The sequence below is a fragment of the Streptomyces sp. B8-7 genome (assembly GCF_058833805.1).
Window position 1 is genome coordinate 230,686 of record NZ_JBYRRL010000002.1, and the last position, 115,343, is coordinate 346,028.

Consider the following 115,343-nt stretch of genomic DNA (forward strand, 5'->3'; position numbering starts at 1 on the left):
CGCGCAGTAGCTGATCAGGAAGATCGCGCAGGCCCGCTGCAGCGACGGCGGCCGCAGCAGGGCCACGCCGCCCAGCACGACGACGACCGCCGCCACCAGGGCGACGCCGGTGAGGCCCTGCTCCAGATAGACCGCCAGCCAGCTGTTGTCGATCGGCAGCCCGCCGAACGACTTGTCGCCCAGACCCGTGCCGAACAGGTACTCCGAGGTCGACCGGGGAGCCGCCAGCAGGGCGTCCCAGACCTTGGCCCGGCCGGTGAGGCTGGTGAAGTTCTCCTGGCTCTGCCCGCGCAGGAACCACGCCTGCAGCAGGGACCCGAACCCCACCGCGGCCACCGCCGCGCACAGCACCGCCCAGCCGAAGAACCGGCGGGCGGCGGCACTGGTCAGGACGAGCGAGCCGATCGCCAGCGTCAGCCCGGCGAGCAGGCCGAGGGTGGCCGTCCGGGTGTGGGTCATCGCGAGCAGCACGAGGGACGGCACGATGACGGCCGCCGCGCTGCGCCCGTCGGTCCGGCGGCCCAGGAGCAGCAGCGCGGTCAGCCCGATGATCACCGCGGCGTACTGTCCGATCTGCGGCGGGGTGAGCGGCCAGAGCGCGCCGACCAGCCGGCCGCCGTAGAGCTCGGGCATGGCCGCGCCCGGTGAGACGACCGCGCCCGCGGCCACCGACGCGAGGACCGCGAAGTACATCCGGATGTGGTGCCGCACGAACGTCAGGCCGCCGTCCCACCAGCGGCTGACCAGCCACAGCGTGCCGACGAAGAGAGCCAGCCGGGCGCACCGGAACAGCGCGCCGAACCCGGACTCCGGGTTGACGCTGGAGATCACGCTCGGCACCAGCAGCAGGGTCAGCAGGAACACGTAGGCGTTGGCCCGCACACGCAGCCGGAGGTTGACGGTGAGCGCCAGCGCGAACGCGGCGGCCAGCGAGCCCATGGTGACCATCTGGATGAGGGAGCGCGGCAGCGGGACGATGGTCTTCGCCCCGGCGGAGCCGAGCGTGTTGAGGATCAGCAGCCCCCAGACCGCCCCGACGGCCTTCGACCTGTGGTGCGTGCCCATCTCACCCACCGCCCCGTGCGCGGAAGGTGCTGCCCGCGTCCTGCTGGTACGGCGTGCCCCGCCACTGCCCGGAGTCGAGGATCCGGCTCGGGTCGTGGGCGACGAAGGTCCACGGGCCGACGTAGACGTTGTGGTGCCAGCGGTTGTCCTGTTCGCGGGTGATCGCCTCGGCCACCTGCTCGCCCTGGTAGGGCGACCAGTCCGGGAAGGTGCCGTAGTTGGCCAGCAGCGCCATCCGGTCGCACATCACGGTGCAGTCGACGACCGACTTGTCCAGCACGAAGTGGTTGTGGTGGATGTCCACCCGCTGGGTCTTCCACCGGCAGTCGGCGTAGAGCGGCGCGGTGGCGATGGCCGGCTGCGCGCAGCGGCCGGTGTCCTTCACCAGCAGCGTGCAGTCACCGGAGGACGTGTTGGCCGGGCTGTTGCAGAACCGGTCGGCGTTCTCCCACAGGGTGATCCCGGACCAGTTGTCCTCCAGCACGTTCCGGTAGATCTCGATCTCGTCCGTGCGGGCCGGGATCCGCGGCTCTCCGCCGGACTCGGACAGGTAGAGGGTCGCGAACGGGAAGGTGTCCCCGCGGTCGGCGTGCCTGCGGCCCTCCACCCAGTTGTTCCGCCGGATCGTGTTGTCGCGGACGACCGCGTTGTAGCTGGTCTCGTAGATCAGCGCGGCACCGTCGTTGGCCTCGACCAGGTTGTCCTCGATGAGGAAGTCGTTGTTGTTGGTGTCCGCCCACAACCCGGCTCCGCGGTTGTCGTGCACCCAGTTGCCGCGGACGTCGGCGCCGTCCACGGCCCAGAACTTGACCCCTCCGGTGCAGCCGCAGCCCGGCCGCCGCCGCTCCCAGTCGTCCCGGTTGTTGCCGGTGATCTCGTTGCCCTCGACCAGCAGGCCGTCGACCCGGCCGGAGGCCTTGTACGCGTTCATGCCGTACTGGCCGTTGTCGCGCAGGCACGAGGCGCGGACCCGCTGGCGGGAACCGGCCATCAGCCCGGCACCGGAGTTGTGCTGGATCGTCGTGTGCTCGATCACCCATCCGTCGGCCGAGTCGTGGTTGACCACGCCCTCGTCGTGCGGTGCGACGAACCCCTGCACGGTCAGGTGGCGGATGGTGACGTCGCGGGCGGTGCCGCCGAACGCGTACTGGTTGGTCCTGCGGCCGTCGAGGACCGCGCCCGGCGCGCCGAGGTAGGTGTTCCCCTCCTTGGGGAGGACCTGGGCGTAGCGGTCCGGGGCGAGCCTGTGCTTGCCCGGGCGGAGCCAGAACGTGGTGTGCGCGGGGCTGTTCCTGGTCTTCGCGGCCAGGTCGCCGGCCACCGCGGGGTCGACCGTCACCGCGCCCGCCGGTGCCGTCGCCGGTCCGGCCGCGGGCTTGTCGCACACCCGTGCCACGGGCCGCGCGGACGGCGCGGTGGTCGGCTTCGGCGGCGTGGCCTGCGTGCTCTCGCAGCCCGCCGCCAGCAGCAGGGCCAGCGAGGCCACCGGCCACGCCCACGGCCGGCGCCTGATCCGCACGCCTGCCGGGGCGGGCTTCCGGCCGATCACCGCGGCGGTACGACGCGCGCGCCCGCGCACCGCGCCGGGGGCGTGGCCGCGGACCGCACGCGCCGCACCGGCGGACAGCCCGAGGACACCCGGCACCGGGGATCCGGGCCGGCCGCCGGGGAGCAGACGCCGGCCGCGGTCCCCGGCCGCCCGGCGGCGGCCGCCCAGTCCTCCACGGAGATCCATCACCAGCCCCCTAGCCGCGGAACCCGAGCACGGTGGTGAACTCCCGCCCGCCGTCGGTGAACCCGGTGCCGAGCAGCGTGGTGGCGGGCTCCTTGCGTCCGAAGCCGGGGGAGTACCAGCCCAGCGGCGGGTCGCTCTCGCCGCGGTGCGCCCGCCATTCCAGCCGCGCGGGCAGGTCGAGCACCGCGGAGCGGTCCTCGCCGTCCCGGGTCCAGGTCAGCACCGCCCGGTTCCCCGTCAGGTCCGCGGTGACCGCCGGACCGAGGTGGAACGCCAGGCGCACCGCCCGGCGCGGGCCGCGCACCTCGTCGACCACCCGCAGCTCGCGGTCCGCCCCGGTCAGCTCCACCCGGCGACGGTGCACGGAGCGCGGGTAGCCGTCGTGCTCGGCGCACCAGCGGGCCACCTGCCCGTCGGACGTGTCGGCGACCAGGACGCGGCTGCGGGCCTGCCGGGTCCACAGGAACGGGCCGCCGGAGACGGACTGGTCGCCGCCGTCCAGTTGGAGGGTGTTGTGGCCGAGGGTCGACCGGAAGTACTGCCGCCACTCGGGCTGCCCGTGGTAGCAGTACGTCCCCGGGTCGGCGAGCACGTCGACCCCGTCGTGCCGGACCTCCAGGGACAGCGCGTCCGCGTGCGCGTGCGCGGCGATGGACAGGAATCCGTGCGGACCGCCGTCGCAGCGGCACCAGATCTCCCCCGGACCGCGCAGGACGGTCAGGCCCGCGTCGGGGAAGTGGGCCGGCCGGTGCGCCGGCCGGGGTCCGGCCGGGGCGCCGGGCCGGATGAGCGCGGCCAGCAGCGGGGTGCGCACATCGGTACCGGTCACCTCCGGCCACCAGGCGAGCCGTCCGAACACGGCGTCCCCGGTGGCCAGCAGCGAGGCCCAGCGGTCGGTGCCCGCGCCGTCCACGACCAGACCGTGCCCGTCGTCCGCGTCCCCCTGCCGCGGCGGCCGCAGCCGGTTGTCCACGACGGCGGCCAGCGCGTCGGTCATCCGCAGCAGCACCAGCCGGACCGGCGCGGGGACCGGCACCCCGGCCGCGTCCGCCTCGGCCACCGCGGCCAGGCCGAGCTCCAGCACCAGCCCGTGGTACTCGGTGGCCAGCTCGCGGTTGAGGCCGGAGGCGAAGGTGTTGGCGGGCAGATGCCGTTCCAGCGAGCGCAGCGCGCCGGCCCGCCAGCGCGCCGAGGCGGGGAACCAGCCGAACGCGCAGGCCGCGGCGAACTGGCCGGCGGCCTCGGCGATGACGTGGTTGTTCGCCGAGGACCCCCGGCTGGGGAACGCGGCCAGCCAGCGCTGGTGGTGCCAGATCTGGTCGAGCGCCTGGGGGTTGTCCTCGAACAGCCCGGCCGCGCCCGGCCAGCCGTCGAGCAGCCGGCGGATCCACACCCAGGACAGCAGCCGGATCCCCAGCTCGATGCCGCTGGTCCAGTGCACCCCGCGCAGCGGGGCGTTGGCCGTCCACCACGAGCGCAGGTGCGCGGCCACCCGCTCGGCGTACCGCTCGTCCCCGGTGACCGCGTAGGCGGCGGCGAGCACGGTGAGGTACTGGTGCCGGGACGGCTCCCAGATCTGCTTGATGTCCCCGACCGCGTCCTCGTCCCGGTACGGCACGTCGAAGGCGTAGCCGTCCGGCGCCCGGCGCCCGGTCTTCGGGTCGCGGGCCCAGTCCGGGTCGGCCATGTCGTCGCGGTCCACGCCGAAGTACCCGGCGTGCCCGGCCATCAGCCGGTCCGCCTCGGCGACCAGGCGCTTCGCGGCGTCCGGCGGCAGGGCGGCGACGGTCCCGGCGGGCAGGACCGCGGTGAACCGGGCGCCGGTCACGTGCGGGGAAGCCGGCAGCGCCGACCGCCAGCGCCGCCGGCGCACCGCGTCGCCCACCCGGCCGCCGACCTCCCGCGGCCCCATCCGGGACAGCCGCCGCAGGTACCAGCCCGCGCTCATCGTCATCGGGCGCCCGCCAGCGTCACCGGCGCGCCGCCCGCCAGACTGGTCTGCACGGCGAGGGTGGCCGCCGTGGTCGCGGCCAGCGACGAGAGCGGCACCGGCATCGGCCCGCCGGTCCGCACGGCCTGGAGGAACGCGTCCAGTTCGGCGCGCTGGCCCTTGTCCCGGGCCCGGGGCAGCCGGGAACTGACCCACGGCTTGCGGCGGCCGTCGTGGACGGAGGCGCGGACGAAGTCGTCGAGCCGCAGCGCGCGGCCGTCCGCGACCAGGTCCAGCGTCTCCTTGGGGAAGCCGGCCGGGCCGGTGGTGACGTAGCTGATGGTGGCGGTGGACCCGCCCGGATAGCGCAGCACCACCTGGAGGTCCTCGTTGCCGGGCGTGGCGACGGCGTACACCGAGACCGGGTCGGCGTCGAGCAGCCAGCTCGCCGTGTCGATGAAGTGCCCGCCCTCGCCGGCGAACCGCGAGCCCTCGGTGCCCTGCCGGAGGTACCAGCTGCCGTGCTCCAGCCGGCCGGCGTTCACCAGGTAGCGGACCCCGGCCGGTCCGGTCCGGGTGCCGAACCGCTTCCTGGCCTGCCGCAGCAGCGGCGCGAACCGGCGGTTGAAGCCCACCTGCAGCCGGTCGTTGCCGGACTCCTCCACCGCGGCGAGCACGCCGGCCAGTTCGTCCTCGCCGAGCGCCAGCGGCTTCTCCACGAACACCGCCTTCCCGGCCAGCAGTGCCCGCCGGGTCAGTTCGGCGTGCGAGCTGTGGCGGGTGACCACGAACACCGCGTCGACCGACGGGTCGCCGAGCACGGCGTCGAGATCGGTGGTCGCCTCGGCGAAGCCGAACTTCCGCTTCGCGTTGGCCGCGGACAGCGCCGTCGTGGTGACGACCGCGGACAGGGCCACGCCGTCGCGCTGCTGCAGATGCGGCAGCAGCATCGACGTCGCGTAGTTCCCCGCGCCGACGAACGCCAGCCGCACCGGCGCCCCGGCGGGCCGGGCCGGGACGGACCCCCCGCCGCCGCGCCGTGCCGCGGGGGCGGCCGGTGCGGGGGCGGTCTGCGGTGCGGCGTCCACCCGGGCGGTCTGCTCCGGGGCGGTCTGCTCCGGGGCGCTCTGCTCCGGGGCGGGCTGCTCCGGGGCGGGCTGCGCGTCCCCGGTGCGTCCGGGGTACCGGAACAGCACGGCCACGGCCTTCAGGTCGCCGTCCTTCAGACGCCGGTACGTCTCCACGGCGTCGTCGAAGTCGGCGATGTGGGAGACCAGCGGCTCCACGTCGACACGGCCGCGGGCGACGAGATCCAGGAAGCACGCCAGGTTGCGGCGCTCGGTCCAGCGCACGTAGCCGATCGGGTAGTCCCGCCCCTGGAGCTCGTACTCCGGGTCGTAGCGCCCGGGACCGTAGGAGCGGGAGAACCGGACGTCCAGCTCCTTCTCGTAGTACGCGTTCCACGGCAGGTCCAGACGGCACTTGCCGATGTCGACGACCCGGCCGCGGTCCCGGCTCAGCCGGGCGGCCAGCTCGACGGGCTGGTTGCTGGCGCCGCCGGCCGCCAGGTACACCTGGTCCACGCCGTGGCCGCCGGTGAGTTCGGCGACGGCGTTCGCCACCGCCGCGGAGGCGGGATCGCCGCAGGCCGCCGCCCCCAGGCGCTCGGCGAGCTCGCAGCGCGCCGGGTCGGGGTCGACGCCGACGACGCCGACTCCGGAGGCCGCCAGCAGCTGCACCACCAGCTGCCCGATCAGCCCGAGGCCGATGACCAGCGCCACCTCGCCGAGCTGGGGCTCGCCGCGGCGGACGCCCTGCAGGGCGATCGACCCGACCGTGCCGAAGGCCGCGTGCCGCGGCGCGAGGCCGTCCGGCACCCGGGCGTAGAGGTTCTTCGGCACCCAGTTCAGCTCGGCGTGCAGCGCGTGCTCGTTGCCGGCGCAGGCCACGAGGTCACCGACCGTCACATCGTCGATCCCGGCGCCGACCTGCTCGACCACCCCGCACAGCGAGTAGCCCAGCGGCGTGTAGGAGTCCAGCTTGCCCATCACCTTGCGGTAGGTGGCGGGCACCCCGTTGACGGCCACGCTCTGCACGACCTTGGCCACCTGGTCCGGCCGGGAGCGGGCCTTGCCGAGCATCGACATGCCGGCCTCGGACACCTTCATCAGCTCGGTGCCGGTGGATATCAGCGAGAAGGCGCTCCTGACGAGCACACCGTCCGGCTTGCACCCCGGCACCGGCACGTCAAGCAGCGTCAGCTCGCCGCTCTTGTAGTTCTGAACGACCTGTTTCACCCGAAGTCCTCTTGTCGTCGCGCCGTCTTGTCTCTGTGCCGTCAGGGGGAGCTCTGGCCGGATCCCTCGGTCGCGCCGCGGTACCAGTACTCAAGGGTCAGCACGTGCCAGAGGTGCTTGGAGAAGTCCCGGTGCCCCGCGGCGTCCTCGGCGACCAGCCGCGCCAGCGCGTCCCGGCGCAGCAGCCCGGAGCGCACCAGCACGCCGTCGTGCACCACCTCACGCACCAGCGGAGCCAGGTCCCGGCTCATCCAGGCCCGCAGCGGGGCGCTGAACAGGCCCTTGGGCCGGTACACGATCTCCCGGGGCAGGACCGAACAGGCCGCCTCCTTCAGAACGGCCTTGCCCTGCCGTCCGACGATCTTGCGGTCACCGGGCACGGCGAACGCCGCCTTGACCACCTCGACGTCCACGTACGGCACCCGCACCTCGGTCGACGCGGCCATGCTCGACCGGTCCGTGTACGCGAGGTTCAGGCCCGGCAGGAACATCCGGGCGTCGGCCAGGCACATGCGGTTGACGAAGTCGTCGAGGCCGTTGTCCCGGTAGACGTCCGCGTGCTCGGTCAGCACGTCGTCGACCGTCCCGGCCAGGTCCGGATCGACCAGGCCGAGCAGTTCCTCCCGGTCGTACATGGTGTAGCTGCGCCGGAACGCGGTCTCCTCCGGCAGACCGGCGAAGGAGAGGAACCGCTTCGCGAAGCGCACCGACCGGTATCCCCGGCGGGCCGAGGCGACCGGCAGCCGGTCCACGGCCCGGGACAGACCGTGCCGGAGCGGCCGTGGGACCCGCTGGTAGCGCAGCGCGATCAGGTTGGCCAGATGCTTGCGGTACCCGGCGAACAGCTCGTCGGCACCCATCCCCGACAGCATCACCTTGACCCCGGCCTCCCGGGCGGCCGAGCAGATCAGGAACGTGTTGATCGCGGCGGGGTCGCCGATCGGCTCGTCGAGGTGGTACGTCATCCGCGGCAGCAGGTCGAGGACGTCCGGAGCGATCTCGATCTCCTTCAGGTCGACCCCGAACCGCCCGGCCACCCGCCGCGCGTAGCGCAGGTCGTCCGGCATGGCCTCGAACCTGGCGTCCTCCGCGCGGAACCCGATGGTGTAGGCGGAGATCCCGGGCCGGTCGCGGGCCGCCAGCGCGGTCAGATAGCTGGAGTCCAGCCCGCCCGACAGGAACGTCGCCACCGGCACGTCGGAGAGCAGGTGGCGCCGGGTCGACTCCGCCACGGCGGCGGCGACGTCCGGCTGCTCGCCGGCCAGGGCCCGTTCCCGGGCCTCGGCGGCGACGTCCGGCAGGTGCCAGTACCGGCCCCGCTCCACCCGGCCGTCCGGCCGGCACCTCAGCCAGCTCCCCGGCGGCAGCTTCTCCGCCTCGCGGAACGCGCACCGCGAGTCCGGCACCCAGTAGTACAGCAGCGAGGCCACCAGCGCCGCAGGGTCCACCTGGAGCGACCCGCCGGTCACCGCGGCGAGCGCCTTGAGCTCGGAGGCGAACACCAGCCCCTCGCCGCGCCGGAGCAGGAACAGCGGCTTGATGCCGAGCTGGTCCCGGGCGAGCACCAGCTCACCGGTCCGCTCGTCGAAGATCCCGAACGCGAACATCCCGCGCAGCCGGGGCAGGCAGTCGGTGCCCCAGCGCCGCCAGGCCTCCAGCAGCACCTCGGTGTCGGAGGTGCCGCGGAAGCGCACACCGGCGGCCGCCAGCTCGGCACGCAGCTCGGGCGCGTTGTACAGCTCGCCGTTGTACGTCAGGACCAGGCCGCCGGAGACCATCGGCTGGGCGCCGGTCTCGGACAGGTCGATGATGGCCAGCCGGCGGTGCCCGAGGTGCACCTCGCCGTCACCGGCCGCGTGGGAGTACCGGCCCGCCCCGTCCGGACCGCGGTGGGCGAGGGTGTCGGTGAGCCGGTCGGTCACGGCCTTGCCGTCCGGCCACCGGTACGTGCCTGCGATGCCACACATGTCCTACCGCGCCTCCTGGTCGCTGTCCGGGACCCGGGCCGCCCACCTGGGCAGCCGCTCCGTCCCCTGCCGGACCGTCCCGTTGTGCCGGTCCGGCCGTCCGCTTCGGCCGCGCGGCGCGGTGTGCGGCCCGTTCCACAGCGTGCCGTCGGTCCGGTCCCGCGGATCGGGGTCGATCAGCACCACGCCGGTCACCTCGATGCGCCGGTCCGCGAGCTGCCGCGCCACGGTGTGCAGCCATGCGGCGCTGCCGTGCCCGGCCCGTACGACGAGCACGGTCCGGGTGCCGAGGTGGGGCAGGTCGGCCCAGGCCGTGCCGGGCGCCACCGAGCCGAGACCGAGGACATGTCCCTGAGCAGGCTCGGACGCGGCACGCTCGGCGCCGGCCACGGGCGGGTCCCCCGGCTTCGCGCGGCGGCCGGCGAGCCGCCGCCCGGGCAGGCCGTCGACGACGGTCACCGGCCCCTCCTGAGCCAGTGCCCTGCCCAGGTCCAGGGCGATCGCGGCCGCGCTGCGCGCACAGCCCAGTTCCAGCAGCGACACCGGTTCCGTGGAACCGCGCACGGTGCGGGCCAGGGACGTGGTGAGCCTGCTCCGCGCCGCCCGGTTCCGCCGGCGGCCCCACAGCCGGGGTGTCCGGCGGGGCAGTTCCGCGACGACCGAGGCGCCGAGGTGCGCCGCGATGTCCCGGCGGAGCACGGGGCGGTCCGCCACCACCGATGCCACCGCGGCCACCGCGAGCCCCAGGGCCAGGCCGAGCACGAGTCCGACCGCGGAGTCGGCGGCGGCGGTCCTGAGCAGGGAGTGCCGCACCGCGCGGGGTGCGTCCACGATCTGGGTGCCGGCCACCAGGTGGGGCGTGCCGACGCGGGCCTCCGCGGCGCGCTGGCCGAAGTCGGTGATCCGCGAGGTCAGTTCGGCCCGGCGGGCGAAGAGCGACTCCATGTTCGCCGACGCCTCCGGCTCGCTCTGCGGGGGTGCCTGACCGATCTCCTCGTTGACCTGGGCGAGTTCGTCCCGCATCCGGTCGCGCTGGTCGAGCAGGCTCTTGGCCTCGGCGTTCGCGGCCTGCTGTATCCGCCGCACATGGTCCGCGACGAACGCGTCGGCCAGCGCCCCGGCGCGGGCCACCGCCTCCGCGTCGCTGTCGCCCGTCGCGGTGATCTGCAGCAGGTTGTTGGTCAGGCCCATGCCCTCGTACTCCCGCATGAAGTCCTCCGGCTTCTGCGCGGAGTGCAGGGACTGCAGGGCCTTGCCGGCGATCCGCGTGGTGTGCAGCAGTGCGACGTCGGTGCGGATCAGTGTTCCGGGGTCGTTGGGCTGGTCCGCCTGATGCGCGACCAGCACCTTGGTCACCGCGGTCGGCGGGGGCGGCAGCAGGACCGCCGCCGCGGCGCCGACCAGCAGCCCCAGCAGCGCGGCGGAGCACCACAGGCGGCGTCGCCTGCGCACCGCCACCACCAGTACCTGCAGGTCGAGCAGCGGGGCGGTGGCCGGTGACTCGGCAGTCGTACTCGTCGTCACCCCGAACCTCCCGTCGCGTTGTCGCCCACCGCGAGTGCCGGTGCGGCGGCACGCCGGGGACGGCCGGCGGACCGCGCCGGACGGGCCCGGACCGTGCCGGTGAGGACGACGCCGGCGACCTCGTGCCGGGCGTCCGCACACGCCTCGGCGATGCCGGCGAGCTCGGGGGCGGTCCAGCTGCCCGCGCTGAGCACCACCAGTACACCCGACTCGGGGCCGCGGTCGGGGACCAGCGGCTGGGACACCGAGACCTCCACCACCCGCAGATGCGGATCGCTCCCGGCCTCGGCGGCGAGCTGACCGGCGGCCCGGCGGGCGGTCTCGTCGCCGTCCGGGACGACGGCCAGCAGCCGCCGGGGGGCGGGCAGTCGCTCCCTCAGGCGGGCGCACACCCGCTGGTAGCGGATCAGCCGGCCGGTCTCGTCGCCGGACGGCCGCGGTTCCGGCGCGTCCCACCGGACGTCGATGCCCAGCAGCCGGCGGAGCCGGGCCCGCGGGCCGCCCTCCGCCCGGTCGGCCCGCTGTTCACCGGGCACGTCGACGGTGCCCAGCAGCGGCGAGCCCAGCGCCGCGGCGATCTCCCGTTCGCTGCGCAGCCGGCGGCTCATCCGGGCCGCCGCGAGATGCCCGACGACGGCGAGCAGGAAGAACAGCAGCGCCGCGGCGGCGACGAGCTGCAGCCTCGTCGGCGGTGCCTCACCGGTGGGCCGGGCCGCCCGCCCCATGACGACCATGTTGACCTGCTGGGCGGCCGGATCGGCCTGGTCCAGCTTGCTGATGGCCTCCTGCAGCGCGGTGCGCAGCTTGGTGAGTTCGGTCCGGGTCTGCACGCTCTCCACGCTCTGCCCCGAGCCGGCCGCGTCGGCCAGCTCGGTGATGCGGCGGCTGGCGTTCACCACCGCCTGCCGCAGCGCCTCGGGGCGCGCCGCGGCCTCGGGATCGGCGTTGTCGCCCGCGATCCGCGCCGCGAACGTGACGAACTGCCGGGCCACCTCGTCGGAGAGCCGCTGGGCGCGCTCCGGGGTCCCGGCCGTGCCCGAGATCTTGATGATGTTCCCGTCCGTGGCCTGGGCGCCCACCCGGTCCCGCAGTTCCTTGCCGTCGACCCCGGGCCAGCCGAGCTCGTCGGCCGCGCGGTCGAGCACCACCGAACTGGTCGCGATCTGCGTCTGGGTGAGCAGCTCGCGCTCCTCCCACGCCCCCGGCAGCAGGACCGACGCCGACGTCGTGTAGCGCGGCGCTAGCAGCAGCGAGGTGCCGTAGCCGACGAGCGCACCCACCACGGTGAGGACGGTGAGCAGCCGCCAGCGCCGACGGACAATCCGCCCGATCGAGACCAGGCGTATCGTGTCATCGCTCAACGGCGCGGCCTCCTCCCCGTCCGGTACGGGTGGCGTTCCGGCACCGGAGCGAGGCCGCGGCAGGCCGCGTCGTAGGCGGCGAGCAGGGATCGCTGGGAGTTCCGCCAGGAGAGCGGCCCGCCGATCCGCTCCTGGCCGGTCTTGCCCATCTCGGCCCGTTTCGCCGGGTCGTCCAGCAGCAGGGCGACGAGCCGGGCGAACTCGGCCTCGTCGTCGCCGGGCGCGTAGACGGCGGCGTCCCCGGCGGAGACCCGCGCCTCCCGGAGGTCGAACGAGACGATCGGCCGGCCCATCACCATGTACTCCAGGACCTTGTTCATGGTCGACACGTCGTTGAGCGGGTTGCACGGGTCGGGGGAGAGGCACACGTCCGCGGTCGACAGGTAGCGCGCCAGGTCGGCGTCCGGAATGCGCCCGGTGAACTCCACCTGCTCCGACAGACCGAGCCGCCGGGACAGTTCCACCATCGCGTCGAAGGTGTCGCCCGCGCCGACGAACACCGCGTGCCAGTCGGTCCGCCCGTGCTCGTCGCGCAGCTTCGCCAGCGCCCGCAGGGCGTAGTCGACGCCGTCCTGCGGACCCATGACGCCCAGGTAGCACAGCAGATGGGGTTTGCCGCGCTTCAGTTCCGGCTCCGCCGGTACGGGCCGGAACCGGTCGGTGTCGGGCGCGCTGCGCACCACGAAGACGTCCTCCGGGCGCCGGCCGCCGCGGCGCACCGCGACGTCCCGGTAGCTCTCGTTCGTGGCGAGCACGATGTCGGCGGCCCGGTAGGTCATCCGTTCCAGCGCGCACACCGCGCGGTAGAGCAGGTCCTGGCCGCGGCCGAACCGGGAGAGGTACAGCTCGGGTACCAGGTCGTGCTGGTCGAAGACGAACCGCGCCCCGCGCCGCTTCAGCCACAGGGCCGGCAGGAACAGCAGGTCGGGCGGGTTGCAGGCGTGCACCACGTCGACCGGGCCGACCTTCCGGGCCAGCCGGAGCGTGTGCCACAGCGCCGATCCGTACTCCCGCAGGTAGCCGGCCGGTCCTCCGGTGGCCGCCCGCAGCGGGTAGCGGTGGATCCGCACCCCGTCGATCTCCGTCTCCGTCTCCGTGTCCCGCTTGGTCCCGCGGGGGCAGATGACGTGCACCGTCCAGCCCGCGTCGCGCAGCGTCGTGCATTCCTGCCACACCCGCCGGTCGAACGGCACCGACAGGTTCTCCACCAGAATCAGCGCGCGCCGGCCGTGCCGGTCGCCACTGGTTGTGTTACCAAGCAAGACCCATGTACCCCGGTTCGGTCTGGCGCGCTGCCGCGTCGGGAAGGTGGACGAGGTCGACGATCGCGGGGCCTTCGCCGTGCGGCAGTGCCGACAGCACGGCCGGGTCCTTGGTCCCGACCAGGCACACCTCGGCGTGCTCCAGCACCTCGCCGACGGAGTCCGCGAGCAGCTGCGCGAGGTGCGGCAGCCGGGTTTCGATGTACTCGCGGTTCGCGCCGAGCAGCCGGGAGAGGCTGACGTTGGCGTCGTAGATCTTCAGGTCGTAGCCCTTGCCGAAGAGCCGCTCCGCCAGCTCGACCAGCGGGCTCTCGCGGAGGTCGTCGGTGCCGGGCTTGAACGACAGCCCGAACAGGCCCACCCGGCGCTTGCCGGTGCGCTCCACCAGCTCCACCGCGCGCTGCAGATGGTCGGCGTTGGAGGGCAGCACATGGGCGAGGATGGGCACCGAGACGTCGGCCCGCTGTGCCGCGTGGACCAGGCTGCGCAGGTCCTTGGGCAGGCAGGAGCCGCCGAAGGCGAAGCCGGGCCGCAGGTAGGCGGGGCTGATGTTCAGCTTGCGGTCGGCCAGGAACACGTCCATCACCTGGTGCGAGTCCACTCCGAGCGCCTGGCACACCGCGCCCAGCTCGTTCGCGAAGCCGATCTTGAGGCCGTGGAAGGCGTTGTCCGCGTACTTGATCGCCTCGGCCGTCGGGACCGGCACCCGGAACACCTCGCCGGGCAGACCGTCGTACAGCGCCGCCACCGCGTCGCCGCTCGCCGGGTCGAGCTCGCCGATGACCGTCTTGGGCGGGTCGAAGAAGTCCCGCACGCTGGTGCCCTCGCGCAGGAACTCGGGGTTGACCGCGACCCCGACGTCCGCGCCGGCCGTGCCGCCGACGTACTTCTCCAGGATCGGCACCAGCAGGTTCAGGCAGGTGCCCGGGAGCATGGTGCTGCGGAACACCACGGTGTGCCGCCCGCCGCGCTCCCCGCGCTCCGCCAGCGCGGCGCCGATCTGCTCGGTGACCCGCTCCAGGTACGTGGTGCAGAGGCTGCCGTTGGGTTCCGACGGCGTTCCCACGCAGACCAGTGACACCTCGCTGTCCGCGATCGCCTCGCGCACGTCGCAGGTGGCGCGTAAGGCCCCGGTCCGTACGACGTCGGCGAGGAGCTCGCCGATCCGCTCCTCGACCACCGGGGCCTTGCCGTCGTTGACCAGGTCGACCTTCACCCGGTTCACGTCCACCCCGACGACCTCGTGGCCCATGCTGGCCAGGCACGCGGCCGACACGCAGCCCACGTAGCCGAGCCCGAAAACGCTGATCCTCATGACTCGTTCCTCCCCCCAGGCAGGCCCCTGCGGCCTGCGGTCGGTGCGCCGGCCGGACGACGGCTCCGGCGCATCAGTAGGCCCCCTGGCCGTAGAGCACCGCACGCAGCGTCTTCCACAAGATCACGGTGTCCAGGGCGAGCGACCAGTCCTCCACGTAGCGCAGGTCCAGCCGGACCGCCTCCTCCCACGACAGGTCGCTGCGTCCGCTGATCTGCCACAGGCCGGTGAGGCCGGGCTTGACCAGCAGCCGTCTGCGGATGTCCGGGCCGTACGCGGCGGACTCCTCCGGTAACGGAGGACGCGGGCCGACGAGCGACATCGATCCGGCGAGCACGTTGAAGAGCTGCGGGAGCTCGTCGATCGAGTACCGGCGCAGTACGGCTCCCACGCGGGTCACCCGCGGATCCCGGCGCATCTTGAACAGCAGCCCGGCGCCCTCGTTGCGGTCGGCCAGCTCGGCACGTGCCCGGTCGGCGCCGGCGACCATGGTGCGGAACTTGAGAATGGTGAACTCGCGGCCGTCCTTGCCGACTCTGCGCTGGCGGTAGAACGCCCCGCCGCGGCTGTCCAGGACCACGAGCAGCCCGACGCACACCATCAGCGGGGCGAACAGCAGCAGCAGCACCGCCGCGCCCAGCCGGTCGACGACCTCCTTGACCGCCCGGCGGCCCCCGGTGAAGGTCGGCATGCTCACGCGCAGCAGCGGGATGCCGAGCACCGCGTCGATGTGCAGCCGGGGGCCGGCCACCTCCATCAGCACGGGGGCCACGACCATCTCGGCGTCGCTGCCCTCCAGGCGCCAGGCCAGCCGCTGCAGCCGGTCCGGTGACCAGTGCGGGTCCGGTGTGACCGCGACGACGCGGTAGCCGTCGCGGCGGACGTGGCCCGCGACGTCCGTCAGCCGGCCGACGACCGGTACGCCGTCCAGCTCGTCGCCGTCAGGGCCGAACTCCTCCGTCGTGCACACCGCGTCCACGCGCCAGCCGAGGTGCGGGAACTTGCGGGTCCGGGCGATCAGGTCGCGCACGGTGGCCCGGCTCCCGGCGGCGAGCACCGGTCGCAGGCACCGGCCCTCCTTGCGCTGTTTGTGCAGCCACAGGCGGAGCAGGTATCGCGCCGTCATGGTGACGAGCGCGATCGCGGGAATCGCAACGAAGATCCAGAGTTTGATGTTGCGCGAGGTGAGGGCGATGCCGCCGAGCGCCAGCACGACGGTCGCCGTGAACACGGAGCGTCCGAGCCGGCGGAACTCCTCCGCGCCCTGGCCGAGCACGGCCGGAGCCCATGCCCGGCTCACCGCGAGCGACCCCAGCACCAGCAATTCGGTGCCGAAGGCGAGAATTCCCCACTTCTCGTGCCAGTTGGCCGCGTCCCGGGCCCCGAAGAAGTTGCCGATCGCCGCCACCACGAATGCGGTGGCCACGGTATCGCTGATGATCACGGTGCGCCGGTACCGCTGTTCCCAGTCGGTCGCGGCCTGGCCGATTTCCCCGTTCGCCAGACGCTCGCCTGCCGATGGAAATGGGCTGACCAATCCCCCTTGCCGCACAGAACCCCCCAAGGTCCCCAGTGGTTCGACGTGTTCGCCTCGCACTGTTGCTCCCCCCGGGAGGCCCCCGCCTCCCGCACCACTCCTCCCCCCGGGAGGCCCCCGCCTCCCGTGTACGGCGTCCCGGCCACGTCGCCCGCTCCTGGCGCACCCCACGGGACGGCAGCGGACTCGCTTGTCCCCGCCGGATGTCCGAGGTGCGCGGAAGCCCGTCGATACCCCGGGTGCTCCCCGCACCCGGGGCCCGCTCACGGGCTCCAGGAAGTGGTCGCTCCCACGTCTGACGTCGGGGACGCGACTGCCGGCTTACGTAGTACTTGACCTATTGATCATTTCGGGTCGCCTGTAGATCGCTATTGACCGCCTCGCGCTCGAAGAGCTGAAGCACGGTCAATCTAGACCATGGGGGCCGGATATGAAGAGAGGATGTGTGTAATTCGTGCTCAAGATTTCCGGCCAGATCCACCCATCACTTATCGGCCGCATATGCCCCGGCATCGCGCTCCAGCAGGTCACCCGGCCTCCGGACACCGCTTGCGCCATAGTGATCGGCAGGCCTCGGCCGGTGTGCCGCGACGCCCGGCCCGGCGTAGCGCGGGTTCCCGCGTACGCCCCCGCGCACAACGGCGTGCCTCCGCAGGGCGCCCGAGCCGCGCGGAGCGCCCGGCCCGGACCACGAGGCGCCGGGGCGAGGCTCGTTTCCGTCGGCCGTTTCCGCCTCGTGCACCCGTTGTCGCGTGCCCGATGACGCATCCGGTAGTCCCGGAGGAGTCCCCGAGGAGTCCGGGAGAAGACCCGGAGAAGTCCCGGAGAAGACCCGGAGAAGACCCGGAGCGCTCCCGCTGCCGGGGTCCCTTCCTCCGGCAGGGCCCGCGGTCGCGCTCGGGCTCGCTCACGGCGCCCGGGCAGGCGTGGCCGAGGCGCGGGAGCGGGGTGCGTGCGGCTGCGCGCCGTGAGGCGGCCCTCCGCCGGTACCCCCGGCGCGGCAGGCGCCCCGGACGCGCGCCCCGGCGCGGGAAGCGCCCCCGACGCGCGGAACTCGCGGTCCGGCCGGTGTGTCGCAGCTGCGGGGTGGACGGACCCACGATCTAACGTGACCGACCAGAAGGCGACACCGTTCCCCAGTCTTGCCGCCGACGGTCGAAGTGTGATGATGAGATCGCTGGCGACCCACCCAGGCCGGAAGGAACCTCCATGGAGAAGAACGCGCCGCCGCTCGCGGCGCAGCGCAGGGCGCTGATCCTGGAACTGCTGCGCCTGCGCGGTGGTGTGCGGGTCACCGACCTCGTGGCCGAACTGGGCGTGTCGGACATGACGATTCGCCGTGATCTCGACTCGATGGCCCGGGAGGGTCTGCTGCGGAAGGTCCATGGTGGGGCGGTCCAGGCCGAGGCGTCCAGCAGTCGTGAACCCGGGTTCGAGGCGAAGTCGACGTGGGAGGGGCCGGCCAAGGAGGCCATCGCCAGGGCCGCCGTCGAACTCGTCCCGCCCGGCACCACCGTGGGCCTCGGCGCAGGCACGACGACCTATGCGGTCGCCCGGCATCTCACGCGGGTCGAAGGCCTGACCATCGTCACCAACTCGCTGCGCATCGCGGATGTGCACGAGCAGGCGGGCGAGAACGGCTCGCCGCCGTCGGCCACCGTCATCCGGACCGGAGGGATCCGTACGGTTTCCGATGCCCTGGTCGGCCCGGTGGCCGACCAGGCGATCCGGTCGTTGCACGTGAACATCCTCTTCCTCGGCTGCCACGGCATCAGCGCGAGCGCGGGTCTGACCACTCCGAACCTCGGCGAAGCGGAGACCAACCGTGCTTTCATCGCCTCGGCGCGCCGGGTCGTGGTCGTGGCGGACCACACCAAGTGGGACGCCGTGGGACTGGCGTCCTTCGGTGATCTCGACGACATCGACGTCCTGATCACCGACGACGGCCTCAGCCCGGACCACCGGGCTGCCGCCGCTGATCACGTACGCGAACTGGTCGTCGCCGACGCCTCTTCGGCGCAGCGGGCCAACCGGTGACAGCGACGGGCCCGTCACCCCGCGCGGGCTCGCCCGCCTTCTCCTTGCGGGCAGGTGCCGAGCGACGGCCGAACTGACCGGCCTGCGACCACCACACGGTCGTCCGTCATGCCCGGGCTCGGGCGGAGCGAACGTCTGCCGCGGGGACTCGGCGCAGTCGCTCGGGGGCGCCGGACCCGCACCCGCACCGGCACCACGACCCGGCCGCCGTTCACCGGCACGTCCGCGACCACACGCCGGTGGCAGCCGTGCCCCCCTCCGTCGGTTCCCGGTACGCGCCGGGTACGGCACAACCCGTCCCGGGTCCGGCACAACCCGTCCCGGGTCCGGCACAACCCGTCCCGGGTCCGGCACAACCCGTCCCGGGTCCGGGCCGGCATCCGGAGGCCTCGCCGCCGCCCTCCGCCACGTCCCCGACGGCCCGTGTCTCCGGCCGGTGGCACAGCAGCGGTGTGCGACGCACGAACCGCCCGGTGAGCGGTCCGGTCGCTCGGCGAACGTGCGGCGGTCACACGCGGCCGCCGGGCACGGCAACCGTCGCATCAGCAGGTCGATCACGATCTCCCGCCCGGTCGACGGGAGGCCGGCAGGGCACCTGCGGTGACCACCGTGGATGCGGCCGGAGGCCGCACCGCACCCCGGACGGGCCGGCTCACGCGTCACCGTTCACGCGGTGGGGCCGTCCCGCCGCCGTCGTTCGCGCGGTGGGGGCCGTCCCGCCGCCGTCCGCGCCGCTCTCGTCCACCACCACGGAGCACGGACGGGACAACGCCGCCGAGAACGCCGTCGGGAACGCCGGAAAGGCGCCGTCGGGAACGCCGTCGGGAACGCCGTCGGGAACGCCGGAGAGGCGCCGCGGCCACACCTGCGTTCGTCCTTCCCGCCGGTTGTGGCGTCGTGTCACGACCCCACCGAACCGATCAGAACCGCACCCGCCGGTCGCCGTCACTCTCTGCTCATGACCTGCCACAGGACCGCCTTCCTCCGGTCCGGGACCCGGCCGCGACGACCGGCGTCCAGCCGGCGGCCGGAGGGCGGCGGGCAGGCTCTGACGCCGCAGGCCAGCAGGCACGGGTGCGCCAGGCGTGAGCAGCCGTGCCCGCACGCGGCAGGCAACGGTTTGGACTCGGTGCCGGGACGTTCTTGACGTGTGGTTGCGGAAGGGGTTCTCATGACTCACGCCACGTTCAATACTGTTTGATTATTGCGGATTTTGTCGCAGTCGTGGCGCGCCCAGTCGGCATGGAGACCACGACGGGCATCCGATACCGGTGCGCCCGTCACTGCACCCACTCGGTTCTGGAAGGAGCTTCCCCATGATCCTCACGACCACCGGCCGCGCCGTCACGGCGACAGGTCTGCTGCTCGTCCTCGGCCTGACCACTGCCTGCTCCAGCGGCCAGGAGTCCGCCAAGGGCGCCGACGCCCCGCCCGCCACGGTGAGCGGCAAGATCTCGATGACCTACCTGCAGAAGCAGGGCGACCAGGAGTACTTCGTCGGTGAGGCGGCCGGTGCGAAGGCGAAGGCCGAGGAACTGGGCGTGGACCTGAAGGTCGTGAACCTCGGCAACGACGCCAACAAGACGATCAGCGAGGTCCAGGCGGCCATCGCCCAGGAGACCGACGGCATCGTCATCGTCGTGCCGGACCCGGCGGTCGGCCCGCAGGTCGTCCAGGCCGCGAAGGACGCAGGCATAGCCCTGCTGACCTCGGACGATCAGATCTGCACCAGCGGCCCGGACCCGGCGGCGTGTCCGAAGGGCGACCTGGTGCCCCGGATCGGCTTCTCCGGCGAGCAGATGGGCGGCGAGGTCGGCAGACGCGCGGCCGAGGAGTTCCTCCAGGCCGGCTGGGACCCCGCTGAGACGAGGACCGTCTCGGCGTGGAAGCAGGACGTCACCGTCTGCGGTGACCGCGTGAAGGCCGCCAAGGAGACGTTCACGGCCGCTGTCCCCGGGGTGCGGAACATCGACGTCGCCACCGACAACACCCCCACCGGCGCCCAGGACAGGATCGCCGCGACCATCACCGCCAACTCCACCGTCAAGAACTGGGTGATCTGGGGCTGCAACGACGAGAACGTCCAGGGCGGTGTCACCGCGATGGAGAACGCCGGCATCGGTGCCGACAGGGTCATCGGTGTCGGGCTCGGCGCCTACCTCGCCTGCAAGAACTGGGACGGCGGCAAGCCCTCGGGCATGAAGGCCGCGCTGTTCATCAACGGCAAGGACGTGGGCGCGCTCGCCGTGCAGACGATGTACGACAAGCTCAAGAACGGCAAGGACTTCCCGCAGGAAGCGTTCGCACCGACCACCATGGTCGACCCGGCCAGCTGGAAGTCGGCGGGCGTCACCTGCAACTGAGACCGCCGAACCGGCCGGCTTCCGATTCCCCCCGTCGGAAGCGGCCGTCGTCCCTCCGGCCCCGGTTCCTGCACCGACGGGGCCGGAGGCGGGCCGTCCCCCTGCCGGCCCGCCCTTCGACGAGCGCATGCCCGCGGACGCGGCGCGCTCCCGTACGACAGGCCCTGCCACCCTCCCGCACGACCGAAGGCAGCCATCATGAGCAGAGCTCACGACACGAACACGGGTCCCCGCCCGGCCACCGCCGCGCATCCGTCCGCCGGGGTGCGGCACGTCTCCAAGCGGTTCGGTGCGGTGTGGGCCCTGGAGGATGTCACCCTCGACTTCCCGGCGGGCCGGATCACCGCCCTGATGGGTGAGAACGGCGCCGGAAAGTCCACCCTGCTGAAGATCCTCGCAGGCGACCACCAGCCCACCGGGGGCAGTGTCATCCTGGACGGCCGGGCCGTCCGGCTCTCCTCGCCGATCGACGCCCGCCGCCTGGGTATCCGGATCATTCCACAGGAACCGGAGATCATCCCGCACGTCTCCGTCGCCGAGAACGTCTACGCGGGCCTTCTGCCCCGCAGAGCGGGGCGCCGCCTGGACCGTGCCGGGCTGCGCCGCCGCGTCGCCGCCGATCTGGAGCGGCTGGGCTTCGACAAGGTCCTCGACCCGGACCGGCTCGGCTCACAGCTCACCCCCGCCCAGCGCCAACTGGTCGAGATCCTGCGGGCGCTGACGGGCGACGCGAAGGTCATCGCCTTCGACGAGCCGACCTCCTCGCTCTCCGAGAACGAGGTCGAGGCGCTGTTCGCGCTCATCCGCCGGCTGCGGGACGACGGCGTCGCCGTCGTCTACGTCTCCCATCGCATGCAGGAGATCTTCCGGCTCGCCGACCGCATCGCCGTCCTGCGCGACGGCCGCCTCGCCGGGATGCAGAAGGCCGCCACCACGAGCGAGGGCGAACTCGTCCGCCTGATGGTCGGCCGCGACCTGTCCACGATGTTCTCGCGCACACGCGTGGCCACCGGCCCGCTGGTGCTGGACGTCCGCGGCCTCACCACCGATGACGTCACCGGCATCGACCTGCAGCTGCACGCCGGCGAGATCGTCGGCCTGGCCGGCCTCGTCGGCGCCGGACGTTCCGAGATGGCCCTCGCCCTGGTCGGCGACCGGCCCGTCCGCTCCGGCACCGTCACCCTCGACGGCAGGACCCTGCCCTCCGGCGACCCCGGCGCCGTCATCCGCGCGGGCCTGGGCCTGGCCCCCGAGGAGCGCAAGGCCCAGGCGCTCTTCCTGCACCGCTCGATCCGCGACAACACCTCCGCCGTCGTCCTCGACCGCCTGCGCCGCCTGCGGTTCGTCCGACGGGGCGCGGAACGCGAGCTGGCCCAGCAGTACACCGACCGGCTGCGGGTACGCACCCCTTCCATCGAGCACGAGGTGCGCAAGCTCTCGGGCGGCAACCAGCAGAAGGTCGTCCTCGCCCGCTGGCTCGCACGCAGACCCAAGGTCCTGATCCTGGACGAGCCCACCCGCGGCATCGATGTCGGCGCCAAGGCCGAGATCTACCAGATCATCGCCGGCCTCGCCGCCGAGGGCATCGCCGTCCTGGTCATCTCCTCCGAACTTCCCGAGGTCCTCGGGCTCGCCGACCGCGTCGTGGTGATGCAGAACGGCCGCATCACCGGCGAACTCGCCCGTGAGGAAGCCACCGAGGAAGCCATCCTCAACCTCGCCATGGCCGACGACCTCGCCCCTGGCCTCACCCCTGGAGCAACCTCATGAGCACCGCCGCCAAGACCCCCACGGCCACGGAGACACACCGTGGGCCCGGACCGGGCCGGTTCGCGTTCCTGACCGCGGGCGTCGGCGGGCAGAACCTCAGCCTGGTCGGCGCACTGGCCGTGGTGCTCGCTCTGTTCGGCATCCTCGACGACAACTACCTCAGCCTCTCCAACATGCAGGTCATCGCCGAGGCGGCCACCATCGTCGGCCTGCTCGCCGTCGTCCAGACCGTCGTCATCATCTGCAGCGGCCTCGACATCTCGGTCGGATCCCAGACCGGCGTCGCCTCCGTCATCAGCGCCATGGTCTTCACCGCCACCGGCTCCAACGCCTTCCTCGGCGTGGCAGCCGCCGTCGGCATCGGCCTGCTCATCGGTGTCCTCAACGGTGTGATCATCGTCTACGGCCGCGTCAACCCGACCATCGCCACCCTCGCCGGCCTGGCCGCCTACAAGGGCCTCGCCCAGCTCCTCTCCGACGGCCGCGCCCAGGGCTACGTCCTCAACGACGACGTCTTCGTCTTCCTCGGCCGCGGCAAGATCGCCGGGCTCCCGGTCATGGTCTGGATCCTCGTCCTGGTCTCCCTCGCCGTCCATGTCCTGCTCAAGTACACCGACATCGGCCGCAACCTCTACGCCGTCGGCGGCAACGACACCGCCGCCCGCCTGGCCGGCATCAACATCAACAAGTACCTGATCGCCGTCTACGCCCTGATCGGCGTCGTCGCCGGGATCGCCGGCATCCTCCTGACCGCACGCACCGGCAGCGGCCAGCCCGTCTCCGGCAGCGAGGGCCTCGAACTCAAGGCCATCACCGCCGCCGCCCTCGGGGGCGCGGCCCTCAAGGGCGGCAAGGGCGGCATCGGCGGCACTCTCCTCGCCGTCGCACTCCTCGGCGCCCTGGAGAACGGACTCACCGTCCAGGGCATCAACTCCTTCTGGCAGAACGTCGCCCAGGGCGCCCTGCTGGTGATCGCCGTCGTCATCCAGCAGCGCCGCAGCGGCGAGCGGGCGATAGGCCTGCCCGCCTGACCTCCGCCCCGGCGGGCGTGGGTGTCCCGCGGCCGGTCCGGTCCGGCCCGGCCCGTGCTCCTGCGCGTCCCGCAGCCGTCGCGGGCCTTAGCCGACGCGGCGCGGGTGTCCGCCCCGCGAACCCCTGTCCAGGCGGGGGAACGGACGTCCACGCCCCGCCGCGGGCCGCGCGGGCGCCCGCGGCCACCACCAGGGCATCGACGACCGGTCCGGCCCGCACGGGGGAGTGCAGCGGCCCGCTCCGCCCGGCGGGGACGGCGCCGGTCTCGACGGCCGCCGCCTCCCGTACCGGGCGTTCGACGCGGGCCTCTGCGCGTCGCCCGGGGCCGGTGGTGGCCCGGACCCTCCGGGTCCGCTCCCGTACCGGAGGGCCGACGCGTTCGCCCCGTGGCCCTCGCCGACCCACGTGCGCGATGTCTCCCGGGCGTTCCCGGGATCCAGCGGTCACGGGCGCGTACGTGCACCCGCCACCGCCCGCGCGACACCGCGCGTCGGCATCCCTGCGGGCCCGGAGCCCGGCGTCTCACCCGGACATCGCTTCCTGGACCGTCACATCCGATGCCGGGGTGCCCCCGCCGGGGGATCGGCCGCGGACGCACCCGGTCGGGTCCGCCGGGCAGAACAGAACCGTGGCCGGCTCATGGAGCCTGGCCACGGTCAGTTGCGGATCTCGGCGGTCGGGCCAGGACGCGAGGCCCGGGGCCTCGGGAAGAGCCTGGGCCGCGTGCGGCCGGGATCGCACCCGCTGCGGCGTGACGCCCTCCCCGAGGCCGGGCCACACGGTCGTCAGGCGACCGTGATCCTGTCCAGGTCCGGGGCGTAGGCGGTGTCGTTGTGGAACTTGATGCTGTTCGCTCCCGCGTTCAGCTGGACGGGAACCGCCGTCGTGGCCGGGGTGGTCCAGCTGGAGCCACTGACGCTGATCTGCTGGTCGGGGCCGCCGTTGACGCTGACGTAGAAGGAGCGGGTGCCCGAGACCAGGTAGGAGACGGTCAGGGTGCGTGAGCCGGCTGTGCTCGCGTTGACGCCGTTGACGGTGACGTGGTTGGCCGCACCGTTGCCGATGTAGCCGACCTTGCTGCCGCCCGAGCAGGCGGGGCAGGACGAGACCCCGGCGGCGCCGGCGAGGGTGTTGCCCGACGCCTCCGCCTCGATCGTGACGGCGCCGCTGCTGCCGGCCGGGGTGATCCGGTACATCACCGTGCCGTGGGACGGCACCGAGGCGGTGAAGGTGCCGCTGGTGTCGGTGCTGGTCGCCCCGGTCCACAGGTCCTTGACCGTGTAGGAGGAGTAGCCCCCGATTCCCACGGCCGCCGCGGAGGTGCTGATGGTCCGCGTCGTGGTGTTCTCGTTGGTGAGCGTGACGGCCCGGTCTCCGTTGGCCAGCACCTTCGACATCACGACCAGCCCACCGGAGCCGGACACCACGGTGCCCTGCCTGCCGAGCGGGTCCTGGTCCACCGCGATCACATCGGCGTTGCCGAGGATCTGCACCGTCGCCGGGCTCGCGCTGTTCAGTCTGTTCCCCATGAGCAGCGGAGCGGCCATCTCGGCCCAGAGGCTGAAGTGGGTGCGGTACTCGGTGTCGGTCATCCCGCCGTTGCCGACCTCCAGCATGTCCGGGTCGTTCCACGCCCCGGGTCCGGCCAGGGAGGCGAGCGGCTGGTTCAGGTGGGCCTTGCTGATCATGCTCGGCCAGTCGTCGCTGATGTCGCTCGTGGTCCGCCAGGAGTTCGCCGTGGTGGGCCGCCACGACGGGACAGGCTGCTGCGGCTCGTCGTGGATGCTGTAGAAGATCGGGCGGCCGGTGGCCTGCAGGGCATCGCGCATGGTCTTGAACCCCGTCTCACGGTTGACGCCGGCCAGGTTCGCCCGGCACCAGTCGTACTTGAGGTAGTCCACCCCCCACCCCGCGAACGTGTCGGCGTCCTGCTGCTCGTGCCCCAGGCTCCCGAGCTTGCCGGGATAGCCGTTCCAGTAGTTGGCACAGGTCTCTGTTCCCGGGGTCGCATAGATCCCCAGCTTCAGGCCGCGCGCGTGCACGTAGTCGGCCAGGGCCTTGATCCCGCCGGGGAACCGCGTCGGGTGGGATCGCAGGTTGCCCTGCGCGTCGCGGGTGTAGTCCTGCCAGCAGTCGTCGATGTTGACGTACTGGTACCCCTTGTCCTTCAGGTGGAGGTTCACGATCGCGTCGGCAGCGTCCTTGATGTTCTGCTCGGTGACGTTGCACCTGTGGGCGTTCCAGCTGTTCCAGCCCATCTGCGGGGTGGCGCCGAGTCCGTTGTCCAACGCTGTGGCCGAAGGTCCGGCCGCCACCTGCAGGGACACGGCTGCCAGTGCGCTGCCGGCCAGCAGGGTCAAGGAGGAGACCGAGGCCGTGAGACGGGTCCTGGCCCTGGTGCGTCTGAGGTGCATGGAAGGCTCCTGACGGGGGGAGGCCGCGCGCACCCGCGGATGCCACGCGGTCGACGGATGGGAGACGGGGTGGTGAGGGCGGCGACTGCCACCGTCACCGCTGGACGGGACCGCTTCACAAGCAGCACAGAACCCGCTGCGGAGCGGCTCGGACCGGTGAGCTGTCGCGGGCCGAGGTGACGGACAGCAGGGGGCTTGAGAGCTCGGGCGGCAGCCGGGCGCTTCGCGCTCTCCAGCATTCGAACGAACTCAAACACGATGGAACGTATTTACACGCCCCCCGCCACCGTGTGTCAAGACCTCCACCGCAACTTCGTCGGCCCGGGCCCCCCTGCTTCGCGCGAGTCCTCCGGTGATCGAGTCTCCGTACCGGAACGGGTGGATCGCTGTGATCACACCCTGGCCGTCCTGCACTGCTGAGCGTGTCCGTCCTCTCCGTACCAGCCTCCGGACCCGGCCGCGACGGGGCCCCAGGCTCTGCACGGTTGCGCGCCCGGAAGCGGTCGCGGCCGCGGGTGCCGCACCGCGGCCGGCCCGCAGCGGTGTGAAACACGACGCCGGGGCCGCTCTTGACACGCGGCCGCAGCGGCGATCCCGTAGCAGCCCCGGTCATGTTCAGTTCCGTCTGATCACGGTGCTTTGTGTCGGGGTATCCCTGTGCTCCTCCGCCCCCGGTTCGCGCGGAGTCGCTTCGGGAGCGGCGCCTCCTGCACCTTCCGTCGGCCGGCCCGTACATACCCGGTCCCGCCCCGCCGCGTCGTGTCCGGTTCGTGGACCGGGCGCGACGCGGCCCCCTGAGCGGGGGAGGTTTCGTTGTTCCTGCGTCCACGGCGGCCTGCCGGTTCTGCCGTGACGGGATACGACGTGCACACAGACCGTCGCTGTGTGTGGTGTTCCGGTGGGTGTGGGGGGCGTGGGGCGTGACGGCCGGCGCGGGACCGCGTCGGCCAGGAGGCGGTGAGGGGCGGTTCACCCAAGGCTGACAGAGAGGGGCAGGCGGCTCCGCACTCGGCGATCTCACACTGGTCAAGTGCGAACAGCGCCCGACCACCTCACGCCTCCCGCCACTCGCCGCGTGAAACCTGGTGTCCACTTCCAGGGATCAACCTGGAGCTCAGCCGTACACCACATCGGCGGACGTCATCAGCGCTTGGGTGTGTATCACCCATGCGGACCGGGTCACCCCGGTGCTTTCCTGTCTCTCCCCAGGAGGCGGCGTCCCCTCACCCGTCCCGGCTGACACGGACGCTTCGAGACCGGCGTCTCCCCCACCTCCCGCCGACCGTCACGCGCGTACCCGGTCCCGCCCCGCAGGAGTCGCGTCCGGTTCGGCCCTGAACCGCCCCAGCACCGCACGGCGTCAGGAAGTCCCATGTTGCGACCGCTTGCACACGCCCGGGCACCGCCGGAGCAGCCACCGCGGCACCGACGCGTCACCCAGCGGCACCAGCCCGCAGGCGGTGCGTGCGATACGCCGACCACGACACAGCAGCACCAGCGCGGGCTCGCCGGTCCGCACCGACGTGGAACACCACGCCCACCCTCGGCTCCAGCCCTCACGGCCGGACCACCGGTCGCGTTACCCCAAGGCGGAGGTCACGATGCCACCCACACTCCAGCCGCAACCGGCAGCACAGCCACACCCGGCGCGCATCACACCGCGCACCCTGCTCATCTACCTCATCACCGCCGCACTCGTCGCCACGTCCCTCGTTCTGGGCACCGCAACCGCCAGCCACGCGGCCCCAGGCAACCACCGCCCGGCCACCTGGAACATGCAAGGAGCCTCCAGCAGCAGCGACAGCAAATGGACCACCACCGTGGCCAGGCTCTCCGCCGGTGGCTACAACTACCTGCCCCACGACGTGGTCGCCCTCCAGGAGGCCGGCCCCCGCGGCAGCCTCCCCGGCGCCGCCGTCCGGTCCGGCACCGGCACCGTCACCGTCAACGGACGGCGGGCCACCTATCAATACGAGGTGCGCAGGTGGCGCATCGGCAGCGGAAGCCGCGGCCGGGACGTCTACATCACCTGGCTGCACACCGACGACAGCAGAACAAGCCGCAACAACGTCGCCCTCGTCACCCACGAACAGCCCACCAACGTCGTCGCCGTGGCCGCACACCAGGCCGACAACCTCCACTGGGGCATGCGCCCCGCACTCGGCGTCCAGCTCTCCGACGGCAGCTGGTTCTACAGCTTCCACGCCAGCTCCAACGGCGACAACCGCAGCAACGACGCCGCGAACATGGTCCAGGCGATCGCCAACCGCAGAGGCCAGTGGGCCGTCCTCGGCGACTTCAACCGCCGACCTGGCAACCTCACCGCGCCCCCAGGCTCGCAGATCTACTCCAGCGGGCAAGGCACACAGCAGGGCGGCGGCGAACTCGACTACATGGTCTCCAACGACCAACAGAACATGCAAGGCTGGACCGGACGCCGCCTCAACGGCGCAGGATCCGACCACTACCCCGTCGAATTCCTCCTTCAGTCGTCAGCGCGCGGGCGAATCGTCCCGATGCGTAATCCAGACGAATGCATGAAAATGGATGGCACCTTTGAACGGTGCGGCAGCGATTCACCGTACCTTGTCCGGTCGGGCACAGCGATCAACATGATGATTTCATGGCCCGCGATCAGCACTGAATGTCTTGACCTGCAGGGCGGTGCCGTCACCAACGGAACCCGCGTCCGTTCATACGCGTGCAATGATGGTGCCAACCAGTCCTGGGGCTTCAATACAGGGGCCAATCGAATGTGGGACGGAACCATCCGTTCTGCGCTGTCCGGAAGCAAGTGCCTTACGTACGGCATTTCATCTCCCCTCACCATTTCAGACTGCGCAGACGAGCGCGATCCCAGGTGGGCAGATCAGCAGTGGATAGCGGCCGCACTTGAGCCGTATGACTCCCATTGGCTGACACCAGTCAGCCCTTCGGCCGGACCGGAAGGAGATGCCGACGGCTCGCTGGCAGTTGATGCTGACGCTGCCTGGTGCGAGATGAAGAACCGCGCCATTATCTTTACTATCTGCGCCACGCTCCTCCAGAACGTGCAAGGCGCGACTCACCTCGATCTCAAACGGAGTATTCCCGACGGAACATCGTCTACATCAAATGAAATATCTGAAATGCCGCGGCCTCAGGCCCTGACATCTCCGAGCACCCCGGGTGGTTCCTCCGGCGGCACGAGTGGCTCCTCCGGCACTGGGCAGTGCCTCGGCTCCACCGGCTTCGTCCCGTGCTCCGGCACCACGAGTACGCCGGGTGGTTCCTCCAGTACCCCAGGTGGTTCCTTCAGCACCCCGGGTGGTTCCTCCGGCGGCACGAGTGGCTCCTCCGGCACTGGGCAGTGCCTCGGCTCCACCGGCTTCGTCCCGTGCTCCGGCACCACGAGTACGCCGGGTGGTTCCTCCAGTACCCCAGGTGGTTCCTTCAGCACCCCGTCCGGCTCCACCGGCACCACCACGAGCGGAGGCTCTGAGCCTTGCCTCACCCCTGGTGGCGCCCCGTGTCCCTGATAGCTCTCAGCGAGAGCTGAAGCCCTGACCCGACTGTTCCTCAACCGCCGTCTGCGCGGTGCGCCAACAGGCCGCCGCGCAGACGGCATTCCTTCGAGATGGCCGGTATCGGCCTCGATCTGCGTGCGGTGGAGGCGGGGCTGACGTCGCCGTTCAGCTCGGGAGCGGTGGAGGGGCAGGTGAACCGGAGTAGCGCGTCGCGTACTTCGCGGGCAGTCCCCGTTTGCGGCAGATAGGGGACACCTGCACCACCGACTTCTGCAAATCGGGCATACCCACCCGAGAGCAGTGTTGCTCACGTATTTTTGATCTGCACTGCTATCGTTCGAGGTCGTCGCCTATTCGGTAAACCGAGGAGGAGCGACAGTGTCGTCAGTGGCTCTATTCGCGGCTAGCGGGTTGATTCTGTTGCTGATCCCACGCATTACGCACGGAAAGTGGCGACGAAGTAGACAATGAAAACAGCTACCAGTGCCAGCCCGACTAGAACTCCAAGGATTGCCGATCTGTCAGACCGCTTCCTGTGCTCCCGATCCTCTTCCATGTTCACCCTCTGATGAATGCGGCAATATATCTCTGCTGCAGCTGGATCGCTAGCCACTTCCTCCATGCCGCGCCTGATCAGGCGCGCAAGGTCTCGATCAGTGATCTTCCATCGCGGGTCGGAGGTAGAATCCTTTGCCATAACACACCTCATGGTAGGCGACTTTTGCAACACACTCGCATGTATTGCCCCTATTGATCCGAAACGCTTTGGGTTCACGCTCGTTGACCGTGCGTGAGAGATCTGGTGGGGGATGCGCGGACGTGGTCGCCGGACGCGCAGGAGGCTGTGCGGTTGCTGGCGGTGTCCGCGCTGGTGGAGGGACGGGAGCGGGTGGAGGGCGCGGCCTTGTTCAAGGTGTCGGTCAGGGCCGTGGACAGCTGGTGGGCGAGGTGGCAGGCGGGAGGTAGGGACGCGCTGCTGTCCCGGCCGCGGGGCCGTCGCACGGCGAGCATCAGGTGCTGTCCGAGGCCGAGCAGGCTGCGGTGCGGCAGGCCGTCCTCGATCACATCCCCTATGACCTGGGGCTTTCGGGTCAGCTGTGGACGCGGAGGCTGATAGGTGAGCTGATCTTCAAGCTGTACCGGGTCCGGTTCACCGAGCCCGGTGTGGGCAAGTACCTCAGGCGGTGGGGCCTGACCTTCCAGCGGCCGGACAAGCGGGCTGTCGAACAGGATCCGGAGGCCGTCCGCATCTGGTGCGAGGAGACCTGGCCGGCGATCCGGGCCAGGGCGAAGGCGGAGGGCGCCGAAGTCCTCTTCGGCGACCAGGTCGGGATCCGCTCGGACCAGGTCACCGGCCGCACCTGGGGCGCCAAGGGGACGACCCCGGCCGTCCGCCGCACCGGGAACCGGTTCTCCGTGAACGCGATGTCCGCGATCAGCACCAAGGGGCGGATGCACTTCATGGTCTCCTTCGACGCGCAGGTCATGTGCCGCTTCCTCGCCCGGCTTGTGGGTCACTTCGACCGGAAGGTCCACCTGATCGTGGACCGTCACTCGGCCCACCGCTCGAAGGCCGTCCGGGCATGGCTCGTCGACCACACCGACGAGATCGAGCTGCACTTCCTGCCCTCGTACTCACCCGAGCTGAACCCCGACGAGCCGGTCAACGCCGACCTCAAACGCAGTCTTCCTCACACTCACCGGGCCAGGAACCAGAGCGAACTAGCCGCAGAAACCCGCCGCTTCTTCCACCGCCGGCAGACACGGCAGCTGTAAGCCTTGATCGTTGAGGCGTCCGTGCAGGTCAGGGTGGGGGTGGTTGCGGACATGGGAACGGCCACCGTGATCATTGACGTGTGTGAAGACGATCAAGAACCAGGTGGCCGTGGAGGCCACGATAGCCGAGCGGGTCCGGACGGCGGCGTTCGGGTCGCTGATGGCGGCGGTGGCCGTCTGCTTCCCGCGCCGGGACTCGCGGATGCTGGGCCGGGCGATGACCCAGGGCATGCTGATGGAGCTGGAACGGCGCAACTGCTGGACCCTCGCCGACGCGCTCGGGCACGACGGGCCGCACCGCCTCCAGCACTTCCTCTCGCGCGGCGCCTGGAACCATGACCTGGCCCGCGACCGTCTCGCCGCCTGGGCCGCGGCCGAACTCGCCGACGACGAAGCCGTGTTGATCGTCGACGAGACGGGTGACGAGAAGTCCTCCACCGACTGCGTGGGAGCCTCCCACCAGTACTCCGGCGCTCTTGGCGGGGTGGGTCTGTGCCAGGTCGCCGTCCATCTCACCTGCGCCTCGCCGCGCGGTCACGCCCTGATCGACCGCGAGCTCTACCTGCCCGCCGCCTGGGCCGAAGACGAGGAACGCAGGCTGCTGCGGCACGTGCCCGACGAGGTCACCTTCGCCACCAAGCCCCAGCTGGCCGCCGCCATGCTGCACCGCGCCCGCAGGCTCGGCCTTCCCACCCGCTGGTTCACCGGCGACGAGGTCTACGGCAGCCTGGAACTGCGCCACACCGCCCGCACACTGGGCTTCGACTACGCCCTGGCGGTCAGGGCCGACCACCGCGCGAGCACTGCCGCGGGCCGCTTCAGCGCCACTGAACCGGCGGCGAAGGTGCCGGCCAGGGCCTGGATGCGACGCCGCACGGGCAACGGCACCAAGGGCGACCGCCACTACGACTGGGCCCTGATCGACATCCTGGCCGACGACGCCCCCGCAGGCCGGGACGAGGCCGGGCACGCGTTCCTCGTCGTGCGCCGCCACCGTTACACCCGCGAACTGTCCTTCTACCGCTGCCACCCGCACCGTCGACACAACCGAACACGGCCTTCAACTCGCCCCGGCCAGCAGCCGCGAACTCCTGGCCGTCCTGCGGATCACCGCACTCCCCACGCCCCGCCGCGACCTCGAGCACGCCCTGCACTGGTCTGCCTGGCGCCGTCACCACCGACACCAGGCCACCGAGGCCCACCGCCGATGGAACAACATCACCGCGGCGGCGACCACATGACCGGAGCCGAACGATCAAGACTTACAGCTGCCGTGTCTGACGTGTCGTCAACCATGCAAGGTCATCTTGCACGTGTGTTGCACAGGGCGCTGAAAGACAACGGTGACCAATGGAGGGTCGTGAAGGTGAGTACCCGCAGTTCAGCTGGCATGTTGTGATGTCGTGCCCCTTGCCTCCGAGGGGCACGACATCGCGCCGGTCAGATGTCGCGGAAAAGACTCGGCAGCCCTGCGAGCTGCGCAGACTCGTGACGCAAGGCCTCTGACCTGGGGAAACGCTCAGTCAGTCAGCCACCGAGCGGATGTCGCCTCCGTTGGGTTCAGCGATGGTTCCTTGGCCGTCCGCAGCATCGTTCACGCTGCTGCGGGAGTCGTAGTAATGAACTCGCCAGGTGGCGTTGGAGTAGTTCCTACTGCCCCCGTAGACGTTGTCCCTGTTACCGGTCTCACAGTAGAGGTAAAGCTCCTTGTTGTGGCTGTTGACCTCCAGCTTGATGCGGTCACCGGCGCGGATAGCCCGCTTGCCGCCGACGGTGAGATTGTCAGTGATGGTGACGTTGTTGCCGGGCAAGACGTTGACGTGGCTGTTGATTTTGAGCGGTTCGCCGTACGGGCCGCGGAGGTCGGCGATTCGGACGGTCCCTGTCCCGACGGCGTTGAGGTTGCCGTTGGCGGTGAGCGTGCCCCCGACGGTGACGTTGCCGATGGTCGTGATGCTGTTGTTGAAGGTGCTCGCCCCGGTGACGTTCAGGGCCGCGTCGACTTTCAGGCCCGCGGGCTGGCTGATCCGCAGCGGGTTGCTGCCCGCGCCGCGCACCGATCCGGCGACCGTCAGGTCCTTGGCGGCGTTGGTGAGGCTGACGCTGTTGGCGAACGTACTCGCCCCGGTGACGTTCAGGGCCGCGTCGACCTTCAGGCCCGCGTTCTGGCTGATCCGCAGCGGGTTGCTGCCCGCGCCGCGCACCGATCCGGCGACCGTCAGGTCCTTGGCGGTGTTGCTGAGGCTGACGCTGTCGGCGAATGTGGCCGGGCCCTGGACGGTGAGGTTCCTGACGACGAGGTCAGGGATGCGTACGGTGACGGCCGTGGTCAGGGTGTGGGTGAGGGTGACGCCGCCTGCCGTGACCTCCGCGCGGAGCATGAATCCGGTCACGGTGGTCAGGCCGCGCGGGGTGGACCAGACACGTTCCTTGTCGAGGGAGACTCCGGCGGGGGCGTCGCCCCAGTACATCGTGTACTTCGCGTCCGAGCCCTCCCAGCGAAGCACGGCAACCTCACCGTTCTCCACCATGATCTTCTCGGGCGCGAAGTTCCGGAACACGAACCCGGCCGGGAATTTGTCCACCTCGACCGCGGCGTTCTTGTTGGTGAAGCTCCCGTTCGTCGGTGACGAACTTTCGATGATCTCGATGGAGACCTGACCCGCCGTGCGGTTGACCGCGATGTTAGAGAGGGTGAAGGTGATGATCTGTCCGGTGAACTGCACCGCGCGGGCCGGGGTGAAGGTGATGACCGCGAAGCCGCCGGAGACGGTGGGGAGAGACGGCGTCCAGCCGGTGCTGGCACCGGTCCTGATGTCGGCGCCCTCGGTAGTGAGGTGCTCGGCTCCTGCGCCGACCGGCACCCGGACGGTGATCTTGTTGCACCAGGCCGGGGTGGTGATCCCGCTGCCGACGTTGATGTTGACGGAGCCGTATTCGGTTTCCTCAGCGGAGCTCACCCGCAACGGCTTCGGTTCGGTCGACGGTTCGTATGGCAGCAGGTTGGTGGTGTTCACCATGACAACGCTCATGCAACAGCCCTTCTGAAAAGGAGGTTCAGGACGTCTCGGTCGCGTCGAGCAGCAGGTATCCGTACCGGGCCTCCGCCTGCGGATCCCCGAAGTGGGCCGTGGAATCGGCCGGAACGATCGGTAGCTCCACCCACTCGGTCGCCGACCCGCGCGGCTCGGCCCAACTCCACGCTCCGTGCCACGACGCGGGCTGCGGCAGCACCACACCTGCCTGCGCCGGCTCCTCCCCTGCCCCCGTCCGTCGGGCTTCCTCGGCCTTGTCGACCCGCTCGGCCGCGAGGAGCGGGCCGAGCCGGAAAGACGCCCGGATCCGCCGCATCGCCTCGGACACCAGGTCGTCGGGCAGCTGGACCTTGGTCACCGGGAGGATGTCCGTGGTGGCGTGCACCGCCGCGTTCGGATCCATCAGCAGCGTCAGGTGGTGCGTCACCGGCTGGTCCGGGGTGCGCGCGGGCACGGCCAGGCCATGGCCCTTGTCGATCGGGACGAGATAGCCCCCGCCACCCTGCGGCATGACCGCGTGGAAGAGTTCGTACGAGGTCTCCTGGTCGGGCCCGGTCGCCCCGGCGAAGTATCCGACGAGGCCGTCGCCGAGCCGCTTCTCGTTGCCCAGGCGCACCGGCCAACGGTAGCCGTCGTACTCCTCCTCCGACTCTCCGAGGACCTGGTCCCAGCTCGGGTTGCTCAGCAGCGGCCCTTCGAGCTCGACGCCCAGATCGGCGCGCACCAGTGCAAGCGGCCGGCCGATGAGCCGCAACGCGGAGCCGTCCTCCTGGGCCGCGTCGTCGAGGATGGTGTCGAGGGTCTGGTCGATGGTGTCGAGCAGACCGGTGAGTGCGGCGGCGGGTTTGTCCTTGAGGGTGCGGACGAACCGGGCCAGGTGCGGCATGGCGTCCTCGAATTCCTGGGCGTCGACGTCGGGGTGGGGCGAGCCGGGGAGCGGTAGCCACACGCTGTCGTCCGCGCCGTCGATGTCCTTGACGACGCGGAGTTCGCCGAGACAGACGCCGTCGGGTCCGTGGACGACGAGGGTCTGGTCGAGGTGGTTGAGCAGCAGCCAGCCGGCCAGGGGGTTTTCCGCCGTGGTCGCGCGGGCCATCGGCGAGAGCCGCTGTCCGTCCACGGCGCGTACGGTCTCCAGCCGCACGCGGGCGCCCTGAAGGAGACGCGGGCCGAGCTGGACGAAGCGGGCCGTGCCGATGAGGTCGTCGTGCAGGATCTCATCGGGGGCGACGCTCTCCGCGAGGGTGAGGGAGACCTGTTCGCGGTTGCCGCTGTTGACGATGTCGTAGGTGCGCCCGAAGCGGTCGACGACGCGCAGGTCGTGAAAGGTGAACTGGCCGGCGCGGACCGGCTGGAACGGCGTTCCGGGGTCGTCGGCGGGCGGTTCGAGCGGGCCGCCTTCCGGGACGCTCTGAATGTCGCCGACGAGCCTGGCGACGGCGTCGGGGACGTGCACGGTGGTCCTGGCGGCGCCGTCCTGCTGGACGAGCCAGTCGTGGAAGCCGTCGAGGCGCTGGGAGAGCATTCCCGGGTCGCCGAGTTCCTCGCGCAGGGCGAGCAGGCCTTCGGTGGGAGCGCCGGAGTAGGTGTCGAGGTAGCGGTCGATCTGCTTCTGCAGGACGAACGGCGCGCTCGGGGTGAGGAACGCCCGGTTCTTGAAGGTGAGCCACCGCAGGTCGGCTTCGCCACCGCCGGGCTGGGCTCCCCGGCCGGACCATTCGTAGCGGCTGCCGTTGAAGGTCCAGTAGGTGGTGTCGTCGGCCTGGAAGGGCGTGGGGCAGTACTTCAGTTCGTATTCGAGGTGCATGGGCAGCCAGGGCTGCCGCCATGGTGCGGTGTACTCGGGGACGGGCCCGGTGACGGCGGCGGGGTCCTTGAGGGCCGCGTCGAGAGCGCCGGGGACCCGGACCACCTGGTCCAAGAGGGCGAACTCGGCGAGCAGCGGGGTGCAGGCGTCGGGGAGACCGGCCAGTCCGGGGCCGGGCGGAGTAGTGGGCGGGTCGTAGGTCGTGCCGCCGACGGTGATCCGGGTGATCAGGGCCTCGGGAAGGCGGCAGGGCAGCGGGGTGTCCCGGGTGAGGGGTTCCTTGGCACCGGTGTCCTTGATGAGCACGACCGGGTCGGCGGGGCGGTAGTAGGACTCGCGGGCGGTGCGCTCCAGCTGGTAGCGCGGGTCGAGTCCGCGGTCGGTCGCGTACTGCGCGATGTCGGCCGCGAGTTCCTCCGGGGTGCCTCCGGTGGGCAGTTGCCTCATCAGCACGAACTGTTCGTCGAGCAAAGCCTTGGTCCGCCCGGCCAGGCTCGTCGTATCGCTCTCGTCGAGCTGGACATCAGCTGCGGCGTCGAAACCTGCGGGGTGCTCAGGGGTGAACGGGGGAACCGGCTTGTTGCGCAGCCACCAGATGTTCCACAGGCGCTGCTGAGAGCGGCGGAGCCTGGGCGTGAGGTCGTCGTACTGCCTTTGCACGTCGTTGAGTTCGGTGAGCCATTCGGGTTCCGGCGGCGGGGGCGGCAGCTCGTCGTCGCCTTCGACGGGGCGCGCGGTCACCTTCCAGACATGGCCGCCGTCGGAGCCGGAGAACCAGGAGTGATGGGTGAGGGTATCGAGGTCCTCCTCGCCGTCGGCGGTGTCGAGTGTTTCGAGGGTGCCGTGGAAGAGGGAGCGTACGAGGTCCCCGGTGCGCGCGGAGCGGGTCTGGCGGGCGGCCAGCCGGCCGAGGGCTTCGGCGCTGCTGCTGCCCAGCGTGAGGATCTCGCTGAGTTCGATGTTGCTCGGTTTGTCGGACTCGTAGGTGGCGCCTTCACGCTGCCAGTCGACTCCCAGCGCCGAGCCGCTGTAGAGGGTGCGGTCCAGGGCGTCGGCGGCGGTGCCGTCGGGTGTGTCCCAGCCGAGGGCTTCGAGGAGGTCGGCCGTCCCGCTCGCGTCCGGCGGGAGCAGACCGGGCACGGACGCGGCGTGGTTGAGGTAGTCGAGTGCGTCGTCGCTGTACCAGCCGACGACGAAGTAGCTCAGCGTCGCGTCGGGCGGGTAGTTGTCCAGGTCGCCTTTGAGGTCCTCAAGGCTGTCGTGGATCGAGAACACGTCTTTGTTGTACGGCTGGTAGGCCGCGAAGCCGGGTAGTCCGGGCCCGGCCGCGGTCAGGTGCGGTTTCTGGGCGGGTGGTTCGGTCCACGGTGCCCGGGTGAGGTCATGGCGGCGGCCGAGGAAGGTCAGTTCCAGCGGAGCGCCCTCCGGCGTGTCGGGGTTCGGGTGCTTGTTGGTGCCGTAGATGTCGTTGCCGTCGGCGTCCTGGACCGGGCGGCTCTCCAGGTAGTCGCTCTGCACGATCCATCCGACGGCTTTGCGGTCCGCCTCCGCCCCTGTGGTGCTGTAGCGCACGACCAGCCAGCGGTTGGGGACGAAGGGGAAGGCCGTCTCCCCCGTCGCCTGGTCGTAGTGTCCGTTGGCCAGCGCCTCGGGCAGCTGCCACTGGACGTAGACGCCTTCGGTGTCCGGGCCCATGGTCTCGGTGCCGATGCCGGGGGGCGGTTCCGCGCTCGCGCCCTCCTCGATCATGGCGTCGAAGTTCGGTGTCCACCGGTTGAACGTCTCGGCGGTGCGCGTCAGCCGGTTGACGACAAGGGCGTTCACCTTGACGGGGACGATCAGGTCCGTGGCGCTCATCAGGCGGTCTCCGTACGGGCAGCGGTGCCGGTGGGGCTGAGGATTTCCTGTTCCAGCGGGGCGTTGACGAGTTCCAGCGCCAGTTGTCCGGGATCCAGGTCGGTGAGACCGAACTCCCGTGCCAGGGCGGGCACCAGACCGTCGGTGCCGAACATCTGGAGCACAGCGGGTCCGGCGTCCGGGTCGGAGCGCAGGTGGAGGTCGAAGAGGCTGCCGGTGGCCGGGTAGTAGGTCTCCAGAGGGGTGCCGATCGGCGGGTCGGCGGCCAGGCTGCGCAGGCCGAGGCGGTTCCCGGCGTCGATGCCGTAGTGGATGCCCTGTCCCGGTTCGCGGATGACGACCTTGTCGGGAACGCCGTCCCAGAGGACGAGCAGGATCCTCTTGTCCGGTTTGGCGCGGCGCAGTTCGGTGAGGACGGTTCCGTCCTCGAGGTAGGCGGAGGTCTTGATGTCCGGCCAGGCGGGGATGAGTTCGGAGTGGATGAGCATCCCGCCGGCGGCCCGCTTCGTGTTGTCCGACCGGGCGGTGGCCCGGTTGAGTTCGGGGGCGAGGCGGCTGTCGACGGAGGTGTGTACACCGACGTCGGCGGCTCCGGCGACGAGCGCGTCCAGCCAGCCCTGGTCGAGGCGGAACATCCGGAGGGATTCCAGGGGCAGCATGCGCGGGTCGGGCACGAGGTGGTGGAACGGCACGCCCTGGAGCAGGCCGAGGCGGGCCTGCCAGGCGGCGATGGCCGCGGCGTTGCGTTCCGCGGTGGTCCGCAGCAGGGAGACGGCGCGTTCTTCCGCGAGCACGGACCTTGACTGTGCGCGTGTCACTCTCGGCTGCGGTGTCCTGCGTCCGGCGTCGTCCGGGAGCTGGGGGCTCGTGAGCCCGGTGCTGAGCCGCTCGCGGAAGCGTGCGGAGGCGAGTTCGCGCAGCGCGCCGAGGGCGGGCGGGGCGTCCGGGTCGACCGAGGCGCGCGCCGGGTCTCCGGCCAGCGCCATCAGTGTCGTCGCCCGGTTGGCGAGTTCGCGGCGGGCCCTGCTGACGGCGGTGGTGTATTCGGGGTCGGCCAGGCCGATGGTGCGGCCGAGAGTCCAGGCGACGGCATAGCTGACGTCGAAGATGCCGTGCTCGGGCTCGTAGATGAGCGCGTGGTCGGAGGTGGTGTGCGGGCCGGGGCTGTGCTCGGTGGGGACGTCGAAAGCGGTGACCGGGGTGGCCGGGCCTCGGTACCAGGCGAAGGTGCGTTCGCCGGAGAGGGTCAGGTGGGGGACGGCGGTGTAGCCGAGTGCAAGGCGCTCGCGGACGTAGTCGTCCTCGGGGTCGTCGTTGATCGGTGCGGTAACCGGTAGGCGCAGGGCGAGCTCTTCGGGCTCCTCGGCGCCGGGGGCGACGAGGTTCTCCAGCAGCGCTCCGGGGTCGGCGGCGGGCCCTTCGCTGCTGGTGAAGCTCCAGCTGTGCAGCGAGCACAGGCGGACGGCCGTGGTGCCGCCGGGCAGGGTGCCGGACAGGCGTCCCTCGAAGCCTTCGAGGGAGACGAGGTGGACGGCGTAGTTACCGGGGTTGCGGGGGAAGCGGTTGGCGTTGACGACCGCGTACTCCCCTTCTTCGAGGACTTCGCCGTCGGCCCGGGTCTTGTTCGCGTCGACGACCTTGCGGACGTGGGCGAGGTAGTACATCTCGTCGTAGCGCGGGGCGACCGCGTTGAAGAGGTCCGCCGGGACGTCGATGGTCTGGCACTTGCTCCGGGCCTCAGCCTCGTCGACGCCGCCGGGCGGCAGGTTCGGGCCCTTGACCCCCGCCTCGGCAGGGTTGCGGAGCTCCTCGACGGTGCGCAGCACGGTGTCCCCGGACGCGGCGGGGTCGTCGGGCAGTTCGTTCTCGCCGAAGACGAGCAGAGCGAGCCAGGGCGGGCAGGCCGGGGGCTGCTCGGCGCGGGTTCCGGCGAGGTTGCGTTCCCAGGGCAGGATCGACCGGCTGAGGGTGATGTGCGGCAGGGTCCTGGTATAGGCGCCGGTGCTCTCGCGCGGCGGGTAGTAGGCGTGGACGGACGCTTCGCCGAGCACGAAGCGGACGGCCTTGATCTCGAAGGTCTCCTCGGACGGGAGCAGCTTGTCCTGGGCGTCCAGTTCGCCGCCGGAGTCGCTGAGGGTGTTCTTGACCACGACCCGGTAGTCGCCGGGGGTGGCACGCGGGATCAGGTGGTCGAGGAAGTGGATGCGCAGATCCGGTTCAGCGGTCACGGCCGGTCACCTCGTCGCGGTGGTGGTCAGGGGCGGGGTGGTCAGGCTGCGGCCGGCGAGTGCGGCGTAGCCGGTGAGCGGACTGCCGGTGCCGGCGCCGGGGCCGGCACCGAGCCGGGCGAGGGTGCTGAGCACGGCGGTGCGGCGGTCCTGGACGGTGGGGGCGGCGACGGTGTTGGCGATGGTCCGGATGCTCTGGTCGTCGGCGTGCGGCTCGGGCCCGGCGGGGTCGGACACGCGCAGGGGCATGCGGCCGTCCGGGAGTCCTTCGTACGAGAGCGCCTGTGAGGTGACGGGCCCGGTGTCGGTGCCGTAGTCCGGCTTGGGCAGGGTGATCCTCAGTCCGGTGAGGCGGTTTTCGAGCAGTTGGTCGCCGTGAAGTGCATCACCTGGTTTGGCCAGGGGCTTGCCCCACAGGCCGGGGGCGACCGTGCCGGTGACCGGCTTGACCACCCAGTGATGGTCGGTGGGGTGGAAGGTCGTGCCGTCCTTGGTGATGGTGACCCAGTGGGCTGAGGTGACACCGGTCCTCCGCATGGGGCGGATGTCGATGGTCCCCTCGTCGGACTGTTTGATCAGCCGTTCGTTGATGTACAGGTGTGAGGCGGGGATGCCGGCTTCGGTGGTGAAGGTGAATCCGGCCGAGGAGACGAGAGTCGGCTCCTTGGCGGCCGCACGCCGGGTGATCTCGCCCTGGTCGGCGTCGGTGAGCAGGCCCTCGTTGGGGATGACCCGGGCGGGTGCGGGGATCTGGGTGCGGAACTCGGGCCAGTCCACGGTGGGGGTGCTGTCGCGGGAGGAGCCGAAGCCGAAGCTGAAGGAGATGAACCAGAGTTTGACGGTGGCCCGGCCTCCGAAGGGCGGCAGCCACAAGTGGAGGTCGATGCCGACCTCGACGGAGATGCGGACCCGGACGAACCAGACTTTGACGGTGGCCGCGACGCCGATGCTGATGCCGAGCCGCACGTCGAGGTAGAAGGGTTTCCACTGGACCAGCACGTCGAGGTGTGCGGTGAACCACGCGGAGAAGACGCCCTTGTCGTAGACGGCGGCCAGGCGTCCGCCGAACATGAACGCGGCGGGCGTGATCGCGGCGTAGGCCTCGGCCCGCACGGTGATGTCGCTGGCCGGGGACCACACGAACCCGAGTCGTTTGGGCCGGGGGTAGTGTGTGGGGACGTTGTAGTCGGGGTGGTAGCCGCCGAGGCTGATGGCGAAGTCACCGGCGCGGCCTCCGCCGGTCCAGACGTAGACGGCGACGCCACCGGTGAGTTCGATGGACGGATCGAGCACGTAGCTGCCGGGCAGCAGAGCCACGTCCATGGACAGGCAGTGCTCGGCGGAGCTGAAACCGAGGCTCAGGCCGATGTTCACCCTGGCGATGGCCCGGGCGTTCGGGTCGAGGGTGCGCGGCAGGCTGACGGAGGTGCGGCCGAGCACCATGGCCTTGACGGAGTCGCCGAGTTCGATGACGGCGAGGGCTTTGGTCTCGATGAAGCCGAAGCTGGTGAACTTCACTCCGGCGGCGATCCAGTACTGGCCCTCGGTGGGGCGGATCCAGCCGGTGGGTCCGGTCAGGGCCTTGAGCGCGTCCTCGGGGGTGTACGGAGTCGGAGCCGGCAGGCCGGGCAGGGCCTGGGCCGCGTCCAGTCGTGCCACCAGAGGGAATTCGGCGATCTCGGCGCCGGTGGGGACCTTTTTGAAGGAACTGTTGATCCCGAATCCGGCGGAGAAGCCGGTGACGGTGAAGGGCGGCGGGCCGAAGACCGAGGCGCCGCCGAGGAGGGAGATCTCGCCGTAGATGAACACGGAGTGCCAGCCTTCGACGCTGCGTGCCCACACGGCCTGGGCGCCGAGTTCCACCGCCATTGCCTGGACGAGGATCAGTCCGGCGAGTTCGAAATCGAGGGAGGGGTCGTCAGGTGTCTTGTTGAGCAGGCCGCCCTTGAGGCCGATGAGCCCGTCGGCGGCAGTGGCTTCGATGTTCATGCCGTGCAGGAAGGGCAGCAACGGGAAGCCGCCGCTCATGCCGACGTAGAAGCCGAGTCCGGCGACCTGCCAGGTAAGAGAACCGATCGTGACCTGGCCCTGGAGCTCGATCAGCAGGCCCTTTTTGAAGTCGTAGCGAAATACGATCGACGAGAGGTAGACCGGCCCGAACTGCTTGCCGATCACGAACTCGTATTCGAGCTTCGGCTTGTCCGGACTCTCCGGAGCCGGTCCGAACTTCGGCGGGACGGTGATCACCAGCGCCGGGGTCGGATGGCCCATGACCGCGAGGTGGACCGCCGCACTCACGTTCTTGCCCAGCGGGACCCCAGCCGCCGCGTTCACCACCGGCAACTGCTGGAGCGGGCCGAGGTCGTACTCCGTGACGACCCGGTTGATCTTGATGACGTCTTCGGCGCTGAGGTTCTCGGAGACGTACATGATCTGGAGCGCGGGCAGGGACAGCAGCCCGTTGCCGATCATGGGTCCGACCACCGGCAGCCCGGAACCGTCCCAGTCCGTGCGGGCCCGGACCATGGCGACGGTGGTGGCCTTGGGTTTGCCGTCCTGGCCGGTGCGGCCGAGCACCGTGGTCCGCAGCACCAGCAGTTCCACTGGATTCGCGCCGGTGCCGTGATCCACCGGCGCTTCGGCGGTGACCATCAGGTTGTCCGTCTTGCCCATCGGGTGCTGGTGCAGTTGGACCCGCTCCAGCCAGTCGACCAGCGGTCCGGGCAGTTCGACGCCGTACTCGCCCAGAGCTTCGAGCAGCGGGGTGATCAGCAGCGGCGGTCCGTCGAGGGGCTGGGCCGCGCCGATGGACTCCTTGCGCAGTTCGGCGCGAAACTCCAGCGGGTCAGCGACCGCCCCGCCGAGCTGGAAGCCCACCCAGGGCCCGGTGCCGGGGCACCGTCCGGCCGCGGCCGCGGCCTGTCCGGCGGCCAGCAGGACCCGCAGTGACCGGCCACCGGACAGCCCGGACAGGTCGACGCGGGCGACGGCGGTCTGGAGCAGCCAGGTCGCCGGGCTCGCCTCGAAGAGCAGCGCGTCGACCGCCGTGCCAGTGGCGAAGAACCGGGCGCTGGCCGGCATCGCCTCACCGGCCAAAGTGACGTTGCCGGTCACTGTCAGAGCGGCGCTGTCGGCAGTCGCTTCACTGAGGGTCAGAATGCCGCTGGGCAAGTGTTCCAGGGATCCGGCCTCGCCGGTCAGCCCGAGCCGCCCGGTGTCGAGCTCGAACGTACCGGCACCCCCCGCCGGGAACAGTGCAACCAGTTCGTCGACCGTCAACGCCATGGGTGACCCCTGCCTGTGGACACGGTTGAGTGAGGCGCCCGCGGAAATGTAGAGCCTCTGTGCCGGTATGTGCCGCTACGGAAAATAAAATAGGCGAGGGTCACGGAAACATCAATACGGAGCGTGCCGGCGGCACGACCATCCGCCCGATACGTCTGGAATACATCGGCCAGGGACCTGGAAATGGCCACCTATTTTCCGCCAAATGTTCTTTTGCGTGAGGGGATTTATGATATTTTTCGGGTCGTCGAAAGCGGACGTATAACCGAAGAGTCGTTCGGAGAATCGATTCGGTCAGCGCATTTGAAGACTGCCGAACCCATTGACCGCTCCACTTCGCTATCCGCCGTTTCGAATGAATTGCCGAATCGTGGAATTCGGCCATGTGCCCTGAGGGATGTCCCGTAAATGATCTTCGGGTCGACTCGTGCGCGGTTGGCCGCTGTGCGGCCCGCTGACCCACTCGGCGAGGGCGAGGATGTGCATCCGGGCGATGCCGAGCATGACGTGGTGGACACCGTCGCCCTTGAGGAGACGGTCGCGGAGGGTCTTCCAGGTCTTCATCCGGGCGAAGACGTGCCTGACGCGGGCTCGGACCTGCTTGTGGGACTTGTTGTGTTCCTCTTTCCAGGCCGGGAGTCCGCTCTGGCCGTGCTGTCGGCGCTGGGGGATGACGAGTCCGGTGCCCGGGTGGCCGCTGTCGGCGATCGTGAGGGTCTTGCCGGCGGCCTTGGCGCCGGATTCTTCCCATGCCTTGCAGTCGTTGCGGTTCCCGGCGAGCGTCCGGCCGACCACGACGGCCAGGCGGGTGTCGGCGTCGATGACGGCCTGGTGGTTGGTGGAGTACCGGTAGTTCTTCGACTGCTCGGCGATGGTGTGGTCCCGGGTGGGGACCAGGGTGCCGTCCACGATGAGTACGGTGTCCTTGGTGAACCGCTTGCGGGGCAGGAGCGCGAGCATCGGCCCGAGGTGGTCGATGATGCGGTCCGCTGCCGACTTGGACACCCCGAAGAGCGGGGCGAGTTGCCGCATGGTCAGGTTCGTGCGCCGGTGGGCCGCGACCAGCAGTGCCCGGTCCTCCGGCGGAAGGCTCCACGGCCGGCCCTTGCGGACGGCGTCCGCACCCTGGCGCCTCAGATCGGTCACCGGCTTCCCGAACTGCCTCGGACTCAGCACGCTGAACAGGGCTGTCCGGGACGGCTCCGACGCCGTGATCACACCAGCCGCGGCGAGATCGTCTCATCTTGATCACGCTGCGGGGCCGCCGGCCTCTGACGGGACCATCTCGGTCGCCCGGACGGATTCGGCATGAGAGCCTCACGCCAACCGCTACTGAAACCGGTGGGAGAGCTGTTGCACCAGCGCGGCTGGAGGACGGCGTTCACGGTCGCTGAAAGGGTGAACGCGTGGGCTGCCCTGGTGAGCGCCATCGAGCGCGGCCAGGGAGACGACATCTACGAGTACCCGCCCGGGGTGGTCAGGACCAGCAAGCGCCCCGAAGCCCCAGAGAAGTCCCACAGATGCCGCCGCACCCCTCCCTGACCAGCTAAAGAGCAGGTCAGACGGGGTGCGGCGGCATTCGCGTATCAAATGTCCCGGAAGATCTCGATCTGGGCGCCGACGGAGTTGAGGCGTTCGGCGAGGTCCTCGTAGCCGCGGTTGATGACGTAGACGTTGCGGAGCACGGAGGTGCCGTCGGCGGCCATCATCGCCAGCAGGACGACCACGGCGGGCCGCAGTGCGGGCGGGCACATCATCTCGGCGGCGCGCCAGCGGGTCGGGCCCTCCACCAGGACCCGGTGCGGGTCGAGCAACTGCAGGCGGCCGCCGAGGCGGTTGAGATCGGTGAGGTAGATCGCGCGGTTGTCGTAGACCCAGTCGTGGATCAGGGTCTTGCCCTGCGCGGCGGCGGCGATGGCCGCGAAGAACGGCACGTTGTCGATGTTCAGGCCGGGGAACGGCATCGGGTGGATCTTGTCGATCGGCGCCTCCAGCTTGGAGGGGCGTACCGTCAGGTCCACCAGCCGGGTACGACCGTTGTCGGCGTGGTACTCGGGCGTCCGGTCGTGGTCGAGGCCCATCTCCTCCAGGACTGCGAGCTCGATCTCCAGGAACTCGATCGGGACGCGGCGTACCGTCAGCTCCGACTCGGTGACGACCGCCGCGGCCAGCAGACTCATCGCCTCGACCGGGTCCTCGGAGGGCGAGTAGTCCACGTCGGCGTCGATGTGCGGCACGCCGTGCACGGTGAGCGTGGTGGTGCCGATGCCCTCCACCCGGACGCCGAGGGCCTCCAGGAAGAAGCACAGGTCCTGGACCATGTAGTTGGAGGAGGCGTTGCGGATGACGGTGACGCCGTCGTGCCGCGCGGCGGCCAGCAGTGCGTTCTCGGTCACCGTGTCGCCGCGCTCGGTCAGCACGATCGGGCGGTCGGGGCGGACCGACCGGTCGACCACGGCGTGGTACTGGCCCTCGGTCGCGGCGACGTCCAGCCCGAACCGCCGCAGCGCGATCATGTGCGGCTCGATGGTGCGGGTGCCGAGGTCGCAGCCGCCTGCGTACGGCAGCCGGAAGCGGTCCATGCGGTGCAGCAGCGGGCCCAGGAACATGATGATGGAGCGGGTGCGGCGGGCCGCGTCCGCGTCGATCGCGTCCAGGTCCAGATCGGCCGGCGGCACGATCTCCAGGTCCACGCCGTCGTTGATCCAGCGGGTGCGCACCCCGATGGAGTTGAGCACCTCCAGCAGGCGGTAGACCTCCTCGATGCGGGCCACCCGGCGCAGGACCGTGCGGCCCCGGTTGAGCAACGACGCGCACAGCAGGGCCACACACGCGTTCTTGCTCGTCTTGACGTCGATGGCGCCGGACAGCCGGCGTCCGCCGACCACGCGCAGGTGCATCGGGCCCGCGTACCCCAGAGAGACGATCTCGCTGTCGAGGGCCTCACCGATCCGAGCGATCATCTCAAGGCTGATGTTCTGATTTCCGCGCTCGATGCGGTTCACCGCGCTCTGGCTGGTTCCGAGCGCCTCGGCGAGCTGCGTCTGTGTCCAGCCCCGGTGCTGCCGGGCGTCCCTGATGAGCTTGCCGATGCGTACGAGGTAGTCGTCTGCCATGAGGCTGAGGCTATCTCAGATATGAGATGGGACTTGCCAGGGAGGGCCATTCGGGTGAATTTGTCGGATTGATGGAGGTGAATCAGCACATGCCGGTTTAGAGAGGCGGGGTGGTCCTGCTCGCCGCGAACCGCCGCGCGAGCGGCGGTGATGCGGGTGAGCCGTCTCACGCGACGGTGCGGGACGGCGGGTCCGGATCGCGGGCAGAGCGGGGCGTGCCGTCGGGGCGGGCTCGGGGTGACCCGGCCGTGCGGCGGCCTCCCCGGTCCTCCCCGGTCCTCCCCGGTCCTCCCCGGTCCTTCCCAGTACTTCCCAGTACTTCCCGGTCCTCCCTGATCCTCCCTGATCTTCCCTGATCCTCGATCCTCCCGGTTCTCCCCGGTCTTCCGGGGTCGGTCTCCAGGGGCTGTCTCCGGGGTGTGATCCGGCGGCCGGACCCCGCGCGCCGGGCGGCTTTGACAGCTGTTCATCTTCCTTGCCGCTGCCGGTCGGCGTCCGTTCGAGTCACTCCCGACCGGGGCGGAGGACACTGGCAGGTGATCGCCGCGCAGCCAGGAGACCGCCCGAACCGACGGAAGAAGAAGCCCATGAGTGCTGCAACCCCCACCACCGAGCGGCAGGCCCGCAGTGTTCAGCTGGCGTCCCGCGCCCTGGCCGAGGCGTTGTCCATGGCCGGCGCGGATCATCCGGAGGCCGGCCGGAGCGGTGGCCGGTCGCGCGGCGAGCTGGCGGCCGACGCCCTGCGCGCACACAGCGCGCTGTCCGCGCGCCTCGGGCGGTCCGTCCCCGTCACCGCGATGGGGCCGGGCGGCGGTGGAGTGCACGGGCTCGCCGCCTTCCTCGCGGTGTACGCCGGCCAGTGCGAGCCCGCAGGCGCGCGCGACCTCGGCACGGCCGCCTGAACCGGCCCGCACGCCCCGGGCCCGCTCCTGCGGCGTGCCGGACCCGAACTGTGCCTGCGCCGCCGGCCCGACCGCACCGCCGCGGGGCGGAGACACCTGTGCCCCGAGGAGGACGGGGTGCCCTGGTCAGGCCCGGCAGCCGCCGCTAGTCTCATCGCGGTTGTGAAGACGGCGGGTTGCGCGCGGCGGTGACAGGGGGCTTGTGCGAAGTGACACTGAACACCACCGGACAACAGTCGGCTGACCAACTTCGTTCACTTCATGCCTGGTTGACAGATGTCGACGAGTTGAGAGGCCGAGTCGACTGCAGGTGGAGTCCGCCCGGGAAGGGCACGCTCGGACCTTTGCTCGACGCGCTGACAGTGGTCCTCGGTCCCGGCGCCGCGGCGACCGCGCTGGCCACGACCGTCGTCGCCTGGCTGCGTGCCCGGCGCAGTGACCTACGCATCAAGGTGACGCTTCCGGACAGCCGTTCGATGGAACTCTCCGCCAGGAACGTGGCCGATCTCGACGCGGCAGCCCTACGGCGGCAGGTGGCCGAGGTCGCGGCCCTGCTCGGCGCGCAGGACCCGCAAGGAGACGCGACCTTGGAGATCGCCCCGCCCGAGAGCCGCGAGGACCGTGACGGATGACCGATCTGGACGGCGCGGGCGTACAGGTTCTGCTCATCGCCACGGCGACGCACCAGGACGGCGGGCTGCCCTCGGTACCCTCGGTCGCCGACAGCTTCAGAGATCTGCGGACCGCTCTGATCGAGCGGTGCGGGGTGCGCCCGGACCGTGTGACGGCGGTGCTCGACCCAGCCGACGCCCAGAGCATGGCCCTCGCCGTGGCCAGGGCGGCGAAGCGGGCCGACACCGTTCTGCTGGTCTACTTCATCGGGCACGGCCTCCTCACCCCGGGCGGGGACCTCTACCTGGCCGCCGGCAACACCGCTGAACTCACTCCCGGCATGGCCGAGCACCAGGCGTACTCCTTTGCCGCTCTGCGGGAGGCGGTGCTGGCGAGCCGGGCGACGTCCAAGGTCGTCCTGCTCGACTGCTGCTTCTCCGGGCGGGCGTCGCTCGGCGGCACCTCACTGGTCACCGCGTTCAACGCGGCACCCGGCAACGGGATGTATCTCCTCGGGTCGGCGGAGCTGCTGGCCCGCGCTCCGGAGGACGCCGGACACACCACGTTCACCGGAGCGTTCCTGGAGCTGTTGCAGCACGGCGACGCCGAGGGGCGGCAGTCGCTGACCCTGGACGCGGCCTACTACGCCCTGGACCGGAGGCTGCGGGACAGACAGCAACCCGTACCCCGGCGGGTGAACGGAGACCTCTCCGGCAACCTCGTCATCGCGCCGAACCCGGCCTTCCGGACCCGCGCCGCCACACCGGAGCGGCAGCCGCCCGCTGACAGCGTCTGCCCCTACCCAGGGCTCGGCCCCTTCACCGTGAACCGAGCCGATGTCTTCGCCGGGCGGACGACGATGACCGAACGCCTGGTGAGGGCGACGGCGGCCGCCTTCGGCGGGCCCGGCCCCCTGATTCTCGTCGGGGCGTCCGGCTCCGGAAAGACCTCCCTGCTCAATGCCGGTCTGCTGGCCCGGCTGCGCACCCATGGCCTGCCCGGCCTGCCGGGGTCGACCGGCTGGCCCGTCCGGCGTCTCACTCCCGGCAGGAACCCGCTCCGAAACCTGGCCGACGCCCTCGCGCCCGAGTCGTCCGACGCCGCAGAGTCGTTGCTGGCGAACGGTCACACGGCCGCACTTGTGGACCCGCTGCTGGATCACCCGGGCCAACGGCTGGTCATGGTCGTCGATCAGCTGGAGGAACTGTTCACCCTCGGTACGGACCCGGAGGAACAGACGGCGTTCCTGACGGCGGTGACCGCACTGGCCCGGCCTGGAGAGGGCCACGAGCCGCGGGCCCTGGTGGCCTTCGCACTGCGGGCGGACTTCTATGCCCAGGCGGCCGTACACCCGGAACTGCGGACCGTCCTGAGCGACAGTCAGCTGCTGGTCGAGCCGATGGACGCCGGTGAACTCCGCGCCTCGATCGAGGAACCGGCAGCCACCGCTGAGTTGGTGCTCGAGGACGGGCTCGCCCCTCTCATCCTCAAGGAGCTGGGCAGAGCGACCGGCGGACGGTCGCCCGCGGAGGCGCTGCCCCTCCTGTCCCACGTGCTGCAGGAGACGTGGAAGGAACGCGAGGGCCTGCGGCTCACCGTCTCCGGCTACCTCGCCACCGGGGGCATCACGAAGGCCGTCGCGACCACCGCGGAGAACGTCTACGGTCGGCTCGACGCGGCCGGCCGGGAGGCCGTGCGTCTCATGCTGCCCCGGCTGGCCCGGGTGAGCGAGGACGCCGCCGACACCGCGCAGCCCGTCGAATGGCCCGTACTCCTGCACGGGGTCCCCGACGAGACCGTCGCACGGGACGCGGTCAGACGGTTCGCCGACGCCCGCCTGCTCACCCTCGACCGCGACACGGTCCGGATCAGCCATGAGGCGCTGCTGCGCGCCTGGCCCCAGCTGGCGCGGTGGATCGACGAGGACCGCGACCTCCTGCGCGCCCGCCAGCAGCTCGCCTCCGACGCGGCGGGCTGGGAGCGCTCCGAACGGGACCCCTCCCTGCTGTATCGCGGGAACCGGCTGGCCGCGATGCGGGAGCGCACCGCAGCCCCGGGCGCCCCACCGCTCGGCGCGGTGTCCGCCGAGTTCATGGAGAGCTCCTGGCGTCAGCACACGCGCGAAGGCCGCCGACGCCGTGTCGCGTTCACCTTCCTCGTCGTGCTGGCCCTGGTGGCGACGACCGGCCTGGTCGGTGCCGGGATCTACTGGCGGCGGGCCGACCAGGCCCAACAGCGCGACCTCGCCCGCTATCTGGCCGCCGAGGCCGAGGGCCAGCGCGACCTGAACCCCGGGCTGGCCAAGCAACTCAGCCTGCTCTCGTACCGGATCGACCACAAAGCCGGCCGCAGCGCCCTCCTCAACAGCCAGCACACCCCCGGCGTGATCAACGGCGACGATCCGGCCTACGACCTCTCCCACAGCGCGGACGGCCGGGTGCTCGCCATCTCCACCGGCGACTCGATCGTGCTGCGCACCCGGAGCGGCGACGGAAGAATCGGGGGCGTCCTGCACGGCCCGATCGCGGTGGCCGCCGCCGGGACCGTGCTCGCCGCGGCCACCTACGACCACGAAGGCTCCACCGCGGCCACCGTACGGCTGTGGGACATCTCCCACCCCGACCGCCCACGGGAGCTGGCCGCGCCCACGACGTCGGACACGGTCACCGCGCTGGTGTTCGGCACGGACGGCAGCACCCTCTTCGCCGGCACGTCAACGGGTGAGATCCTCCGCTGGGACACCGCTGATCCGACGGCCCCGCAGGCCCTGTCCGTACTGCGGGGGCACAGCAAGCAGGTCGACTCGCTGGCCGTCTCCCCGGGGCGTGGGCTGCTCGCGAGCGCGAGCGTCGACGGGCGGATACGGCTGTGGAAGGCGACCGGCAGCACACCACTCGCCACGCTGCGCGCGGCGCCGTACACGTCCTCCTCCTCCGGACCCGAACGACCCCTGCACCGGATCGCCTTCGACAGTGCGGGCGGACTGCTGGCGGCACCGGCCGAGGAACCGGCGAAGAAGGACGCCTCGACGCCCGAGGACGACCTGGCCCTGTGGACGCTCGACGACCCGCGGGCTCCCCGGCAGGTCGTGGCGGCGGACGTCGGTGTGTCGAGCAGCTCCCGCAAGTGCCTCCTCGGTGTGACCTCGATGGCGTTCGCCTCCGAGAGGAAACGCATCGTCGCGAGCTGCGGCGGTGGCTGGAAGACCTGGATCTACACCCACGGAACCGACGCGATCCTGCCCGGCGCGCAGAACACGGTCTTCGGCTCGGACGGCGGGGTGGCCCTGTTCGTCCCCGGCAACGCCGAACAGCTGCTCAAGGCCACCGACCGCGGTGTCCAGGTCTGGAGCCTCTCCAACGGCGCCCAGCCGGGGGCGGTCGGGTTCATACCGCCGGCCCCCGGCACCGGAGGCCGGCTGTCCCTGGCGATGTCCGGGAAGCGGCTGCTCCTCGCCTACCAGGGCGTGGGCACGAACTGGCTGCGGGATCTCAGTCTCCGGCATCTGCGATCCAACCCGCTGGCCGAGACGGCCGCCCCCGACATGTTCACGGGACAGGACATCGCCCTCAGCCCGGACGGCAAGATCCTCGCCGCTACCGAGGTCTACAAGCAGGGCAAGGAGACGTACGCCAACCTCATTCTGCGCGGCACCGCCAACCCGGAACAGAAGCTGGGCATGGTCGACGTCAACAACGGCGTAGGGGCACTGGCCTTCAGCCCGACCAAGCCCCTCCTCGCCGTCTCCGACTACAACGGCGTCGTGGCCAGGAACCTCAAGCCCCAGGTCGTTCGGCTCTACGACATCGCCGACCCCAGGCATCCGCGGCAGCTCTCCACGATCGAGACGACGGGGTACACGCTCGGCTTCTCGCCGGACGGCAGATCGCTGGTCATGAACGAGGCCGCCGAGGGCGACATCAGGCCCGGCCGCCCGCGGGCGGGCCCACTGGTACGCAGTTGGGACGTCACCGATCCCGCGCACCCGTCCGTCTCGTGGTCGCTGCGCCTGCCCCCTGGCACCGAGTACGCTCATTTCGCGTTCCGGCCGGACGGGAGGCTCTTCGCGCTCTACGACGGCACCGGAACGCTCCGGCTGTGGGACGTCCGGCACGACCGCCTCGTCGGTCCGCCTGTCAGGGTCTCCATCGGCGAGCGCCAGAGCCCGCTGGCCTTCAGCCCCGACGGGACCCGCCTCGCGCTGATCGCGACCGACAAGGACTACGACACTCGCCCCGAGGTCTGGGACGTGAGCGATCCGGACTCACCCACGCGGCAGTTCCACATGCCGACCGCATCAGGCCTCTACTCCCTGGCTTTCACTCCTGACGGCAGGACCCTGGCCGTCGTCCGGGCCTCCGCGGGCATCGACCTGTGGGATGCCGATCCGCAGCGCGTCATCACGGAGCTCTGCAACGCGGTCGGCGACCCCGTCTCCGAGCAGGACTGGAAGAAGTACCTGCCGGACCGTCCCTACCAACCGCCCTGCCCGTGACGTGGATCACCTCGCTCGCGGTACGACCGTGGGTGCGGGGACGGCGGACGAGGGTGAGGCGGCCTGCGATCCGAGCGTCCCGCGTGCCCGGCGAGGAGCTGGCCGGTGTCGAGGCCGACGCCTGCACGGGCGAGATGCGGGCGGACACGGAGGCCTGGGCATGACCATCCCGCGCCCATGTACTAGTGTTATCTCGACATCGAGATATCTGTCGGGGCGCACCGCGGCCGCCACCCGGTAGTAAGGCATACCTAACTTAGCCGAACCTCAGCGGATCGGCCAAGGCCTGTGGCGGCAGGATGCGGTGGTACGCGCACATCAATGAAGGAGACTGTCGTGTCGGCGAACAGCTTCGACGCCCGCAGCACGCTGCAGGTGGGCGACGAGTCGTACGAGATCTTCCGGCTGGACAAGGTCGAGGGCTCCGCGCGCCTTCCCTACAGCCTGAAGGTGCTGCTGGAGAACCTCCTCCGCACCGAGGACGGCGCGAACATCACCGCCGACCACATCCGCGCCCTCGGCAGCTGGGACTCCCAGGCCCAGCCGTCGCAGGAGATCCAGTTCACGCCGGCCCGCGTGATCATGCAGGACTTCACCGGTGTGCCCTGTGTCGTGGACCTCGCGACCATGCGTGAGGCCGTGAAGGCGCTCGGCGGCGACCCGGCGAAGATCAACCCGCTGGCGCCCGCCGAGCTGGTCATCGACCACTCCGTCATCGCCGACAAGTTCGGCACCAACGAGGCGTTCGCCCAGAACGTCGAGCTGGAGTACGGCCGCAACCGCGAGCGCTACCAGTTCCTGCGCTGGGGCCAGACCGCGTTCAGCGAGTTCAAGGTCGTCCCGCCCGGCACCGGCATCGTCCACCAGGTGAACATCGAGCACCTGGCCCGCACGGTCATGGTCCGCGGCGGCCAGGCCTACCCGGACACCCTGGTGGGCACCGACTCGCACACCACGATGGTCAACGGCCTCGGCGTGCTCGGCTGGGGCGTCGGCGGCATCGAGGCCGAGGCCGCCATGCTCGGCCAGCCGGTCTCCATGCTGATCCCGCGCGTCGTCGGCTTCAAGCTGACCGGCGAGCTGCCCACCGGCACCACCGCCACCGACCTCGTCCTCACGATCACCGAGATGCTGCGCAAGCACGGCGTCGTCGGCAAGTTCGTCGAGTTCTACGGCGAGGGCGTCGCCGCCACCTCGCTGGCCAACCGCGCCACCATCGGCAACATGTCGCCGGAGTTCGGCTCCACCGCCGCGATCTTCCCGATCGACGGCGAGACCCTGAACTACCTGCGCCTGACCGGCCGCTCCGCCCAGCAGGTCGCGCTCGTCGAGGCGTACGCCAAGGAGCAGGGCCTCTGGCTGGACCCGAAGGCCGAGCCGGACTTCTCCGAGAAGCTGGAGCTGGACCTCTCCACGGTCGTCCCCTCCATCGCCGGCCCGAAGCGCCCGCAGGACCGCATCGTCCTCGCCGACGCCGCCGAGCAGTTCAAGCGTGACGTCCTCAACTACGTCTCCACCGCGGACGAGGCGGGCGAGGAGTCCTTCCCGGCCTCCGACGCCCCGGCCGTGCACCCCAACGGCGGCCCGTCCAACCCGGTCACCGTGACGGCCCCCGACGGCTCGACGTACGAGATCGACCACGGCGCGGTGACGGTCGCGGCCATCACCTCCTGCACCAACACCTCCAACCCGTACGTCATGGTCGCCGCCGCCCTGGTGGCCAAGAAGGCGGTCGAGAAGGGCCTGACCCGCAAGCCGTGGGTCAAGACCACCCTCGCCCCGGGTTCCAAGGTCGTCACCGACTACTTCGACAAGGCGGGCCTGACCCCGTACCTCGACAAGGTCGGCTTCAACCTCGTCGGCTACGGCTGCACCACCTGCATCGGCAACTCCGGCCCGCTGCCGGAGGAGGTCTCCAGGGCCGTCAACGACCACGACCTCGCGGTCACCTCGGTCCTCTCCGGCAACCGGAACTTCGAGGGCCGGATCAACCCCGACGTCAAGATGAACTACCTGGCCTCCCCGCCGCTGGTGGTCGCGTACGCCCTCGCCGGCTCCATGAAGGTGGACATCACCAAGGACGCCCTGGGCACCGACCAGGACGGCAACCCGGTCTTCCTGAAGGACATCTGGCCGACCGAGGCCGAGGTCAACGACGTCGTGGCGAACGCCATCGGCGAGGACATGTTCGCCACCTCCTACGAGGACGTCTTCGCCGGCGACGCCCAGTGGCAGGCGCTGCCGGTCCCCACCGGCGACACCTTCGAGTGGGACGCCGAGTCCACCTACGTCCGCAAGCCCCCGTACTTCGACGGCATGACCATGGACCCGGCCCCGGTCGCCGACATCTCCGGCGCCCGCGTGCTGGCCAAGCTGGGCGACTCGGTCACCACCGACCACATCTCCCCGGCCGGCGCCATCAAGGCCGACACCCCGGCCGGCCAGTACCTCACCGGGCACGGTGTGGAGCGCCGCGACTTCAACAGCTACGGCTCCCGCCGCGGCAACCACGAGGTCATGATCCGCGGCACGTTCGCCAACATCCGCCTGCGCAACCAGATCGCGCCGGGCACCGAGGGCGGCTACACCCGCGACTTCACCCAGGACGGCGGACCGGTGTCGTTCATCTACGACGCCTCCCAGAACTACCAGGCGGCCGGTGTGCCGCTGGTCGTCCTGGCCGGCAAGGAGTACGGCTCCGGCTCGTCCCGCGACTGGGCCGCCAAGGGCACCGCGCTGCTCGGCGTCAAGGCCGTGATCGCCGAGTCCTACGAGCGCATCCACCGCTCCAACCTCATCGGCATGGGCGTGCTGCCGCTGCAGTTCCCCGAGGGCGCCTCGGCGCAGTCCCTCGGCCTGACCGGTGAGGAGACCTTCTCCTTCACCGGCGTGGCGGAGCTGAACAACGGCACCACCCCGCGCACGGTGAAGGTCACCACCGACACCGGCGTCGAGTTCGACGCGGTCGTCCGCATCGACACCCCCGGTGAGGCCGACTACTACCGCAACGGCGGCATCATGCAGTACGTGCTGCGCTCCCTGATCCGCAAGTAGGCGGCAGGCGGGCGGAGCCCGCGCGGCACCGCAGGGCCGCGTCCCCGGCGACGGGGGCGCGGCCCTGCGCCGTTCGCCGGCGCCCCTGTGCCCCGGCGCCCCTGTGCCCCGCCCCCCCTGCGCCCCGGGCGGCGGGGACGCACCCCGCGCTCCCGCCCCCGCGTTCCCGGGCCGCCGTGCTCCCGCCCCCGCGTTCCCGGGCCGCCGTGCTCCCGCACCCCGCGCTCCCGGGCCGCCGTGTCGCGGGCCCGTCGGGGCAGCGGCCGCGGTTAGGGTCGGGCGTCCCGTCGGATCGCGATCCCCTGGAGGCAGGACGGCCGGCACCAGTCGCGAGCGCGTCGTCCGGACGCTGACGTTCTGGCTGCGTCCCGCCTTCGCGCTGCGCGTCGTCAGCCGCTTCCAGAAGATCATCGGCTTCGACCGTGCGATGGCGCTGGCGTCGAGCGCCCTCACCGCGCTGGTGCCGCTGGTCGTCCTCACCGGTGCCGTGCTCGGCACCTTCGTGGAGGCCGACGCCGCGGACCGGATCATCCACCGCTACGGCCTGAGCGGGGCCGGGGCCGACGCGGTCGACGCGCTGCTCTCGCCGGCCGAGGGGGCGAGCACCGCGGTGAACCTGTTCGGGCTGGTCTTCCTGGTCATCTCGGCGCTGAGCTTCGCGCGCGCCGCCCAGCGCCTGTTCGAACAGACCTGGGACCTCAGACCGCTGAGCGTGCGCAACTCGCGCAACGGCCTGTGGTGGATGCTCACCCTGGGCGGCTACGCCCTGGTCACCGGCTGGATCGCCGCCGGGTTCGGCGGGCGCGAAACGGGTGTCCCGGCCGCGGTGACCGAGGGGCTGGTGACCGCCGTGTTCCTCGTGTGGAGCGGCCGCACCCTGTCCGCCCGGCGGATCTCCTGGTCCGACCTGGTTCCGTTCGGCGTCACCGCCGCCGTGGTGACCGCCGGCTACTCGTTGTGGGCGACGTTCTACCTGCCCCACCTGTTCAACGCGTACGCCACCCGCTACGGCGTGGTCGGCGCCGTCTTCGCGATGCTGTCGGCCCTGTTCGCGGTGATGCTCGCCCTGGTCGGGTCCGCGGCGCTGGGGCGCGAGGTCGGCGACGAACTCGACCGGATCCGGCGGGGCCGGCGCCCCTCCGAGGACGAGGTGCGGCGGCAGTGGGACGGCGTCGTGGAGCGGACCCGCTCCAACTGGCGGCGGGTGCGCGAGGACGTCGCCGCCCGCCGCAGGAGGAACTCCGGCCGCTGAGCCGGGTGCCCCGCCGGGCCGATCGCCGGGCGGGCAGGCGGGCAGGCAGGCGGGCAGGCGGGCAGGCGGGCGGTCCGGGCGGAGGGCGCCGTGTCCGGCGGAGCGGCGGGCACGCGGCACGCACCGGGACGCCCACGCGGAGCGGACCCGGTGGCCCTGCTGTTCCGTGGGGGGACCACCGGGTCCGCGAGCCGGACGGGCCGAGGGCGCTCGGGCCGTGGGGAGCGGCCCGTCCGGGGCCGGGTGAGCATCGGGGGCGGGGTGTCGGGTCCGGGCGGGCTCCGGGTCCGGGCGGTCTCCGGGGCCGGCTGAAGCCGGGCCCGGCCGGGCGGCGCCGGGACGGCGGACCGGAGCACGGGCCCGCCCGCACCGGGGCCCCGCCCGCCCGTCGCGGGGTGCGGAGCCCCGCCCCGCCGGCCGTACGGCGCGGCGCGCGGCCGCGTCCCGGCGTACGGCGCCCCGCCCCGCTCAGGCCAGCAGTTCGACCTCCGCCAGGACCGCCTCACCCGGCAGCACCAGCCGGTAGTGCGCGTAGGCGCCCGGTCTGCCCACCGAGAACGCGCGCAGCTGCCGGTCCCAGCGGAAGGACTCCCCGGAGCGGGTGTCGAGGGTCCGCCACCTCGTGCCGTCGGCCGAGCCCTGGAGGGTCCAGGCCGTCGGTGCCGCGGCGCGGTCGGCGGGCGAGGTGAGCGTGTACTGCACGGCCCTGGTACGGCCGGACACCGGCAGGTCCACCGTGGTGACGGCCTGCTCGGTCGCCGAGGTGTCGTCGAACAGGGCGCCGGAGCCGGTGACGGCGTCGCTGCGCGGCGACGGCACCCGGTCGTCACGGGTGAGGGAGACGGGCGCGGCGTCGCGGCCCGTGCCCCAGCCGGACGGGCGCGGGCCCATCGCGAACTCCAGCACACCGCCGCGCGCGAGCAGCCGGTGCGGGAGCGCGGTGGACCGCCACGGCCTGCCGTCGAACCGCACACCCTGCACGTACACGTTGCGGGCGCTGTTGCGGGGTGCCTTGACGACGAGGTCCCGGCCGTTCTCCAGGTGCACGGTCGCCCTGGTGAACAGCGGCGATCCGATGGCGTACTCCCCGCTGCCCATCACCAGCGGGTAGAAGCCGAGGGCGGAGAAGAGGAACCAGGCCGACTGCTCGCCGTTGTCCTCGTCGCCGTGGTAGCCCTGGCCGATCTCGCTGCCGGTGTAGAGGCGGGAGAGCACCTCGCGCACCGCCGCCTGTGTCTTCCAGGGCTGTCCTGCCGCGTCGTACATGTAGAGGGCGTGGTGGGCGACCTGGTTGGAGTGCCCGTACATGCCCATCCGCACGTCCCGGGCCTCGGTCATCTCGTGGATCACTCCGCCGTAGGAGCCGACGAACTCGGGGGAGGCGGTCTCGGGGGTGGCGAGGTAGGTGTCGAGCTTGTCGGCGAGCGCGGAGCGGCCGCCGTAGAGGTTGGCCAGGCCCCGGCTGTCCTGAGGGGCGGTGAAGGCGTAGCCCCAGCCGTTGGTCTCGGTGTAGTCGTGGCCCCACACGCGCGGGTCGTACGAGCCGGACGGCACCCGCCAGCCGCCCCGGGCGTCGCGGCCCTGGAAGAAGCCGGCGTCGGAGTCGAAGAGGTTGACGTAGTCCTGCGCGCGGTCGAGGAAGTAGGCGGACTCCTCCCGGTAGCGGCGCTCGCCGGTCTCCCGGTACAGGGCCTGGCCCATCCGTGCGATGCCGTAGTCGTTGAGGTAGCCCTCCAGCGCCCAGGACAGGCCCTCGTGGGTGGCGGTGCTGGTGTAGCCGAGGAAGGGCGAGGTGGCCATGCCCTTGCGGCCGACGCCCGAGGACGGCGGGACGACGGTGGCGTTCTTCACGGCGGCGTCGTAGGCGGCCTCCGCGTCGAAGTCGACCCCCTTGACGTAGGCGTCGGCGAACGCCACGTCGGAGGAGGTGCCGGTCATCAGGTCGGCGTAGCCGGGCGAGGACCAGCGCGAGGTCCAGCCGCCGTCCTTGTACTGCTGCACGAACCCGTCGGTCATCTCCCCGGCCTGACGCGGGGTCAGCAGCGAGTAGGCCGGCCAGGTGGTGCGGTAGGTGTCCCAGAAGCCGTTGTTGACGTACACCTTGCCGTCCACGATCTTCGCGCCGGTGCGGGTGGGGGTGTCCGGGCCGGGCATCGGGGAGAACGGGGAGGCGTACTTGTACGTCGAACCGACCTTCTCGAAGCCGGAGTTCGGGTAGAGGTAGAGCCGGTACAGGCTGGAGTACAGGGTGGTCAGCTGGTCCGGGGTGGCGCCCTCCACCTCCACCTTGCCGAGCAGCCGGTCCCACTGGCGCCGGGCGCGGGCGCGGACGTCGTCGAAGCCGGTGCCGTCCGGGATCTCCTGGCGCAGGTTGTCCCGGGCCTGGTCGACGCCGATCAGCGAGGTGGCCAGGCGGAGGGTGACGGTGCGGTCGTCCCCGGCGTCGAACCGCAGACGGCCCGTGACGCCGCTGGAGCCCGAGCCGGTGACGGGCCGGTCGAACTCGCCGTACACGAAGAGGCGGGTCGCGCCGGTCGACAGGCCCGACTTGACGTCGGAGTAGGCGGTGAAGGTGCCGCTGTCCGGGTCGAGCGTCAGCCCGGCCTGGTCGGTGACGTTGTCGAACAGCACGCTCGCGTCGTCGCCGGGGTAGGTGAACCGCAGGACCGCCGCATGGTCGGTCGGGGTCATCTCGGCCTTCAGACCGTTCTCGAACGTCACCCCGTAGTAGTACGGGCGCGCGGTCTCCCGCTCGTGCCGGAAGGCCAGTTCGCGGGCCTCCCGGCCGGTGTCCGGGGTGCCCCCGGCCGCCGACGGCATCACCTGGAAGGTCTGGCGGTCGCCCATCCAGGGGCTGGGCTCGTGGCTGGCGCTGAACGCCTGGATGGTGGGCAGGTTGTCGTCGTTGTTGGCCCGCGCGTAGTCGTACAGCCAGCTCAGCGAGCCCGCGTTGGTGACCGGCGTCCAGAAGTTGAAGCCGTGCGGTACGGCGGTCGCGGGGAAGGTGTTGCCGCGGGAGAAGCCGCCGCTGGAGTTGGTGCCGCGGGTGGTGACGGCGTAGTCCGACAGGTGTGCCTTCGGCCGTTCCCGCCGCGCGGGCGCGATGCGCACGTCGTCGAGCCAGCCGCGGAACCGGGCGGGCCCGGCGGGGGAGTCGTACGCGATGAGGACCCGGTCGACGGTGCGGCCCGCGGCGACCGAGCCGATCCGCGCGACGACGTTGTTCCACTGGTTGACGTAGAGGATCTTCGCGGCGCCCTGGCCGCGCGGGCTGAGCGGGAAGCCGTGCTGGTCGCGCGCGCCGAGGTCGCTCAGATAGCTGCCGTCGGTGAAGGCCAGGTCCACCGCGACGTGGGTGGCGTCGTAGTCGCGGTCGTCGCCGGCCATGGACGGGAAGATCCGGTACGACAGCTCGGTGTCGCGGTGCACGGCCACGTCGACGTCGAAGACCTTGTTGTACGAGTAGGCGCGGCCGTCCGCGGTGTGGCGGCCCGCGTAGCGCAGCGCGCGCCGGCCGGTGAAGCCGGCCGCGGCCTTCGCGGTCGGCGACCCGGTCGGGCCGCGGTCGACCAGCGACAGCATGTCCTGCGGCACGGGCCCGTCGCCGGCGCCGGTGGAGAACTGGACGTCGGCGAGCTGGGTGATGGCGGCGGCGCCGTTGTTGCGGGTGATCTCCAGCCGGAAGTACCGGTAGGCGGCCGGTTCGGGGAGGTCGAAGGTCCGGGTCTGGAAGCGCTCGGTGAAGCTCTCGTCGCTGCGGGTGTCGAGCGTGCTCCAGTCCGCGCCGTCGGCCGAGCCCTTCAGGGTCCAGTCCCGCGGGTCGCGCTCGGCGGCGTCGTTGGCCGAGGTGAGTGCGTACGTGGCGAGCAAGACCGTTGTGTCCAGTTCGAACTCGGCCCAGCCGGTGGGCTGGAACACCAGCCACTTGGTGCTCGGCTCGCCGTCGACGAGGTTCTCCTTGACCTCCCCGGCGCCGGCGTTCTCCCCGCTGGCCCGTACGTCCGTGACGTGGTCGGTCACGTTGCCGGGGATGCCGCTGCTGTAGCCGCCGTCGACGCCCGAGGCGCGCCTGCCCCCGCCGGGGGCGTCCTCGACGGTGTTCAGCCAGTCCGGTGCCGGCTCTTGGGCCTCGAAGGAGGAGGCGAACTCCCGGTCCGCCGGGCGGGCCTCCGGCGGCAGGGCGACGGCGGCCCCCTGCGAGCCCACCGCCAGGGCGAAGACCATGGTCAGGGTGGCCGCCGCACCCCATCTGTGCCGAACTCCGTGCACAAGCCCTCCCAGCACCTCGGACAACGTTGTCAGCTGTGTGTGCAAGGTCCAGTAGTGGCTCAAGTGGCCTTGTCTGTCAAGGGTGTTGGGCGTGGCGTCCGGGGGCAATGTCGTGAATTCCCCCGGACGGGACCGTGCGGCGGGCGGATATTTCCGCGAGGTCTCAACTCGGAAAAGACCGGCGGCGAACCTTGCATTCGATCTTGCTCCGCTGGCGGGAAGTGGACTATACCTGTCGGCGATCCCGGACCTTCCGCTGAGTTCCGGAGCAGTTCGTGCACGACCCAGCTTGACCCCACCGCGGTGCCGGCGAGGATCCGGTTCACCGCCTGAGTCCTGGAGAAGGCGAGGACTTGAGCATGGGATCCACATCCGCCGAGAACACCGGTGCGGACAACTCCGCAGCGGGTGTCGGCCGCCGTGATCTGATCAAACGATCGGCCGCACTCGGACTGGTCGCCGTGCCCTCGATGGGCCTGATGTCCGCCTGCGCGAGCGGCGGCGGCAGCGACGATTCCGGTCAGGACACCAAGGGCGAGACGTCCAAGGACAACCCCTTCGGTGTGAAGAAGGGCAGCAAACTCGACGTCGTCATCTTCAAGGGCGGCTACGGCGACGACTACGCCAAGGCGTGGGAGGCCGGCTTCGAGAAGAAGTGGGGCGTCACCTCCGCCCACACCGGCACGCAGGAGATCACCGGAAAGCTCCAGCCGCGCTTCAACGGCGGCAACCCGCCGGACATCGTCGACGACTCCGGCGCCCAGGCGATCAAGATCGACGTCCTGAACAAGAACGGCCAGCTCCTCGACCTCGCCGAGGTCCTGGACGCCCCGTCGGTGGACGACCCGTCGAAGAAGGTGCGCGACACCGTCATCGCGGGCACCCTGGACGCCGGCCTGCAGGAGGGCAAGGTCGTCGCCCTGAACTACATCTACACGGTCTGGGGCCTGTGGTACTCGGGCAAGCTCTTCGCCGAGAAGGGCTGGGAGGAGCCCAGGACCTGGGACGACTTCCTCGCCGTCTGCAAGGACGCCAAGTCCCAGGGCATAGGCGGCCTGGCCCACCAGGGCAAGTACCCGTACTACATCAACGTCGCCATCATGGACCTGATCGCCAAGACCGGCGGCCTGGACGCCATGAAGGCGATCGACAACCTCGACCCCCAGGCGTTCGTCGGCTCCGACGCCGCAAAGGCCGCGGTCGAGGCGGTCTACGAGGTCGTGGAGAAGGGCTATCTGCTGCCCGGCACGAACGGCCTGACCCACACCGAGTCGCAGACCCGCTGGAACCAGTACAAGGCCGCGTTCATCACCTGCGGCTCCTGGCTGGAGAACGAGCAGCTGAAGCAGACGCCCGAGGACTTCGACATGAAGTTCATGCCGATGCCGCTGCTGCCGGACAGCGCCATGCCCTACGAGGCGATCCGGGCCGGCTCGGGCGAGCCGTTCATCATCCCGGCGAAGGCCGCCAACCTGCCCGCGGCCAAGGAGTTCATGCGGATGATGCTGTCCCGCGAGTGGTCGACGCTGTTCGCCAAGGAGGCGAACTCGCTGACCATCCTCAAGGACGGCGTCGACCCGGGCGTACAGCTGCGGCCGGGGACGCAGTCCACCGTCGAGGCCTCCAAGGCGGCCGGGGACAACACCTTCCGCTTCCTGTACACCGAGTGGTACAGCGAGATGGACACGGCCATCCAGAACGCCTCCAACGAGCTGATGGCCAAGCGCATCCAGCCCGCCGAGTGGCTGAAGCGGGCGCAGGCCGCGGTGGACAAGGCCGCGAAGGACCCGGCGGCCAAGAACAACCGCCGGGAATAGCGGTTCCGGGTTTCGCCGCGGGGGCGCGGGGATGCGCGGGCCGGGGACTCGTCCGGCCTGTCGCGCGGTTCCCCGCGCCCCTCGGGGCGTTGTGGTGACCGTCGCCATCAGAGGGGCTCGGAGATGCGTAAAGGGCAGTATCGTTTCGTCGCGGGGTTTCTCTTCGCCCCGGTGGCGCTCTATGTGGTGTTTGTGATCTGGCCCTATCTCCAGACGATCGGCTATTCGCTGACCGACTGGAAGGGGCAGTCGCAGACGTTCCGTTTCGTCGGTCTGGACAACTACCGGGAGTTGTTCAGGGACGACATCTTCATGAGTGCCATCTGGCACAACATCCTGTTCCTGGTCTTCATCCCGGTCATCACCATCCTGCTCGCGCTGTTCTTCGCGTTCATGCTGAACGCGGGCGGTCGCAGCCGGGCCGGCGGGGTCGCGGGGGTCGCCGGATCGAAGTTCTACAAGGTGGTCTACTTCTTTCCGCAGGTGCTCTCGCTGGCCATTCTCGCCGTGCTGTTCGGCGCCGTGTACCGCAGTGACGGCGGCGGCATGCTGAACGGCCTGCTGATGAAACTGGGACTGGTCGAGGAGAGCAGCCCGGTGGAATGGCTCAACGAGCCGGGCATGGTGCTGTGGATGCTGATGATCGTGGTCATCTGGCACGGCGTCGGCTTCTATCTGGTGCTGTTCTCGGCGGCCATGCAGTCCGTCCCGCGCGACATCTACGAGGCCGCGCTCATCGACGGCGCCGGCCGCGCCCAGTCGTTCTTCCGCATCACGCTGCCGCTGCTGTGGGACTCGGTGCAGACCGCCTGGGTCTACCTCGGCATCGCCGCGATGGACATGTTCATCCTGGTGTCCACCATGACCGCCGGCGACTTCGGCGGCGGCCCGGACCACCACAGCGAGGTCATGGCGACCGTGATGATGCGCAACTTCCTCATCTACGGCAAGAGCGGCTACGCCTGCGCCATGGGCGTGATCATGCTGCTGCTCACCCTGATCCTGTCCATGGTCATGCTGCGCGCCACCCGCCGTGAGCGCATCGAGTTCTAGGGCGTGTTTCGAAGGTCCCGCCTGCCTGGCGGCGTCTGGCACGCACGCTCGCCGCGTTGTCGGGCTCGCCCCGATACATCCAGTATCGGGGCGACCCTCCGCCTTGCGATCGCACGCACCAGACGCCGCCAGGCCTGCCCTTCGGGCAGACGACGCTACTTTCGAAACACGCCCTAGAGCGGGAGAGAGACGACCGACATGAGCGCACCCATCGACGACACCCGTACCCACGCCGGGAAGGCCGCGGCCCTGCCCGCCCAGCGGTCCCCGGGCCGGCTCCCCGACCGGGGCGGCGTCCGCGGCGAGGGCGTGGTGCTGAACGTCTTCTCGCACGGCTTCCTCGCCGTGTGGGCCCTGCTGATCGTGCTGCCGCTGCTGTGGCTGGTGCTCAGCTCCTTCAAGACCGACGCCCAGATCGGCGGCTCGGCCTTCGGCTGGCCGCGGAACTGGGACCTGGACGTGTTCGTGCGCGCCTGGGACAAGGGCATCGGCGACTACTTCCTCAACACCGTGATCGTGCTCGCCCTCTCGGTGCCGCTGACGATGCTCCTCGGCTCGATGGCGGCCTACGTGCTGGCGCGCTACCGATTCTGGGGCAACCGCGCGCTGTACTACTTCTTCGTCGCCGGCGCGATGTTCCCGGTGTTCCTCGCCCTGGTCCCGCTGTTCTTCATGGTCAAGCGGCTGGACATGCTGAACACCTACCAGGGGCTGATCCTGGTGTACGTCGCCTACTCGATGCCGTTCACGGTGTTCTTCATGCACGCCTTCTTCCGGACCCTGCCGTCGGCGGTGTTCGAGGCGGCGATCCTGGACGGGGCCTCGCACACCAGGACCTTCTTCCAGGTGATGCTCCCGATGGCCAAGCCGGGCCTGATCAGTGTGGGCATCTTCAACACGCTGGGGCAGTGGAACCAGTTCATCCTGCCCACGGTGCTGATGCAGCCGCAGAGCGGAGACGATCCCGAGCGCTACGTCCTGACCCAGGGACTGATCCAGCTCCAGCAGCAGCAGGGCTACGCCACCGACCTGCCGGTGCTGTTCGCGGGCGTGACCATCGCCATGATCCCCATGCTCGTCGTGTACCTGTCGTTCCAGCGCCAGGTCCAGGCCGGACTGACCTCCGCGACCCTGAAGTGATCTCCGGTCACCCCTCCGGCCAGGGGTGACCGGAGAAACGACCGACAGCCGCCGACAGCCGCCGGCTCCCAGCACGCCGCTCCCGGCCCCCGGGGGCGGCGTGCCGTCGTGTGTCCATGCTCGCTGAAAGTGTTCAACCTCTTGACGGGAGTCACCCCGAACGGCTCAGCTTAGAGTTCACTAGTTGGACACGAACGGGGCCTCGCTGAAGCGGTCCCGCGCGCAGGAGGTCGTCGTGGAGACTCCGGGGTCGCAGTCGTCGCTGCACCGAGCCAACCTGGAGCGGGTGGTCCGCGCCGTCCGGTTGGCCGGATCCCTCACGCAGGCGGAGATCGCGAGGGCCACGGGCCTGTCGGCGGCGACGGTCTCGAACATCGTCCGCGAGCTCAAGAACGGCGGGACGGTCGAGGTCACCCCGACCTCGGCAGGCGGCCGCCGGGCCCGCAGCGTCAGCCTGAGCGGCGACGCCGGCATCGTCATAGGGATCGACTTCGGGCACACCCACCTCAGGGTCGCGCTCGGCAACCTCGCCCACCAGGTGCTGGCCGAGGAGGCCGAGCCGCTGGACGTGGACGCCTCCGCCGCACAGGGCTTCGACCGGGCGGAGGAGCTGGTCGGCCGCCTGGTCGCGGTGACCGGCGTGGACCGGGCCAAGATCGCCGGGGTGGGGCTCGGCGTGCCCGGCCCCATCGACGTGGAGTCGGGCACGCTGGGCTCCACCGCCATCCTGCCCGGCTGGACCGGTACCCGGCCCGCCCAGGAGCTCCGCGGCCGCCTGGGCGTCCCCGTGCACGTGGACAACGACGCCAACCTCGGCGCCCTCGGCGAGCTGGTCTGGGGGGCCGGCAAGGGCGTGCGGGACATGGCCTACATCAAGGTCTCCAGCGGTGTCGGCGCGGGCCTGGTGATCGACGGGAAGATCTACCGCGGCCCCGGCGGCACAGCGGGTGAAATCGGGCATATTACACTTGACGAATCCGGACCGGTCTGCCGCTGCGGCAACCGCGGCTGCCTGGAGACCTTCGCGGCGGCACGCTATGTGCTACCGCTCCTCCAGCCCAGCCACGGCACCGATCTGACCATGGAGGGCGTGGTCAGGCTGGCCAGGGACGGAGACCCGGGCTGCCGTCGGGTGATCGCCGACGTCGGCCGCCACGTCGGCAGTGGAGTCGCCAATCTCTGCAATCTGCTGAACCCGAGCCGGGTCGTCCTGGGCGGTGATCTCGCCGAGGCCGGCGAACTCGTGCTCGGGCCGGTCAGAGAGTCCGTCGGCCGCTACGCCATCCCCAGTGCGGCGCGCCAACTCTCCGTTCTCCCAGGGGCACTTGGCGGTCGTGCGGAGGTGCTCGGAGCGCTCGCCCTCGCCCTCGGCGAGGTGGGCGATTCGACCCTTCTGGACGGTGTTCCGTCCACAGCGGCGCCCGCCTTCACTTAGAGAACGGATGGCACCGTTGCCATCTCGTTAAGGATTTACTTCTTGACGCCGCACGTGTGGCCGAGTTGACTTCCAGCCACCTCGGCCGCAAGGACGCGGCCTCGTCAGGGAGGTTTCTGAAGTGAACACGCGTATGCGTCGTGCCGCCGTGGCTGTCGCCGCCACCGCAATGGCCGTTTCTCTCGCCGCCTGTGGCAGCGCCGACAAGGCGGACGGCGGCAGCGGCTCCAGCGAGTCCGCCGCTTCCAAGGGTGACAACGTCAAGATCGGTCTCCTGCTCCCGGAGAACCAGACGGCCCGTTACGAGAAGTTCGACCGTCCGCTCATCGAGCAGAAGATCAAGGAGCTGACGGGCGGCAAGGCGACCGTCGACTACAACAACGCCAAGCAGGACGCGAACCTGCAGGCGCAGCAGGTCGACACCATGATCACCAACAAGGTGGACGTCCTGATCCTGGACGCCGTCGACGCCAAGGCGATCAAGAACTCCGTCCAGAAGGCCGTGGACGCCGGCATCAAGGTCGTCGCCTACGACCGCCTCGCCGAGGGCCCCATCAGCGCCTACACCTCCTTCGACAACGTCCAGGTCGGCAAGACCCAGGGCGAGGCCCTTCTCGCGGAACTGGGCGACAAGGCCGGCAGCGGCCAGATCGTCATGATGAACGGCTCGGTCACCGACCCGAACGCGGCCAAGTTCAAGGAGGGCGCCCACTCCGTCCTCGACGGCAAGGTGAAGATCGGCAAGGAGTACGACACCAAGGAGTGGAAGCCGGAGAACGCCAACGCCAACATGGAGGCGGCGATCTCCGCGCTCGGCAAGGACAAGATCGTCGGTGTCTACTCCGCCAACGACGGCATGGCCGGCGGCATCATCACCGCCCTCAAGGCGGCCGGCATCAAGGGCATACCGGTCACCGGCCAGGACGCCGAGATCGCGGCCGTGCAGCGCATCGTCGCCGGCGAGCAGTTCATGAGCGTCTACAAGCCGTACGCCCCCGAGGCCGCCGCCGCCGCCGAGATGGCCGTGGCGCTCGCCAAGGGCGAGGACCTCGGCTCCATCGCCCAGGACAAGGTGTCCAGCGACAGCGCCGACGACGTGCCGTCCGTCCTGGTCGACGTCACCTCGCTGACCCAGGACAACATCAACGACACCGTCATCAAGGACGGCGTCTACACCGCCGACGAGATCTGCACCGGCAAGTACAAGGCCGCCTGCGACAAGCTCGGCATCAAGTAACACCCCCGAGGAGCGGCTGAAACGTCCCGCCACAGGTACGGGGACCCCCACCGGGGTCCCCGTACGGGACGGCAGCCCTCCTCCCGAAGGCTCCGCCGGCGCCCCGCGCCACACACAGCCCCGCAAGCTCGTCGCGGGGCGCCGGTCGGAACACCCCCCTTTCCTGCACAACCTTCCGCCGGGTCAGGCGGCGAAGGAGATGGTTCACGTGTCCGCTACGCCCGTGCTGGCGTTGCGCGGGGTCTCCAAGCGGTTCGGTGCCGTCCAGGCGCTCACCGACGTAGAGCTTGAGGTCCATGCCGGTGAGGTCGTCGCCCTGGTGGGCGACAACGGAGCCGGAAAATCCACGCTGGTCAAGACGATCGCCGGCGTGCACCCCATCGACGAGGGCGTCATCGAGTGGGGCGGCAAGGCCGTCACCATCAACAGGCCGCACGACGCCCAGTCCCTCGGCATCGCGACGGTCTACCAGGACCTCGCGCTGTGCGACAACATCGACGTCGTCGGCAACCTCTTCCTCGGCCGCGAGCTGCGGAAGTGGGGCGTCCTCGACGAGGTCGAGATGGAGCGCCGCTCCCGCGAACTGCTGCAGACGCTGTCGATCCGCATCCCCAGCGTCCGCATCCCGATCGCCGCGCTCTCCGGCGGTCAGCGCCAGACCGTGGCCATCGCCCGCTCGATGCTCGGCGAGCCCCGGCTGGTCATCCTCGACGAGCCCACCGCCGCCCTCGGCGTCGAGCAGACCGCCCAGGTCCTGGACCTGGTCGAGCGCCTCCGGGAGCGCGGCCACGCCGTGATCCTGATCAGCCACAACATGGCCGACGTGAAGGCCGTCGCCGACAAGGTGGCGGTGCTGCGACTCGGCCGCAACAACGGCGTCTTCGAGGTCAAGTCGACCTCGCAGGAGGAGATCATCTCCGCCATCACCGGCGCCACCGACAACGCCGTGACCCGCCGTGCGGCGCGCACGAACGGGGAGGCCTCCCAGTGAGCACCGACAAGACCTCCACCGCGGAAACGTCTCCGCAGGACGCGCACGTCGTGGAGAACCCCGAGGCCGCCGCCGGCTCGGACGTGGCCGTCGACCCCCGCCTCCTGGTCCGGGAGAAGGGCCTGGCGGGCTACGCCGGCGAGTTCAAGCGCAAGATCAAGGCCGGCGAGCTGGGCTCCATCCCGGTGATCATCGGCCTGTTCGTCATCTGCGTCGTCTTCCAGAGCCTGAACTCGGCCTTCCTGTCCGCCGAGAACCTCAACAACATCACCATCACGATGGTCGGCACCGGCATGATCTCGGTCGGCATCGTCTTCGTGCTGATGCTGGGCGAGATCGACCTCTCCGTCGGCTCCGTCAGCGGCGCGGCCAGCGCCATCGCCGCCGTCCTCGCGGTGAACCAGGGCTGGCCCGAGTGGCTCGCGGTGCTGTTCGCCGTCGGCGCCGGCGCGCTGATCGGCGCCCTGCACGGCTTCTTCTTCGCCGTCCTCGGTGCCCCGGCCTTCGCCGTCACCCTGGCGGGCCTGCTCTTCTGGCTCGGCTTCATGCTCCAGACACTGGGCGCCAACGGCACGATCAACCTCGACAGCGACGGCCTCATCGGCAAGCTGACCACGTACTACTTCACGGACATCGCCGCGGCGTACACCCTGGCGGCCGTCGTGACGGGCGTGTTCCTCCTCACCTCCTTCCTCGGCAACCGCCGGCGGGAGGCCGCGGGGGTCCCCTCCCGCCCGATGAGCGACACGCTGCTGCGCACCGCCGTGCTGGGCGTGATCTCCTTCGCCGCGGCCGCCATGTACAACCAGTACAAGGGTCTGCCGCTGGCCACCGTGATCTTCCTGGTGTTCCTGGTGGGCACGGACTTCCTGCTGCGCCGCACCCCCTACGGCCGCAAGGTGTTCGCGCTCGGCGGCAGCGTCGAGGCCTCGCGCCGGGCCGGCATCAACGTCACCGCGGTGCGCATCTCGGTGTTCGCGATCTCCGGCGGCTTCGCGGCCATCGGCGGTCTCTTCCTGGCCTCGAAGATCGCCTCGGCGAACCAGAGCGCCGGCACCGGCGACCTGCTGATGAACGCGATCGCGGCCGCTGTCATCGGTGGCACCTCGCTGTTCGGCGGCCGCGGCCGCACCTGGAACGCGCTGCTCGGTGTGCTGGTCATCGTGTCGATCCAGTACGGCCTCCAGCTGGAGTCCATCGCCGAACCGGTGAAGTACATGATCACCGCGGGCGTGCTGCTCACCACCGTGGTCATCGACTCCGTCACCCGCAAGACGCAGCGGACCGCCGGCCGGGCGTAGCGCCCACGCGCCCCTCGGCGCGTTCCCGGGGGCGTCCCGGCGGCGCGCCGGCCGGGCCGCGCGCCCGGGGCGTGTTCACCTGCGGAGCGCAGCCGGACGGCGGCGGGTAGACCCGATTGTGTGATCTGTGGACCGGCCCGGGAACCGTCGGCGCGGGCGGAACATTAGACTCGACGAGCCCGGCAACAGCTCGATCAGCTCTAAGCAAGGAGGCACGGGTGCCGCTGCTGACCCGCATCAGGGGACCGCGCGATCTGGACCGGCTCAGTCTGGAGCAGCTGGACCAGCTGGCAGAGGAGATCCGGACCTTCCTCGTGGACGCGGTGTCCAAGACCGGCGGCCACCTCGGCCCCAACCTGGGTGTGGTGGAGCTGACCATCGCCCTGCACCGCGTCTTCGAGTCGCCCAAGGACAAGGTGCTCTGGGACACCGGCCACCAGTCCTACGTGCACAAGCTGCTCACCGGCCGGCAGGACTTCTCCCGCCTGAAGATGAAGGGCGGCCTGTCCGGCTACCCCTCGCAGGCCGAGTCCGAGCACGACGTCATCGAGAACAGCCACGCCTCCACGGTGCTGGGCTGGGCCGACGGCATCGCCAAGGCCAACCAGCTCATGGAGCGCGACAGCCACGTCGTCGCCGTCATCGGCGACGGCGCCCTCACCGGCGGCATGGCCTGGGAGGCGCTCAACAACATCGCCGCCGCCAAGGACCGCCCCCTGGTCATCGTCGTCAACGACAACGAGCGCTCCTACGCCCCCACCATCGGCGGCCTCGCCAACCACCTGGCGACCCTGCGCACCACCGAGGGCTACGAGCGCTTCCTGGCCCGCACCAAGGACCTCCTGGAGCGCACCCCGGTGGTCGGCAAGCCCCTGTTCGACACCCTGCACGGGGCGAAGAAGGGCCTGAAGGACTTCATCGCCCCCCAGGGCATGTTCGAGGACCTCGGCCTGAAGTACGTCGGCCCCATCGACGGCCACGACATCGAGGCCCTGGAGTCCGCGCTCGCCCGCGCCAAGCGGTTCGGCGGGCCGGTCATCGTGCACTGCCTCACCGAGAAGGGACGCGGCTACCAGCCCGCCCTCCAGGACGAGGCCGACCGCTTCCACGCCGTCGGCAAGATCCACCCCGACACCGGGCTGCCCATCGCCAGCTCCGGCGCCGACTGGACGTCCGTGTTCGGCGAGGAGATGGTCAGGCTCGGCGAGGAGCGCGAGGACGTCGTCGCCGTCACCGCGGCCATGCTCCAGCCCGTCGGCCTGGACCGGTTCGCCAAGCGGTTCCCCGACCGGGTCTACGACGTCGGCATCGCCGAGCAGCACGGCGCCGTCTCCGCGGCCGGCCTGGCGCACGCGGGGGTGCACCCCGTCTTCGCCGTCTACGCCACCTTCCTCAACCGCGCCTTCGACCAGGTCCTGATGGACGTCGCCCTGCACCGCTGCGGCGTGACCTTCGTCCTGGACCGGGCCGGTGTCACCGGCACCGACGGCGCCTCCCACAACGGCATGTGGGACATGTCGATCCTCCAGGTCGTCCCCGGCCTGCGGCTCGCCGCCCCGCGCGACGCCGACCAGGTCCGCGCCCAGCTCCGCGAGGCCGTCCAGGTCACGGACGCGCCGACCGTGGTCCGCTTCTCCAAGGGCGCCGTCGGCCCCGCCGTACCGGCCGTGAGCCGGGTGGGCGGCATGGACGTCCTGCGCGAGCCGGGCACCGGCCGGCCCGACGTGCTGCTGGTCTCCGTGGGCGCGCTGGCCCCGATGTGCCTGGAGATCGCCGGCCTGCTCGACAAGCAGGGCATCTCCACCACCGTCGTCGACCCGCGCTGGGTCAAGCCCGTCGACGAGGCGCTCGCCCCGCTCGCCGCCCGCCACCGCGTGGTCGTCACCGTCGAGGACAACTCCCGCGTCGGCGGCGTCGGCTCCGCCGTCGCCCAGGCGCTGCGCGACGCGGGTGTCGACGTGCCGCTGCGCGACTTCGGCATCCCGCCCCGCTTCCTCGACCACGCCTCGCGCGCCGAGGTCCTGGCCGAGATCGGCCTGACCGCCCCGGACATCGCCCGCCAGGTCACCGGTCTCGTCGCCAAGCTGGACGGCCTCGCCGACCGCCGGGAGGCGGCCGGCCCGACCGTGGCCGAGGCCGAGGTGGAACCCGCCCGCGACTGACACCGTGGCAACCGGGGACGGCCCGGTCCCGCCACCGTGCGAGCGGCGGGGCCGGGCCGTCCGCGTCCGCGCGGCCGGGAGACGGGGCGAGCGTCCGGCGCGGCTCGCGACGTCCGGCACGAGGCCTCGCCGCGTCGTCGGCCTCGCTCGCGCCCTCCGATCCGGGGGACGACGGGGGACGACCCTCCGCGCCGGGACCGTATGCCCGGTACGGGGCGCCCCCCCGGCGTTGCCGCTCCGGGCGCCGCGGGCCCCGCCCTGCGGGCGACCGCCCCGCGTGGCACGCCCCCGGCGGCCGGGCGCCGGGCGCGTCGTCCGGCACCGGTCAGGAGCCCGCCCCGCCCCCGCGCACCGTACGAGGCCCCGCGACGTCCGCGCCCAGCGCGGTGACCCTGCGCCGCAGCTCCCGGTCGGCGGTCACCACCAGACAGCCGCGGCCCCCGGCCTCCGCGACCAGCTCCACCATGCGGTCGTCCCCGCTGCCCTGCGCGGCTTCCACCCGCACCCCCGGCACGGACGTCACCCCTCGCGCCGCGCCCTCCACCACGAGCACGATCTCCAGCGGCTCGGAGCGGCCGGGCAGGCCGTCGGCCGCGAGCCGGTCGCGCAGCCGCTCCGCGGCGCCGCGCCGGTCCCGCCACCACCCGTCCGGCACCGACCCGACCACGTTCGCGCCGTCCACGATCACCAGCAGCGGCTCACTCATGCCCCACAGGGTGCCACGGCCCCTCACGCCCCCCGCACCTCCCTGTCCGGCACCTCCCCTGTCCGGGCACCTCCCTGCCCGGCCCCCGCGGCCCGGTGCCCTCCGCGGCCCCTGCCCTCCGCCCTCCGCCCTCCGCCGGCGGCCGGCCGCCGGCCCGGACCCGGTGACCGCGCTCGTGCCACCGGACGGCGGGCATCCGATTAGAGTAGGCGCGTGTCCAAGGCCCGCACTGTGAACGGCGACTGGCTCATACGGGGCCGGGACGGCCGTCTGAGCATCTACCTCCCCACCGACGACGCGGTCCTGTGCCGGGCCGAGACCGTCCCCGGCGGCCCCTGGGAGGCCGCCCGCAGGATCGGCGGCGACCAGCGCCTGCACGCCGGGGTCGCGGTCGGCCGGGGCGCCGACGGCTACGCCCATCTGGTGGCCTGGCGGCCCACCCGGCCGGGCGAGTCCGGCCTGGTCCACTCCACGCACTTCCGGCCGCTGCTCGCCCCGCTGGACTGGGCCTCGGTCGGCCACCCCAACCGGACGGGCGACCGCACCGGGGAGCCGGCCGTCGCCGTCGACACCGAGGGCCGCGCCTACCTCTTCGTGCGCAACCGCGGCAAGGGCGTGCACACCATCAACCAGAAGGAGCTCGGCGGCTGGAACACCTGGCAGGACCTGCGCGGCTCCAAGGCCGGCGAGCGGCTCGTCGCGGTCACCGGGGAGTCGGGCCGGGTCGAGGTGTACGCCACGAGCCCCGCGGGCGTGCTGCGCTGGATCCAGCAGGAGCCCGGCGGCCGGCCGGTGGCCGCCGACCCGCTCGCCGTCGACGCGGTCGCGGGCACGCTGGCCGCGCTGCCCACCTCCAAGGAGCACACGACCCTGTTCTACGCCGACACCGGCGGCATGCTCCACGCCTGGCGGGAGGGCGGCGAGCCGGTCGCGCTGCTCCCCGCCGCCGGGCCGGGCGCGCCGGCGGTCCTGCGCTGCGACGTCGACGGCCTCGACACCACCCTGCTCGCACAGCGTTCCGCCTCCGGCCGGGTCGCGCTCGCCTCCTGCCCCACCCAGCAGGAGGAGGCGGGGCTGCGGTGGGCGGAGTCGGGCCCGCCGCTGCCGCCGGACAGCCGGGTGGCGCTCGCCGAGGACGCCTCCGGCCGGGTCGTCGCCGCGAGCCTCACCCCCGACGGCACCCTCCGGCTGGCCCGCCGCGCGGACGGGCCGGGGCCGGTACTGGGGCCCTGGCAGGAGGTCTGAGCCCCGGGGCCGCCCGCCCGCCCGGCCGCCCCGCGCCGTGGCGTGCGCCGGTCCCGGTCGTGCGGCGCACTGCGTCCGTCGCGGTGAGACGCCGATGCCCGGCACATCCGCCGATGTGCCGGGCATCGTTCCCGTTCCTGCGGACCCCGGAGGGTCCTTGCGGCCCCGCGGTCCCTCCGCGCACTCTCGCGGGTTCTGCGGAGGGACCGTACGGCACGGTCACGCAGGGACGCTGGCCACGCCCTGCTCCAGGAACCGCTTGCCGTTGACGCGTTCGCTGACGCCCTCGCGGTCCAGGTACGGCGTGATGCCGCCCAGGTGGAAGGGCCAGCCGGCGCCGGTGATCAGGCACAGGTCGATGTCCTGCGCCTCGGCGACGACGCCCTCGTCGAGCATCAGCCCGATCTCCTGCGCCACCGCGTCGAGCACCCGGGCCCGTACCTGCTCCTCGGTCAGGACGGTGCCGCCCTGCTTCAGCAGCGCCGCGACCTCCGGGTCCAGCTCCGGCCTGCCGCTGTCGTAGACGTAGAAGCCGCGCTTGCCGGCCTCGACGACCGCCTTGAGGTTCGGGGAGACCGTGAAGCGGTCCGGGAACGCCCGGTTGAGGGTCTCCGAGACGTGCAGGCCGATCGCGGGGCCGACCAGCTCCAGCAGCACCAGCGGCGACATCGGCAGGCCGAGCGGCTCGACGGCCTTCTCGGCGACGTCGACCGGGGTGCCCTCGTCGATGACGTTCTGGATCTCGCCCATGAAGCGGGTCAGGATGCGGTTCACGACGAACGCCGGGGCGTCCTTGGTGAGCACCGCGGTCTTCTTCAGCTTCTTGGCGACGGCGAAGGCCGTGGCCAGCGAGGCGTCGTCGGTCTGCTCGCCGCGGACGATCTCCAGCAGCGGCAGGACCGCGACCGGGTTGAAGAAGTGGAAGCCGACCACGCGCTCGGGGTGCCGGAGCTTGGAGGCCATCTCCGACACCGACAGCGAGGAGGTGTTGGTGGCGAGGATCGCGTGCGCCGGGGCGACCGCCTCGACCTCGGCGAACACCTTCTGCTTGACCGTCATCTCCTCGAACACGGCCTCGATGACGAAGTCCGCGTCGGCGAAGCCCTCGGCCTTGTCCAGGACGCCGGTGACCAGGGCCTTGAGGCGGTTGGCCCGGTCCTGGCCGATCCGGCCCTTGCCGAGCAGCTTGTCGATCTCGGCGTGGACGTAGCCCACGCCCTTGTCGACGCGCTCCTGGTCGATGTCGGTCAGCACGACCGGCACCTCCAGGCGGCGCAGGAACAGCAGCGCGAGCTGGGAGGCCATCAGACCGGCGCCGACCACGCCGACCTTGGTGACCGGGCGGGCCAGGTTCTTGTCCGGGGCGCCGGCCGGGCGCTTGCCGCGCTTCTGCACCAGGTTGAAGGCGTAGATGCCGGAGCGGAGCTCGCCGCCCATGATCAGGTCCGCGAGGGCCTGGTCCTCGGCGTCGAAGCCCTTCTGCAGGTCGCCGTCCTTGGCGGCCTCGATGATGTCCAGGGCGCGGTAGGCGGCCGGGGCGGCGCCGTGCACCTTGCTGTCGGCGATGAAGCGGCCCTTGGCGACGGCCTGGTCCCAGGCCTCGCCGCGGTCGATCTCCGGGCGCTCGATCCGGACGTCGCCGTTGAGGACGGACGCCGTCCACACCAGGGAGCGCTCCAGGAAGTCGGCGCCCTCGAACAGGGCGTCGGCGATGCCCAGCTCGAAGACCTGACGGCCCTTGAGCTGCTTGTTCTGGTTGAGGCTGTTCTCGATGATGACCGAGACGGCCTTCTCGGCGCCGATCAGGTTCGGCAGGACGGCGCAGCCGCCCCAGCCGGGTACCAGGCCGAGGAAGACCTCGGGCAGCGAGAAGGCGGGCAGGGCCTTCGACACGGTCCGGTAGGTGCAGTGCAGGCCGACCTCGACGCCGCCGCCCATCGCGGCACCGTTGTAGTACGCGAAGGTCGGCACGGCGAGCGCGGACAACCGCTTGAAGACGTCGTGGCCGCCCTTGCCGATGGCCAGGGCGTCCTCGTGGCGCTTGAGCAGCTCCACGCCCTTGAGGTCGGCGCCGACGGCGAAGATGAACGGCTTGCCGGTGATGCCGACGCCGACGATCTCGCCGTCCGCGGCCTCCTTCTCGACCTGGTCGATGGCGGTGTTGAGGTTCGCCAGCGAGGCCGGGCCGAAGGTGGTCGGCTTGGTGTGGTCGAAGCCGTTGTCCAGCGTGATCAGGGCGAAGCGCCCGGCGCCGGCGGGCAGGTCGAGGTGGCGGACGTGCGCGGACGTCACGACCTCGTCGGGGAAGAGGGCGGCCGCGCCCTTCAGAAGCTCAGCGGTGGTGCTCACTTGTCCCCCTCGAAGTGCGGGTTCTCCCAGATGACCGTCGCGCCCATGCCGAAGCCGACGCACATGGTGGTCACGCCGTAGCGGACGTTCGGCTGCTCCTCGAACTGGCGGGCCAGCTGCGTCATCAGGCGGACGCCGGAGGAGGCCAGCGGGTGGCCGAAGGCGATGGCGCCGCCGTACTGGTTGACGCGCGCGTCGTCGTCGGCGATGCCGTAGTGCTCCAGGAAGGCCAGCACCTGGACGGCGAAGGCCTCGTTGATCTCGAACAGGCCGATGTCGGAGATGCTCAGGCCGGCCTGGGCGAGGGCCTTCTCGGTGGCCGGGATCGGGCCGTAGCCCATGACCTCGGGCTCCACACCCGCGAAGGCGTAGGAGACCAGGCGCATCTTGACCGGCAGGCCGTTCTCGCGGGCGAAGTCCTCGCTGGCGATGACCGAGGCGGTGGCGCCGTCGTTCAGGCCGGCCGCGTTGCCCGCGGTGACCCGGCCGTGGACGCGGAAGGGCGTCTTGAGGCCGGACAGGTTCTCCAGGGTGGTGCCCGGACGCATCGGCTCGTCGGCGGTGACCAGGCCCCAGCCGGTCTCGCCGGCCTCGGGGTTCGTGCGGCGCACCGAGACCGGCACCAGGTCCTGCTGGATCTTGCCGTCGGCGTACGCCTTGGCGGCCTTCTCCTGCGAGCGCACGGCGTACTCGTCGGCGCGCTGCTTGGTGATGGTCGGGTAGCGGTCGTGCAGGTTCTCCGCGGTCATGCCCATGAACAGGGCGGACTCGTCGACCAGCTTCTCGGAGACGAAGCGCGGGTTGGGGTCCACGGCCTCGCCCATGGGGTGACGGCCCATGTGCTCGACACCGCCGGCGATGACGGCGTCGTAGGCGCCGAAGGCGATGGAGCCGGCCGTGGTGGTCACGGCGGTCAGCGCGCCGGCGCACATACGGTCGATGGAGTAGCCCGGCACCGACTGCGGCAGTCCGGCCAGGATGCCCGCGGTCCGGCCCAGGGTCAGACCCTGGTCGCCGATCTGCGTGGTCGCGGCGATGGCGACCTCGTCGATCTTCTCGGGGTCCAGGCCGGGGTTGCGGCGCAGCAGCTCCCGGATCGCCTTCACGACCAGGTCGTCGGCCCGGGTCTCGTGGTAGATGCCCTTCGGGCCCGCCTTGCCGAACGGGGTGCGGACGCCGTCGACGAAAACGACGTCCCTGACGGTACGAGGCACGATGGCTCTCCTCCAGGGTGCGGGATGGCACTGCCGCGGCACGCTCGTACTGAGCGCGCGCTCAGACCATGCTACTTACGAGTAACGTAGCTGCACAGCCCTGTCGGCGCGAGCGGCGAAGGTCACACCGCCGAAGGTCCCGCCCGCAACCGCGCGGAGGCGGCCCCGGGGCGCGGGGGCGGCGCGGCCGGTGCCCGGCCGCGTGCCCGGGCGTGGCGCGCCGCCGGCCGGGACCCTCCCCGGCGCCGGAGAGGGTCCCGGCCGGCGCGGGGCGGCCGGCCCCGGTCAGGACGGCCGGGCGGACAGCGCCTTCACCAGGGCCGGTGTGACCTGCGCGATCTGCCACTCCCGCGCCCCGTACCCGGCGAGCGCGTCCGCCACCGAGCCGGCGTCGGCCGGGGCGGGCGGCTCCCAGCAGATCCGCCGTACGGTGTCCGGGGTGATCAGGTTCTCCTGCGGCATGGCGAGCCGCTCGGCCAGCTCCGAGACGGCCGCGCGGGCCGCGGACAGCCGCGCGGCGGCGGCCGGGTCCTTCTCGGCCCAGGCCCGGGGCGGCGGCGGCCCGGTCACCGGCTGCCCCTGCTGCGGCAGCTGCGCCTCGCCGAGCGCCCTGGCCCGGTCCACGGCGGCCTGCCACTGCTCCAGCTGCCGCCGCCCCATGCGGTGTCCGAAGCCGCCCAGCGCGGCGAGCGCGTGCGTGGTGGCGGGCACGGCGAGCGCGGCCTCCACGATGGCGGCGTCGGACAGCACCTTGCCCGGGGAGACGTCCCGGCGCTGAGCGATCCGGTCGCGGGTCTGCCACAGTTCCCGGACGACGGCCAGCTGCCGGCGCCGCCGCACCTTGTGCATCCCGGACGTGCGCCGCCAGGGGTCCTTGCGCGGCTCGGGCGGCGGCGCGGCCGCGATCGCGGCGAACTCCTCGCGGGCCCACTCGAGCTTGCCCTGCCGGTCCAGCTCCTTCTCCAGCGCGTCGCGCAGGTCGACGAGCAGCTCGACGTCGAGGGCGGCGTAGCGCAGCCAGGGCTCGGGCAGCGGGCGGGTCGACCAGTCGACGGCGGAGTGGCCCTTCTCCAGGACGTAGCCGAGCACCGACTCGACCATCGCGCCGAGGCCGACCCGCGGGAACCCGGCCAGGCGTCCGGCCAGCTCGGTGTCGAAGAGCCGCTCCGGGACCATGCCTATCTCGCGCAGGCAGGGCAGGTCCTGGGTGGCGGCGTGCAGAACCCACTCGACCCCGGACAGGGCCTGGTCCAGCCCGGACAGGTCGGGGCAGGCGACGGGGTCGATGAGCGCCGTTCCGGCGCCCTGGCGGCGCAGCTGCACCAGGTAGGCGCGCTGGCCGTAGCGGTAGCCGGAGGCGCGCTCGGCGTCCACGGCGACGGGGCCGGAGCCGGCGGCGAAGGCGGCGGTCACCTCGGCGAGGGCCCGCTCGTCGGCGACGACGGGCGGGATGCCCTCACGGGGTTCGAGCAGTGGGATCGGCGCCCCTGAAGCAGTGGATCCGTCGTCTTCCGGAGGGGCGCCTCCGGTGGTTCGCAGGGATGTGGCTGCTGCGGTCTCTTGGGCGTCGGTCACCTGTCAAGGGTATCCGGGCAGGGACGGCACTCGCCGACGGAACGTTCCGTCGGCGAGTGCCCGGGGGGAGAGAACCGGTCAGCCAGGGGAACCGGCTGGTGTGTGTCCGCTGCGGCGAGCGGGGCGCCGGGAGCGCCCGGTGCGGCGGACCCGGCGGGTCCGGCCGACCCGCGGGCCGGGGACCCCGGTGGCCTCGGTCGTCGGCGGGCTCGGGGGGCTCGGCGGGCTCGGTGGGGTCGGTGGGGTCGGTGGAGTCGGTCGTGCTCAGGTCAGTGGATGATGCCGGTGCGCAGGGCCACCGCCACCATGCCGGCCCGGTCACCGGTGCCGAGCTTGCGGGCGATGCGGGCGAGGTGGCTCTTGACGGTCAGGGCGGACAGCCCCATCGAGACGCCGATGGCCTTGTTGGACTGGCCCTCGGCGACCAGGCGGAGCACCTCGACCTCGCGGCCCGACAGCTCGCGGTAGCCGCCCGGGTGGCTCGGGGCACCCGGGGGGCGGCGGTGCATGCGGGAGGCGGCTCCGCCGAGGGGGGCGGCACCGGGCCGGGTGGGGAGCCCGACGTTGGTGCGGGTGCCGGTGACGACGTAGCCCTTCACGCCACCGGCCAGGGCGTTGCGCACGGCGCCGATGTCGTCGGCCGCCGACAGGGCCAGCCCGTTGGGCCAGCCCGCGGCGCGGGTCTCCGACAGCAGGGTCAGACCGGAGCCGTCGGGCAGGTGGACGTCGGCGACGCAGATGTCGCGTGGGTTGCCGATTCGGGGGCGGGCCTCGGCGATGGACGACGCCTCGATGACGTCGCGCACCCCGAGGGCCCAGAGGTGGCGGGTGACGGTCGAGCGGACACGCGGATCGGCGACGACGACCATGGCGGTCGGCTTGTTCGGACGGTAGGCGACCAGGCTTGCGGGCTGCTCAAGAAGAACGGACACCGGGCCTCCTGGGGTGCGGCGGCTATGAAGGTCACAGTCGTCTTCGGCAGCAAACCCGGCGCCCTTTAGAGAATGATCACGATCTAGTGAGTAACAATTCGTGCAATTCGGACAGATGGTCGATCGTTCGGCGACCGAATCGTGTCGTTCGATCGACTGCTCCTGACTGAAAGTGGCCGTATCGACAAAGAGACGCCCGGGGGTGCGTCGCGGACGCCGCACCCCGGGGCTCTCCGGCGCTTCACGGGGCCGGCGGGACACGCCGGGTTGTCCCGGACCGGCCGCCCCGGTCGGGCGCGCCCCCGGCGCCAGCGGTGCGGGCGGGCGGTGTGGCGTGGGTAGTGCGGTGCGGATGGTGCGGGTGGTGCGGGTGGTGCGGTGTGGCCGGGGCGTGGCGGCCGGGGCGTGGCGGGGACGGCCCGCCCTCGCAACGCCACCATGAGACCCCCCGGGGCCCGGCGGCCACGCAGGCCGTGGTGACCCCGGGTCCAAGGCCCCGAGCCCCGAGCCCCGAGCCCCGAGCCCCGAGCCCCGAGCCCCGAGCCCAGGCCCCAAGGCCCGAAGAGCCCGAGGCCCAGGCCCCAAGGCCCCGAGGCCCGAAGAGCCCGAGGGCGCGAAGCCCGGCGCGGCGTGCGTACGGCGGTCGGGGCGAGCGGCACAGGAGACGACCGGAAGGGCACGCGGTCGTGCCGGTCGTGCCGGTCATGCCGGCCGTGCGGGGCGGCCGTACCGTGCGGGGCGGCCGGCCGCGGAGTGCCCGCTCAGCGGCCGGCGCCGCCTGCGGCGGCCCCGCGTCCGCGCACCGGACGGCGCCCGGGCCGAGTGCCGGGACTGCCGGGCCTGCCGGGTCTGCCGGGCCTGCCGGGACTGATGGGACTGGTGGGACTGCCGGGACCGGTGGGGCTGCCAGGGCTGCGCGTCGCACGGTGTCGGGGTGCTCCGGGCCCGACCGGGCGACGGCGGACCGGGCCGTGCGGCGCCAAGGCGCCCCGCGCCGGGCGGTCGCGGCAGCGGTGCGCGCCCGGCGGGCCGTGAGGGTCCCGGCCACCGCCGGACGTCCCGCGCCGGGCGGTGCGCGCCGCGCTCAGCGGGGCTGGGGGCCGCGCCGCTGCGGGAGGGAGACCACCGAGGCGTCGCCCGGTCCGGCCGGGGGCAGCCCCGCGACCTGTGCGAGCAGATCGCACCAGGACGCCAGGTGCGCCGCGGTGTCCGGGACGCCGCCCAGCCCCTCCCGGGGGGTCCACGAGGCCCGGATCTCGATCTGGGAGGTCGGGGGGCGCGCCGACAGTCCGCCGAAGTGGTGGGAGCCGGCCCGGGTGACCGTGCCGCTCGGTTCGCCGTACGTCAGGCCGCGCGCCTGGAGCGCGCCCGTCAGCCAGGACCAGCACACGTCCGGCAGCAGCGGGTCGACCGCCATCTCGGGCTCCAGTTCGGCGCGCACCAGCGTCACCAGCCGGAACGTCCCGCGCCAGGCGTCGTGCCCGGCCGGGTCGTGCAGCAGCACCAGTCTGCCGTCCGCGAGGTCCTCTTCGCCGTCGACCACGGTGGCCTCCAGCGCGTACGCGTACGGGGCCAGCCGTTTGGGGGCCGGGGTCGGCTCCACCTCGATCTGCGGCCGGAGCCGGGCCGCCCGCAGCGCGTCGACGGCGGCGGTGAAGGGCAACGGCACCGTCGCCGCCGTGTGCCGGTCCGCCTCGCCTTCCGTCCCTTTCGCGTCCTTCCCCTCGTCCGTTCCGCCAGCGCCGTCCGACAGTCGTCCCTGAGCCGCAGCCATGCGGGGAAGAGTAAGGGGAACCGGGCCCGTGCGCAGGGCAAGACACCCGGCCGGGGTGCGGCCGGGTCCGCCCGGGGGCCGTGGGAGACTTGCCGTCGTGAGTGCCAACGGAAGCCCTGCGGGCCAGCAGCCGACAGCCACCTACGACTCCGCCTTCCTCAGGGCGTGCCGGCGTGAGCCCGTGCCGCACACGCCGGTGTGGTTCATGCGGCAGGCGGGCCGGTCGCTGCCGGAGTACCGCAAGGTCCGTGAGGGCATCGCCATGCTGGACTCCTGCATGCGGCCCGACCTGGTCACCGAGATCACCCTCCAGCCGGTGCGCCGGCACGGCGTCGACGCGGCCATCTTCTTCAGCGACATCGTGGTGCCGCTCAAGGCGATCGGGATCGACCTCGACATCAAGCCCGGCGTCGGCCCGGTGGTGGAGCGGCCCGTGCGCACCCGCGCCGACCTGGAGCGGCTGCGCGACCTGACGCCGGAGGACGTTCCGTACGTCACGGAGGCCATCGGCCAGCTCACCCGGGAACTGGGCGGCACGCCGCTGATCGGCTTCGCGGGGGCCCCGTTCACCCTCGCGAGCTATCTCGTCGAGGGCGGCCCGTCGCGGACGTACGAGAACGCCAAGGCGATGATGTTCGGCGACCCGGAGCTCTGGGCCGACCTGCTCGACCGCCTCGCGGAGATCACCGCCGCGTTCCTGGCGGTCCAGATCGAGGCCGGCGCGAGTGCCGTCCAGCTCTTCGACTCCTGGGCCGGCGCGCTCGCCCCCGCCGACTACCGCCGCTCCGTGCTGCCGGCCTCGGCGAAGGTGTTCCGCGCGGTCGGGCACCACGGCGTGCCGCGCATCCACTTCGGTGTCGGCACCGGTGAACTGCTGGGCCTGATGAGCGAGGCCGGCGCGGACGTCGTCGGCGTCGACTGGCGGGTCCGGCTGGACGAGGCCGCCCGGCGCGTCGGCCCCGGCAAGGCGCTCCAGGGCAACCTGGACCCGACGGTGCTCTTCGCGGGCCGGGAAGCCGTCGAGGCCAAGGCCCAGGAGGTCCTCGACTCCGCGGCGGGGCTGGAGGGCCACGTCTTCAACCTGGGCCACGGTGTGATGCCGTCCACCGACCCCGACGCCCTGACCCGGCTGGTGGACTACGTGCACACGAGCAGCGCCCGCTGACTCACCACGTCTGCCGGGGCCGGGCGCGCCTGCCGAACAGCAGGCCGCCCGGCTCCGGGGGCGGCGGGGTGCCCGGCCGCAGCGGCCAGGCCAGCAGCATGCCCGCCAGGAAACCCACGACGTGCGCCGCGTACGCCACCGTGCCCGCGTCGTCCACGCCCTCCCCGGAGGAGTACACGGCCTGGAGCCCGAACCAGAAGCCCAGCACGATCCAGGCGGGCAGGCGCAGCGGCAGGAACACCAGGAACGGCACCAGCACCCACACCCGGGCCCGCGGATACAGCACCAGGTAGGCGCCCAGCACCCCGGCGATCGCCCCGGAGGCGCCGATCAGCGGGTCGGCCGAGCCGGCGTTGAGCACGGCGAAGCCGTAGGTCGCCGCATAGCCGCAGGCGGCGTAGAACAGGGCGAAGCGGATGTGCCCCATCCGGTCCTCGATGTTGTTGCCGAAGATCAGCAGGAACAGCATGTTGCCCAGCAGGTGCAGCCAGCCGCCGTGCAGGAACAGCGCGGTCAGCACACTGAGTTCGGGCGACTTGCCGTAGTCCGGCGGGGCGATCACGCACCCGGCGCCCTGCGGTCCCACGCCCACCTCCCCGGTGGGCACCAGGCGCGGCAGCCGGTGGTGGATCAGCTCCTGGGGCACCGCGGCGTACCGGTCCAGGAAGGCCTGGAGGTGGCACTGGTCGACCAGGCCCCCGTCCCCCCAGGGCATGAGGAGGAAGACGAGGACGTTCGCGGCGATCAGGCCGTACGTCACCCAGGGGGTGCGGCGGGCCGGGTTCAGATCATGGACGGGAATGACCACGCTGGATGTCTGCCCCCGATCCGCCCCCTGAACCGGTGAACGCGGCGGCCGGTGCGACCGTATGACTGCACATGGCGATGAACGAGCGAGACAACCCCGTGATGCAGGCCCTGCCCGACGGTGAGGCCGAGCTCGCCCTGGTGGTCCGGCTGCCCTGGGAGGACGTGGCGCGGCTCGGACAGGAGGCGGGGCGGCTCGCCTCGCAGATGCAGCGGCCCGTGACGCTCGACGAGGCCGTCGGCCACCGGCTGCGCTCCCGGCCCGCGACGGCGGCGCACGCCCGGCCGGCCGACGCGCCGGCGGGTGCCGCGGTGTCCACCCTGCCGCGCGCCAACGGAACCGCCTAGCCACCGCCCGGCACCGCCCGGCACGTCCCGCGGCGCGACCCGGCACCGCCCGGCGGGGATGCCGTCCCCGGGCCGGCCCGGGGACGCCCCGTGGCGGGCGTCCGCCGCGGAGCGGGCGCGGCGCACGGTCGTGCCGCCGCAGCCCGCGGTCCGTCGCTGTGCGCCGTGTCCCGTCAGTGGGCGCGCACCCGGGCCGCGGCCTTCCTGGCGGCGACCAGGACCGGGTCCCACACCGGGCTGAACGGCGGTGCGTAGCCCAGGTCCAGGGCCGTCATCCGCTCCACCGTCATCCCCGCCGTGAGGGCCACCGCCGCGACGTCCACGCGCTTGGCGGCGCCCTCCCGGCCGACGATCTGGACGCCGAGGAGGCGGCCGGTGCGGCGTTCGGCGAGCATCTTCACGGTCATCGGGGACGCCCCGGGGTAGTAGCCCGCCCGGCTGCTCGACTCGATCACGACCGCCTCGTACTGCAGGCCCGCCCTGCGCGCGTCCTTCTCGCGCAGTCCGGTCCGGGCGATCTCCAGGTCGCACACCTTGCTCACGGCGGTGCCGACCACGCCCGGGAAGGTGGCGTAGCCGCCGCCCACGTTGGTGCCGATGACCTGGCCGTGCTTGTTGGCGTGGGTGCCCAGGGGGACGTGGCGCTCGCGGCCGGACACCAGGTCCAGGACCTCCACGCAGTCGCCGCCGGCCCATATGCCGGGGTGTCCGCGCACCCGCATCGCCAGGTCGGTCAGCAGTCCGCCGTGGTCGCCCAGCGGCAGCCCCGCCGCGCGCGCCAGGTCCGTCTCCGGGCGGACCCCGATGCCGAGGACGACCACGTCGGCCGGGAACTCGGCGTCGGCGGTGGCCACGGCCCGCACCCGCCCGTCGGGACCGGTCCGGATCGCGGTCACCTCCGCGTCGTCGACCATGGTGATGCCCAGGTCCGTCATCGCCCGGTGCACCAGGCGGCCCATGTCCGGGTCCAGCGTGGACATCGGCTCACTGCCCCGGTTGACCACCGTCACCTCGTACCCGCGGTTGATCAGGGCCTCGGCCATCTCCACGCCGATGTACCCGGCGCCGACCACCACCGCGCGCCGTCCGCCGCCGCCCTCCAGGGTGTCCAGCAGCGCCTGCCCGTCGTCCAGCGTCTGCACCCCGTGCACGCCGGGTGCGTCCATGCCCGGCAGGGCGGGCCGGACCGGGCGGGCGCCCGTCGCGATCACCAGGTGGTCGTACGGCGTCCAGGACTCGGCCCCGGAATCCGCCGCACGCGCGCGGACCCGCTGTCCGGCCACGTCGATCTCCACGACCTCGGTGCGCAGCCGCACGTCGATCCCGCGGGCGCGGTGCTCCTCGGGGGAGCGGGCGATCAGCTCGTCGCGGCCGGACACGTCACCCCCCACCCAGTACGGGATGCCGCACGCCGAGTAGGAGGTGAAGCGGCCGCGTTCGAACGCCACGATCTCCAGCTCGCCGGCGTCCCTGAGCCGGCGCGCCTGCGACGCGGCGGACATGCCCGCCGCGTCGCCGCCGATCACGACCAGGCGTTCCCGCGTGCTCCCCGTGCCACCGTTCTCGGTCATGCGCACACGCTACGGGGGCCGGGCACTTCGGTGCCGCCCGGCCCGCCCGTGAGGGCCCGCTGCCGCCCGCCGGTGAGGGGCTCGGCGACGGTGGGCGGGCCCGTGCGACGGCCCGGTGCCGGGTGCGTCCGCCACGGCCCGGCCCGACCGCCTCGCCGTCGTCCCGGCGGAGCCGCTCGCCGCCGTGGCCGCCGGCGTCGCGGCCGCCGCCGTGGCCGCCGCCGTGGCCGCCGCCGTGGCCGCCGCCGTCGCCACCGGGCTATGCGCCGTCGCCGCCGGGCTGTTCGCCGTCTCGGCGGGGCCGGTCGCCCTGCTCCGGGCCGGTGCCGTTGCCGCCGTCCGTGGCGCCGCCCGCGGTGCCGCCGGTACCGGCGCCGCCGCTGTGCGCGTCGCCCGCGGTGCCGCCGTGCCTGCCGCCCGTGCCGCCCGTGCCGCTCCGGGCGCCGTCGGCGTCCCCGCTGCGCGCCGGCCGGGGCAGCGGAGGGGCCGTCGGCAGCGGGCCGGGCGCCTGGGCCGGCGCGGGCCGCGTCCGGCGCGGCATCCGGGGCCGCACGATCCGCAGCCACACCAGTGCCGCCAGGGCCAGGGTCACCGCGAACGGCAGCACGGCGCCGAGCACCAGCGCGATCCAGCGCAGCGTCGTCAGGAACGCGTCCCAGCCGCCCGACAGGGCGTCACCGAAGCCCGGCCCGTCGTCCCCGTCGGCGGCCCGCTTCGCCGGAGCCTCGCTCAGCGACAGCGTGATGGTCGCCAGGCCCGTGCGGTCCTTCAGCGAGGCCTGCCGGGCCAGCAGCGACTCCAGGTCCGCCTGGCGGGCGCTCAGCTCACCCTCCAGCTCCACGACGTCGCTCAGCCGGGTCGCCCGGTCCATCAGCTCGCGGATCCGGGCCACGCTCGCCCGCTGCGTCCTGATCCGGCTCTCCACGTCGACGACCTGGTCGGTGACGTCCTCCGCGCGCGCGGAGCGCTCCAGCACGCGGCCCGACCCCTCCAGATCGTCCAGCACCCGCTGGTAGGCGCCGACGGGCACGCGCAGCACCACCTTGGTGCGCCCCCGGCCCCCGGCGTCGCGGGTCGTGGTCTCCCGGCCGACGTAGCCGCCCGCGTCCTCGGCGGCCGTACGGGCCTCGTCCAGCGCCTTCGGCACGTCCTTGACGCGTACGGAGAGCGACGCGGTCCGGATGATGTTCGCGGTCGCCGCCGCTGCCGTCCGCCCGGTCCGCGCGTTCCCGGCGGAACCGGAGTCGGCCGCGCTCCCGGAGCCCGACGCGTCCGCGGCGCTCTCGGCGGCCTGGCCTCCCTTGAGGTCCCCGGCGCCCTGCGGGCGGGAGTCGTACCGGGCCGCGTCCGAGGACGAGCCGGCCGAGTCGGACGCGCCGCACCCGGTCACGGTCAGCGCCGCCGCGAGCAGCAGGCCCGCCAGGGCGGGCGCGGATCGTACGGAACGTGCATGCATGGGTGTACCCCCCGGGGCCGTGTGCGGCTGACGTCTCTTCGACGCCCGGACCCGCCCGGACGTTTGCCCCCGGCGGTCCCGATGCGGTCACGGTCGGGACTCGGCCGGGCCACGGGAGCGGCCGAGGGCGGTCCGAGGGGCGCCGACGCGGCCGGGGCGGCGCGAGGCGGTCCGGGTGGTACGAGGCGGCGCGAGGCGGCGCGAGGCGGTCCGGGTGGTACGAGGCGGTCCAGGTGGTGCGAGGCGGTCCAGGTGGTGCGAGGTGGTCCGGGTGGTGCGAGGTGGTCCGGGTGGTGCGAGGCGGTCCGGGTGGTACGAGGCGGTGCGAGATGGGGCGGTGCGGGGCGGTACGGGCGGTACGCGGTGGTGCGGGCCGGTCCGGGCGGTCGGGCCGGTCCGTGGGGCCGGGGCCGGCGCGGTCCGTGCACGGGCGGACGGCGGGCCGGGCGCTCCGGAGACGGGGACCGGCCGGCGCGGGCGGGGCCCTGTCCGGATTGTCGGTGGCGGATGAGAGGGTGAGGGCATGAGCGCACAGGGCATCCAGAGCAGGCATGTCGTCGTCGTCGGGGCCGGTATCGCCGGACTCGCGGCCGCCCACCGGCTGCTCGCGCGCGGCGCGGCGGTCACCGTGCTGGAGGCCTCCGGCCGCGTCGGCGGCAAGCTGCTGGCCGGCGAGATCGCGGGCGCCCGCGTCGACCTGGGCGCCGAGTCGCTGCTGGCCCGCCGCCCCGAGGCGGTCGCCCTCGCCCGCGAGACCGGCCTCGCCGACAGCCTCCGGCCGCCCGCCACCGCCACCGCCTCCCTCTGGACCCGCGGCGCGCTCCGCCCCATGCCCAAGGGCCATGTGATGGGTGTCCCCGGGACCGCCGCCGCCCTGGCCGGAGTGCTGTCCGAGGAGGGCCTGCGGCGCATCGGGGCGGAAGCCGAGCTGCCCCCCACCGAGACCGGCGACGACGTGGCCGTCGGCACCTATGTCGCCGCCCGGCTCGGCCGCGAGGTCGTCGACCGGCTCGTCGAACCCCTGCTGGGCGGGGTGTACGCGGGCGACGCGTACCGCATCTCGATGCGTTCGGCCGTCCCGCAGCTGTTCCAGGCAGCCCAGCGGCACACCTCGCTCACCGCGGCCGTCCGCGAGCTGCAGTCCGCCGCGGCCGCGGCCGGTCAGAGCGGCCCGGTGTTCATGGGCATCGCCGGCGGAGTGGGACAGCTGCCGCCGGCGGTCGCCGAATCGGTCCGGGCGCGGGGCGGAGACATCCGCACCGGCACACCGGTGCGGGAGCTGCGCCGCGAGCCGGCCGGCTGGCGGGTCGTCACCGACGACCGGGTGCTGACCGCCGACGCGGTCGTCGTCGCCGTGCCCGCCCCCGCCGCGGCCGCGCTGCTGCGCGCCGACGTGCCCGCCGCAGCGGCCGAGCTCAGCGCCGTCGAGTACGCCTCCATGGCCCTGATCACCCTCGCCTACCGCAGAGCCGACGCCCGCCTCCCCGACGGCAGCGGGTTCCTCGTCCCGCCCGTCGACGGCCGCACCGTCAAGGCGTCCACCTTCGCCTCCCGCAAGTGGGGCTGGATCGCCGAGGAGAACCCGGACCTGACCGTGGTGCGCACCTCTGTCGGACGGCACGGTGAGACGGCCGTCCTGGACCGGGCCGACGCCGAGCTCGTCGACGTCTCCCGGCACGACCTGCGCGCCGCGACCGGACTCGACGCCACCCCGCTCGACACCCGGGTGACCCGCTGGACCGACGGCCTGCCCCAGTACCCCGTCGGCCACCACGCGCGCGTGGCCCGCATCCGCGGACACCTCGCCGCGCTGCCCGGCCTCGCCGTGTGCGGCGCGGCCTACGACGGCGTCGGCGTCCCCGCCTGCATCGCCGGCGCGTACGCCGCCGCCGACCAGCTGGACGGCGACCTCACCGCCGCGCGGGAGCTGACCGCCGCCCCGGTGCAGAGCCTGCACGGCGGAGCGGGAGAATGAGGACCATGAGTGACGACGCCCCCACCACCGGCCCCGACCGGATCCCGAACAAGGGCAAGCTGGCCAAGGACCTCAACGAGGTCATCCGCTACACCCTGTGGTCCGTCTTCCGGCTCAAGGACGTGCTGCCCGAGGACCGCACGGGCTACGCCGAAGAGGTCCAGGAACTGTTCGACCAGCTCGCCGCCAAGGACGTCACGGTCCGCGGCACCTACGACGTGTCCGGTCTGCGCGCCGACGCCGACCTCATGATCTGGTGGCACGCCGAGACCGCGGACCAGCTGCAGGAGGCGTACAACCTCTTCCGCCGCACCGCGCTGGGCCGGGCCCTGACCCCGGTCTGGTCGAACATGGCGCTGCACCGCCCCGCCGAGTTCAACCGCTCGCACATCCCGGCGTTCCTCGCCGACGAGACGCCGCGCGCCTACGTCAGCGTCTACCCCTTCGTGCGGTCCTACGACTGGTACCTGCTGCCCGAGGAGGACCGGCGCCGCATGCTCGCCGACCACGGGAAGATGGCCCGCGGCTACCCCGACGTGCGCGCCAACACCGTCGCCTCCTTCTCCCTCGGCGACTACGAGTGGCTGCTGGCCTTCGAGGCCGACGAACTCCACCGCATCGTCGACCTCATGCGCCACCTGCGGGCCTCGGAGGCGCGCAGGCACGTCCGGGAAGAGGTGCCCTTCTTCACCGGCCGCCGCAAGAGCGTCGCCGAGGTGGTCTCCGGGCTGGCGTAGCACGACCGGCCGGCCGCGGGGCGGGCGCCCCGTGCGGCCGGCCCCGCCGCCCCGGCGGAGTCAGTCCGCCGGGGCCGGCACCGGCTGGGCGCGGCCCGCGCAGGCGGCCCGCCGGGACGGCAGCCGCCCCTCCAGCAGATACGCCTCCAGGTGGCCGTTGACGCACCGGTTCGGCCCGCCGGCCAGCCCGTGCGACCCGGCGTCCCGTTCCGTGACCAGCACCGACCCCGCCAGCCGCCGGTGCAGTTCGACCGCCCCGGGATACGGCGCGGCCGCGTCCCGCTCCGCGGCGAGGACCAGCACCGGCGGCAGCTCGCCGGGCCCGGTCCGCACGTCCAGGGGCTGCTGACGCGGCACGGGCCAGTACGCGCACGGCAGGTTCGTCCACGCGTTGTCCCACGTCTCGAACGGCGCGGTCCGGGCGAGCCGTGTGTTGTCCCGGTCCCACACCCTCCAGTCCGTCGGCCAGGGCGCGTCGTTGCACTCCACGGCCGTGTACACCGCGCTCGCGTTCTCCGCCTCGGCGGCCGCCTCCGTCACCGGCCCGGCCACGTCGACCAGCAGCTGTTCGTCGCCCGCCAGGTACTCCGACAGTGCCCGGGCGCGCAGCGGCCAGTAGTCGTCGTAGTACCCGGCCATGAGGAACGCGCCCTGCAACTGGCCCGGACCGACCGTGCCGCCGGCCGGTTCCGCCGCCAGCCGGGCCCGGGCCGTCTCGTAGGCGCGCAGCACCTGCCGCCCGGTGGTGCCGAGTCCGTACACGCCGTGGTGCGCGGCGATCCATTCCCGGAAGTCGGCCCAGCGGTCCTCGAACGCGGCCGACTGGGCGAGGTTGTTGCGGTACCAGACCCGTTCCGGGTCCGGATCCACCGGGGAGTCGAACACCATCCGCCGCACGTGCGCGGGGAACATCGTCGCGTACAGCGCCCCGAAGTACGTGCCGTAGGAGGCGCCCATGAACGTCAGGCGCCGCTCGCCGAGCGCGGCGCGCAGGACGTCGAGGTCGCGGGCGTTGTTGAGCGAGTGGTAGTGCCGCAGGGCGCTGCCCGCGCGCCGGGCGCAGCCGCGCGCGTACGCCTTCGCCTGCGCGATGCGCTCCTTCTTGTACGACTCCGAGGGGTGCGTCGGCGCCTGCGAGGGCCCCTTGAAGAACCGGTCGGGGTCCTGGCAGGACAGCGGCGCGGACCGGCCGACGCCGCGTGGGGCGTAGCCGACCAGGTCGTAGGCGGCGGCGAGCCGCTTCCACTCGGGGAGCAGGCCGACGAGCGGGAAGAAGTAGCCGGAGGTGCCGGGACCGCCCGGGTTGAAGACCAGGGCGCCCTGGCGGCGCACCGTGCGGTCGCCGTGCAGCGGATCGCGGCCGGTGGCCCGGACCCGGCTGACGGTGAGCGTGATCTGCCGCCCGTCGGGGCGGGCGTAGTCCAGCGGGACGGAGACCGAGCCGCACTCCATGCTGCCGGGCAGGTCCTGGGCGCCGGAGCAGGTGCCGAAGTCGATGCCCGCGGTGCGGGCGCGTGCCGCGGCCAGGGCAGTGCCCCGCAGTTCGGCCGCCGCGGCCGCCGCGGCGGTGCGGGCCGCGGGGCGGTCGGGGGCGTGTCCGGCGGGCGCGCCGTCGGCCGGGGCCGCCGTGAGCGCGGTGAGCAGCAGCGCGGCGGCCGACACGCCCGCGGCCGAGTGACGGACGGCAGCTCTCATGGGTTTCCCTTCGGAGCGCGGAGGCGACAGAAGGGATGTTTCGGCCGGGCGGCGGCCAAGGCAAGCACCGGCCGCCGGGTGTCGGCCGCTCTGCCTCCCGTGCGCCCCCCGAGGCGGCGGGCCGTCACTCGTCGTGGTCCGCCTCCGGACAGCGCTCCCGGTGGGCGAAGGCCGCCAGCAGATCCGGCTCGCCCACGGCCCGGACGCCGCGCACCGCGACCGCGAGCAGCAGGGCTCGATCGCTGCCGCTGCGCCTGCCGCTCCGGCCGACGCCGTCGGTGCCCCGGAGCAGCGAGCCGAGCAGCCGCTGCCCGGCGGGCGAGGCCCGGCGCGCGTACGGGTAGACCTCGAAGCGCGCTATCGTCAGACAGCCCAGAACCAGCGCGAGGGGCAGTGCGAACCACGCCGCGAGCAGGGCGGGCGGCATCACGTCCCGGGTCGGCAGCAGCAGCGCGGTCGCGCCCAGGCCCGCCACGGCGACGGCCGCGGCCCGCGCCTGCCGGACCCCTTCCGCGAGCGTCGGCCGGCCGTCGTCGGGCACCGCGAGCCCGGCGCACACCAGCCGCTCGGCCAGGGCGACCACCGTGTCGGCGGTGGCCGCGGCGGCCCGCACCGGCGCTATCCGGGCCTGGCCCTGCGGCCCGATCGCCCCGAGCACCGACCGCTCCATGGCGTCCCGGCCGTCCGGGTCGACGACGGTCGCCCAGCCCGTGCGGGCGAGCAGCAGCCGACGCTGCCGCGCCATCGACACCAGCGTCAGATCGGCGACCCGGCGGGGACCGCCGGACAGGAACGCCGCCTCGTACAAGGTCAGTCCGCACGGGTCCGGATCGCGGCGCGGGCCGCCGCGAGGCCCGGCCTCCTCCGCGGCGGCGCGTACGGCGGTCAGACACAGCCGGGCACAGGCGAGGCCGGCGACGGCCCAGGCCGGCAGGAGCAGGAGCACCTCGAACATGCCGTGTTTCTATGCCGCCGGCCTCGCGGATGCCAGGCATTTTCCACCATGCGGACGGCGTGTCGGGACGGGACGGGGCCGTGGCGTGCGGCGACCGCCCGCCCGGCGCGGGCGGGCGCGGGCGGGCGCGGGCAGGCGAGGGCAGGGCCCCGGCGCGCGGGCCGGGCCGGGGTGGCGGGCGGCACGGCGGCGGGGCGAGGGGTCAGCGGCGCAGCAGCACCGAACGGGTGGCGCGCGCCAGCCGGGTGCGCGGGCGGCGGCGCGGTGCCGGGCCCGACCGGTCGAGCCACCAGGTGCGCAGCTCCCGCCGGGCGCGGGCGCCGTCCGGCCCGCCGTGGCGCAGCAGATGCTCGGCGAAGGCGAGGGCGTCGTGCCGGTAGCCGTCCGCCATGGGGCGCCGCCGGGCGTAGCCGAGGAAGGCCGCCCGGTAGCCGTCCCCCAGGATCACCGGCAGTTCCGGCGCGACCTTGGCCACGACGTCCGCCCGCTTCCCGGCGAGCGCCCGTGACTGCACCCGCAGCCGCGCCCGGTCGAACCCTTCGGGCACGGGCGTTCCGGCCACCAGGGCCGACAGCAGGGCCGCCTGGGCGAGCCCGAGCCGCTGCCGGACGGCGTCGCCGGGCGCCCGGCCGGGGGATCCGCCCGTGGTGGAACCGGGGGCGGGGAGGGAGGCCGCCGCGACCGGGGGAGCATCCGTAGCGCCGTCCGCGGCCGCGAGGCCGTCCGGGGGCACGGTGCCGTCCGCGGCCGTGACGCCGTCCGGGGGCACGGTGCCGTCCGCGGCCGTGACGCCGTCCGGGGGCACGGTGCCGTCCGCGGCCGTGATGTCGTCCGGGGGCACGGTGCCGTCCGCGGAGGGTGCGGGCGGCACCGCGGCCGTGAGTGCGGGGGCGGTGGTGCCGTCCGGGGGCGCCGCACCGTCCGCCGCCGGGCCGGGGGCCGGCACCGGACGCCGGACGACGCCGGGGGCGCGCCCGTCCGCGCCCCGCCGCGGGCGCGGAGCCCCGGCGGGCCGGGCGGTGCGTTCCCCGCCGGGCTCGCGGCGGGTGAGGCCGGCCGCGACGGCCTGCCGTATCGAGTCCAGCTCCCGCTCCAGCCCGGCCGCTTCGGGGAAGTCGTCGTCGCGTTCGAGGAGGACGCCCGGCGGGCGGACGCGGGAGGCCAGGTCGGTGAGGATGCCGAGGACGGGGCGGGGGACCGGGTGCGCGTGGCTGTCGTGCCAGACCCCGTCCCGCTCGAAGCCGCCCGCGACGTGGACGTAGGCGATGGCCTCCAGCGGCAGGCCGGCGAGCGCCTCGGCAGGGTCCTCGCCACGGTTGACGTGGTTGGTGTGCAGGTTGGCCACGTCGATCAGCAGGCGTACGCCGGTGCGGTCGGCGAGTTCGTAGAGGAACTGGCCCTCGGTCAGCTCCTCGCCCGGCCAGGAGATCAGCGCCGCGATGTTCTCGACCGCCAGCGGGACGGGCAGGACCTGCTGGGCGAGGCGGATGTTGGCGCACAGGACGTCGAGGGCGTCGCGGGTGCGCGGCACGGGCAGCAGATGGCCCGCCTCCAGCCGCGGGGACGCGGTCAGCGGGCCGCCCGCGCGGACGAACGCGATGTGCTCGGTGACCAGCGGCGCCCGCAGCGCCTCGGCGCGTTCGGCGAGCGCGGTCAGCCGCCCCTCGTCCGGCCGGTCGGCGCCGCCCAGGCCCAGCGACACCCCGTGCGGGACGACGGTCACCCCGCGGGCGGCCAGCCGCCGCAGCGAGTCGGGCAGATGCCCGGGGCAGACGTTCTCCGCGACGACCTCGACCCAGTCGATGCCCGCCATCGCCTCCACGGCGTCCGCGATCTCCGGCCGCCAGCCGATCCCCGTCCCCAGCCGCACCATGGCCCTCCCCCTGCGTGGTCCGCGCATGCCGAGACGTCCGGCACCCGTGGTGGGGGTATGGCCCCGGGGCCGGGGACCCGAACCCGCGGAAGAGGGTTTCAGAGCAACATTTGAGGTTCGCCTCCCGGCACGGGGCCGGCGGCCTGCACCCGGTGCGCTCCGGGCAGCGCCCCGACGCGGGTGTGCCCCTCGACCGCGACGGTCAGCCCGGGGGCGATCTCGGTGAAACCCGCGTCCCGCACCAGCGGGCGCTCGGTGGAGACGAGGTCGCGCCACCGGGCGGGTTCGGCGGTGCGCACGGACAGCGGGAAGCCGGCCGCGCGCCAGGCGGCGCGCTGCTGCGCCGTCAGCTCCCACCAGGCCAGCTGGGCGCCGTGACCGGCCTGGGCCATCGCCTTGCCGGCCGTCATACGGACCCCGGGGTTCGTCCACAGCACCGGGGCGCCGCCGTCGGGCGCGGGCGGCGCCTGCGGATCGTCCAGGTCGGTGCCCGACACCTGGAGCCGGGCGAGGTCCTTGGGCCAGCCGTCCAGGGGCACCGGCGGGTAGACCCGCACCCGGGCGGTCCCGCCCGTCACCGTGATGCCGTCGAGCGCCTCGGCGCGCCGCCACTCGGCGCCCCGGGCCCGCCGTACGACCTTCCGGATCCGGGCGTCCTGCCAGGCGCTCACCGCCCGCGCCCAGGGGCCGTCGCCGAGCGACCGCGGGTCGCCGAGGAGGGTGAGCACCGCCCGCGCGGCCGTCTCCAGGGCGTCCGTGCGGGCGGGCGGTGCGTCCCGCTCGATGCGGACGACGAGGGGCAGCACGTACTGCGGTGCCAGGTCGCGGGAACCGGGCTCGGAACGGAAGGGACTGTCACTGGTCACGTCCCCCAGTGTGCCAACCGCCCCGGACCGCGCGGACCGCCGGGACCGCCGGGACCGCCGGGACCGTGGTGCGGGTCCGCCCGGTCTGCCGTGCCGCGGGTCGGCCTGCGCCGGGGACCTGAGCGACGATCACTGCCTGACCGGCGGCGACGGGCCGCGGCCGGCGGACGGGACACGGTACGGGCCGCCGTACGCGGAGTGCGTGCGGTGCCGGGAGCCGACCGGGTACCCGGAGTCGTACCGGGGCATCACCCTGGCCCGGTGTGCGAGTGGCAGGAGCCGTACCGGGGATCACCCTGTGCCCGGTGTGCGAGTGGCAGGTGGCGCGGCGGACGGCGTGCTCGGGCCGAGCGGGGCCCGCCCGGCCTCCCCGACGAGCTGCGAGACCCTCACGAACCGGTACCCCCGCCGCCGCAGTTCCGGGACGACGGTCCGCACCGCCCGCTCGGTGGCCGGGGCCGCGCTGCGGGTGCAGTGCAGCACCACGACCGAGCCCGGCCGGACGCCGTCCAGGACCTGCCGTGCCACCGCGTCCGCGTCGGTGGCGAACGCGTCGCCGCCCACCACGTCCCACTGCACGGCCGTCACCCCGGCCGGGGCGATCGCGCGCAGCGCCCGGTGGTCGTAGCAGCCGCCGGGGAAGCGGAAGTACGGCATCGCGTCCGGTACGCCCACCGCGCGGAACGCGGTGTACGCCCGCTCGACGTCGGCGCGCATCCGGTCGGCGGGCAGCGTGGGCAGCCCGTAGCAGTCGCCGGTGAACGCGTAGTGGCTGTAGGAGTGGTTGGCGACCTCGAAGAGCGGGTCCCGGGCGATGCCGCGTGCCTGGCCCGGGTACTGCTCGGCCCACCGGCCGGTCATGAACACGGTCGCCGGGACCTTCAGGGTGCGCAGCGTGGCGATCAGCCCGGGGTTGTCGAAGCGCTCGCCCGCCGCGGCGCGTTCGCCCTGGCCGGCGGTCATGTCGGCGTCGAAGGTCAGCGCGACGGTCTTCGCCGCACCGCGCGGGCCGTTGCGGAAGACGGGGGTCAGGCCGGCCGGGCCCGGGGCCAGGGTGGGCGGCCGGGACGGGGCGGCGGAGGGCGCCGGGCGGGCGGCCCCGCCGGCGGCGCTGCGGGCCGGCCCGGAGGGGGTGCCGAGCGGCGTCGCGGGGCTCGCGCCGTGCGGCGCCGGCGGGGCGGCGCCCTGCGGTGACCCGGACGGCGTGCCGCACGCGCCGAGGGCGGCGGCCAGCACGCACAGCGCGGCGGCACGGCGGATCCCGCGCAGCCGGCGGTCGGGTCCGCGGAGGCGTCGGGGCGGGCTGGGGCGCTCGGACCGTACGGAGATGATCACCGTACGAACGTACGGCGGGCGGCCCGCGTCCCCCGGTAGTCCGCGCCGTCCGGGCGCCGGTGCCGGGCGGGAGTCACCCGGGCGGCCCGCCCCACCGCACGGTCGGCGGCGTCCGGTGGCCCGGTCCGCGGGGCCCGGCCCGGAGGGCGCCCGCCGGGCAGGTCACGCCTCCGGCGGGGTCTGCTGGGCCCGCTCCAGGAAGCGCAGCAGCTCCACGGGGAACGGCAGCACCAGGGTGGAGTTCTTCTCGGCGGCCACCGCCACCACGGTCTGCAGCAGCCGCAGTTGGAGCGCCGAGGGGGTGTCGGCCATCTGCTGCGCGGCCTCGGCGAGCTTCCTCGACGCCTGGAGTTCGGCGTCGGCGTTGATGACCCGCGCCCGGCGCTCCCGGTCGGCCTCGGCCTGGCGGGCCATCGAGCGCTTCATGGTGTCCGGCAGGGAGACGTCCTTGATCTCGACGCGGTCGATCTGCACGCCCCAGCCGATGGCCGGGCTGTCGATCATCAGTTCCAGGCCCTCGTTGAGCTTCTCCCGGTTGGACAGCAGGTCGTCCAGGTCGCTCTTGCCGATGATGGACCGCAGCGAGGTCTGCGCCATCTGGGAGACGGCGAAGCGGTAGTCCTCCACGTTGACGATCGCGGCCTGCGCGTCCACGACCCTGAAGTACACGACCGCGTCGACCCGCACCGTGACGTTGTCGCGGGTGATGCCCTCCTGCGCGGGCACGGGCAGGGTCACGATCTGCAGGTTCACCCGGTGGATGCGGTCCACGGCGGGCACGATCAGGGTCAGTCCCGGCCCGCGGGGCGCGCCGCGCACCCGGCCGAGCCGGAAGACCACTCCGCGCTCGTACTGCTTCACCACGCGGGCCGCCGCCGCGAGGTACACCAGCGCGGCCGCCCCGACCCCCGCGATCACCGCCAGCAGCTCCTCCAGCATGGCGACCTCCTCGTCCGCATCCCGGGTTTCCCGGTTCTGCCGGGGTATGCCCGGGTGCCGGACCGGATGCCGGTGGCCGCGGGCGCCCGGCAGGCCGGGGCGGCGGCACTCAGGGGCGGGTGAGCCGCTGGGCGTCGCGGGCCAGCGCGGTGAGACGGGAGATGGCCCGGAAGTACTTCTTGCGGTAGCCGCCCTTCAGCATGTCCTCGCCGAACAGCCGGTCGAACGGCATGCCGGAGGCCAGCACCGGCACCTCCCGGTCGTAGAGCCGGTCGGCCAGGACGACCAGCCGCAGCGCCGTCGACTGGTCCGGGACCGGCGTCACACCGGTCAGGCAGACCGCCCCGAGGCCGTCGGTCAGGGCGCCGTAGCGGCTCGGGTGGACGCGGGCGAGGTGCTCCAGGAGGTGGGGGAAGTCGTCGAGCGAGGCGCCCGGCGTGGCGTACGCGGCCTGGGTGACCTGCTCGTCGGAGTACGGTGCCGGGGCCTCGGGCAGACCGCGGTGGCGGTAGTCCTCGCCGTCGATGCGCTGGGCGCGGAAGTGCGCGGACAGGCCCTGGATCTCGCGCAGGAAGTCGGCGGCCGCGAACCGGCCCTCGCCGAGCCTGCCCGGCAGGGTGTTGGAGGTGGCGGCGAGTGCGACGCCCGCGTCGACCAGTCTGCCCAGCAGCGTGGAGACCAGGACGGTGTCGCCCGGGTCGTCCAGCTCGAACTCGTCGATGCACAGCAGGCGGTGCCCGGACAGCGTCCGCACCGTCTGCTGGAAGCCGAGGGCACCGACCAGGTTCGTCAGCTCCACGAAGGTGCCGAAGGCCTTGAGGGACGGTTCGGCGGGAGCGGCGTGCCACAGGGACGCCAGCAGGTGGGTCTTGCCGACGCCGTAGCCGCCGTCCAGGTACACCCCGCGCGGCCCGGCCGGGGTCTTCGGGGCCTTCGCCCGGCCGAAGCCGAGGAAGCCGCGCCGGCCGGCGCCGGTGGCGTGCGCGCCGCCCAGGCCGGCCGCGAAGCCCTCCAGGACGCCGACGGCCTCGGTCTGACTGGGCTGGGCGGGGTCGGGGATGTACGTGCTGAAGCGCACCGCGTCGAACCGCGGCGGCGGCACCATCTCGGCGACCAGCCGGTCCGCGGGGACGTGCGGCTCGCGGGCGCACAGGGACAGCGGGGCCGCGTCGGCTATCGGGTGGAGCCCGGAGGCGGTGGAGGAGGACGACACGGTTCCCCAGCTTATGCCGCGTGGAACACTGCCTGGCATGCGACGCCTGTTCCCTGTGACCGACGAAACAGCAGCCCCCGCCCCGCCGGCCGCACCCGCGGTACGCGGCGAGGAGGGCGGCGCCGAGGGGCCCTGGGCGCCCGGAACCCGGGGTGCGGCCGACCGGGGCGGGGCCGGCGGGGCCGCCCGGGACGCCGCTGCCGGCGGCGGCGAAGGGGCCGCGGGCCCCGCCGCCGGAGCCGACCGCGAGTGGAGCCTCGCCGAGCTGGCGGCCGCCTACGCCTACCCGGAGGGCGTGCCGGGGCCGGAGGCGGGCGCGGACCCCGGCACGGACCCGGGACCGCGGGTGTGGGTGCGGGCCAACATGGTCTCCACGCTGGACGGTGCTGCTCAGCACGGCGGACGGTCCCAGCCGATCTCCTGCGCGGCCGACATGCGGGTCTTCGGCACGCTGCGGGCGCTGGCCGATGTGGTCCTGGTGGGTGCTGAAACGGTACGCCAGGAGGGTTACCGTCCCGGACGCGCGCGGGCGGAGTTCGCCGCCCTGCGGGAGGCCGCCGGTCAGGCCCCCGCGCCCGCCATCGCCGTGGTCTCGGCGAGCCTGGACCTCGACTTCTCGCTACCGCTGTTCGCCTCCCCCCTGGTCCCCACCGTCGTCCTGACCGGCGCCGCGGCCCCGGCGGACCGGGTCGAGGCCGCGCGGAAGGCCGGGGCGCTGGTCGTGGTCGCCGGCGACCAGGCCGGGGTGGACCCCGCGCGCGCCGTGCGGGCGCTCGGCGAGCTGGGCCACCGCCGCGTCCTGACCGAGGGCGGGCCGCGGCTGCTGGGCCAGCTGATCGCGGCCGGGGTGCTCGACGAGCTGTGCCTGACCGTCTCGCCGATGCTCACCGCGGGCGACGCGCAGCGCATCGCGGGCGGTCCCGCGGTCGCCGTACCGCGACGGTTCGAACTCGTTTCCCTCCTGGAGGAGGCCGGGTTCCTGTTCGGTCGGTACCGCCGGCCGTGAAATCAGCGGAATCATTCGTTCCGTTTTGCTTCCGCTGGGCACACTAGGACCGGCAGTACCCGTGCGATCACGGGGCAGGATGGTTTCCGCAGGGCCTGGCCGGCCCACGCAGGACGGAGGGCCCACGGGCCCTCGGACAAGAAGGGGCGCTGGTGTTCACAAGCGTTTTGATGATCGAGAAGGCCCTGACGTCCGCCGACGTGGAGTTCGTCACCACCTTGCACGGAGACGAGCAGGTGTCCTTCCACGTACTGCTTCAGCCGCGAGGCGAGCAGGCGGACCGGTTGCTGCGTGCCATCGACGACATCGCCCTCGGGGAACTGGACGAGGCGGTGCGGGAGGGGGACACGCCGGAGGGGGACGAGGCGCTCAGCGTCGGCGAGAAGGCGCTGGAGGTGTCCTTGACCGCGCTGCGTGCCGCGGGAGGTGAGGCGGAGGGGCGCCTGGTGGAGGATCATCCGCTGGACGCGCTGAAGGTGCTGGTGGGCGAGGTGGGTGCGGACGAGGTCATCGTGCTGACCGACCCCCACTACGTGGAGGAGTTCTTCCACCGGGACTGGGCTTCCCGGGCGCGGCACAAGGTGGGGGTGCCGGTGCTGAAGCTGTTCTCGCACAGCCGCGAGTAGCTCCGCCGGAGGGGCGGGGCCGGTGCGGGGGCCTGTCCGGCGGGGCCTGCGCGGGGTGACGTGCTGCGCCGTCGTGGCTGGTCGCGCAGTTCCCCGCGCCCCTTGGGTGTGGGTGTGCTGCGGCGTCGGGAAGTGGTTGCGTGTTCCCCGCGCGCCTTGGGGTGTGGTGGTGGGAGTGGCTCGGTGGTGTCGGGGGTGGTGACGTGTTGCGCCGTCGTGGCTGGTCGCGCAGTTCCCCGCGCCCCTTGGGTGTGGGTGTGCTGCGGCGTCGGGAAGTGGTTGCGTGTCTCCCTGCGCGCCTTGGGTGTCGGTGTGTCGCGGCGTCGGGAAGTGGTTGCGTGTTCCCCGCGCGCCTTCGGGCGCCGGGGGGCGGGCGGCAGCCATTAGGGTGGGGTGTCTCCTCGTGGCCGGTGGGGGGACCCGTCGTCCTGAACCAGGTCGAACCAGCTCGAACCAGCTCGAACAGCTCGAACCAAGGGGAGAACACGCATGGCATCCGGGCTTCCTGTCGCCATGGAGCGTCCGCACTTCATCGGTATCGGTGGTGCCGGGATGTCCGGGATCGCGAAGATCCTGGCGCAGCGCGGGGCCCGCGTCGCGGGCAGCGACGCCCGCGACTCGGCGACCGCCGACGCACTGCGCGCACTGGGCGCGACCGTGCACCTCGGACACGCGGCGGAGCACCTGGCCGACGACGCGAGCTGCGTCGTGGTGTCCTCGGCGATCCGCGCCGACAACCCGGAGCTGGCCCGTGCCGCGGAGCTCGGCATCCCGGTCGTGCACCGTTCGGACGCGCTCGCGGCGCTGATGGAGGGGCTGCGGCCGCTCGCGGTGGCCGGCACCCACGGCAAGACGACCACCACCTCGATGCTCGCGGTGTCCCTGAGCACGCTCGGCCGCAAGCCGTCCTACGCCATCGGAGGCGACCTGGACGCCCCCGGTTCCAACGCGCTGCACGGCACCGGTGAGATCTTCGTCGCCGAGGCGGACGAGAGCGACCGCAGCTTCCACAAGTACGCCCCCGAGGTCGCGATCGTCCTCAACGTCGAACTCGACCACCACGCCAACTACGCGTCCATGGACGAGATCCACGAGTCGTTCCAGACCTTCGCCGGCCGTATCGTGCCCGGCGGCACCCTGGTGGTCTCCGCCGACCAGGAGGGCGCCCGCGAACTCACCCGGCGCCTCGGCGGCTCCGTACGGACGGTCACCTACGGCGAGGCACCCGACGCCGACGTCCGGGTGCTGTCGGTGGTGCCGCAGGGGCTGAGGAGCGAGGTGACCGTCCTGCTGGACGGCGCGGAGCTGACCTTCACGGTGTCCGTGCCCGGCCGCCACTACGCGCACAACGCGGTCGCCGCCCTCGCCGCGGGCGTCGCGCTCGGCATCCCCGCGGCCGAACTGGCACCCGCGCTGGCCTCGTACACCGGGGTCAAGCGGCGCCTCCAGCTCAAGGGCGAGGCGGCCGGCGTCCAGGTCGTCGACTCCTACGCGCACCACCCGACCGAGATGACCGCGGACCTGGAGGCGATGCGCGCGGCGGCCGGCGAGGGCCGCATCCTCGTCGTCTTCCAGCCCCACCTGTACTCCCGCACCCAGGAACTCGGCAAGGAGATGGGCCAGGCCCTCGCCCTCGCCGACGCCTCCGTGGTCCTCGACATCTACCCGGCCCGCGAGGACCCGGTCCCCGGCGTCACCAGCGAGCTGATCATCGAGGCGGCGCGGGCGGCCGGCGCGGACGTCACCGCCGTCCACGACAAGGCCGGGGTGCCCGGGGCGGTCGCGGGAATGGCCCGGGCCGGGGATCTTGTTCTCACCATGGGAGCGGGCGACGTCACCGACCTCGGCCCGCTCATCCTGGACCGTCTGTCCGTCTGAGTGAGGAATGAGGGCGCATGCCGTACGACGTCGAGAAGCCGGACGAGCAGTGGCGGACGGAACTGACCCCGTCCGAGTACGCCGTGCTGCGCCAGGCCGCCACCGAGCCGGCGTTCACCGGCGAGTACACCGACACCAAGACCCGGGGCGTCTACTCCTGCCGCGCCTGCGGCGCCGAACTGTTCACCTCCGAGACGAAGTTCGACTCCCACTGCGGCTGGCCGAGCTTCTACGACCCGCGGGAGTCCGACGCGGTGGAACTCATCGAGGACCGCTCCCACGGCATGGTGCGCACCGAGGTGCGCTGTGCCCGCTGCGGATCGCACCTCGGACACGTGTTCGAGGGGGAGGGGTATCCCACCCCGACGAACCAGCGGTACTGCATCAACTCCATCGCCCTGCGGCTGGCACCGGACGAGGACTGACGGGGACGGTGGCATGGCGGACAGGCCGCTCCCGCCCGGGCGGGAGCGCCCGGTGACCGGCGTCGCGGCGGGGGCTGTCCCGCCGGAGGCCGGTGCGGCGGTGGACGCCGTCGAGGTGTGGGCCCTCCCGGTGGGCGCCCTCGCCGAGGACGTCCTCGACCCGGGCGAACTCGACGCCGGGGAGCACGAGCGGCTGCGGGAGCTGCGCCGCGCGGTGGACCGGGTGCGCTACGGCGCCGCCCACATCGCGCTGCGCCGGCTGCTCGCCCCGCGCCTCGGGGTGGCCCCCGCCGACCTCGTCTTCTTCCGCGAGCCGTGCCCGTGCTGCGACGCGCCGCACGGCAGGCCCGCCGTGCGCACGCCGTCCGGCGCACCGCACTTCTCGCTCTCGCACGGCGGCGACTGGGTGCTGATCGCGTTGGCGCCCCTCCCGGTCGGCGTGGACGTGGAGCCGTATCCGCCCGCCGCCGACGTGCCCGGCCTGACCGCCGTCCTGCATCCGCAGGAACGCCGCGAGATCGCGGGCGAGGCCTACGGGCCGGAGGCCTTCGGCCGGATCTGGGCGCGCAAGGAGGCCTACCTCAAGGGCCTCGGCACCGGCATCGCACGGCCCCTCGACGCCGACTACGTCGGCGGGACGGGCGGCACACCCGGCCCGGAGGGCTGGCAGGTCACGGACGTACCGGTGGGGGAAGGGCACGCTGCGGCCGTCGCCGTGCGCACCCCGGTGGCCGGACCCCGGGGCGTACGGATGCTGCCGGCCGGGTTCGTCACCGCGGCCCGCACCGCCCGGCCGGGCGCGGCCCGCCACCCGTCGCCGGGAGCCGGACAGCCGGCCCGGCCGGGGTAGCCGGGCCGCGTCCTCACAGCACCTTGCGCTGGACCAGGGCCGACAGCACCAGCGCGCCCGGCAGCAGCGGCACCCACACCGTCAGGACGCGGTAGCCGACGACCGTGGCCGTCGCCAGGCCCACCGGGGCACCGAAGGCGGCCATGGTGAGCACGAGCGCCGCATCGACCGGGCCGATCCCGCCGGGCGCGGGCACGGCACCCACCGCGGTGCTCGCCACCAGCAGCGCCAGGACCACCTGGGCCCATGACAGCGGCAGGCCCAGCGCGAACCCGACGGACGCGATCACACTGCCCTGCAGCAGCGGAGTGGCGGCCGCTCCGGCCCACAGCGGCACACACCGGCTCGGCATGGTGTGCAGCAGCCGCGCGTCCGTCAGGGCCGCGCGCAGGAGGCCGAGCACCGGACGGCGCAGCGGCCGGACGGCCGCGACGGCCACCGCGGCCGCGGCGAGCCCGGCCAGCGCCCCGCCCGCGGTGAGCAGCAGGGCCCAGCCGTCCGGCGCGAGGTCCCCGAACCGCAGCAGGCCCGGCGCCGCCGCCACGAACACCAGCAGGACGACCGTCTTCGCGACCGGCCGGACCGCCGAGTACAGCGCGAGCGAGGCCGTCGCGCGGGCCAGCGGCACTCCGCGGTTCTGCAGGAAGCGCAGGGTCACGGCGTGCGCCCCGAGGGACGCCGGCAGCACGTGGTTCGCGGCGCCCGCGGCGAACTGCGAGGCGAGCAGCAGCCCCGGCGGCAGCCGTTCGGGCAGGGCGCCCTGACGGACGCAGGCGGCCGCCACCCAGCCCAGACCGGTGAACAGCGCGGCGGCCAGCAGCCAGCCGGGGTCGGCGGCGGCCAGACGGGCGGCGCCGTCGCGCAGGGCACGCCAGTCGACCGCCGCCCACACGGCGATCAGCACCACAGGCGCGAGGCTCACCGCAAGGCGCAGGGCGCGGGCGGCGGCGGGTGAGCGGGCGGGAGCGGGGAGGGCCCGGGGGAGCCCGGCGATCGGCAGCATGGTCACGGCGTACGTCGTCCTTCCGCGTCGCGCCCGTGCGGCACGCCGGGCGGACGGAGGCAAACGGGGCGGGGGAGGCGCACCTGGGGGAGGGGCACCTGGGGGAGGGGGACCTGGGGGGAGGGGGCCTGGGGGAGGGGGACGACGGAAAGGTCCCCGTCCGGCGTGACGGCACGGTGTCGCGCAGCGGAAGCGGCGCGGGCGGCTGGGCGACACGGTGACGGGCCCGCGGCGGAAGGGAGCCGGCCGCCCCCCACGGCCGTGCCGGGCGAGTGCCCGGCACGCGGCGCCGGGCCGTGCCGGGCACCGCGGGCGGGCTCTCGTCGTGCACCCGGTGGCCCGGACCGGGTTCTCGTCGTGCACCCGTGGCCTGGACGGGGTTCGTGTCGTGCACGTGGTGGGCTGGACGGGGTTCGTGTCGTGCATGTGGTGGCCTGGACCGGGTTCTCGTGGGGCACGCGGCGGGCCCGCCGGTGCATGCGGCGGCCCGGGACGTGTCCCGGCGGGTCGTGCCCCGCGAAGTGGTGTAGGGGATCAAGCGCTCCGCGTTCCGGTTCGAGGCCCACGGTGATCTCCGTGGAGACGGCAACCCCGGAAGCCCCGCTGAAGCGGGTTGAACGTCCGATCCGTCCGAGTCACCGTCTCCGACCTGCGGATTCCGCTGCCTTGATCCCCTACACCACCCGGCGGGACACCATCTCCCGGCGCCTGGGCCGGGCCCGGGGCGGCCGTGCTGCCGCGACCGGCCCGGCCGCCTTCCGTCCGGCCCGCACGGCGCCGGGTGCGGCGCGCCCGGCGAGGCGGGACGTACGGCGGGACGAGGAGGTGCACGGGGCCGGCCGCAGGGCGTCGCGCCCGGCAGGCGCCGTACGGCTTGGTACCCGACGGGGCGCAGCCCGGGTCCGAGGCGTGGGGCGTGCCCGGCGGGGCGTGCGGCGGGACCGTCCGGGTGACGGCGAGCCGTGAGGTGTGCGGCCGGCGGGGGCTGATCCGGGGTGGCGGCGGAGGAGGTCGGTGCTTTCCGCGCTCCGGTTTGTCACTCTTTTAGAGTGTTCAGTGTGTCGCGGTGGATCCACTCGCCCCGAAGACCCGGCAGGACCCTCTCCGGCGGCCGGGACCGGCGCGAGGCGCGTGAGGCGCGCGCCGCCCGGCCGGGCGGCGGCCCGCCCCCGGTGCCCGGCGTGCGCACCGGTGCGGGCGCCCTGCGGGAGGCCGTCGCCAAGGTGGGCACCACACTGGACGAGCGGACCACCGGAGAGGAACTGACCCGGACGGTCGCCCCCTACGCCGGCTGCGCGGCCGCGCTGCTGCGGGCCGGCACCGAGGGCGGGCCGGCCTACGAGGCCGTCGTCGGTGACGCGGGCCTGCTGCCCGACCCCCGCTGGGCGGCCGCCGTGGCCGCCGAGGACCCCGGGCACGGCCGCGGCCGGGCCGGGACGGGCCCCGGCGGCCGGGTCCGGCCCGCGCTGTGCGTGCCGCTGGCCACCGGCGGCGACCGCTACGGCGTCCTGGTCTGCGGCCGCCAGGGGGCTCCGTTCACCCGCCCGGAGGCGGAGTCGCTCGCCCTGCTGGCCGAGCGGGCCGCCTCCCACATCCGGCACGCCCGCGAACACGACCGGGTCAGCCGGATCGTCGGCGACCTGCAGCGCGCCCTGCTCGCCGAACCCGGCCGCCCGCACCCCAACCTGGACGTCGCCATCCGCTACCGGCCCGCGGGCCGGCGCACGCTCGTCGGCGGCGACTGGTGCGAGACCGTCCGGCTGCACTTCGGCCGCACCCTGCTCGTCGTCGGCGACGTCATGGGACACGGCGTGGAGGCGGCGGTGGACATGACCGCCTACCGGCAGTCGCTGCGCTACATCGCCTCCGCCGACCTGCCCCCGCACCGGGTGCTGCGCCAGCTGGACGACCTCGCCTCCGCCGAACCCGACCGGCGCCCGGCGACCTGCCTGATCGCCCGCGTCGACCCCGCGCGCGGCCAGATCACCCTGGCCAGCGCCGGGCACCTGCCGCCCGCCGTGATCGACGCACACGGCGGGACGACCCTGCTGCCGGTGCCGGTCGGGCCTCCGCTCGGCACCGGCCTCGGCGGGTACGAGGCGGGCACCTACCGGCTGGGCCAGGGCGAGACCCTGCTGCTGTTCACCGACGGGCTGGTCGAGCACCGCGGCGAGGACATCGACGTCTCCCTCGACCGGCTGACCCGGCTGCACTTCACCGGCGAGCCGGGCGTGGAGCAGGTCCTGGAGACCCTGCTGACCCGGCTCGGCGTCGAGCACGCCGAGGACGACGTGGCCGTCCTGGCGGCCCGGCTGCGGCCCCGCGCGACCGCCCCCGGGGACGATGCCGCCGCCGTCCCCCGCGGCGGCTGACCCGGCGGCCGGGCGGCCGGACGTCCGGCGCACACGCGCCGGCCGGCCGCCGGGGACCGGACCCCGGCGGCGCCTTCGAGGCCGTCCGCGGCATGCCGCACCAGGCGCGGGCGCGGCACCCGCCGGGCCGGTCCGCCCGCCGGGGCCCTCCGGTGACGGCCCTTCAGCCGGATGGCCGACCCCGCGCCCGGCCTGCCGCGCCGGCCGCCGTCTAGACTCTCCCGGGCAACGGCCCGCGCGAGGGCGGGCGGGCGGTAGCCAGATCCGGAGGGTGTTCGGCGTTTTGATACGGATGGAAGCAGTCACCAAGCGGTACCCGGACGGCACGGTGGCGGTCGACCGGTTGTCCCTGGAGATGCCCGACCGCGCGATCACGGTCCTCGTCGGCCCCTCGGGCTGCGGCAAGACCACGACCCTGCGCATGATCAACCGGATGGTCGAACCCTCCGAGGGCACGATCCTCCTCGACGGGGCCGACATCCGCCGGCAGCCGGTCAGCACCCTGCGCCGGTCCATGGGTTACGTCATCCAGAACGCCGGGCTCTTCCAGCACCGCACCATCCTCGACAACATCGCGACCGTGCCCCGCCTGCTCGGCTGGGACAAGGCACGGGCCCGCGACCGGGCCCGCGACCTCATGGTCCGTGTCGGCCTGGACGCCTCGCTGGCCCGGCGCTACCCGTACCAGCTCTCCGGCGGCCAGCAGCAACGCGTCGGTGTGGCGAGGGCGCTGGCCGCCGACCCGCCCGTGCTGCTGATGGACGAGCCGTTCTCCGCCGTCGACCCCGTGGTGCGCAAGGGCCTGCAGGACGAACTCCTCAGGCTCCAGGAGGAACTGGGCAAGACGATCGTCTTCGTCACCCACGACATCGACGAGGCGGTGAAGCTCGGCACCATGGTCGCCGTGCTCCGCGAGGGCGGACGGCTGGCCCAGTTCGCGCCGCCCGCCGAACTCCTCTCCCACCCCGCCGACGCCTTCGTCGAGGACTTCCTCGGCGCCGACCGCGGCATCCGCCGGCTGTCCTTCTTCGACTCCGCCGGCCTCGGCCTGCTCACCGCCCCGATCACGGCCGTCGACTCCACCGCCGAGCAGCTCGCCGCCCGCGACCCGGGCGCCTGCCCCTACCTCCTCGTCACCGATCTCGACGGCCGTCCGCTCGGCTGGGGCGAGCCGGGTGCCCTCGTCGCCGGGCAGATCGACCCCGCCCGACTGCTGCCGCACGGGCGGCCGTTCGTCCCCGGCGCGGACTCCCTGCGCGCCGCCCTGGACTGCGCGGTGCTGTCGCCGACCGGCTGGGCGGTCGCCGCGGACGCCGAGGGCAGGGCCGTCGGCGTCGTCTCGCAGACCGCCATCGGGGAGGCCATCCGCGGCGCCCACGCCGAGGACCGGGCCGGCCCCGAGCAGCGCGCCCGAGCCGGCGCCGGAGCCGACGCCAAGGTCGCCGGATGAGCGGCTTCTTCGACATCCCCAGCGACCTCCAGCACAGCTGGGGCGGCCTGATCGTGCTGCATCTGCGCGAGGCCCTGCTGCCGGTGCTGGCCGGACTGCTGCTCGCGCTGCCGCTCGCCCAGCTCTGCGTCCGGATGCGCTGGCTCTACCCGCCGGTGCTGGCCGTGACGACCGTGCTGTACGCCATCCCCTCGCTGGCGTTCTTCGTCGTCCTCATCGACTACACCGGCCAGAGCGAGCTGACGGTGATGATCCCGCTCACCGTGTACACCCTCGTCGTCCTCGTGCCCGCGATCGTGGACGGCGTGCGCTCGGTGCCGCCGGAGACCCTCGCCGCCGCGAAGGCCATGGGCTTCGGCCCGCTGCGCCGCTACGCCCAGGTGCAACTGCCCATCGCGGTGCCCGCGATCATCGCCGGACTGCGGGTGGCCACCGTCTCCAGCATCTCCCTGGTCAGCGTCGGCATGCTGATCGGCAACCAGGGCGCCCTCGGCAACCTGCTGCACGACGCCGCCATCTACAACCGGCCCGAACTGGCCTGGAACGCCGTCCTCACCATGGCCGTCCTCGCCGTCGCCGTCGACGCCCTGCTGGTCGGCGTACGCACCCTGCTGACCCCCTGGATGCCGAGCGGCGACCGCCGGCCCGCCGCCGCGGAGGACGCCCGGTGAACGTGCTCGACTTCGCCCGCGCCTTCTTCGCCGACGGCGCCCACTGGCAGGGCTACGACGGCATCCCCGCCCGTCTCGCCGAACACGTCGGCTACACCCTGGAGGCGCTCGCCCTGTCCGCCGCGATCGGGCTGCCGGTCGGCCTGCTCACCGGCCACTACGGGCGCGGCGGCAACGTCCTCGCGCTGATCGCCACCGCCGGGCGCGCGCTGCCGACGTTCGGCCTGCTGGTGCTGGCGACGATGCTGCTGGGCTTCGGCAAGGCGCCCGTGATGATCCCGCTGGTGGTCCTCGCCGTGCCGCCGATCCTCGTCACGACGTACGAGGCCGTGCGCTCCGTCGACCCCTCCCCGGTCGACGCCGCCCGCGGCATGGGCATGCGGGAGCCGGGCATCATGCTGCGCGTCGAACTCCCGCAGGCGCTGCCGCTGATCCTCGGCGGGCTGCGCACGGCGGCCGTGCAGATCGTGTCGACGGCGACCATCGCCGCGTACGTCAGCTTCGGCGGCCTCGGCCGCTACATCATCGACGGGCTCTACCAGCGCGACTACGAGAAGGTGGTGGGCGGCGCGACGCTGGTCGCCGCGCTGGCCCTGGCGACCCTCGCGGTGTTCTGGGCGGTGGGCCGGCTGGCGGTGTCCCCGGGGGTCCGCAGAAGCGCCTGACCGGTGGCGGGGGACCGGGCGCCGGGCGCCGGCCCGGCCGTGCGGCCGGCGGACGGCCCGCCCGTCGCCGCCGCGGCCGGCCGCGCGGGCCCCGCCCGCCGTGCGGCCGTACCGCGGCGGCGACGGGCGGCGTCCTCAGGAGCCGGCTTCCCGGCGGGCCAGCGCCAGTTCCAGCACGGCCAGCAGGGCGTCCCGCACGGAGCCGCGCTCACGGGCGTCGAAGACGACGAGCGGGACGCCCTCGGAGACGTCGAGCGCCCAGCGCACCTGCTCCAGCGGGTGCTCCAGCCGCCCGTCGAAGGCGTTGACGCCGACCGCGAAGGGGATGCCGCGGTGCTCGAAGTAGTCGACGGCGGCGTAGCAGTCGTCGAGCCGGCGGGTGTCGACGACGACCAGCGCGCCGACCGCGCCCTCGACGACGTCGTCCCACATGAACCCGAACCGCTCCTGGCCGGGCGTGCCGAACAGGTACAGCGTCAGGGTGGGATCGATGGTGATCCGGCCGAAGTCCATCGCCACGGTCGTGGTGGTCTTGCACGGGGTGTGCGACAGGTCGTCCACGCCCGCCGCGACCTCCGTGATCGAGGCCTCGGTGGTCAGCGGCTCGATCTCGGAGATCGCGCCGACGGCGGTGGTCTTGCCCACGCCGAAGCCGCCCGCGATCACGAGCTTCACGGGCAGCGGCGGCTGCTCGGCCACCGGTCCGGCCGCTCGGACGGCGACCTGCTCAGTCGGAGTCACGCAGTGCCCCTCGGGAGTCGGGGATGGCGCGCAGGCCCTCGATGACCCTGCGCAGGACGGACGCGTCGTGGGTGGCGGCCGTGTCGGGCACGTGCACGGTCAGCTGACCCGCCGCCCGCAGGTCCTCGGCCAGCACCCGCACGACGTTCAGATGCAGCCGGAGCCGGGCCGCGAGCTCCGCGATCGACTGCGGCCGCCCGCACGCGGCGACGATGTCGTGCCGCTCGAAGGACAGCCCGTCGAGCGCGGCGAGCCCCGCGGCGGTGGCGACCACCTGCGTCTCCACGGGCACCGGCCGCCCGGCCGGGTTCCGCGCGACCCGGCCGGCGGTGACCAGGAACGGCCGCACCGCCGCGACCGGCCCGACGGGCTCCGCCGCGGCCTCGCCGGCGCCCGTGCCGTCCGCCGTGCCGCCGTCCGCAGCCATGGTGATGCAGGTCCTCTCGCCCGTCAGCCGGACTGCGCGACACCGACGGTGTTCTTCAGCTCCAGCACGAGCTGCGGGCTGAGCGCCGTCCCGGCGCGGTTGGCGAACAGGGTCATCTCGTAGGCGATGTTGCCGAGCTTGGCCTCCTTGTCGGCGACCACACCGAGCACGGCACCCGCGCCGATCGCGGAGACCAGCACATGGCCGCCCTCCAGATCGATGATGACCTTGTTCAGGGCGCCCAGCCCGTAGTTGCCGGAGGCACCGGCGGCCAGGCTGGTCAGGCCCGACACGATCGCCGCGAGCCGCTCGGAGTGGGCGCGCTCGCGCAGCTGGGCCACCGCGATGAGCAGCCCGTCGGAGGACACCGCGATCGCGTCGACGACGCCCGCGGTCTCCGTCGCGAACCGGTTGAGCAGCCATGTGAAGTCCGCTGCGGCCGCCCGCAGGTCCTCCGGGGCGGCCTCTCCCGTCGGGGTGTCACCTGTCGACGTGCTCACTGCTCCGCTCCTTCCGGGGGGTTGTCGTGCGGGCCGGCCCGGCGCGGTCCGGGCCCGCGTCCGCCGTCGTCGGGCGGGCCGGCGCTCCGGCCGGCCGCGCCGCCGTGGGGGGCGCCGGCCCGCTGCCCGCCGTCGTGCCGGGCGCTGTCGCCCGGGGCGCCGCCCACCGGGGTGCTGTCCCGTCGTGCGCCCTCGTGTGATGCGCCGTCGCGTGGTGCGCCGTCGCGTGGTGCGCCGTCGGGGTGCCTGCCGTCGGGATGCCCGCCGTCGTGCCGGGCGCTGTCGTGGTGGGCGCGTGCCACCGCCGCCTCGAACTCCTCCAGTTCGCCGCGCACGGCGTCCGCGTCGGCGCGCGGGGCGGTCTGCGGCGCGGTCGGGCGTCCGGTGTCCGGGGCGGTGGCGCGCAGGGTGGCGCCGCGGACCCGGCGGCGCAGCGGGCGTCCGGCGGTCCGGCCGGCCGCCTCGCCGCCCGGCGCGACGCCCGCCGCGGGGCCTGCCGGTGCCGTGGGGCCGTCCGGCGCGACGGCCGCCGGGGCCGCGGCTCCCGGTGCCGTGGCGTCCGTGCCGGCCGCGCCGTCGGCGCCGTCGGCGGGTGGCGGGTCCGGCAGGGAGCGGGGCTTCGGGACGAGCGGGGCGCCGCCGGGGCCGTGCGCCGTGCCGCGGGGGACACGGCGGGGGAGCGGGGCGTGCGGCCCCGTGTCCGAGACCCGGCCGGGAAGCGGGCCGCCGGAGTCCTCCCCGGTGGCGGGCAGGCCCGTGCCGGGCCGCTCCGCGGCGCCGTCCGGGCCTCCGGCCGCGACGGCGCGCACGCCCTCGGTCCCGGTGCCGGCCGTGGCCCCGGCCCCGCCCGGCTCCGGGCTGCTCGGGCCGGTGCCGTCCGCGTCGCCGGCCCGGGTGCCGTCCGCGTCGCCGGCCGGGGGCCGGGTGCCGTGCGCGGCTCCGGCGCCGCCCGTGCCGGCCGGCAGCGCCACGTCCTTTGGCCGGGCAGCCGGTTCCGCTCCTTCGGCCCGCTGCGCACCCGCGGACTCCGGCTCGGCCCCGGCGACCGTCGTGAGCAGGGACGCCGGCACGGTGACCTCGGCCGTCACACCGCCGCCGCGGGTCCGCGACAGCCGTACCCCGATGCCCCAGCGGCGGGCCAGCGCGCCGACCACGAACAGGCCGAGCACCTGCGTGGGCACCAGGTCCAGCCGCTCGCGCCGGACGAGGCGGGCGTTCTCCTCGGCGAGCCGCTCCCCGCTCAGGCCCAGCCCGTGGTCGGCGACGGTGACCGTCGCACCGTCGGCACCGAGGCCGACGGCCACCTCCACGGGCGTGCCCGCCGGAGAGAACTGCACCGCGTTGTCGAGGAGTTCGGCGACCATCAGGGTCAGGTCGCCGGTCACGTCGGGGGACACCAGCGCCTCGGTCCCGGCGTGCAGTTCGACGCGCTGGTAGCCCTCGATCTGGCCGAGTGCGGCCCGTACGACGTTGGTGAGGGCCGTCGGACCGGCGTGCAGGACCGTTTCACGCAGGCCCGCCAGCAGCATCAGGCTGTCCGCGTTGCGGCGCAGCCGGACGGCGATGTGGTCGATGCGGTAGAGGCGTTCGAGGAGCGCGGGGTCGGTCTCGCCGCGTTCCACGGCGTCGATGAGGGCGAGCTGCCGGGTGGTGAGGTTGCTGACCCGGCGGCCGACGTGGCCGAACATCTCGGCGACGTTGCGCCGGCTGAGCACCTGGCGTTCCAGCAGGGCCGCGGCGGTGGTCTGCACACGGTTGAACGCGTCGGCGAGGTCGCCGATCTCGTCCCTGGCGGTGACCGGCACCGACCGCAGCCGGGGCGGGCCGTCGTCCTCGGCGTCCTCGTCGGCCACCCGCGCCAGCTCCCGTCCCGCGACCTCGGCCACCTCCTGCGCGGCAGCGGTGAGCGCGGTCACCGGCCGGACGACGGACCGGCGGACCACCACCGACAGACCCAGCCACACGGCGCAGCCGAGCAGGGCCAGGCCCAGCAGCAGGGCCGCGCGGATCTGGGAGTCCGCGGAGGCGGAGTCCGCCCGGTCGGCGATGTCGCCGATCAGCGCGGTGGTGACGGCGAGCCGGACGCCGGCCTGTTCGCGGAACTCGGGATAGGCCGCCAGCGCCTGCCGGAACCCCTCCCGCAGCTCGGCCACGTCACCGGCCTGCAGGCCGCTGGGGTCGATCTGCAGCTCGGCGTACCGTGTGTCGATGGCGGCCTGGGCGCTGTTGTGCTCGATGCCGCGCAGCCGCTCGGCCTGCTCCTCGTCGGCGAGCCGGGTGAACCGGTCGGCCTGGTAGGTGTACTGCTCGTACGAGCCGACCGCGCCGAGCAGCTGGATCAGCGCGTTGGAGTCGCGGGTGCCCGCGGCGAAGACCCCCGTCTCGAACGCACCGTGCGCGGCCCCGGCCCGCAGCAGCGCGTCCAGCAGGCCGCCGGTGTAGGTGGCGGTGAGTACGGAGTCGCGGTTCAGACCGAGCCCGTCGATCAGTCCCCGGGCGGCTCCCGCGTACGCCGGGTCGATGTTCTCGGCCGGGAGATAGCCGTCCTCGACGGTGCCGCGCAGACTGTCCAGCGCCTCGACCTCGCGCAGGGCCTGCGCCTCGGTGTCCGGCAGCCGGTCCCCGAACGTCCGGCGGACCTCGTCGAGCTGCTCGTCCACGACCCGCTGGGCGGCACGGTAGGCCGCGGTCGAGGGCGGGCCGGCGCCCTCCGACGCCTCGTGCCGCACCGACAGCAGCACCGCCTGCTGGTGCTCGGCCTCCAGCCGGTCCACCAGCGCCGCGACCTCGGTGCTGTCCCGGACCAGCCGGGCCGCGGCCCGCGCCCGCTGCGAGTCCTGGAGCAGGTCGGTGACGAGGTAGGCCAGCAGCAGCCCGATCACGGCGAGCGGGACGCCGAGCAGCACGTTGAGCTTGCGGCGGAAGGGCCACCGTTCGGCGAAGCCGCGCAGTCCGCTCCGCTCCTTCGGGGACACGGCGCCTCCTTCGGGGCGGGTCGGTGCCGGCATGTCGGGGCCGGGATGTCGGGGCCGGGATGACGTTCGCGAGCTGCTGCGACCCGCGCCGACTCCGGGGAGACTACCCCTTCCCGACCGGACGGACGGGGGGAGTTCACATCAAGAGTCCGTTACAACCAGCCATGGTTCGACGACGTCTCGTTCATCCCTCACACACAGTGAGTCACGTCTCGAAGCCAATTGGTGACCCGGCTGCACTTGACTGATCGAGAAGCCGCTGGATTGGATCGACTGGTGCGCGCGACCGGAACCGCGCGCGCCCGGGGCGAACGCCCAGCCCTGCCCATCGAACATCCGAGCCCGGAACGGGAATTGTGACTGCAACCGTGAAGAGCAGCTGGATCGGTCCGAGACACCGCGGCGCGGCCGCCCTGGTCGCCGCGCTGGCGGCGTTCGCCGCGGGCTGCGGCTCGTCCGACGACTCCTCCGACAACCCGCTCGCCGAGGGGGACCAGCCCGCCGGTGACACCGTGGTCGTCGGCTCCAACAACTTCGCCGAGAGCACCCTGCTCGCCGACATCTACGGCGAGGCCCTGAAGGCCAAGGGCATCAAGGTCACCTACAAGCCGAACATCGGCAGCCGGGAGACCACGTACGGCCTGCTGAAGAACGGCACGATCACCGTGCTGCCCGAGTACAACGGCTCGCTGCTGGCCTACCTCGACGCGGACGCCGAGCAGACCTCGGCCGAGGCGGTGAACTCCGCCGCGCGGGAGAAGCTGGACGACTCGCTGACCCTGCTCGACTCCTCGCCCGCCGAGGACAAGGACTCGGTCTCGCTGAACGCCGAGACGGCGAAGAAGTACGGTCTGACCGACGGGTCCACGCTCGCCGACCTCAAGGACATCGCGCCCGAGCTGGTCATCGGCGGCTCGCCGGAGTTCCAGACGCGGCGCCAGGGGCTGGTGGGCCTGGAGGCCGAGTACGGCCTGAAGTTCAAGTCCTTCAAGGCGCTGGACGCGGGCGGCCCGCTCACCCAGGCGGCGCTGAAGAAGAACGCGGTGCAGGCCGCGGACGTCTTCACCACCGACCCGACCATCACC

At 72.8% G+C, this 115,343-nt stretch carries 75 protein-coding genes and 3 pseudogenes (2 of these 78 only partly in view); 39 read left to right on the forward strand and 39 right to left on the reverse strand.

Features of this window, described 5'->3' with window-relative positions; all coding sequences use genetic code 11:
* From AC5K6T_RS09930 to AC5K6T_RS09975, 10 genes are all read right to left on the reverse strand, one after another.
* Positions 1-1,065 carry the 5' portion of an O-antigen ligase domain-containing protein gene (locus AC5K6T_RS09930; protein WP_493207644.1) on the reverse strand. Its footprint begins 273 nt before the window's first position, so 1,065 of the gene's 1,338 nt are visible here — the first part of the coding sequence; its start codon is at positions 1,063-1,065; its stop codon lies off the left edge, out of view.
* Between the two features lies 1 nt (position 1,066).
* Positions 1,067-2,800 (reverse strand): right-handed parallel beta-helix repeat-containing protein, encoded by a 1,734-nt coding sequence (locus tag AC5K6T_RS09935; protein ID WP_493207646.1) that lies wholly within the window; start codon positions 2,798-2,800, stop codon positions 1,067-1,069.
* Between the two features lie 10 nt (positions 2,801-2,810).
* Positions 2,811-4,754, reverse strand: coding sequence for a heparinase II/III family protein (locus AC5K6T_RS09940; protein ID WP_493207648.1), 1,944 nt, complete (start codon positions 4,752-4,754; stop codon positions 2,811-2,813).
* The gene (locus AC5K6T_RS09945) at positions 4,751-7,027 is read right to left on the reverse strand and encodes a bi-domain-containing oxidoreductase (RefSeq protein ID WP_493207650.1); all 2,277 of its coding nucleotides are present in this window, start codon (positions 7,025-7,027) and stop codon (positions 4,751-4,753) included. Before AC5K6T_RS09945 ends, AC5K6T_RS09940 begins: the two co-directional genes overlap by 4 nt.
* A gap of 41 nt (positions 7,028-7,068) precedes the next feature.
* A complete protein-coding gene (gene asnB / locus AC5K6T_RS09950) occupies positions 7,069-8,994 on the reverse strand; it encodes an asparagine synthase (glutamine-hydrolyzing) (RefSeq protein WP_493207652.1) in 1,926 nt (641 codons plus the stop codon).
* A 3-nt stretch (positions 8,995-8,997) separates the two neighbouring features.
* On the reverse strand, positions 8,998-10,518 hold the full coding sequence (locus AC5K6T_RS09955) for a Wzz/FepE/Etk N-terminal domain-containing protein (RefSeq protein ID WP_493207655.1): 1,521 nt from the start codon (positions 10,516-10,518) through the stop codon (positions 8,998-9,000).
* Positions 10,515-11,879 (reverse strand): Wzz/FepE/Etk N-terminal domain-containing protein, encoded by a 1,365-nt coding sequence (locus AC5K6T_RS09960; RefSeq protein WP_493207657.1) that lies wholly within the window; start codon positions 11,877-11,879, stop codon positions 10,515-10,517. The genes AC5K6T_RS09955 and AC5K6T_RS09960 overlap by 4 nt, the downstream gene beginning before the upstream one ends.
* Positions 11,876-13,141 carry a glycosyltransferase family 4 protein gene (locus AC5K6T_RS09965; RefSeq protein ID WP_493207659.1) on the reverse strand — a complete coding sequence of 422 codons (1,266 nt, stop codon included), beginning with the start codon at positions 13,139-13,141 and terminating at the stop codon, positions 11,876-11,878. The genes AC5K6T_RS09960 and AC5K6T_RS09965 overlap by 4 nt, the downstream gene beginning before the upstream one ends.
* The gene (locus AC5K6T_RS09970) at positions 13,131-14,456 is read right to left on the reverse strand and encodes a nucleotide sugar dehydrogenase (protein ID WP_493207661.1); all 1,326 of its coding nucleotides are present in this window, start codon (positions 14,454-14,456) and stop codon (positions 13,131-13,133) included. The genes AC5K6T_RS09965 and AC5K6T_RS09970 overlap by 11 nt, the downstream gene beginning before the upstream one ends.
* A gap of 73 nt (positions 14,457-14,529) precedes the next feature.
* Complete coding sequence (locus AC5K6T_RS09975; RefSeq protein WP_493207663.1) at positions 14,530-16,008, reverse strand: sugar transferase; 1,479 nt, start codon at positions 16,006-16,008, stop codon at positions 14,530-14,532.
* Positions 16,009-17,202: 1,194 nt separating this feature from the next.
* Here AC5K6T_RS09975 and AC5K6T_RS09980 point away from each other — a divergent pair.
* From AC5K6T_RS09980 to AC5K6T_RS09995, 4 genes are all read left to right on the forward strand, one after another.
* Positions 17,203-18,030 carry a DeoR/GlpR family DNA-binding transcription regulator gene (locus tag AC5K6T_RS09980; RefSeq protein WP_493207665.1) on the forward strand — a complete coding sequence of 276 codons (828 nt, stop codon included), beginning with the start codon at positions 17,203-17,205 and terminating at the stop codon, positions 18,028-18,030.
* Positions 18,031-19,346: 1,316 nt separating this feature from the next.
* Positions 19,347-20,393 (forward strand): substrate-binding domain-containing protein, encoded by a 1,047-nt coding sequence (locus tag AC5K6T_RS09985; RefSeq protein WP_493207667.1) that lies wholly within the window; start codon positions 19,347-19,349, stop codon positions 20,391-20,393.
* A gap of 198 nt (positions 20,394-20,591) precedes the next feature.
* Positions 20,592-22,163 carry a sugar ABC transporter ATP-binding protein gene (locus AC5K6T_RS09990; RefSeq protein ID WP_493207669.1) on the forward strand — a complete coding sequence of 524 codons (1,572 nt, stop codon included), beginning with the start codon at positions 20,592-20,594 and terminating at the stop codon, positions 22,161-22,163.
* Positions 22,160-23,194: an ABC transporter permease gene (locus tag AC5K6T_RS09995; RefSeq protein WP_493207671.1), complete on the forward strand. Its 1,035-nt coding sequence runs from the start codon at positions 22,160-22,162 to the stop codon at positions 23,192-23,194. The genes AC5K6T_RS09990 and AC5K6T_RS09995 overlap by 4 nt, the downstream gene beginning before the upstream one ends.
* A gap of 786 nt (positions 23,195-23,980) precedes the next feature.
* On the opposite strand, the gene AC5K6T_RS10000 is transcribed toward AC5K6T_RS09995, so the two are convergent.
* A complete protein-coding gene (locus AC5K6T_RS10000) occupies positions 23,981-25,609 on the reverse strand; it encodes an alpha-galactosidase D (RefSeq protein ID WP_493207673.1) in 1,629 nt (542 codons plus the stop codon).
* A 1,601-nt stretch (positions 25,610-27,210) separates the two neighbouring features.
* Between AC5K6T_RS10000 and AC5K6T_RS10005 the strand changes: the two genes are divergently transcribed.
* From AC5K6T_RS10005 to AC5K6T_RS10025, 5 genes and pseudogenes are all read left to right on the forward strand, one after another.
* Positions 27,211-29,127: a ricin-type beta-trefoil lectin domain protein gene (locus AC5K6T_RS10005; protein WP_493207675.1), complete on the forward strand. Its 1,917-nt coding sequence runs from the start codon at positions 27,211-27,213 to the stop codon at positions 29,125-29,127.
* A 189-nt stretch (positions 29,128-29,316) separates the two neighbouring features.
* Positions 29,317-29,556, forward strand: a pseudogene (locus AC5K6T_RS10010) (undecaprenyl/decaprenyl-phosphate alpha-N-acetylglucosaminyl 1-phosphate transferase); the annotation flags it as partial.
* Positions 29,557-30,004: 448 nt separating this feature from the next.
* Positions 30,005-30,229 (forward strand): helix-turn-helix domain-containing protein, encoded by a 225-nt coding sequence (locus AC5K6T_RS10015; RefSeq protein ID WP_493209261.1) that lies wholly within the window; start codon positions 30,005-30,007, stop codon positions 30,227-30,229.
* Positions 30,157-30,891, forward strand: coding sequence for an IS630 family transposase (locus tag AC5K6T_RS10020; protein WP_493207677.1), 735 nt, complete (start codon positions 30,157-30,159; stop codon positions 30,889-30,891). Before AC5K6T_RS10015 ends, AC5K6T_RS10020 begins: the two co-directional genes overlap by 73 nt.
* Before the next feature lie 82 nt (positions 30,892-30,973).
* A pseudogene (locus AC5K6T_RS10025) lies at positions 30,974-32,132 on the forward strand (IS701 family transposase).
* 282 nt (positions 32,133-32,414) lie between these two features.
* On the opposite strand, the gene AC5K6T_RS10030 reads toward AC5K6T_RS10025, so the two are convergent.
* The 5 genes from AC5K6T_RS10030 to AC5K6T_RS10050 form a co-directional block, all read right to left on the reverse strand.
* Positions 32,415-33,923 (reverse strand): hypothetical protein, encoded by a 1,509-nt coding sequence (locus AC5K6T_RS10030; protein WP_493207679.1) that lies wholly within the window; start codon positions 33,921-33,923, stop codon positions 32,415-32,417.
* A 25-nt stretch (positions 33,924-33,948) separates the two neighbouring features.
* On the reverse strand, positions 33,949-37,590 hold the full coding sequence (locus AC5K6T_RS10035; protein ID WP_493207681.1) for a hypothetical protein: 3,642 nt from the start codon (positions 37,588-37,590) through the stop codon (positions 33,949-33,951).
* Entirely contained in the window at positions 37,590-39,818 is a 2,229-nt protein-coding gene (locus AC5K6T_RS10040) for a hypothetical protein (protein WP_493207683.1), read from the reverse strand. The genes AC5K6T_RS10035 and AC5K6T_RS10040 overlap by 1 nt, the downstream gene beginning before the upstream one ends.
* Positions 39,819-39,824: 6 nt before the next feature.
* Positions 39,825-43,103 (reverse strand): DUF6603 domain-containing protein, encoded by a 3,279-nt coding sequence (locus AC5K6T_RS10045; protein WP_493207685.1) that lies wholly within the window; start codon positions 43,101-43,103, stop codon positions 39,825-39,827.
* A gap of 339 nt (positions 43,104-43,442) precedes the next feature.
* Positions 43,443-44,321: a transposase gene (locus AC5K6T_RS10050; protein WP_493207687.1), complete on the reverse strand. Its 879-nt coding sequence runs from the start codon at positions 44,319-44,321 to the stop codon at positions 43,443-43,445.
* Positions 44,322-44,501: 180 nt separating this feature from the next.
* On the opposite strand from AC5K6T_RS10050, the gene AC5K6T_RS10055 reads away from it, so the two are divergent.
* Positions 44,502-44,645 carry a hypothetical protein gene (locus AC5K6T_RS10055; protein WP_493207689.1) on the forward strand — a complete coding sequence of 48 codons (144 nt, stop codon included), beginning with the start codon at positions 44,502-44,504 and terminating at the stop codon, positions 44,643-44,645.
* A gap of 44 nt (positions 44,646-44,689) precedes the next feature.
* Here AC5K6T_RS10055 and AC5K6T_RS10060 read toward each other — a convergent pair whose 3' ends face one another.
* Complete coding sequence (locus AC5K6T_RS10060; RefSeq protein ID WP_493207691.1) at positions 44,690-46,219, reverse strand: helix-turn-helix domain-containing protein; 1,530 nt, start codon at positions 46,217-46,219, stop codon at positions 44,690-44,692.
* 587 nt (positions 46,220-46,806) lie between these two features.
* On the opposite strand from AC5K6T_RS10060, the gene AC5K6T_RS10065 reads away from it, so the two are divergent.
* From AC5K6T_RS10065 to AC5K6T_RS10085, 5 genes are all read left to right on the forward strand, one after another.
* Complete coding sequence (locus tag AC5K6T_RS10065) at positions 46,807-47,121, forward strand: hypothetical protein (protein WP_493207693.1); 315 nt, start codon at positions 46,807-46,809, stop codon at positions 47,119-47,121.
* 209 nt (positions 47,122-47,330) lie between these two features.
* Positions 47,331-47,753 carry an effector-associated constant component EACC1 gene (locus AC5K6T_RS10070; protein ID WP_493207695.1) on the forward strand — a complete coding sequence of 141 codons (423 nt, stop codon included), beginning with the start codon at positions 47,331-47,333 and terminating at the stop codon, positions 47,751-47,753.
* Complete coding sequence (locus AC5K6T_RS10075) at positions 47,750-52,228, forward strand: caspase, EACC1-associated type (RefSeq protein WP_493207697.1); 4,479 nt, start codon at positions 47,750-47,752, stop codon at positions 52,226-52,228. Before AC5K6T_RS10070 ends, AC5K6T_RS10075 begins: the two co-directional genes overlap by 4 nt.
* A 336-nt stretch (positions 52,229-52,564) precedes the next feature.
* Positions 52,565-55,282: an aconitate hydratase AcnA gene (gene acnA, locus AC5K6T_RS10080; protein WP_493209262.1), complete on the forward strand. Its 2,718-nt coding sequence runs from the start codon at positions 52,565-52,567 to the stop codon at positions 55,280-55,282.
* Between the two features lie 379 nt (positions 55,283-55,661).
* Positions 55,662-56,534, forward strand: coding sequence for a YhjD/YihY/BrkB family envelope integrity protein (locus AC5K6T_RS10085; RefSeq protein WP_493209264.1), 873 nt, complete (start codon positions 55,662-55,664; stop codon positions 56,532-56,534).
* Between the two features lie 468 nt (positions 56,535-57,002).
* Here AC5K6T_RS10085 and AC5K6T_RS10090 read toward each other — a convergent pair whose 3' ends face one another.
* A complete protein-coding gene (locus AC5K6T_RS10090; protein ID WP_493207699.1) occupies positions 57,003-60,758 on the reverse strand; it encodes a GH92 family glycosyl hydrolase in 3,756 nt (1,251 codons plus the stop codon).
* A 404-nt stretch (positions 60,759-61,162) separates the two neighbouring features.
* Between AC5K6T_RS10090 and ngcE the strand changes: the two genes are divergently transcribed.
* From ngcE to dxs, 8 genes are all read left to right on the forward strand, one after another.
* The gene (gene ngcE, locus AC5K6T_RS10095; protein WP_493207701.1) at positions 61,163-62,620 is read left to right on the forward strand and encodes an N-acetylglucosamine/diacetylchitobiose ABC transporter substrate-binding protein; all 1,458 of its coding nucleotides are present in this window, start codon (positions 61,163-61,165) and stop codon (positions 62,618-62,620) included.
* Between the two features lie 123 nt (positions 62,621-62,743).
* On the forward strand, positions 62,744-63,673 hold the full coding sequence (locus AC5K6T_RS10100; RefSeq protein WP_493207703.1) for a carbohydrate ABC transporter permease: 930 nt from the start codon (positions 62,744-62,746) through the stop codon (positions 63,671-63,673).
* A 198-nt stretch (positions 63,674-63,871) separates the two neighbouring features.
* The gene (locus AC5K6T_RS10105; protein ID WP_493207705.1) at positions 63,872-64,813 is read left to right on the forward strand and encodes a carbohydrate ABC transporter permease; all 942 of its coding nucleotides are present in this window, start codon (positions 63,872-63,874) and stop codon (positions 64,811-64,813) included.
* A 235-nt stretch (positions 64,814-65,048) separates the two neighbouring features.
* Positions 65,049-66,248, forward strand: coding sequence for an ROK family transcriptional regulator (locus AC5K6T_RS10110; protein WP_493209265.1), 1,200 nt, complete (start codon positions 65,049-65,051; stop codon positions 66,246-66,248).
* A 133-nt stretch (positions 66,249-66,381) separates the two neighbouring features.
* Positions 66,382-67,485, forward strand: coding sequence for a sugar ABC transporter substrate-binding protein (locus tag AC5K6T_RS10115; RefSeq protein ID WP_493209266.1), 1,104 nt, complete (start codon positions 66,382-66,384; stop codon positions 67,483-67,485).
* Positions 67,486-67,684: 199 nt separating this feature from the next.
* Positions 67,685-68,476 carry an ATP-binding cassette domain-containing protein gene (locus AC5K6T_RS10120; RefSeq protein ID WP_493207707.1) on the forward strand — a complete coding sequence of 264 codons (792 nt, stop codon included), beginning with the start codon at positions 67,685-67,687 and terminating at the stop codon, positions 68,474-68,476.
* Positions 68,473-69,777, forward strand: a complete 1,305-nt coding sequence (locus AC5K6T_RS10125; RefSeq protein ID WP_493207709.1) for a sugar ABC transporter permease — start codon at positions 68,473-68,475, stop codon at positions 69,775-69,777. The genes AC5K6T_RS10120 and AC5K6T_RS10125 overlap by 4 nt, the downstream gene beginning before the upstream one ends.
* Before the next feature lie 218 nt (positions 69,778-69,995).
* Positions 69,996-71,939 carry a 1-deoxy-D-xylulose-5-phosphate synthase gene (gene dxs, locus AC5K6T_RS10130; protein WP_493207711.1) on the forward strand — a complete coding sequence of 648 codons (1,944 nt, stop codon included), beginning with the start codon at positions 69,996-69,998 and terminating at the stop codon, positions 71,937-71,939.
* A gap of 325 nt (positions 71,940-72,264) precedes the next feature.
* Here dxs and AC5K6T_RS10135 read toward each other — a convergent pair whose 3' ends face one another.
* Complete coding sequence (locus tag AC5K6T_RS10135; protein WP_493207713.1) at positions 72,265-72,645, reverse strand: PIN domain-containing protein; 381 nt, start codon at positions 72,643-72,645, stop codon at positions 72,265-72,267.
* A 231-nt stretch (positions 72,646-72,876) separates the two neighbouring features.
* On the opposite strand from AC5K6T_RS10135, the gene AC5K6T_RS10140 reads away from it, so the two are divergent.
* Positions 72,877-73,890, forward strand: a complete 1,014-nt coding sequence (locus AC5K6T_RS10140; protein WP_493209268.1) for a DUF8189 domain-containing protein — start codon at positions 72,877-72,879, stop codon at positions 73,888-73,890.
* 219 nt (positions 73,891-74,109) lie between these two features.
* On the opposite strand, the gene AC5K6T_RS10145 is transcribed toward AC5K6T_RS10140, so the two are convergent.
* The 5 genes from AC5K6T_RS10145 to AC5K6T_RS10165 form a co-directional block, all read right to left on the reverse strand.
* A complete protein-coding gene (locus AC5K6T_RS10145) occupies positions 74,110-76,239 on the reverse strand; it encodes a 3-hydroxyacyl-CoA dehydrogenase NAD-binding domain-containing protein (protein WP_493207715.1) in 2,130 nt (709 codons plus the stop codon).
* Positions 76,236-77,453: a thiolase family protein gene (locus tag AC5K6T_RS10150; RefSeq protein WP_493207717.1), complete on the reverse strand. Its 1,218-nt coding sequence runs from the start codon at positions 77,451-77,453 to the stop codon at positions 76,236-76,238. Before AC5K6T_RS10150 ends, AC5K6T_RS10145 begins: the two co-directional genes overlap by 4 nt.
* 285 nt (positions 77,454-77,738) lie before the next feature.
* A complete protein-coding gene (locus tag AC5K6T_RS10155) occupies positions 77,739-79,028 on the reverse strand; it encodes an HRDC domain-containing protein (RefSeq protein WP_493207719.1) in 1,290 nt (429 codons plus the stop codon).
* 269 nt (positions 79,029-79,297) lie between these two features.
* Positions 79,298-79,960 (reverse strand): LuxR C-terminal-related transcriptional regulator, encoded by a 663-nt coding sequence (locus tag AC5K6T_RS10160; protein ID WP_493207721.1) that lies wholly within the window; start codon positions 79,958-79,960, stop codon positions 79,298-79,300.
* Between the two features lie 1,084 nt (positions 79,961-81,044).
* Positions 81,045-81,734 (reverse strand): DUF3000 domain-containing protein, encoded by a 690-nt coding sequence (locus AC5K6T_RS10165; RefSeq protein ID WP_493207723.1) that lies wholly within the window; start codon positions 81,732-81,734, stop codon positions 81,045-81,047.
* Between the two features lie 97 nt (positions 81,735-81,831).
* Here AC5K6T_RS10165 and hemE point away from each other — a divergent pair, with 97 nt between their 5' ends.
* Positions 81,832-82,899, forward strand: coding sequence for a uroporphyrinogen decarboxylase (gene hemE / locus AC5K6T_RS10170; protein ID WP_493207725.1), 1,068 nt, complete (start codon positions 81,832-81,834; stop codon positions 82,897-82,899).
* A 1-nt stretch (position 82,900) separates the two neighbouring features.
* On the opposite strand, the gene AC5K6T_RS10175 is transcribed toward hemE, so the two are convergent.
* Positions 82,901-83,707, reverse strand: a complete 807-nt coding sequence (locus tag AC5K6T_RS10175; protein ID WP_493207727.1) for a rhomboid family intramembrane serine protease — start codon at positions 83,705-83,707, stop codon at positions 82,901-82,903.
* A gap of 77 nt (positions 83,708-83,784) precedes the next feature.
* Here AC5K6T_RS10175 and AC5K6T_RS10180 point away from each other — a divergent pair, with 77 nt between their 5' ends.
* Positions 83,785-84,054: a hypothetical protein gene (locus AC5K6T_RS10180; protein WP_493209269.1), complete on the forward strand. Its 270-nt coding sequence runs from the start codon at positions 83,785-83,787 to the stop codon at positions 84,052-84,054.
* Positions 84,055-84,227: 173 nt separating this feature from the next.
* Here the strand turns inward: AC5K6T_RS10180 and AC5K6T_RS10185 are convergent, their stop codons facing one another.
* Positions 84,228-85,625, reverse strand: coding sequence for an FAD-dependent oxidoreductase (locus AC5K6T_RS10185; RefSeq protein ID WP_493207729.1), 1,398 nt, complete (start codon positions 85,623-85,625; stop codon positions 84,228-84,230).
* Between the two features lie 259 nt (positions 85,626-85,884).
* On the reverse strand, positions 85,885-87,081 hold the full coding sequence (locus AC5K6T_RS10190; protein WP_493207731.1) for a DUF4349 domain-containing protein: 1,197 nt from the start codon (positions 87,079-87,081) through the stop codon (positions 85,885-85,887).
* A 523-nt stretch (positions 87,082-87,604) separates the two neighbouring features.
* Between AC5K6T_RS10190 and hemG the strand changes: the two genes are divergently transcribed.
* Both hemG and hemQ read left to right on the forward strand, forming a co-directional pair.
* A complete protein-coding gene (gene hemG, locus AC5K6T_RS10195; RefSeq protein ID WP_493207733.1) occupies positions 87,605-89,056 on the forward strand; it encodes a protoporphyrinogen oxidase in 1,452 nt (483 codons plus the stop codon).
* Between the two features lie 5 nt (positions 89,057-89,061).
* Complete coding sequence (gene hemQ, locus AC5K6T_RS10200) at positions 89,062-89,793, forward strand: hydrogen peroxide-dependent heme synthase (RefSeq protein WP_493207735.1); 732 nt, start codon at positions 89,062-89,064, stop codon at positions 89,791-89,793.
* A 60-nt stretch (positions 89,794-89,853) separates the two neighbouring features.
* On the opposite strand, the gene AC5K6T_RS10205 is transcribed toward hemQ, so the two are convergent.
* The 4 genes from AC5K6T_RS10205 to AC5K6T_RS10220 all read right to left on the reverse strand — a co-directional run bounded on the left by AC5K6T_RS10205 (position 89,854) and on the right by AC5K6T_RS10220 (position 95,182).
* Complete coding sequence (locus tag AC5K6T_RS10205; protein WP_493207737.1) at positions 89,854-91,488, reverse strand: alpha/beta hydrolase; 1,635 nt, start codon at positions 91,486-91,488, stop codon at positions 89,854-89,856.
* Between the two features lie 124 nt (positions 91,489-91,612).
* Positions 91,613-92,443, reverse strand: a complete 831-nt coding sequence (locus AC5K6T_RS10210) for a TIGR04222 domain-containing membrane protein (protein ID WP_493207739.1) — start codon at positions 92,441-92,443, stop codon at positions 91,613-91,615.
* 202 nt (positions 92,444-92,645) lie between these two features.
* Complete coding sequence (locus tag AC5K6T_RS10215) at positions 92,646-94,316, reverse strand: MbnB/TglH/ChrH family RiPP precursor modification enzyme (protein WP_493207742.1); 1,671 nt, start codon at positions 94,314-94,316, stop codon at positions 92,646-92,648.
* A 98-nt stretch (positions 94,317-94,414) separates the two neighbouring features.
* A complete protein-coding gene (locus AC5K6T_RS10220) occupies positions 94,415-95,182 on the reverse strand; it encodes a peptidyl-tRNA hydrolase (protein ID WP_493207744.1) in 768 nt (255 codons plus the stop codon).
* A 118-nt stretch (positions 95,183-95,300) separates the two neighbouring features.
* On the opposite strand from AC5K6T_RS10220, the pseudogene AC5K6T_RS10225 reads away from it, so the two are divergent.
* Positions 95,301-95,529 (forward strand): annotated as a pseudogene (locus AC5K6T_RS10225) (hypothetical protein); the annotation flags it as partial.
* Here AC5K6T_RS10225 and AC5K6T_RS10230 read toward each other — a convergent pair.
* The 3 genes from AC5K6T_RS10230 to zapE form a co-directional block, all read right to left on the reverse strand.
* A complete protein-coding gene (locus AC5K6T_RS10230) occupies positions 95,474-96,451 on the reverse strand; it encodes a polysaccharide deacetylase family protein (protein ID WP_493209271.1) in 978 nt (325 codons plus the stop codon). The pseudogene AC5K6T_RS10225 and the gene AC5K6T_RS10230 sit on opposite strands and share 56 nt — an antisense overlap.
* A gap of 228 nt (positions 96,452-96,679) precedes the next feature.
* Positions 96,680-97,456 (reverse strand): slipin family protein, encoded by a 777-nt coding sequence (locus AC5K6T_RS10235; RefSeq protein ID WP_493207746.1) that lies wholly within the window; start codon positions 97,454-97,456, stop codon positions 96,680-96,682.
* A gap of 109 nt (positions 97,457-97,565) precedes the next feature.
* Positions 97,566-98,669: a cell division protein ZapE gene (zapE, locus tag AC5K6T_RS10240; protein WP_493207748.1), complete on the reverse strand. Its 1,104-nt coding sequence runs from the start codon at positions 98,667-98,669 to the stop codon at positions 97,566-97,568.
* A gap of 37 nt (positions 98,670-98,706) precedes the next feature.
* On the opposite strand from zapE, the gene AC5K6T_RS10245 reads away from it, so the two are divergent.
* The 5 genes from AC5K6T_RS10245 (at position 98,707) to AC5K6T_RS10265 (ending at position 103,454) form a co-directional block, all read left to right on the forward strand.
* On the forward strand, positions 98,707-99,675 hold the full coding sequence (locus AC5K6T_RS10245) for a pyrimidine reductase family protein (protein WP_493207750.1): 969 nt from the start codon (positions 98,707-98,709) through the stop codon (positions 99,673-99,675).
* 152 nt (positions 99,676-99,827) lie between these two features.
* The gene (locus AC5K6T_RS10250) at positions 99,828-100,301 is read left to right on the forward strand and encodes an indole-3-glycerol phosphate synthase (RefSeq protein WP_493207752.1); all 474 of its coding nucleotides are present in this window, start codon (positions 99,828-99,830) and stop codon (positions 100,299-100,301) included.
* Positions 100,302-100,790: 489 nt separating this feature from the next.
* Positions 100,791-102,179, forward strand: a complete 1,389-nt coding sequence (gene murC / locus AC5K6T_RS10255; protein WP_493207754.1) for a UDP-N-acetylmuramate--L-alanine ligase — start codon at positions 100,791-100,793, stop codon at positions 102,177-102,179.
* 17 nt (positions 102,180-102,196) lie between these two features.
* Complete coding sequence (gene msrB, locus AC5K6T_RS10260; protein WP_493207756.1) at positions 102,197-102,604, forward strand: peptide-methionine (R)-S-oxide reductase MsrB; 408 nt, start codon at positions 102,197-102,199, stop codon at positions 102,602-102,604.
* Positions 102,605-102,656: 52 nt separating this feature from the next.
* On the forward strand, positions 102,657-103,454 hold the full coding sequence (locus AC5K6T_RS10265; RefSeq protein WP_493207758.1) for a 4'-phosphopantetheinyl transferase family protein: 798 nt from the start codon (positions 102,657-102,659) through the stop codon (positions 103,452-103,454).
* Positions 103,455-103,467: 13 nt separating this feature from the next.
* On the opposite strand, the gene AC5K6T_RS10270 is transcribed toward AC5K6T_RS10265, so the two are convergent.
* The gene (locus tag AC5K6T_RS10270; RefSeq protein WP_493207761.1) at positions 103,468-104,463 is read right to left on the reverse strand and encodes a lysylphosphatidylglycerol synthase transmembrane domain-containing protein; all 996 of its coding nucleotides are present in this window, start codon (positions 104,461-104,463) and stop codon (positions 103,468-103,470) included.
* Positions 104,464-105,515: 1,052 nt separating this feature from the next.
* Between AC5K6T_RS10270 and AC5K6T_RS10275 the strand changes: the two genes are divergently transcribed.
* The 4 genes from AC5K6T_RS10275 to AC5K6T_RS10290 all read left to right on the forward strand — a co-directional run bounded on the left by AC5K6T_RS10275 (position 105,516) and on the right by AC5K6T_RS10290 (position 109,615).
* Positions 105,516-106,829, forward strand: a complete 1,314-nt coding sequence (locus tag AC5K6T_RS10275; protein ID WP_493207763.1) for a PP2C family protein-serine/threonine phosphatase — start codon at positions 105,516-105,518, stop codon at positions 106,827-106,829.
* A gap of 283 nt (positions 106,830-107,112) precedes the next feature.
* A complete protein-coding gene (locus tag AC5K6T_RS10280; RefSeq protein WP_493207765.1) occupies positions 107,113-108,279 on the forward strand; it encodes an ABC transporter ATP-binding protein in 1,167 nt (388 codons plus the stop codon).
* On the forward strand, positions 108,276-108,950 hold the full coding sequence (locus tag AC5K6T_RS10285) for an ABC transporter permease (protein ID WP_493207767.1): 675 nt from the start codon (positions 108,276-108,278) through the stop codon (positions 108,948-108,950). Before AC5K6T_RS10280 ends, AC5K6T_RS10285 begins: the two co-directional genes overlap by 4 nt.
* Positions 108,947-109,615, forward strand: coding sequence for an ABC transporter permease (locus AC5K6T_RS10290; RefSeq protein ID WP_493207769.1), 669 nt, complete (start codon positions 108,947-108,949; stop codon positions 109,613-109,615). Before AC5K6T_RS10285 ends, AC5K6T_RS10290 begins: the two co-directional genes overlap by 4 nt.
* 135 nt (positions 109,616-109,750) lie before the next feature.
* Here the strand turns inward: AC5K6T_RS10290 and AC5K6T_RS10295 are convergent, their stop codons facing one another.
* From AC5K6T_RS10295 to AC5K6T_RS10310, 4 genes are read right to left on the reverse strand one after another with little or no spacing between them, the layout of a single operon-like run.
* Positions 109,751-110,356 carry a GTP-binding protein gene (locus tag AC5K6T_RS10295; RefSeq protein WP_493207771.1) on the reverse strand — a complete coding sequence of 202 codons (606 nt, stop codon included), beginning with the start codon at positions 110,354-110,356 and terminating at the stop codon, positions 109,751-109,753.
* Positions 110,343-110,783, reverse strand: a complete 441-nt coding sequence (locus AC5K6T_RS10300) for a DUF742 domain-containing protein (RefSeq protein ID WP_493207773.1) — start codon at positions 110,781-110,783, stop codon at positions 110,343-110,345. Before AC5K6T_RS10300 ends, AC5K6T_RS10295 begins: the two co-directional genes overlap by 14 nt.
* Before the next feature lie 23 nt (positions 110,784-110,806).
* Entirely contained in the window at positions 110,807-111,283 is a 477-nt protein-coding gene (locus tag AC5K6T_RS10305; RefSeq protein WP_493207775.1) for a roadblock/LC7 domain-containing protein, read from the reverse strand.
* A complete protein-coding gene (locus tag AC5K6T_RS10310) occupies positions 111,280-114,258 on the reverse strand; it encodes a sensor histidine kinase (protein WP_493207777.1) in 2,979 nt (992 codons plus the stop codon). Before AC5K6T_RS10310 ends, AC5K6T_RS10305 begins: the two co-directional genes overlap by 4 nt.
* A 356-nt stretch (positions 114,259-114,614) precedes the next feature.
* Between AC5K6T_RS10310 and AC5K6T_RS10315 the strand changes: the two genes are divergently transcribed.
* Positions 114,615-115,343, forward strand: partial view of an ABC transporter substrate-binding protein gene (locus AC5K6T_RS10315; RefSeq protein WP_493207779.1) — the 5' portion only. 231 nt of this gene lie beyond the right edge of the window; 729 of the gene's 960 nt are visible here — the first part of the coding sequence; it begins with the start codon at positions 114,615-114,617; its stop codon lies beyond the right edge, outside the window.

Bases quoted from the DNA above. Each gene is read 5' to 3' on its own strand.
- AC5K6T_RS10285 (WP_493207767.1), top strand. From the start codon at position 108,276: ATGAGCGGCTTCTTCGACATCCCCAGCGACCTCCAGCACAGCTGGGGC.
- AC5K6T_RS10135 (WP_493207713.1), bottom strand. From the start codon at position 72,645: ATGAGTGAGCCGCTGCTGGTGATCGTGGACGGCGCGAACGTGGTCGGG.
- AC5K6T_RS10105 (WP_493207705.1), top strand. From the start codon at position 63,872: ATGAGCGCACCCATCGACGACACCCGTACCCACGCCGGGAAGGCCGCG.
- AC5K6T_RS09985 (WP_493207667.1), top strand. From the start codon at position 19,347: ATGATCCTCACGACCACCGGCCGCGCCGTCACGGCGACAGGTCTGCTG.
- asnB (WP_493207652.1), bottom strand. From the start codon at position 8,994: ATGTGTGGCATCGCAGGCACGTACCGGTGGCCGGACGGCAAGGCCGTG.
- murC (WP_493207754.1), top strand. From the start codon at position 100,791: ATGGCATCCGGGCTTCCTGTCGCCATGGAGCGTCCGCACTTCATCGGT.
- AC5K6T_RS10090 (WP_493207699.1), bottom strand. From the start codon at position 60,758: ATGGTCTTCGCCCTGGCGGTGGGCTCGCAGGGGGCCGCCGTCGCCCTG.
- AC5K6T_RS10000 (WP_493207673.1), bottom strand. From the start codon at position 25,609: ATGCACCTCAGACGCACCAGGGCCAGGACCCGTCTCACGGCCTCGGTC.
- AC5K6T_RS09970 (WP_493207661.1), bottom strand. From the start codon at position 14,456: ATGAGGATCAGCGTTTTCGGGCTCGGCTACGTGGGCTGCGTGTCGGCC.
- AC5K6T_RS10165 (WP_493207723.1), bottom strand. From the start codon at position 81,734: ATGGCTGCGGCTCAGGGACGACTGTCGGACGGCGCTGGCGGAACGGAC.
- AC5K6T_RS10180 (WP_493209269.1), top strand. From the start codon at position 83,785: ATGAACGAGCGAGACAACCCCGTGATGCAGGCCCTGCCCGACGGTGAG.
- AC5K6T_RS09935 (WP_493207646.1), bottom strand. From the start codon at position 2,800: ATGGATCTCCGTGGAGGACTGGGCGGCCGCCGCCGGGCGGCCGGGGAC.
- AC5K6T_RS10235 (WP_493207746.1), bottom strand. From the start codon at position 97,456: ATGCTGGAGGAGCTGCTGGCGGTGATCGCGGGGGTCGGGGCGGCCGCG.
- AC5K6T_RS10210 (WP_493207739.1), bottom strand. From the start codon at position 92,443: ATGTTCGAGGTGCTCCTGCTCCTGCCGGCCTGGGCCGTCGCCGGCCTC.
- AC5K6T_RS10100 (WP_493207703.1), top strand. From the start codon at position 62,744: ATGCGTAAAGGGCAGTATCGTTTCGTCGCGGGGTTTCTCTTCGCCCCG.
- AC5K6T_RS10060 (WP_493207691.1), bottom strand. From the start codon at position 46,219: ATGGCAGACGACTACCTCGTACGCATCGGCAAGCTCATCAGGGACGCC.
- AC5K6T_RS10215 (WP_493207742.1), bottom strand. From the start codon at position 94,316: ATGGTGCGGCTGGGGACGGGGATCGGCTGGCGGCCGGAGATCGCGGAC.
- AC5K6T_RS10185 (WP_493207729.1), bottom strand. From the start codon at position 85,625: ATGACCGAGAACGGTGGCACGGGGAGCACGCGGGAACGCCTGGTCGTG.
- AC5K6T_RS09940 (WP_493207648.1), bottom strand. From the start codon at position 4,754: ATGACGATGAGCGCGGGCTGGTACCTGCGGCGGCTGTCCCGGATGGGG.
- AC5K6T_RS10120 (WP_493207707.1), top strand. From the start codon at position 67,685: ATGGTTCACGTGTCCGCTACGCCCGTGCTGGCGTTGCGCGGGGTCTCC.
- AC5K6T_RS09980 (WP_493207665.1), top strand. From the start codon at position 17,203: ATGGAGAAGAACGCGCCGCCGCTCGCGGCGCAGCGCAGGGCGCTGATC.
- ngcE (WP_493207701.1), top strand. From the start codon at position 61,163: ATGGGATCCACATCCGCCGAGAACACCGGTGCGGACAACTCCGCAGCG.
- AC5K6T_RS10065 (WP_493207693.1), top strand. From the start codon at position 46,807: ATGAGTGCTGCAACCCCCACCACCGAGCGGCAGGCCCGCAGTGTTCAG.
- AC5K6T_RS10300 (WP_493207773.1), bottom strand. From the start codon at position 110,783: ATGGCTGCGGACGGCGGCACGGCGGACGGCACGGGCGCCGGCGAGGCC.
- AC5K6T_RS10030 (WP_493207679.1), bottom strand. From the start codon at position 33,923: ATGAGCGTTGTCATGGTGAACACCACCAACCTGCTGCCATACGAACCG.
- hemQ (WP_493207735.1), top strand. From the start codon at position 89,062: ATGAGTGACGACGCCCCCACCACCGGCCCCGACCGGATCCCGAACAAG.
- AC5K6T_RS10075 (WP_493207697.1), top strand. From the start codon at position 47,750: ATGACCGATCTGGACGGCGCGGGCGTACAGGTTCTGCTCATCGCCACG.
- AC5K6T_RS10035 (WP_493207681.1), bottom strand. From the start codon at position 37,590: ATGAGCGCCACGGACCTGATCGTCCCCGTCAAGGTGAACGCCCTTGTC.
- AC5K6T_RS10045 (WP_493207685.1), bottom strand. From the start codon at position 43,103: ATGGCGTTGACGGTCGACGAACTGGTTGCACTGTTCCCGGCGGGGGGT.
- AC5K6T_RS10115 (WP_493209266.1), top strand. From the start codon at position 66,382: ATGCGTCGTGCCGCCGTGGCTGTCGCCGCCACCGCAATGGCCGTTTCT.
- AC5K6T_RS10190 (WP_493207731.1), bottom strand. From the start codon at position 87,081: ATGCATGCACGTTCCGTACGATCCGCGCCCGCCCTGGCGGGCCTGCTG.
- hemG (WP_493207733.1), top strand. From the start codon at position 87,605: ATGAGCGCACAGGGCATCCAGAGCAGGCATGTCGTCGTCGTCGGGGCC.
- AC5K6T_RS10245 (WP_493207750.1), top strand. From the start codon at position 98,707: ATGCGACGCCTGTTCCCTGTGACCGACGAAACAGCAGCCCCCGCCCCG.
- AC5K6T_RS10205 (WP_493207737.1), bottom strand. From the start codon at position 91,488: ATGAGAGCTGCCGTCCGTCACTCGGCCGCGGGCGTGTCGGCCGCCGCG.
- AC5K6T_RS09995 (WP_493207671.1), top strand. From the start codon at position 22,160: ATGAGCACCGCCGCCAAGACCCCCACGGCCACGGAGACACACCGTGGG.
- AC5K6T_RS10005 (WP_493207675.1), top strand. From the start codon at position 27,211: ATGCCACCCACACTCCAGCCGCAACCGGCAGCACAGCCACACCCGGCG.
- msrB (WP_493207756.1), top strand. From the start codon at position 102,197: ATGCCGTACGACGTCGAGAAGCCGGACGAGCAGTGGCGGACGGAACTG.
- AC5K6T_RS09990 (WP_493207669.1), top strand. From the start codon at position 20,592: ATGAGCAGAGCTCACGACACGAACACGGGTCCCCGCCCGGCCACCGCC.